This is a genomic window from Bradyrhizobium sp. CSS354 (assembly GCF_029051725.1).
Classification (GTDB): Bacteria; Pseudomonadota; Alphaproteobacteria; order Rhizobiales; family Xanthobacteraceae; genus Bradyrhizobium.
In genome coordinates, this window is sequence record NZ_JAACFU010000016.1 from 57162 (window position 1) to 162974 (window position 105813).

The 105813-nt window shown below is 63.7% G+C and carries 91 protein-coding genes, 1 tRNA gene, 1 other RNA gene and 3 pseudogenes (1 of these 96 cut by a window edge); 56 read left to right on the forward strand and 40 right to left on the reverse strand.

Going from position 1 to position 105813, the window contains the following annotated elements; translation table 11 throughout:
• A protein-coding gene (locus GWG67_RS29620) for an adenylate/guanylate cyclase domain-containing protein (RefSeq protein ID WP_275172856.1) crosses the window boundary here: on the forward strand, nucleotides 1–368 show its 3' end. 1537 nt of this gene lie to the left of the window's left edge; 368 of the gene's 1905 nt are visible here — the last part of the coding sequence; its start codon lies beyond the left edge, outside the window; it ends in the stop codon at nucleotides 366–368.
• A gap of 196 nt (nucleotides 369–564) precedes the next feature.
• Here GWG67_RS29620 and GWG67_RS29625 read toward each other — a convergent pair whose 3' ends face one another.
• Together GWG67_RS29625 and GWG67_RS29630 are read right to left on the reverse strand one after the other, a co-directional pair.
• Nucleotides 565–840, reverse strand: a complete 276-nt coding sequence (locus GWG67_RS29625) for a hypothetical protein (RefSeq protein ID WP_275172857.1) — start codon at nucleotides 838–840, stop codon at nucleotides 565–567.
• Nucleotides 812–1000: a hypothetical protein gene (locus GWG67_RS29630; protein WP_275172858.1), complete on the reverse strand. Its 189-nt coding sequence runs from the start codon at nucleotides 998–1000 to the stop codon at nucleotides 812–814. The genes GWG67_RS29625 and GWG67_RS29630 overlap by 29 nt, the downstream gene beginning before the upstream one ends.
• A gap of 1110 nt (nucleotides 1001–2110) precedes the next feature.
• On the opposite strand from GWG67_RS29630, the gene GWG67_RS29640 reads away from it, so the two are divergent.
• Nucleotides 2111–2839, forward strand: a complete 729-nt coding sequence (locus GWG67_RS29640; RefSeq protein WP_275172859.1) for a Crp/Fnr family transcriptional regulator — start codon at nucleotides 2111–2113, stop codon at nucleotides 2837–2839.
• A gap of 707 nt (nucleotides 2840–3546) precedes the next feature.
• Here GWG67_RS29640 and GWG67_RS29645 read toward each other — a convergent pair.
• Both GWG67_RS29645 and GWG67_RS29650 read right to left on the reverse strand, forming a co-directional pair.
• A complete protein-coding gene (locus GWG67_RS29645) occupies nucleotides 3547–7002 on the reverse strand; it encodes a YhaN family protein (RefSeq protein ID WP_275172860.1) in 3456 nt (1151 codons plus the stop codon).
• Nucleotides 6999–8225 carry a DNA repair exonuclease gene (locus GWG67_RS29650; protein WP_275172861.1) on the reverse strand — a complete coding sequence of 409 codons (1227 nt, stop codon included), beginning with the start codon at nucleotides 8223–8225 and terminating at the stop codon, nucleotides 6999–7001. Before GWG67_RS29650 ends, GWG67_RS29645 begins: the two co-directional genes overlap by 4 nt.
• 156 nt (nucleotides 8226–8381) lie before the next feature.
• Here GWG67_RS29650 and GWG67_RS29655 point away from each other — a divergent pair, with 156 nt between their 5' ends.
• Nucleotides 8382–14318 carry a DUF3320 domain-containing protein gene (locus tag GWG67_RS29655; protein ID WP_275172862.1) on the forward strand — a complete coding sequence of 1979 codons (5937 nt, stop codon included), beginning with the start codon at nucleotides 8382–8384 and terminating at the stop codon, nucleotides 14316–14318.
• Between the two features lie 610 nt (nucleotides 14319–14928).
• Here the strand turns inward: GWG67_RS29655 and GWG67_RS29660 are convergent.
• Nucleotides 14929–15005, reverse strand: a tRNA-Arg gene (locus GWG67_RS29660).
• 163 nt (nucleotides 15006–15168) lie between these two features.
• Nucleotides 15169–16668, reverse strand: coding sequence for an ATP-binding protein (locus GWG67_RS29665; protein ID WP_275172863.1), 1500 nt, complete (start codon nucleotides 16666–16668; stop codon nucleotides 15169–15171).
• A 383-nt stretch (nucleotides 16669–17051) separates the two neighbouring features.
• Between GWG67_RS29665 and rpmH the strand changes: the two genes are divergently transcribed.
• The 11 genes from rpmH to dapE all read left to right on the forward strand — a co-directional run bounded on the left by rpmH (nucleotide 17052) and on the right by dapE (nucleotide 26918).
• Complete coding sequence (gene rpmH / locus GWG67_RS29670) at nucleotides 17052–17186, forward strand: 50S ribosomal protein L34 (protein WP_008542748.1); 135 nt, start codon at nucleotides 17052–17054, stop codon at nucleotides 17184–17186.
• 27 nt (nucleotides 17187–17213) lie between these two features.
• Nucleotides 17214–17672, forward strand: a complete 459-nt coding sequence (gene rnpA / locus GWG67_RS29675) for a ribonuclease P protein component (RefSeq protein ID WP_275172864.1) — start codon at nucleotides 17214–17216, stop codon at nucleotides 17670–17672.
• A 13-nt stretch (nucleotides 17673–17685) separates the two neighbouring features.
• Nucleotides 17686–19572: a membrane protein insertase YidC gene (gene yidC, locus GWG67_RS29680; protein ID WP_275172937.1), complete on the forward strand. Its 1887-nt coding sequence runs from the start codon at nucleotides 17686–17688 to the stop codon at nucleotides 19570–19572.
• A 110-nt stretch (nucleotides 19573–19682) separates the two neighbouring features.
• The gene (gene yihA, locus GWG67_RS29685; protein WP_275172865.1) at nucleotides 19683–20336 is read left to right on the forward strand and encodes a ribosome biogenesis GTP-binding protein YihA/YsxC; all 654 of its coding nucleotides are present in this window, start codon (nucleotides 19683–19685) and stop codon (nucleotides 20334–20336) included.
• A complete protein-coding gene (locus GWG67_RS29690) occupies nucleotides 20336–20701 on the forward strand; it encodes a DUF423 domain-containing protein (protein ID WP_275172866.1) in 366 nt (121 codons plus the stop codon). The genes yihA and GWG67_RS29690 overlap by 1 nt, the downstream gene beginning before the upstream one ends.
• A 205-nt stretch (nucleotides 20702–20906) precedes the next feature.
• Nucleotides 20907–21794, forward strand: a complete 888-nt coding sequence (gene argB, locus GWG67_RS29695; protein ID WP_007597683.1) for an acetylglutamate kinase — start codon at nucleotides 20907–20909, stop codon at nucleotides 21792–21794.
• A 185-nt stretch (nucleotides 21795–21979) separates the two neighbouring features.
• Nucleotides 21980–22966 carry a DUF1036 domain-containing protein gene (locus tag GWG67_RS29700; protein ID WP_275172939.1) on the forward strand — a complete coding sequence of 329 codons (987 nt, stop codon included), beginning with the start codon at nucleotides 21980–21982 and terminating at the stop codon, nucleotides 22964–22966.
• A gap of 193 nt (nucleotides 22967–23159) precedes the next feature.
• On the forward strand, nucleotides 23160–23849 hold the full coding sequence (locus GWG67_RS29705) for a pyrimidine 5'-nucleotidase (protein ID WP_275172867.1): 690 nt from the start codon (nucleotides 23160–23162) through the stop codon (nucleotides 23847–23849).
• A gap of 193 nt (nucleotides 23850–24042) precedes the next feature.
• The gene (gene dapD, locus GWG67_RS29710; RefSeq protein ID WP_275172868.1) at nucleotides 24043–24888 is read left to right on the forward strand and encodes a 2,3,4,5-tetrahydropyridine-2,6-dicarboxylate N-succinyltransferase; all 846 of its coding nucleotides are present in this window, start codon (nucleotides 24043–24045) and stop codon (nucleotides 24886–24888) included.
• A gap of 213 nt (nucleotides 24889–25101) precedes the next feature.
• Nucleotides 25102–25755 (forward strand): DUF805 domain-containing protein, encoded by a 654-nt coding sequence (locus tag GWG67_RS29715; RefSeq protein ID WP_275172869.1) that lies wholly within the window; start codon nucleotides 25102–25104, stop codon nucleotides 25753–25755.
• On the forward strand, nucleotides 25752–26918 hold the full coding sequence (gene dapE / locus GWG67_RS29720; RefSeq protein ID WP_275172870.1) for a succinyl-diaminopimelate desuccinylase: 1167 nt from the start codon (nucleotides 25752–25754) through the stop codon (nucleotides 26916–26918). The genes GWG67_RS29715 and dapE overlap by 4 nt, the downstream gene beginning before the upstream one ends.
• A 149-nt stretch (nucleotides 26919–27067) precedes the next feature.
• Here the strand turns inward: dapE and GWG67_RS29725 are convergent, their stop codons facing one another.
• From GWG67_RS29725 to def, 4 genes are all read right to left on the reverse strand, one after another.
• Nucleotides 27068–27403 carry a GIY-YIG nuclease family protein gene (locus tag GWG67_RS29725; protein WP_275172871.1) on the reverse strand — a complete coding sequence of 112 codons (336 nt, stop codon included), beginning with the start codon at nucleotides 27401–27403 and terminating at the stop codon, nucleotides 27068–27070.
• A 22-nt stretch (nucleotides 27404–27425) separates the two neighbouring features.
• Nucleotides 27426–28163 carry a tRNA pseudouridine(38-40) synthase TruA gene (gene truA, locus GWG67_RS29730; RefSeq protein WP_275172872.1) on the reverse strand — a complete coding sequence of 246 codons (738 nt, stop codon included), beginning with the start codon at nucleotides 28161–28163 and terminating at the stop codon, nucleotides 27426–27428.
• Entirely contained in the window at nucleotides 28163–29086 is a 924-nt protein-coding gene (gene fmt / locus GWG67_RS29735; protein WP_275172873.1) for a methionyl-tRNA formyltransferase, read from the reverse strand. The genes truA and fmt overlap by 1 nt, the downstream gene beginning before the upstream one ends.
• A 205-nt stretch (nucleotides 29087–29291) precedes the next feature.
• Complete coding sequence (def, locus tag GWG67_RS29740; RefSeq protein ID WP_007604684.1) at nucleotides 29292–29816, reverse strand: peptide deformylase; 525 nt, start codon at nucleotides 29814–29816, stop codon at nucleotides 29292–29294.
• A 171-nt stretch (nucleotides 29817–29987) separates the two neighbouring features.
• Here def and GWG67_RS29745 point away from each other — a divergent pair, with 171 nt between their 5' ends.
• Nucleotides 29988–31187 (forward strand): DNA recombination protein RmuC, encoded by a 1200-nt coding sequence (locus GWG67_RS29745; RefSeq protein WP_275172874.1) that lies wholly within the window; start codon nucleotides 29988–29990, stop codon nucleotides 31185–31187.
• Between the two features lie 143 nt (nucleotides 31188–31330).
• The gene (locus GWG67_RS29750) at nucleotides 31331–32695 is read left to right on the forward strand and encodes an MFS transporter (RefSeq protein ID WP_275172875.1); all 1365 of its coding nucleotides are present in this window, start codon (nucleotides 31331–31333) and stop codon (nucleotides 32693–32695) included.
• 140 nt (nucleotides 32696–32835) lie between these two features.
• Here GWG67_RS29750 and GWG67_RS29755 read toward each other — a convergent pair.
• The 5 genes and pseudogenes from GWG67_RS29755 to ffs form a co-directional block, all read right to left on the reverse strand.
• Nucleotides 32836–33271 (reverse strand): annotated as a pseudogene (locus tag GWG67_RS29755) (hypothetical protein).
• 26 nt (nucleotides 33272–33297) lie between these two features.
• A complete protein-coding gene (gene recR, locus GWG67_RS29760; RefSeq protein WP_275172876.1) occupies nucleotides 33298–33900 on the reverse strand; it encodes a recombination mediator RecR in 603 nt (200 codons plus the stop codon).
• A gap of 1 nt (nucleotide 33901) precedes the next feature.
• Nucleotides 33902–34231, reverse strand: coding sequence for a YbaB/EbfC family nucleoid-associated protein (locus GWG67_RS29765; RefSeq protein ID WP_007604677.1), 330 nt, complete (start codon nucleotides 34229–34231; stop codon nucleotides 33902–33904).
• A gap of 26 nt (nucleotides 34232–34257) precedes the next feature.
• On the reverse strand, nucleotides 34258–36078 hold the full coding sequence (locus GWG67_RS29770; protein WP_275172877.1) for a DNA polymerase III subunit gamma/tau: 1821 nt from the start codon (nucleotides 36076–36078) through the stop codon (nucleotides 34258–34260).
• Nucleotides 36079–36171: 93 nt separating this feature from the next.
• Nucleotides 36172–36268: signal recognition particle sRNA small type (ffs, locus tag GWG67_RS29775), an RNA gene on the reverse strand.
• Nucleotides 36269–36461: 193 nt separating this feature from the next.
• Between ffs and GWG67_RS29780 the strand changes: the two genes are divergently transcribed.
• From GWG67_RS29780 to GWG67_RS29820, 9 genes are all read left to right on the forward strand, one after another.
• Nucleotides 36462–37307, forward strand: a complete 846-nt coding sequence (locus GWG67_RS29780) for a transporter substrate-binding domain-containing protein (RefSeq protein WP_275172878.1) — start codon at nucleotides 36462–36464, stop codon at nucleotides 37305–37307.
• Between the two features lie 127 nt (nucleotides 37308–37434).
• Nucleotides 37435–38097: an amino acid ABC transporter permease gene (locus GWG67_RS29785; RefSeq protein WP_247285426.1), complete on the forward strand. Its 663-nt coding sequence runs from the start codon at nucleotides 37435–37437 to the stop codon at nucleotides 38095–38097.
• A complete protein-coding gene (locus GWG67_RS29790) occupies nucleotides 38094–38891 on the forward strand; it encodes an amino acid ABC transporter ATP-binding protein (protein ID WP_275172879.1) in 798 nt (265 codons plus the stop codon). Before GWG67_RS29785 ends, GWG67_RS29790 begins: the two co-directional genes overlap by 4 nt.
• Nucleotides 38891–39646 (forward strand): SDR family NAD(P)-dependent oxidoreductase, encoded by a 756-nt coding sequence (locus GWG67_RS29795; protein ID WP_275172880.1) that lies wholly within the window; start codon nucleotides 38891–38893, stop codon nucleotides 39644–39646. The genes GWG67_RS29790 and GWG67_RS29795 overlap by 1 nt, the downstream gene beginning before the upstream one ends.
• Entirely contained in the window at nucleotides 39643–40770 is a 1128-nt protein-coding gene (locus GWG67_RS29800) for a muconate cycloisomerase family protein (RefSeq protein WP_275172881.1), read from the forward strand. The genes GWG67_RS29795 and GWG67_RS29800 overlap by 4 nt, the downstream gene beginning before the upstream one ends.
• Before the next feature lie 277 nt (nucleotides 40771–41047).
• A complete protein-coding gene (locus tag GWG67_RS29805; RefSeq protein WP_275172882.1) occupies nucleotides 41048–41467 on the forward strand; it encodes an HIT domain-containing protein in 420 nt (139 codons plus the stop codon).
• An 11-nt stretch (nucleotides 41468–41478) separates the two neighbouring features.
• Nucleotides 41479–42417, forward strand: a complete 939-nt coding sequence (nudC, locus tag GWG67_RS29810) for an NAD(+) diphosphatase (protein ID WP_275172883.1) — start codon at nucleotides 41479–41481, stop codon at nucleotides 42415–42417.
• 8 nt (nucleotides 42418–42425) lie between these two features.
• Nucleotides 42426–43379: a sugar kinase gene (locus GWG67_RS29815; protein ID WP_275172884.1), complete on the forward strand. Its 954-nt coding sequence runs from the start codon at nucleotides 42426–42428 to the stop codon at nucleotides 43377–43379.
• Nucleotides 43380–43446: 67 nt separating this feature from the next.
• Nucleotides 43447–43956, forward strand: coding sequence for an Lrp/AsnC family transcriptional regulator (locus tag GWG67_RS29820; RefSeq protein ID WP_007604670.1), 510 nt, complete (start codon nucleotides 43447–43449; stop codon nucleotides 43954–43956).
• Between the two features lie 142 nt (nucleotides 43957–44098).
• Here GWG67_RS29820 and GWG67_RS29825 read toward each other — a convergent pair whose 3' ends face one another.
• From GWG67_RS29825 to GWG67_RS29840, 4 genes are all read right to left on the reverse strand, one after another.
• Entirely contained in the window at nucleotides 44099–45598 is a 1500-nt protein-coding gene (locus GWG67_RS29825) for a phosphomannomutase/phosphoglucomutase (RefSeq protein WP_275172885.1), read from the reverse strand.
• A gap of 190 nt (nucleotides 45599–45788) precedes the next feature.
• On the reverse strand, nucleotides 45789–46298 hold the full coding sequence (locus GWG67_RS29830) for a TIGR02281 family clan AA aspartic protease (protein WP_275172886.1): 510 nt from the start codon (nucleotides 46296–46298) through the stop codon (nucleotides 45789–45791).
• A 126-nt stretch (nucleotides 46299–46424) separates the two neighbouring features.
• The gene (hrpB, locus tag GWG67_RS29835) at nucleotides 46425–48902 is read right to left on the reverse strand and encodes an ATP-dependent helicase HrpB (protein ID WP_275172887.1); all 2478 of its coding nucleotides are present in this window, start codon (nucleotides 48900–48902) and stop codon (nucleotides 46425–46427) included.
• A 157-nt stretch (nucleotides 48903–49059) separates the two neighbouring features.
• Nucleotides 49060–50376, reverse strand: a complete 1317-nt coding sequence (locus GWG67_RS29840) for a UDP-glucose/GDP-mannose dehydrogenase family protein (protein ID WP_275172888.1) — start codon at nucleotides 50374–50376, stop codon at nucleotides 49060–49062.
• Between the two features lie 193 nt (nucleotides 50377–50569).
• On the opposite strand from GWG67_RS29840, the gene GWG67_RS29845 reads away from it, so the two are divergent.
• The 3 genes from GWG67_RS29845 to GWG67_RS29855 all read left to right on the forward strand — a co-directional run bounded on the left by GWG67_RS29845 (nucleotide 50570) and on the right by GWG67_RS29855 (nucleotide 55800).
• Nucleotides 50570–51637: an acyltransferase family protein gene (locus GWG67_RS29845; RefSeq protein WP_275172889.1), complete on the forward strand. Its 1068-nt coding sequence runs from the start codon at nucleotides 50570–50572 to the stop codon at nucleotides 51635–51637.
• Nucleotides 51638–51846: 209 nt separating this feature from the next.
• Nucleotides 51847–54909, forward strand: a complete 3063-nt coding sequence (gene polA / locus GWG67_RS29850) for a DNA polymerase I (RefSeq protein WP_275172890.1) — start codon at nucleotides 51847–51849, stop codon at nucleotides 54907–54909.
• A 255-nt stretch (nucleotides 54910–55164) separates the two neighbouring features.
• A complete protein-coding gene (locus GWG67_RS29855) occupies nucleotides 55165–55800 on the forward strand; it encodes a LysE family translocator (protein WP_106941212.1) in 636 nt (211 codons plus the stop codon).
• A gap of 115 nt (nucleotides 55801–55915) precedes the next feature.
• Here the strand turns inward: GWG67_RS29855 and GWG67_RS29860 are convergent, their stop codons facing one another.
• Entirely contained in the window at nucleotides 55916–56542 is a 627-nt protein-coding gene (locus GWG67_RS29860; RefSeq protein ID WP_275172891.1) for a glutathione S-transferase family protein, read from the reverse strand.
• A 187-nt stretch (nucleotides 56543–56729) separates the two neighbouring features.
• Here GWG67_RS29860 and pyrE point away from each other — a divergent pair, with 187 nt between their 5' ends.
• Together pyrE and GWG67_RS29870 are read left to right on the forward strand one after the other, a co-directional pair.
• Nucleotides 56730–57293, forward strand: coding sequence for an orotate phosphoribosyltransferase (gene pyrE, locus GWG67_RS29865; RefSeq protein ID WP_018460046.1), 564 nt, complete (start codon nucleotides 56730–56732; stop codon nucleotides 57291–57293).
• A 269-nt stretch (nucleotides 57294–57562) separates the two neighbouring features.
• Nucleotides 57563–58336, forward strand: a complete 774-nt coding sequence (locus tag GWG67_RS29870) for a DUF2865 domain-containing protein (protein ID WP_275172892.1) — start codon at nucleotides 57563–57565, stop codon at nucleotides 58334–58336.
• A gap of 117 nt (nucleotides 58337–58453) precedes the next feature.
• Here GWG67_RS29870 and GWG67_RS29875 read toward each other — a convergent pair whose 3' ends face one another.
• Nucleotides 58454–58885 (reverse strand): hypothetical protein, encoded by a 432-nt coding sequence (locus GWG67_RS29875; RefSeq protein WP_275172893.1) that lies wholly within the window; start codon nucleotides 58883–58885, stop codon nucleotides 58454–58456.
• A 180-nt stretch (nucleotides 58886–59065) separates the two neighbouring features.
• Here GWG67_RS29875 and GWG67_RS29880 point away from each other — a divergent pair, with 180 nt between their 5' ends.
• Nucleotides 59066–59359: a GIY-YIG nuclease family protein gene (locus tag GWG67_RS29880; protein ID WP_275172894.1), complete on the forward strand. Its 294-nt coding sequence runs from the start codon at nucleotides 59066–59068 to the stop codon at nucleotides 59357–59359.
• A gap of 64 nt (nucleotides 59360–59423) precedes the next feature.
• Here the strand turns inward: GWG67_RS29880 and GWG67_RS29885 are convergent, their stop codons facing one another.
• A complete protein-coding gene (locus tag GWG67_RS29885) occupies nucleotides 59424–59657 on the reverse strand; it encodes a hypothetical protein (RefSeq protein WP_275172895.1) in 234 nt (77 codons plus the stop codon).
• A gap of 229 nt (nucleotides 59658–59886) precedes the next feature.
• Here GWG67_RS29885 and GWG67_RS29890 point away from each other — a divergent pair, with 229 nt between their 5' ends.
• On the forward strand, nucleotides 59887–62403 hold the full coding sequence (locus tag GWG67_RS29890) for a glycogen/starch/alpha-glucan phosphorylase (RefSeq protein ID WP_275172941.1): 2517 nt from the start codon (nucleotides 59887–59889) through the stop codon (nucleotides 62401–62403).
• A 94-nt stretch (nucleotides 62404–62497) separates the two neighbouring features.
• A complete protein-coding gene (locus tag GWG67_RS29895) occupies nucleotides 62498–63313 on the forward strand; it encodes an acyl-CoA thioesterase II (protein WP_275172896.1) in 816 nt (271 codons plus the stop codon).
• Nucleotides 63314–63476: 163 nt separating this feature from the next.
• Here the strand turns inward: GWG67_RS29895 and GWG67_RS29900 are convergent, their stop codons facing one another.
• The 3 genes and pseudogenes from GWG67_RS29900 to GWG67_RS29910 all read right to left on the reverse strand — a co-directional run bounded on the left by GWG67_RS29900 (nucleotide 63477) and on the right by GWG67_RS29910 (nucleotide 68826).
• The gene (locus GWG67_RS29900; RefSeq protein WP_275172897.1) at nucleotides 63477–65093 is read right to left on the reverse strand and encodes a phosphoenolpyruvate carboxykinase; all 1617 of its coding nucleotides are present in this window, start codon (nucleotides 65091–65093) and stop codon (nucleotides 63477–63479) included.
• 299 nt (nucleotides 65094–65392) lie between these two features.
• Nucleotides 65393–68001: pseudogene (locus GWG67_RS29905) on the reverse strand (tetratricopeptide repeat protein).
• A gap of 75 nt (nucleotides 68002–68076) precedes the next feature.
• On the reverse strand, nucleotides 68077–68826 hold the full coding sequence (locus tag GWG67_RS29910; RefSeq protein ID WP_275172898.1) for a HugZ family protein: 750 nt from the start codon (nucleotides 68824–68826) through the stop codon (nucleotides 68077–68079).
• A 241-nt stretch (nucleotides 68827–69067) separates the two neighbouring features.
• Between GWG67_RS29910 and GWG67_RS29915 the strand changes: the two genes are divergently transcribed.
• The 5 genes from GWG67_RS29915 (at nucleotide 69068) to GWG67_RS29935 (ending at nucleotide 73061) form a co-directional block, all read left to right on the forward strand.
• Nucleotides 69068–69769 (forward strand): response regulator transcription factor, encoded by a 702-nt coding sequence (locus GWG67_RS29915; RefSeq protein ID WP_007597749.1) that lies wholly within the window; start codon nucleotides 69068–69070, stop codon nucleotides 69767–69769.
• Between the two features lie 116 nt (nucleotides 69770–69885).
• Nucleotides 69886–71691 (forward strand): sensor histidine kinase, encoded by a 1806-nt coding sequence (locus GWG67_RS29920; protein ID WP_275172899.1) that lies wholly within the window; start codon nucleotides 69886–69888, stop codon nucleotides 71689–71691.
• Nucleotides 71688–72212 (forward strand): HPr kinase/phosphorylase, encoded by a 525-nt coding sequence (locus tag GWG67_RS29925; protein WP_275172900.1) that lies wholly within the window; start codon nucleotides 71688–71690, stop codon nucleotides 72210–72212. The genes GWG67_RS29920 and GWG67_RS29925 overlap by 4 nt, the downstream gene beginning before the upstream one ends.
• Nucleotides 72213–72345: 133 nt before the next feature.
• Complete coding sequence (locus GWG67_RS29930) at nucleotides 72346–72747, forward strand: PTS sugar transporter subunit IIA (protein ID WP_007597752.1); 402 nt, start codon at nucleotides 72346–72348, stop codon at nucleotides 72745–72747.
• On the forward strand, nucleotides 72744–73061 hold the full coding sequence (locus GWG67_RS29935; RefSeq protein ID WP_007604995.1) for an HPr family phosphocarrier protein: 318 nt from the start codon (nucleotides 72744–72746) through the stop codon (nucleotides 73059–73061). Before GWG67_RS29930 ends, GWG67_RS29935 begins: the two co-directional genes overlap by 4 nt.
• Nucleotides 73062–73076: 15 nt before the next feature.
• On the opposite strand, the gene GWG67_RS29940 is transcribed toward GWG67_RS29935, so the two are convergent.
• Nucleotides 73077–74702 carry a glycosyltransferase family 39 protein gene (locus tag GWG67_RS29940; protein ID WP_275172943.1) on the reverse strand — a complete coding sequence of 542 codons (1626 nt, stop codon included), beginning with the start codon at nucleotides 74700–74702 and terminating at the stop codon, nucleotides 73077–73079.
• Between the two features lie 126 nt (nucleotides 74703–74828).
• Here GWG67_RS29940 and lepA point away from each other — a divergent pair, with 126 nt between their 5' ends.
• Nucleotides 74829–76640, forward strand: a complete 1812-nt coding sequence (gene lepA / locus GWG67_RS29945) for a translation elongation factor 4 (RefSeq protein WP_275172901.1) — start codon at nucleotides 74829–74831, stop codon at nucleotides 76638–76640.
• Nucleotides 76641–76887: 247 nt separating this feature from the next.
• Here lepA and GWG67_RS29950 read toward each other — a convergent pair whose 3' ends face one another.
• Nucleotides 76888–77805: an SDR family oxidoreductase gene (locus GWG67_RS29950; RefSeq protein ID WP_275172902.1), complete on the reverse strand. Its 918-nt coding sequence runs from the start codon at nucleotides 77803–77805 to the stop codon at nucleotides 76888–76890.
• Between the two features lie 109 nt (nucleotides 77806–77914).
• Between GWG67_RS29950 and GWG67_RS29955 the strand changes: the two genes are divergently transcribed.
• Complete coding sequence (locus GWG67_RS29955; RefSeq protein ID WP_275172945.1) at nucleotides 77915–78871, forward strand: LysR substrate-binding domain-containing protein; 957 nt, start codon at nucleotides 77915–77917, stop codon at nucleotides 78869–78871.
• 98 nt (nucleotides 78872–78969) lie between these two features.
• A pseudogene (locus tag GWG67_RS29960) lies at nucleotides 78970–79098 on the forward strand (TetR family transcriptional regulator); the annotation flags it as partial.
• A gap of 119 nt (nucleotides 79099–79217) precedes the next feature.
• On the opposite strand, the gene GWG67_RS29965 reads toward GWG67_RS29960, so the two are convergent.
• Nucleotides 79218–79991 (reverse strand): SDR family NAD(P)-dependent oxidoreductase, encoded by a 774-nt coding sequence (locus GWG67_RS29965; RefSeq protein WP_275172903.1) that lies wholly within the window; start codon nucleotides 79989–79991, stop codon nucleotides 79218–79220.
• 167 nt (nucleotides 79992–80158) lie between these two features.
• Between GWG67_RS29965 and GWG67_RS29970 the strand changes: the two genes are divergently transcribed.
• Nucleotides 80159–80497, forward strand: a complete 339-nt coding sequence (locus tag GWG67_RS29970) for a response regulator (protein ID WP_275172904.1) — start codon at nucleotides 80159–80161, stop codon at nucleotides 80495–80497.
• Nucleotides 80498–80517: 20 nt separating this feature from the next.
• Here GWG67_RS29970 and GWG67_RS29975 read toward each other — a convergent pair whose 3' ends face one another.
• Nucleotides 80518–80727, reverse strand: a complete 210-nt coding sequence (locus GWG67_RS29975) for a hypothetical protein (RefSeq protein WP_027514367.1) — start codon at nucleotides 80725–80727, stop codon at nucleotides 80518–80520.
• 14 nt (nucleotides 80728–80741) lie between these two features.
• The gene (locus GWG67_RS29980) at nucleotides 80742–80915 is read right to left on the reverse strand and encodes a hypothetical protein (RefSeq protein ID WP_275172905.1); all 174 of its coding nucleotides are present in this window, start codon (nucleotides 80913–80915) and stop codon (nucleotides 80742–80744) included.
• 474 nt (nucleotides 80916–81389) lie between these two features.
• Here GWG67_RS29980 and GWG67_RS29985 point away from each other — a divergent pair, with 474 nt between their 5' ends.
• Nucleotides 81390–81896 carry a GNAT family N-acetyltransferase gene (locus GWG67_RS29985; protein WP_342761064.1) on the forward strand — a complete coding sequence of 169 codons (507 nt, stop codon included), beginning with the start codon at nucleotides 81390–81392 and terminating at the stop codon, nucleotides 81894–81896.
• A gap of 53 nt (nucleotides 81897–81949) precedes the next feature.
• Here the strand turns inward: GWG67_RS29985 and GWG67_RS29990 are convergent, their stop codons facing one another.
• Nucleotides 81950–83329, reverse strand: a complete 1380-nt coding sequence (locus GWG67_RS29990; RefSeq protein WP_275172949.1) for a TAXI family TRAP transporter solute-binding subunit — start codon at nucleotides 83327–83329, stop codon at nucleotides 81950–81952.
• 254 nt (nucleotides 83330–83583) lie between these two features.
• On the opposite strand from GWG67_RS29990, the gene GWG67_RS29995 reads away from it, so the two are divergent.
• The 3 genes from GWG67_RS29995 (at nucleotide 83584) to GWG67_RS30005 (ending at nucleotide 86145) form a co-directional block, all read left to right on the forward strand.
• The gene (locus GWG67_RS29995; RefSeq protein ID WP_275172906.1) at nucleotides 83584–84738 is read left to right on the forward strand and encodes an acyl-CoA dehydrogenase family protein; all 1155 of its coding nucleotides are present in this window, start codon (nucleotides 83584–83586) and stop codon (nucleotides 84736–84738) included.
• Between the two features lie 205 nt (nucleotides 84739–84943).
• Complete coding sequence (locus GWG67_RS30000) at nucleotides 84944–85696, forward strand: hypothetical protein (protein ID WP_275172907.1); 753 nt, start codon at nucleotides 84944–84946, stop codon at nucleotides 85694–85696.
• Between the two features lie 44 nt (nucleotides 85697–85740).
• Nucleotides 85741–86145, forward strand: a complete 405-nt coding sequence (locus GWG67_RS30005) for a hypothetical protein (RefSeq protein ID WP_275172908.1) — start codon at nucleotides 85741–85743, stop codon at nucleotides 86143–86145.
• Between the two features lie 109 nt (nucleotides 86146–86254).
• Here GWG67_RS30005 and GWG67_RS30010 read toward each other — a convergent pair whose 3' ends face one another.
• Nucleotides 86255–88423 carry a bifunctional diguanylate cyclase/phosphodiesterase gene (locus GWG67_RS30010; RefSeq protein ID WP_275172909.1) on the reverse strand — a complete coding sequence of 723 codons (2169 nt, stop codon included), beginning with the start codon at nucleotides 88421–88423 and terminating at the stop codon, nucleotides 86255–86257.
• Nucleotides 88424–88892: 469 nt separating this feature from the next.
• Between GWG67_RS30010 and mepA the strand changes: the two genes are divergently transcribed.
• The 4 genes from mepA (at nucleotide 88893) to modC (ending at nucleotide 92214) form a co-directional block, all read left to right on the forward strand.
• Nucleotides 88893–89837 (forward strand): penicillin-insensitive murein endopeptidase, encoded by a 945-nt coding sequence (mepA, locus tag GWG67_RS30015; RefSeq protein WP_275172910.1) that lies wholly within the window; start codon nucleotides 88893–88895, stop codon nucleotides 89835–89837.
• Nucleotides 89838–90059: 222 nt separating this feature from the next.
• A complete protein-coding gene (modA, locus tag GWG67_RS30020; protein ID WP_275172911.1) occupies nucleotides 90060–90842 on the forward strand; it encodes a molybdate ABC transporter substrate-binding protein in 783 nt (260 codons plus the stop codon).
• 11 nt (nucleotides 90843–90853) lie between these two features.
• Nucleotides 90854–91549 carry a molybdate ABC transporter permease subunit gene (gene modB / locus GWG67_RS30025; protein ID WP_275172912.1) on the forward strand — a complete coding sequence of 232 codons (696 nt, stop codon included), beginning with the start codon at nucleotides 90854–90856 and terminating at the stop codon, nucleotides 91547–91549.
• 2 nt (nucleotides 91550–91551) lie between these two features.
• Complete coding sequence (modC, locus tag GWG67_RS30030; protein ID WP_007604960.1) at nucleotides 91552–92214, forward strand: molybdenum ABC transporter ATP-binding protein; 663 nt, start codon at nucleotides 91552–91554, stop codon at nucleotides 92212–92214.
• Between the two features lie 192 nt (nucleotides 92215–92406).
• Here the strand turns inward: modC and GWG67_RS30035 are convergent, their stop codons facing one another.
• Nucleotides 92407–94200, reverse strand: a complete 1794-nt coding sequence (locus GWG67_RS30035) for a potassium/proton antiporter (protein ID WP_275172913.1) — start codon at nucleotides 94198–94200, stop codon at nucleotides 92407–92409.
• A gap of 211 nt (nucleotides 94201–94411) precedes the next feature.
• Here GWG67_RS30035 and GWG67_RS30040 point away from each other — a divergent pair, with 211 nt between their 5' ends.
• The 3 genes from GWG67_RS30040 to radC all read left to right on the forward strand — a co-directional run bounded on the left by GWG67_RS30040 (nucleotide 94412) and on the right by radC (nucleotide 97494).
• Nucleotides 94412–95728 (forward strand): mechanosensitive ion channel family protein, encoded by a 1317-nt coding sequence (locus GWG67_RS30040; RefSeq protein ID WP_275172915.1) that lies wholly within the window; start codon nucleotides 94412–94414, stop codon nucleotides 95726–95728.
• Between the two features lie 128 nt (nucleotides 95729–95856).
• Entirely contained in the window at nucleotides 95857–96675 is an 819-nt protein-coding gene (gene map, locus GWG67_RS30045; protein WP_275172916.1) for a type I methionyl aminopeptidase, read from the forward strand.
• A gap of 105 nt (nucleotides 96676–96780) precedes the next feature.
• The gene (gene radC, locus GWG67_RS30050; RefSeq protein ID WP_275172918.1) at nucleotides 96781–97494 is read left to right on the forward strand and encodes a DNA repair protein RadC; all 714 of its coding nucleotides are present in this window, start codon (nucleotides 96781–96783) and stop codon (nucleotides 97492–97494) included.
• Here radC and GWG67_RS30055 read toward each other — a convergent pair.
• Both GWG67_RS30055 and GWG67_RS30060 read right to left on the reverse strand, forming a co-directional pair.
• Nucleotides 97491–97811 (reverse strand): glycine zipper domain-containing protein, encoded by a 321-nt coding sequence (locus GWG67_RS30055; protein ID WP_275172920.1) that lies wholly within the window; start codon nucleotides 97809–97811, stop codon nucleotides 97491–97493. The genes radC and GWG67_RS30055 overlap by 4 nt on opposite strands.
• A gap of 148 nt (nucleotides 97812–97959) precedes the next feature.
• Entirely contained in the window at nucleotides 97960–98334 is a 375-nt protein-coding gene (locus GWG67_RS30060; protein WP_275172921.1) for a hypothetical protein, read from the reverse strand.
• Nucleotides 98335–98584: 250 nt separating this feature from the next.
• Between GWG67_RS30060 and GWG67_RS30065 the strand changes: the two genes are divergently transcribed.
• The gene (locus GWG67_RS30065) at nucleotides 98585–99973 is read left to right on the forward strand and encodes a peptidoglycan-binding protein (protein ID WP_275172923.1); all 1389 of its coding nucleotides are present in this window, start codon (nucleotides 98585–98587) and stop codon (nucleotides 99971–99973) included.
• Nucleotides 99974–100039: 66 nt separating this feature from the next.
• Here the strand turns inward: GWG67_RS30065 and GWG67_RS30070 are convergent, their stop codons facing one another.
• Genes GWG67_RS30070 through GWG67_RS30090 form a run of 5 tightly spaced genes read right to left on the reverse strand, consistent with a single transcriptional unit; the run spans nucleotide 100040 to nucleotide 104384 of the window.
• Nucleotides 100040–100732, reverse strand: a complete 693-nt coding sequence (locus tag GWG67_RS30070) for an AprI/Inh family metalloprotease inhibitor (protein WP_275172924.1) — start codon at nucleotides 100730–100732, stop codon at nucleotides 100040–100042.
• The gene (locus GWG67_RS30075) at nucleotides 100732–101721 is read right to left on the reverse strand and encodes a 2-hydroxyacid dehydrogenase (protein ID WP_275172926.1); all 990 of its coding nucleotides are present in this window, start codon (nucleotides 101719–101721) and stop codon (nucleotides 100732–100734) included. The genes GWG67_RS30070 and GWG67_RS30075 overlap by 1 nt, the downstream gene beginning before the upstream one ends.
• Nucleotides 101721–102539 carry an ABC transporter permease gene (locus GWG67_RS30080; protein WP_275172927.1) on the reverse strand — a complete coding sequence of 273 codons (819 nt, stop codon included), beginning with the start codon at nucleotides 102537–102539 and terminating at the stop codon, nucleotides 101721–101723. Before GWG67_RS30080 ends, GWG67_RS30075 begins: the two co-directional genes overlap by 1 nt.
• Complete coding sequence (locus GWG67_RS30085; RefSeq protein ID WP_275172929.1) at nucleotides 102536–103351, reverse strand: ABC transporter ATP-binding protein; 816 nt, start codon at nucleotides 103349–103351, stop codon at nucleotides 102536–102538. The genes GWG67_RS30080 and GWG67_RS30085 overlap by 4 nt, the downstream gene beginning before the upstream one ends.
• Nucleotides 103352–103361: 10 nt before the next feature.
• Entirely contained in the window at nucleotides 103362–104384 is a 1023-nt protein-coding gene (locus GWG67_RS30090) for an ABC transporter substrate-binding protein (RefSeq protein WP_027565862.1), read from the reverse strand.
• Nucleotides 104385–104522: 138 nt separating this feature from the next.
• Between GWG67_RS30090 and GWG67_RS30095 the strand changes: the two genes are divergently transcribed.
• Entirely contained in the window at nucleotides 104523–105329 is an 807-nt protein-coding gene (locus GWG67_RS30095; protein WP_275172931.1) for a creatininase family protein, read from the forward strand.
• Nucleotides 105330–105468: 139 nt separating this feature from the next.
• On the forward strand, nucleotides 105469–105732 hold the full coding sequence (locus tag GWG67_RS30100; protein ID WP_275172933.1) for a hypothetical protein: 264 nt from the start codon (nucleotides 105469–105471) through the stop codon (nucleotides 105730–105732).
• The last annotated feature ends 81 nt before the right edge of the window (nucleotides 105733–105813 follow it).

Genomic DNA, 105813 nt, shown 5'->3' on the forward strand with positions numbered 1-105813 from the left:
TGGCTGAAAAAGCGGTCCGGCTGAGTCCGCGCGACCCGTTTTTGACGGCGTTCTATGGGATCAAGAGCGAATCCTTCTTCATTTTGCGTCAGGACGACAAGGCGATCGAAGCGGCCCGCCGATCGTTGTCGCTGGCCTCATACCCGGACCCCTATATAAGCCTGATATTGATCTCGGCATCGGCCCTGAACGGGCACCAGGCCCAGGCGGACGAAGCGCTCAAGGCCTATCTCGCCGACAGCCGGGCCAAGAGCAAGACCATCGCCCAATTCCAGACGCAGCAATTGGCGTTGGCAAACAATGCGGGTTGGCTAACCTACAATGAGCGTTTCGCTGACGGTCTTCGCAAGGCGGGATTTCCAGAATGAAGGAGCCGCTTCGATATTGGCGACGCTCAAGTGTGACTTTGGCGTACCTGATCGTACCGTATTGCGATTTCTAGTTATGGACCATCAGGAAGTTCGGCTCTTTTGGAGGAGTTCCGCTCAACGCGCCACAGCAGACCAGATTGCTCAACTTGAGTTCTTCGCATTTTGACCGTTAGCTAACTTGGGGCCCTTCCTGTCACCGGCAAAAACCATTGGACGTCATCTGTCCCGCTGCAGATGACTTTTCTTTTTTAACTTTGCGGTTTGTCCCCAAAGGGGCAGAGCGTGGCGCCCACTGTGGCACCGACGTAATACGTTGCAGTTTGCACAAAGCTTCGAGCGAGCCGCCAAAGGAAGTCATGAAACCGGGCAAGGTAGTGGCGGCAAGGACGAACAAAAAAACCCCGCCGAAGCGGGGTTTGTTGATGCGATGCTGGTGAATGCTAGGCTTTAGCCATGCATTCTTTGACATACGCCCGCTTCTTCGACAGATGAAGCCCCTGCTCAGAAGCCTCCTTCTTGCAGACCTTCTGCCTCGCGAGCCACTCGGGGTTCTGCGTCGCACTCCCTGCAAGCGCAGGTGTGGTGGCTGCTGCCAGCGCAGCGGCTGTGATAACGGCAATGTATTTCATAAAATCTCCAGAAGTGTGATGCACCAAGGACCATGTTAAGTTCCCTGATCACGAAGGCAATGTAGAGAGCGCTCAAAATACCATCAAACTGGTTCGGTTTTGAGTAAGGAGGAGGCAGTGTGACGAAGAACCATGCAATTGCGCGCTGCTTTCCCATCCTGTTTGCGGCGAGGTTGGTTTCCAACCCGAGACTCTGTTCGTCCACTCTGTCAACAGGCACGACGCTTCGCGCCAACCTCCCCTAGTGGCCCGTTTGAAAAACTGGCGATGGGCATCGAAGATGTCCGCTCGTCAGGGCTGAACGGACGTGATCGCGGGAGGACTAACCCGACGCTTGTGACCCCAAGCGGACGTCGAAGTCTGCTCAGCTGTACGGGCTTGTGTATCTTTTGATCCAACTTGCTGGTTGGCGCTCGCCTACGCTCGCCCCGAGGGGTGGGCATGAACCAACATTCACTTACGCCGAGATCCGAAAGGTGCATCCTGCGACGTCTGATCCCGTCTCGGACTGGACCAGCTCAGACCTGAACCATCTCATTGCGGCGTGCTTACCGACATTCACTTGAAAGGCACACTCACTGGCTGGGATGTTGCAAGGCGCGCCAGAGAGCTGAATCCAGAGATCCCGGTTGTCTACATGACGGGCGCGGCGGCTAACGACTGGCCGTCTCACGGCGTGCCGAACAGCGTTCTTTTGAATAAGCCATTCGCGCCTGCGCAGGTCGTTACGGCCGTGTCTCAGCTGCTCAACCACACGCCCCCGCCACACGATGGCGAGGCGAGCCTTGGCAAATTATCGTCAATGACAGCCCAGCCCCAAACACCGGCCGGACCTACTTCAAGCTAACACTAACAGCGACGGAGTAGGCGCCGGTCGGGTCCGCGTGAAGGTAGTTCATGTGATGAAGTTGCGCGCCTTCTTAACTTGGATCAACACGCTCACGCTTAACTCACCACAACGGTCGTTTGGGACTCACAGGACCGCGCTCATTCCGGTATGTTATTTCGTATCTCCGGCAGTTGTCATTGGGCGCCGGCGCTGAGAGTTCAAGCGACTCCCGCCTAACAGGCCGGAGTGGGTCGTCATTCGGGTCGCATGAGAGTGATCCGATGCCGGCAAATCTTGCGTCAGCGCTCATCACCAAACTCGCTGTGTCGAACCACCTGGATGGCGAAGACATCCGTGCCATTCAGAACCTGCGGATTCGTGAGCGGCATCTGGGCTCCCGTGAAATTATCGTCGCGGATGGCGATCGTCCCGGCGAGTGCTGCCTGATCGTCGAGGGGTTTGCCTCGCGCTCGAAAACGACCGCCGCCGGAGAGCGACAGGTCCTGTCCTTGCATATTCCCGGCGACATACCTGACCTTCAAAGCCTCCACCTCGGCATCATGGACCACGATCTGATCAGCCTTTCGCCTTGCACGCTTGGTTTCATTTCGCACGCCGAGCTGACCGAGGTGACGGCACGACACCCGCACTTGGCCGCGGCCTTGTGGCGAGAGACCTTGATCGATGGTTCTATCTTTCGGGAATGGATCGTGAATGTCGGGCGGCGGGCCGCGCTGCAGAGAATGGCTCACCTGTTGATCGAAGTGCACGAGCGGCTGCAAGCAGTCGGGCGGACTCGCGGCGGAGAGTTTAGTTTGCCCATCACTCAAATTGATCTTGGCGACTGTTTGGGACTCTCGGTGGTCCATACCAATCGTACGCTCCAAGCTCTGCGCGGGGAACGGTTGGTGGAAACGGACAGATCGGGCTTCAACTTGCTCGACGAGGAACGGTTGAAAGAGTTGGCAGGGTTCGATCCGACCTATCTCCATCTGACGCCAAGCGGTTAGAGAGCTTGCGGTTAAGGTCCGGATAGATCGAGCATCGGAAGGTTTCCATAGGCGAGTATCCGGAGCCTTTTTCAGCCAAATCGTTGATGAGCCCCCGACCTGCGGCAACTTCCGTTTGTGGCCCATCTGCGGCCTGGAGGCCATGGGCTCTTCGAGCGATATTGGAGGTAAAGCGGACATCGGGCGGCCGCCCGCCTAATGAGTACATACCTCGCCGAACCGATCTTGACGGCAGTACCTGAGAAGGTTCGAGCCTCTTGAGCGTGGATTCCAAGTGACGACCTCGCGACAAATATGATAGTTCTCGGGTCGCGGGTGCCCCACAAGAGTGCCACACAACAGCAGATCGCTGGGCCGAAAAGCACAACGAAATCAATGCCTCACAGGATTGTCGTATAAGTTCAATCCTGTCTGACAGCAGCAACCTTTTTTCCGCAAGATGGACCGCTCCTCGATACACGGGAGTAATGCATCTGTGATTCTGCGAGTGGCCTGCGCACCAAAAAGCCAAGGTACCGCAACTCGTACTATCTCGCGCACCATCCCCAAAGATGTCCAAGCGCTCCTGCAGAACTCCCGGAGGAGCGTCGCCCTCGCAGTTGGTACAAGACACACGTGAGCATCTCCCTTGGTACTGCCGACCGCAAAGCGGCTGAGCATTCCGGCCGCCTGACAGTAGCCACCGCAAGACCCAGTGCAACTGCAATTCACAGATCGATCACCTCGATCGACTGCTCGTTCACCGACCGCGCGAGATCGACTACGTGGCGGTGATGAGTGAACAAGATGATCTGTTGCTGCTGTCCAGCAGCCACTAGAAGCCGCAGCATTGCTGACGTGCGTTTCTCGTCGAAACTTGACAGTAGATCGTCGCCGATGAACGGGATCGGCTCTGAGGTACGGCGCTCCAGCAGCGCAAGGCGCAGCGCCAAGAACAATTGGTCGCGGGTACCTTCGCTAAGGCCGGCCACCGACACCTGTTCGCCAGTATGCCGTTTGGCGACCAGAACCGGCTGATCATCGTCGCCATAGTCGATCACGAGACCGGCAAAGGCCTCATTGGTCGCCATGCTGAATAAAACGCTGGCGCGCGCGATCAACGGATCCTGCACCATGGCGCGATGCCTCTCGATCGCACGCAAAGCAAGCCGTGACGCCGCGGCTCGTACCAACCAGCGCTCGGCGACTGACTGCAATTCGGCGCCCGCCTCGGCTCGCTCGGCTGCCAAAGCCGGCGCATTGCGACCCTTTAGCAGCAACTCAAGCCGGTTCTTCCTTTCGTGATGGTTGGCGGATGCTTCAGCGATATCACGCAACAGCTGTGTTTGCCGCACTTCCTCGCGGGCGATGTTACCGGGAAGCAAATCGAGATCGATGCCCTCGCGCTCCTGCCGCAGCGTAGCTTCAGTGCAGCCATCGGCGATGTCGTCCAGATCGCGTTCTAGGATCACGCGCTCGCCTTCGAGCAGGTGCCGGGCGGCCGTAAGTGCAATCGAAGCGGACAAGTCATCGCGACCGACGCCAATCGCCCTGCAGGCTTCGTCGAGCAAAGTACCCGCCGCCTGTCGCTGCGCGATTAGCGTATTGCGTATCGCCGCACGTTGACTCGCATTGCGCTGCAACCGCCGGTACGATTCACTGGCAGTGCGTGCCTCCGCCAATGCCGCCGACAGCCGAGCCAACGACTCTTGGGCGGACGTGCTCTTGTGATGCGGCGCGACGAGATCAATCATCCCAAATACATCGGCGTCGAAGGCCTTCAGATCGGCTTCAATCGTCTGAACGCGATGGCTCTCGCTCTCGTGGTTGGCTTTGGGCAGAGCTACCGATTGCCACACCGCAAGTGCAGCGTCAGCTTCCGGCGCGCTCGCCGTATCAGGAAGCCCGATACCGTCCATGGCTGCAGGCCAGGCCTGACGCTGTGCTGCCAGCGTTGCATGTGCTTTGCCAACCGCCGCATCTGCTTCGGACAACTCGCGTGCGACACGCTGCAGGGCAGCAGCGCGAGCTTTGGCCTCGGCCCACACTGCCTGCAATTCCTCAACACGTGCTTTGGCTTCCCGAAACAGGTTGTCAACGGGCAGGCTGGCATCGGGGATCCGGCCAACGCTACCGAGAAAGGTCATGCAAGCGGCTTTGCCGGATTCGAGGCTGGCGGCCAGCGCGTCGAGATTCGTCCTCTGGGACTCCATCTTGCCGAGCCTGGCAAGAATATCCTCCACTTTACCCCGCCACAGTAACATCTCCGCGGGACTACGCGGAGCAAGGCCAGCAGGGGCCCAGAGCGCAGTCCAAGCGGTCGTGACTTCCGCCAGCCGCGCCTGCAACCCTTGCAACTTCCCAGCGTCACGGTCGCGCGTCGTGCGAAGTGCGGCGAGACGCTGCAGCGCATCCTCATGCCGCGTGGCTCGTTCGGTATCGGCAAGCAAGAGATCGGTGATGCCGTCGATCGCTTTTGAGGACTGTGAGACCTCGGAAAATAGCAGAAGCCGCCCCCGAGCATCGCTGTCCAGCACCGCGCCTAAAGCGCCAAGTTGGGCGTCGCGCTGCTGGCGTGCCTTGATCAGATCGGCCCGATTCGGAACCTCGCCTTCGCCGCGTAGGCGCGCAAGTTCGACTTCGGTGGACCCTAGTAATTCATCGGTTGTGGCCAGTGCGTCGCCGAGGCGCTTGATCTCATTGTCACCGACATCGATGGCCTGGACGAATTTTGCAATTATGACGTGTTCGGGTAGCGGCAGCGCGCGCAACTGATCCAGGGAAGCGAGTGCGGGATCAATTGCCGCCAGAGCCGAGTCCAATCCCTGGGTGTCGGATTTTAGTGCCGCCATGTCACGCCGGTGACGATCTGCCTGGGCGGGAATGTCGCCTAGCGCTTCAAAGCGCTGCTTTATGTATTGGAGGTCGCCTATGGCTTGATGCCCGCCCTCCTCGACGGCCAACGCGTCATGTTCGCTTTGGGCTCGTGCCTGCCGTGTTTCAGCTTCCGCCAACGCTTGTGCCGCGCGATTGAGCTGGCCGATACAGTCGCGCACCCGGGCCAGCGCGGCATCGGTGGGAAGTCGCTCCAATAGGATGTCGTGCGAGCCCATTCCCAGTCTTCGTGCCGCATCTTCGAGCGATCGCACCGCGTCATCGCGCGATTGGCGGCGGCGCGGCAGATCGTCGATTGCCTTGCGCACTGCACCTAGTCGCTCGCGCAAAGCGTCGATCGCGATTGCTTCCGCCAGCACGCCATCATCGACCTTCATGGCCGCGATCTCCGCGGCCTCCAACGCGTCCGCAGAGTCGAGGGCCGTTATATCCTGCATCAGTCCGGCATCTGTATCGAGCGCGGCACGCCAATCCGCAAGGGTCTGCGGTGGAACCGCCGGCAGATCGGCGACGTCGGCAAGTTCTGCCGCGATCCCGTCAAGCCGCGCTAGCTTTGAGCGCACGCGCAGCGTCCGCTGCCAGCGCGCCAATGTACTGCCGCTGTGAGCGTGCTCGGCATTGAGCGCCTCGAGATTGGCGCGCGCCTCCTCCACTGCTGTTTCAAGATCCTGTACCGACTCGCGGGTAACGATGGCATCGCGCAATGCCCTATCGGCACTGTCGCGGCGATCGGCTACCTGATAAAATAGCTTGCCTGCTGATTTTCGTGGGGTGAAAAGATCCTCGGCCTCACTCTGCAGCCTCTCCCTGACTCGCGACAAGGCGGTCATGCCTGCCGAACTGGCTGCGAGGGTCTCGGCGAGGCGCCCACCGGCGTTGAGCAGGTCTGCGCCGCCGTCCCGAAGCGCCTGAGCTGTCAGGCCGAACTCGCGACTGAAGGCATCGCGCGATAGATTCCCGAGCAAAGGCACTAGCGTGTCATCCGGCAATGCCTGATCGTCGTCGCCAATTAGCGTGTTTTTGTTACCCTTGCGACGTCGCGTCACGATCAGCCTGCCGTCGGAATGGCGGAAGGCGCCGCCGATCCGCAAGCTCTTGCTTTCGTGCCGGAAATCATAATCCGTGCGGGCGCTGAAGCCGAACAGCAGGTCGCCTATTGCCGACAGCGCCGAGGTCTTGCCGCCCTCGTTGGGGCCGAGCACCACGTGCAAAGCCGCCTCTGGACGGAATGCCAGGCTGCGGTCAGTAAAAATGCCATAACGTTCGAGATCGAGACGCTCGATTCTCACGATAACGCTCCGGTAAGCAACGCACGAGCTTCGCTCGGCAGCGACTTAAGCAAATCCGCAGCCAGCAAGTCATCGTGCAGCTCTATCGGCAATCTGGCTTTGATCGTTTCGATCAGGTCGGCCAGCAATAGCGAAAATTCAGGATCTTCCGTCGCAGTGGCTAGCAACTGGTCGAGATCTAGGCTTTCAATCGATGATAATGCAGCGGCCGGCCGCGGCGGAGGAGCGGTCTTGATCTTGAGTTGCTCGATCCAGCAATCGTCGGCAAATTGAAGGGCACGAGCGCGAATATCGTCCTCAAGTGTTTCGCGTCGCGCAACTAGTTGATTGTGTAGCTGCGTGGCGCCGATCAATGTCACCCGCACCGCCAATGGACGGCCTTCGGCCTGATGATGCGCGCCGGCAAGCGTGGTTGTGATGCGTGCTACAACGTCTTCCTCGCGACCGGCGTCAGATATGTCGATCGCCAAGTGCGCCCAGCGCGCACCGTCCAGCGCAAATGGGCTGACATCGACAATACGGCCATCGTCAACGGTGACCCGCATCGCTCCCTTAGCACCGGTTTCGCGCACGTTGCGTCCCTGCAAATTGCCGGGAAATACAATCCATGGATCGCGGCTGATAATCTCCGCGGCATGGACGTGTCCTAACGCCCAATAGTCGTAACCAAAACGCCTAAGATCATCGATGGTACATGGTGCATATCCGTCGTGACCGCGAGTGCCGTCGAGCGACGTATGCAGCACGCCAATGTTTAACCAGCCGTCGTGCCGGGCGGGATAAGTCTCGACGAATTCCCCGGTAAGGCGATTTGGAAAGCTGCGACCATGCAACGCCACGCGATACGCATCTAGCGTCGCGCTCGTTGCCCTGTCGGACGGAAAGACATTCACCGAGTCGGGATAAGGGAGATCGCGCGACATCAGGCTATCAGCATCGTGATTGCCCTTAGCAATAAAGGTGGGAATTCCCGCGCGATGCAAGGCGCTGATGGCGCGCACGAAAAACAATCCTGTAGTAACGTCTTTCCAGTCTCCGTCGAAAACGTCTCCAGCAATTATGAGAAAAGCCGCCTTGCTGGTGACCGCCTCCTCGACCAGGGCCAGGACCGCCCTGCGGCCAGCATCCGCGAAGCGTCTAGCGACGTCCTTATCCTTTAGTCGCAGACCTGCGAACGGGCTGTCGATGTGAAGATCGGCCGCGTGGATGAACGTGAAACGCATGGCTTAATTGCTCTGAAGACCTTATCAGCGGCCAGCGAATCCGATTTCTCACGCGGCGTGTGGTCGTTACGCAAATACTTAAAGTAGAACGGCTCTTGCGAGCAAGGCCGCAATATCGGAATAACTGAGTTAGCAACCTTAATTTTGGACCGGGAAATGAGCGAGATCCAATCAGCAGACGAAGCCGCGCGGGCGCCGCACGACGGAAACGTCACCTTCGCCGTTGATCTCGCCTCTACATTCACCTTCGCATCGCACCAGAACTCCATTCCGGTGATCCGCTCTATTCGGGTCGAGAACTCGACGGCCGTCTCACTCGAAAACGCACGGTTAGAGCTTACCTCCAGCCCAGCTTTTCTAAGATCGAAGACGTGGGCCTTCGACCGCATTCTAGCGGGAGAGAGCCTCACCCTGTCTGATCGTCGCATCGACCTCGACGCCGCTTACCTTGCCGGACTGGACGAGGCAGAACGCGGTGACATTAAGCTGCGCCTTTTAAGGGGAAACGACGTCCTCGCCGAGATAACAGTGCCGGTCCGACTGTTGGCCCGGGATGAATGGGGCGGAGTGTCGGACATGGCCCAGTTGCTACCGGCCTTCGTCATGCCCAATGAGCCCGCAATCTACCGGATATTGCGCTCCGCCGCAGAGCGCCTATCCGAACACGGCCACTCATCGGCCCTTGACGGTTATCAGAGCAACAATCCTAAGCGGGCCTACATGCTAGCCGCCGCCGTTTATTCTGCCGTTGCCGGGCTCGGCCTTCACTACGCGCAGCCGCCTGCAAGTTTTGAAGCTCGTGGTCAGAAGATCCGCGGACCGAGCAAGATCCTCCAGGATTGCATTGCGACCTGCCTGGACACCACCTTACTTTTCGCGGCCGCACTGGAAGCGGCCGGCCTGAACGCGGTCGCCGTCCTTCTCGATGGCCATGCCTTGGCTGGCGTCTGGCTTTTAAAGCGGACGCTTCCAAAGACGGTTGAGACCGACATCATTGAAATCCGCAAGGCGATCGCCGCGCGCGAGCTGATTGTGTTCGAAACCACCAGCGTTACGCATCGACCAGCAATGCTGTTCGAGCAGGCAAAACAGGCGGCCGAGGCGAAGCTCGAGGAAAACGCCGCAGACCGTTTCGTTTCTGCAATAGATATCGCGCGCTCGCGGTCGTCAGGTATCACACCACTAGCCTCACATGAAGCTGCTGAAGCGGGCAATGATGCCAATGATGACGAGCCCACCGGCATCCCTCTGCCGGCCGAGCCGGATTTTCGAATGCCGGCCGATAACGTCGGTCAAAAGCCCAGCACGGCAGCCGGCCGCATAGAACGTTGGCAGACCCGGCTGCTCGACCTATCGCTGCGTAACCGGCTTTTGAACTTTTCGGACAACAAGCGGGCCGTATCCTTCCTCTGCCCGGACGTCGCCTTTTTGGAAGATCGGCTTGCTGAAAACGCAGCAATCAAACTGATTTCGTTGCCCGAGCAAAATCCTCTGGGCGAGCGAGACGCAGAGCTTCACCGCGACCGGCGCGGGCAAGATCTGCAGCGCAGCTTTGCGGCAGAAGCGTTGCTTCGCGACGAACTCTCCTCAATGCTTGAGCCTAAGGAGCTTTTCGCGCGCCTAACCGACCTATTTCGGCAAGCCAAAAGCGACATCACCGAAGGTGGAACCAATACTCTATATCTTGCCGTTGGCTCACTAAGATGGAAAAAATTGCCCACGGATGAGCGTGTCTATCGCGCGCCGATCTTGCTGCTGCCTGTCAAGCTCGAGCGGTCTGGTGTCTCCGATCGGTTTCGACTTAGATTCCACGAGGACGAACCTAGGCTCAACGCGACGCTCCTACAGTTCGTAAAGCGCGAGTTCGATCTAAACCTGCCGGATTTCCGGGACGGTCTGCCTGTAGACGGCAAGGGCATCGACGTTCTGCAGGTGATAGAGTTGATGCGCCGTTCGGTGCGCGACGTACCCGGCTTCGAGGTTGCCGACGACCTCGCCCTATCGACGTTCTCCTTTGCCAAATACTTGATGTGGAAAGACCTGACGGACCGGACGGACAGCCTACGACGCAACCGAGTTGTCAAGCACCTGATCGATAATCCGGAAAAGGCATTCGAGGGCGCAGACGAACCCTTCCCGGATGAAAACGACATCGACCGGAACTATGCCTCCGCAGATATAATCATGCCATTGCCAGCCGATTCCTCGCAGATCGCTGCCAGCCTGGCCGCTGTGCAAGGCCGCGATTTTGTCATCGTCGGACCACCTGGAACCGGCAAAAGCCAGACCATCGCCAACATGATCGCTACCTGCCTCGCAGCAAGCAAGACCGTTTTGTTCGTTGCGGAGAAGACTGCGGCCCTGGACGTGGTCTATCGGCGCCTGCGTGAGCATGGCCTTGGCGACCATTGCCTGGAGCTTCATTCAAGCAAGGCGGACCGCAAGCACTTCTTCGGCCAACTGAAGCGCTCGTGGGAAAATCGTGCAAACCTTGGCGCGTCGCAATGGGCCAAGTTGAACGAGCGGCTGGAAATCCGCCGCGATGAGCTGAACGCCTATGTCGCGGCTCTGCATCACCAGGCACCTAACGGATTGACGCCCTATCTCGCTATGGGTATCGCGATGCAGGGTCACAACGAACACGCGCCTTCCCTGGCCTGGTCTCGACAAGACGAACACGACGCGGTTGGCTACGCTGACCTGCAGCAACTCGCCGCGAAACTGGGCATGACCTATGCGGCGGTAAAGGTTCGCCCAGTACTGCGGCTCGTGCATGTGGAGGAGTGGTCCGGTGCTTGGCAGGAGAAACTGCTGGCCGCGGCACGCGCGCTCGGCCAAGCTGCTTCAGCCGCGCAGACTGCACTTTCCGCTCTCAGTAGTCGGCTTGGCCTGGCCGGCGTGCAAGACTCGCGATGGGATGGATTGGGGTACTTTGCCGATCTGGCGCGGGATGTCGTCGCGACGTCCGGCTCGGACCATACGATTATTCTCCACAAGAACTTTGCGACGCTAACGCGCGCCGTCGCGGACTTAGAAACGGCCATCGGTAGCTACCGCCAAACCGAAGCTGACCTCTCGGTGGCCTATCCGCCCGATGTCGTGCCGAGGATTCCACTCGATGACCTTGAGCACGAATGGCGCGAAGCCAATGCGGCAATATGGCCCAAGTCATGGTTCGCGACGCGCCGGGTACGCCGGCTGCTCGCCTCATACGCCAATGCCAACACCGCCGATCCAGCCACCGATCTGACCTTGTTGCGCAAGTTGCAGACGACTCATAGCGCCGTTGAGCGCAGTCCAATTGCGACCGCGCCGCTTAGGTTCGAGGGGCTCGATACCGATTGTCAGCAACTGTCGCAGCACTTGCAAACCGCAGAACGGTTGCGGACATCGCTGGTTCAGCTCGGCGAATTCGCCGGTAACGTGCAAGCCGTCGCTGCCAGCATCGCAGTTGGCCTGAAGGGGCAGATCAACCAACCTCAACTGGTTGCGGCAAAAGCCTATCTTCAGAAGCATCAGGCCTTGAAGTCCGCTATTGGGGTGTTTGAGGAACTTGCAGGTCATTCGTTTGATAGCCGCGAGGACGACAATTTTCTGTCGTGCATTGTTCGGCAAATGGATGAACTTGAACACGCTCGCAACCTTTTTCGTGACTGGTCAACTTGGTGTGCGGTCCGCTCTCGCGCAATTGCCAAGGGTCTCGGTCCGCTCGTCACTGACCTAGAAGACGGCGCGGTGCCGCCCGACGGTTCTGCCCGCGCCTTTTTTCTTGGCTACGCTCGATGGTGGCTGCCCTTAACGATTGATGCAACCCGCGAACTCCGCGATTTCCGGCGCTTCGAACACGAACACGCAATATTGGAATTTAGGGAAGCCGACGACGTCGTTCGCGCTCACGCAACCAACAAGGTGATCAGCTCGCTCATCCATGATCTGCCGCCCTCGGCGTCGGTGCCCCGGCAATCCGAACTAGGCCTGCTGCGGCACCAGATGGGTCTGCAGCGACCAAGTCGTTCTATACGCGACATGATCGGTGCGATGCCAGAGAGCTTTGGTAAGCTTGCTCCGTGCGTGTTGATGTCTCCGCTGTCCATTGCACAGTATCTGCCGACAAATCAGGCGCTCTTCGATGTTGTGATCTTCGACGAGGCGTCGCAAATCGCGACTTGGGACGCCGTCGGCGCCATCGCTAGGGGACGCCAGACCATCATTGTCGGCGATCCCAAGCAATTGCCGCCAACAAATTTCTTTGGCCGCAATGACGCCGACGAGGACGACGTACCCGAATTCGACCGCGATTTAGAAAGCATTCTCGATGAAGCGAAGGCCTCAGGTCTACCGACGCGGCATCTGCGCTGGCACTATCGCAGCCGCCATGAATCGCTGATCGCGTTTTCCAATTGGCACTACTACGAAAACAACCTGATCACCTTCCCAAGCCCTGTGACGCAGGACCAGGCAGTCTCCCTCACCTTTGTGCCGACCGGCGTCTATGATCGCGGCAAGAGCCGCACCAATCGAGAGGAAGCTCGCGCCATTGCCGCCGACATCCGCGGCAAACTGGAAACCTGGCTGGCGCTGCCAGAGTCACAAAGGCCGACCATTGGCGTGATTACCTTCAACGTCCAACAGCAGACGCTGATCCAGGATTTTCTCGACGACGCAAGGCGCGCCAATCCGGAGCTCGAATGGTTCTTCTCGGACGATCGAATCGAGCCGGTGATCGTCAAGAATCTGGAGAACATTCAGGGCGACGAGCGGGATTTAGTTTACTTCTCGATCACCTTCTGCCGCGACGCCGCCGGCAAGCTGCCCATGACGTTCGGCGCAATAAACAGGGAAGGCGGCGAGCGACGCCTCAACGTAGCCGTGACTCGCGCACGCAGTGAACTAAAGGTATTCGCAGGCATCCGTGCTGACGACATTAATCTCGATCGCACTAGAGCAACGGGTGTTCGCCATCTCAAGGCATTTCTCGATTATGCGGTGCGCGGTGCGATTGCACTTCCGGCGCAGAGCTCCGGATCTCAAGGGGAGATGGAATCGCCATTCGAGGAGGCTGTCGCCGCACATTTGGAAAAGCGCGGATGGGAGGTCGTCCCCCAGGTCGGCGTGTCTGGCTACCGCGTAGATCTCGGAATCCGCCACCCGGACAAGGCCGGTCTGTATCTCGCGGGGGTCGAATGTGACGGCGCGACGTATCATAGTTCGGCCACCGCGCGAGACCGCGATAAAGTCCGCGAGCAGGTGCTGCGTGGGCTTGGTTGGAATATCTTACGAGTATGGTCGACCGACTGGTGGTTCGATGCAGAAGGGGCAATCGAGCGACTTCATCTATCCCTGAATGAGGCGTTGACAGCGAGTCGAACTCCTACTGCAGGGGCTGCTGCGCCGACCGAGGCGCTCGCGGCGGATATGGAGGGATTTGCGGTCACGGAGCGTGATCCAATTTCAAGCGACGATGGCGAAGTTGGCTCCGTATCTCCCGAGTTCCCTAAAAAGGATGGAGACGGCGAGCTCGAACCGCTAGCGATGGATGGAATTGACGAGAAGCTGCCCCCTCTGGCCGCGGCAGTCACTAAAGCCGGTTGCCCACGCTTCGCGATGGCAAACCTTTCCACGATCAAGGCTGACCCTGATTGCTTCTTTGAATTTTCTTATCGGCCTACGCTACAGGCCATGGTCGACGCCGTAATGGAGGCAGAGGCGCCATTGCGCGAAGACGTTTTGTCCCAACGTATAGCAAGGGCGCACGGCTGGCTTCGCACAGGCGCGCGGATACGCGAGCAAATTGGGCTGCACCTTCGAACGCTCGATCGCACAGAAGAGAGCTCCGGCGTATTCCTCTGGAAGCCTGGCACAATTGTAAACTGCGTGCCATTTCGCGAGCCGCAAAGCCCGGAGCACCGTCGAGGTCTGGCTGACATTTCGGTCGCGGAGTTGGCAGACTTTATTGCATCCTATCCGACGGCGCTTCGGGAAGGTGACCCTCCCCTCGTGTATGCACGATTACTGCAGGTCGAACGATTGACTGCGCCTTCGCGCGAACGCTTGAGAGAGGCAATAATCCGCGCCGAGCAGTACACCCCTTAGCATCATCTCATCTTACCACCCGTGCAACTCCAAGACTTCTTGGTTCCGGAGCACGCTGCTGCATTTCTGCCGCACCGTCACCTCGTACCCTCAAGAGGCATACTATTACACGTCCGGTGGCTGCACCAATCGCTGGTACCTCTCTTTGGTAGAGCCAAATTCGATAGTGACTACTGCCGTCGGCAGTTCGTAGTGATGATCAATGATGCGACGAACATAGATAGTTGTACTTTTCGGTCGTTTCACTGCTCGAACGCTAGCCCTGCCAGCAGAGAAGGAATTTGTGGGGTAGCCCCACAATTTTTCGGCGTTGGCTCGCCTGGCGCGAGCGCGTCTTGGAAATGCTTTTTGCCTAACCCTGATCCTGAAACTCGCCAACGGACAAAAGCGATAGGATTTAAACCTATGACCTCCAGGCTATGAGCCTGAAGAACTGCCGCTTGGCTGAGGTGTTGAGACTGATCAGGTTTTACTTGCCGGCACCTGCTGGCGCCCCAAGAACCAAGGTGCATTCGAGGAGGCTATGCTGCGGACGGAAGCCTAAGGGCTGCCTTCCTTGCAAATCCCGTAAAACGATCGTACTTTTTGCACGGCAGAAGCCGCTAAGTGCTGGCGCGCCCGGAACGATTCGAACGTCCGACCCTCAGATTCGTAGTCTGATGCTCTATCCAGCTGAGCTACGGGCGCGTTTTTCGCTGACAGTGCGGGCGTGGCCCGCAGGCAGCCCCCGGGGACGCCGGAGGGGTGCGAAAGAGCGCTCTGACTAACCGCTCTTGCCCCGATTGGCAAGGTCCGGATTGGGGAGATTTTGCCGGGAAATGACGGTTTCCGCGCTCGGCCGCCGGCCGACCTACGCCCGCGCCCGCTCGTTGCGGACGGAGAGCAGTTCCACGGGACGGTCGGGAATGACGATCCGGAAGGTGGCGCCGATGGTGCCTTCGACCAGATGGATGTCGCCGCCATGGGCGCGGACCAGCTCGGCGGCAATGGCAAGGCCGAGGCCGCTGCCGCCGGGGCGGCCGGAGGTCTGGAACGCCTCGAACAGATGATCGCGGGTCCTCTGGGGCACGCCGGGGCCGGTATCGGAGACCTCGAGGATGGCGACCGCGCCCTCGCGTTTTCCCGTGATCCGGATCTGCTGCGCGCCGCCCTCGGCCGACGCATGGCTTTCCAGCGCCTGGGCGGCGTTGCGGACGAGGTTGAGCAGCACGCGAAACAGCTGGTCGGGATCGGCGTCGACCGCGAGCCCGCGCTCGATCGCAGCGACCCAGGAGATCGACGCGTCGGAGGCAAGGCCGGCGGTCTCGCGCACCTCCAGCACCACCGGCTCGATCATGATCATGCGCCGGTCGGGCGCGGCTTCCTGGGCGCGGCCGTAAGACAAGGTCGACTGGCAGAAGGCGATGGCGCGCTCGAGCGAGCGCACGAGTTTTGGCGCAAAGCGCTGCACCCGCGGATCCGGCACGCTGGCGAGCTGGTCCGACAGGAGTTGCGCCGAGGCCAGCAGATTGCGCAGATCGTGATTGATCTTGGAGACGGCGAGGCCGAGGGCGGCGAGCCGGCTCTTCTGATGCAGCATCGACATCAGGTCGCGCTGCATGTCCGACAATTCGCGCTCGGCGACGCCGATCTCGTCGCTGCGCTGGCTCGGCACGATGATCCCCGCCGAACTTTCGGGGTTTTCGTGGAAGCCGACCAGGCTCGCCGTCAGCCGGCGCATCGGGCGCACGAAGAGATAATGCATGGCGAGATAGACGAGGCCCGCGGTCAGCACCGCGATGATCAGAGCGACCACCACGACGTTGCGGGAGAACCGGTACATCGACTGCCGCAGCGGCAGCTCGTCGGTGACGATCTCCATAAACTGGGCATTGCCGACGCCCGGCCCGACGATCCGGATGGCCTGGTTGCCGGTCTCCAGCATCATCCGGAAGGAGCCGGTGATCGCCTCCCACGCCGTCATGTCGCGCAGGTCGATGTCGTGCTCGATGGCGGCGGGCAGATTGTCGCTGGCGAGCAGACGGCGCTGCTGGCCCATCTTGATGGCGACGGCGCGGGCATTGATGCTCTTCAGTATCTCGCGCGAGAGCGAATCGGGGACCATGCCGAGCGGCGCGGCATCGAGCACCAGCGCTGCCGTGTTCGCCGCGGCGACGCGGTCGTTGAGTCGGTTGACCCAGAAGTTGGCGATGGCCGGCACGTAGAGCAGGATGGCCGCGATCATCACCAGGGGAACGGTGAGCAGCAGCAGCTTGCCGGACAGCCCAAGCCCGCGCGTCCCACGCGGCACCGCCGCCGGCGGGTCCCGCTGATCCCCATCCTGGATCGGCTGGAGGTCTGTCGCTGCCACGAAATTCGCCCTCGCTGCCTTTGCCGGATTGAAGATGTCGCCGGGTGAAGGGATTTGGCGCGTATGAAGATGCGGCCCGCCCTCAGCGCGGTCAAATTACAGATCGTCAATCTGCCAAAGTCGGATGTAAGCGCAGATCTGGCGAGTCGCTACCTCAAGGGTTAAAAACCCCGCACAAACAGCGATATTCGCCGGAATTGAGCGCTTGTGCGGCGTTGACGAAAAGAAGGCGCTCGCTTATAAGCCGGCCAATTGTCCGCGATGACCCGGTGTGAGGCCGGGAGCGGCTCTCTTGGGGCCGAAAAAGGCCCGTTTTGGGCAGCATCTTCCGGACTTTACCATCAATTCTACAGGCAAATTGCCCGGTCAGCGGAGAAAAACCCGTGAAGCGGACTTATCAACCCAGCAAACTGGTGCGCAAGCGCCGTCACGGCTTCCGTGCCCGTCTCGCCACGGCCGGCGGCCGAAAGGTGCTCGCCGCCCGCCGCGCCCGCGGCCGCAAGCGTCTGAGCGCCTGAGCCGGACCCCCTTTTTGGGATTTCATCATGGATCGGCTGAGGCAGCGAGCGGATTTCCTCGCCGTTGCCAATGGCGCGCGGGTGAATAGTCCCGCGTTCGTCCTGCAAAGCCTTGACCGCCAAAGCCTTGACCGCCAAAACCTTGGCCGAGACGACAGCGGCCCGATCCGGATCGGCTTCACCGTCACCAAAAAGAACGGCAACGCCCCCGAGCGCAATCGCATCCGGCGCCGGCTTCGCGAACTGGTGAAGCGGCTCGATCCGGTGTCGATGCAGCCCCATCATGATTATGTGCTGGTCGGCCGAAGGGACGCGCTCTCGCGCGACTTCGCCACCATGCTCGACGATCTGCGCATGGCGTTCGCGAAGCCCGCGCGGCATACGCACAAGGGACGCGGCCCAAAACCTGGCCAAAAAACCGACGGCCCAAGAACCGACGGCTTAAAGCCCGGCCCCGCTCCTGCGACCAGCCGCAAACCGGATTGATGACGAGAGAATGATGACCGACAACCGCAATACCATCCTCGCCGTCATTCTGTCGGGCTTCGTGCTGATCGCCTGGCAATATTTCTACAACATGCCGGCGATGGAGAAGCAGCGCGCCCAGCAACAGGCGCAGGCCGAACTGCAGAAGACCACGCCGCAGCCGACGGCCCCCGGGACGCCGAGCGCCACGCCGCAGCCCGGCACCGCAGGCGCGCCCTCCGCTCCCCAGGCTGCCAATCAGCCGGGCCAGCCGACCGTCAGCCGCGAGGCGGCGATTGCGGCCTCTCCGCGCGTCAAGATCGATACGCCCCGCCTGACCGGCAGCATTGCCTTGAAGGGCGCGCGCATCGACGATCTTGCGCTGGTGCAGTATCGCGAAACGGTCGACCCGAAGTCGCCGCCGATCGTTCTCTATTCGCCGTCGGGCACCGCAGAACCCTATTATGCAGAATTTGGCTGGGTGGCCGGGACAGGTGGCACAAAGGTGCCCGACCGGACCACCGATTGGCAGCAGGAGGGCACCAACAGCCTGACGCCGTCCACGCCGGTCATGCTGAAATACGACAATGGCGAAGGCCTCACCTTCCGCCGCACCGTCGCGATCGACGACCACTACCTCTTCAGCATCAAGGACGAGGTGACCAATGTCGGCAACGCGCCGGTCAAACTCTTTCCCTTCGCACTGATCTCGCGCCACGGCACGCCGCAGGTCTCGGGCTACTACATCCTGCATGAAGGCCTGATCGGTTACCTCGGCGAGCAGGGCTTGCAGGAGAAGGCCTATAAGGCTGTCGGCGAAGCACCCGCGATCGGCAATGGCGGACACGGGTTCGAATTCAACAACGTCACCAATGCCTGGCTCGGTATTACCGACAAATATTGGGCGTCTGCGCTGCTTCCCGACACGTCGGCAACGCTCAAGGCCCGTTTCGTCGCCGAACCGGGCACCCAGATCCGATACCAGACCGACTATCTGCAGAGCGAGCAGACGGTCCCGATCGGCGGCACGACGACGACGAACACGCGGCTGTTCGCGGGCGCCAAGGAAGCCGGCGTTGTCGGCATCAACTTCCCGCTCGCCGGCCATGGCGGCTACAACAAGGAGCTCGGCCTCAACCATTTCGACCTTTTGATCGACTGGGGCTGGTTCTACTTCATCACCAAGCCGATGTTCCTCGGCCTCGACTTCTTCTACCGCTTCTTCGGCAATTTCGGCATCTCGATCCTGCTCGTGACCGTGATCGTGAAGCTGTTGTTCTTCCCCTTGGCGAACAAGTCCTACGCCTCGATGGCGAAGATGAAGTCGGTCCAGCCGCAGCTTCAGGCGCTGAAGGAGCGCTACCCCGACGACAAGGTGAAGCAGCAGCAGGAGATGATGGAGATCTACCGCAAGGAGAAGATCAACCCGGTCGCCGGCTGTCTTCCCGTGGTGATCCAGATCCCGGTGTTCTTCTCGCTCTACAAGGTGCTGTTCGTCACCATCGAGATGCGGCATGCGCCGTTCTTCGGCTGGATCAAGGATCTGTCCGCGCCGGACCCGACCAATCTGTTCAACCTGTTCGGGCTGATCCCGTTCGACCCGACCACGATCCCGCTGTTCGGCCACTACCTCGCGCTCGGCATCTGGCCGATCATCATGGGCATCACGATGTGGTTCCAGATGAAGCTGAATCCGACGCCGCCGGATCCGACGCAGCAGATGATCTTCAACTGGATGCCGCTGATCTTCACCTTCATGCTGGCGGGCTTCCCGGCGGGCCTCGTGATCTACTGGGCCTGGAACAACACGCTCTCAGTGCTCCAGCAGAGCTACATCATGCGCCGTAACGGGGTGAAGGTGGAGTTGTTCGACAACATTCGAAACTCCTTCAAAAAAAAACTGACGACTGAGGCGACGTAGCCGTCATTGCGAGGAGCGAAGCGACGAAGCAATCCAGAGTCCCTCCGCGGATGCATTTCTGGATTGCTTCGCTTCGCTCGCAATGACGCGGACAGACAGAAAGCTTTCGCATGAATGACGACAAGGATGCGAAGCTGATCGAGGTCGGGCGAAAGCTGTTCACGCGCGACTGGCAGTTCATCTGGGCCTCGCCCTCGACTGAAACGCTGCCGCCGATGGCGGGGCTGGAGATCGCCTTTGCCGGCCGCTCCAATGTCGGCAAGTCCAGCCTGATCAACGCGCTGACCGGCCGCAACGCGCTCGCGCGCACCTCGCACACGCCGGGCCGCACCCAGGAGCTGATCTTCTTCGAGGTCCCCGGCAAAACCGAGCTGCGCCTCGTCGACATGCCCGGCTATGGCTATGCCAAGGCGCCGAAGAGCCAAGTCGCGTCCTGGACCGAGCTGATCCACAAATTCCTGCTCGGACGCGCCAGCCTCGCGCGTGTCTACGTGCTGGTCGACGCGCGGCACGGCCTCAAGGACGTCGATCTCGAAGTCCTGAAGACTCTCGATCGCTCCGCGGTCAGCTACCAGCTCGTGCTGACCAAGGCCGACCAGATCAAGGCCACCGAGCTTCAATCGCGCATCGTCGAGACCGAGGCCGCGCTCGCCAAACGTCCGGCCGCGTTCCCCAACGTGCTCGCGACCTCGTCGCGGAGCGCGACCGGCATGGCCGAGCTGCGCGCCGCGATCGCAAAGCTGCTGGAAGAGCGGACCTCGTGATGGCGGCATTCCGCCTGCTGATCGCGCTTGCCGGTCTGATGGGCGCCGCCGGCGTCGCGCTGGCCGCCGCCTCCGCGCATGGCGACGATGCGAGCCGGCTCGCCGCCGCAAGCGCCATGCTGCTGTTTCATGCAACCGCCATACTCGCGGCCGTCGCCCTGCTCGGGCGCGGCCTTCTGCACGGCGGAATTGGCATCATCGCCGCGTCCGGCTTCGCAGCCGGCGCCGCGCTGTTCGCGGGCGACCTGACCTTGCGGCAATATGCCGGCCATTCGCTGTTTCCATATGCAGCGCCGACGGGTGGATCGGTGATGATTCTGAGCTGGCTGGCGGTGACGCTCGCTGCGGTGGTGGTGAAGAAATAAGTCTCGTGCCCCGGACGCAGCGCAGCGCTTCAGCGGTGCGCTGCTGAGCCGGGGCCCATGCCGCTTCTGGATCCCGGCTCAGCGGCGCGGCACTGCGCGCCGCACCGCGTCCGGGACACGAGAGCGGCATGCCAGCCACACTTTGCGCCCCGCCCGCCAATCGGATAGAACGCGGCCCGAGTATCCCGCCAGCGAGATCCGCCTCATGACCGAAATCTCCCCGCTCGACCAGGCCCGCATCCTGTCCGAAGCGCTGCCGCACATGCAGCAGTATGACGAGGAAACCATCGTCATCAAGTATGGCGGCCATGCCATGGGCGACGAGGAGACCGCGAAGAATTTTGCCCGCGACATCGTGTTGCTCGAGCAGACCGCGATCAATCCTGTGGTGGTGCATGGCGGCGGGCCGCAGATCGCGACCATGCTCAAGCGCCTTGGCATCGTCTCGGAATTCGCCGCCGGCCTGCGCATCACCGACGCCGCGACCATCGAGATCGTCGAGATGGTGCTCGCCGGCTCCGTCAACAAGCAGATCGTCGGCTACATCAACGAGGCCGGCGGCAAGGCGGTGGGCCTGTCCGGCAAGGACGCCAACATGGTGAAGGCGTCCAAGACGACGCGCACCATCATGGATCCGGACTCGCACATCGAGAAGGCGGTCGATCTCGGCTTCGTCGGCGATCCCGAGAAAGTCGATCTCACGCTGCTCAACCAGCTGATCGGCTACGAGCTGATCCCGGTGCTCGCGCCGCTCGCGACCTCGAAAGAGGGCCAGACGCTGAACGTCAACGCCGACACTTTCGCGGGTGCCGTGGCCGGCGCGCTGAAGGCAAAGCGGCTGCTGCTGCTCACCGACGTGCCGGGCGTGCTCGACAAGTCCAAGAAGCTGATCCCGCAGCTCTCGGTCAAGGACGCGCGAAAGCTGATCGCCGACGGCACCATTTCCGGCGGCATGATCCCGAAGGTCGAGACCTGCATCTACGCGCTCGAACAGGGCGTGGAGGGTGTCGTCATCATCGACGGCAAGATGCAGCACGCGGTGCTGCTCGAGCTCTTCACCAACACGGGCACGGGAACGCTGATACACAAGTGAGAGATGAGGCGCCACGCATGAAAGCCGTCATGGCCGGGCAACAGCGCGAAGCGCGTCTTCGCGAAGATGTCCCGGCCATCCACGACCTTTCGTCCCGCGCCAAGAACGTGGATGCCCGGGACAAGCCCGGGCATGACGAGCGGAGAGCTCGGCGGCACGGTCGTTCCGCCTTCGCACGCTTCCTGATGACGCTCCCCGCCGCGGCCGTCTCGTTTGTCTTCTCCTCCGCGCCGGCTGTCGCCGACCTCAAGATCTGCAATCGCATGTCCTATGTCGTCGAGGCCGCGATCGGCATCGACGACAAGGCGGCGACCGCGACGCGCGGCTGGTTCAGGATCGACCCCGCCACCTGCCGCGTAGTGGTGCAGGGCACGCTCTCCGCCGACCGCATCCTGCTCAACGCCCGCGCGCTCGGCGTCTACGGCGCATCCCCGATCCCGCAGAACGGCAGCGACACGCTGTGCGTCGCACAGGACAATTTCGTCATCGCGGCCGCGCGGCAGTGCCGCAGCGGCCAGACCCAGGCCGCCTTCACCCAGATCACGCCGACGCAAGGCGCGGACGGCAATTTCGTCGCCTATCTCGCCGAGGATTCCGAATATGACGACGAGCAGGCCCGCCTCGCCGGCATCCAACGGCTTTTGGTGATCGCAGGCTACGACGCCGCGCCGATCGACGGCGTCGACGGGCCGAAGACGCAAGGCGCGCTGGCCGCTTTCCTGAAGAGCCGCGGATTGTCGTCCGACATCCTGTCGTCGCCGAGCTTCTTCAAGACCATGGTCGATGCCGTGCAGACGCCGTCTGCGACCGGCCTCACCTGGTGCAACGACACCACGCACAAGGTGATGGCGGCGGTCGCCACCGACGACGGCAAGGCGGTGACGAGCCGCGGCTGGTATCGCATCGACCCCAAGACCTGCCTGCACCCTGATGTGAGCGGCCAGCCCAAGCAGATCTTCAGCTTCGCGGAAGCCATCGACGCCGACAATCGAATCGTCAAGCTGAAGGACAAGCCACTGAACTGGGGCGGCGACAGGCAGCTTTGCACGCGCGAGACCAAGTTCGAGACCAACGAGCAGACCGACTGCGGCGCGCGCGGCTTCGCGGCGACGGGCTTTGGCGCGGTGGACATGTCGAGCGGCGGCAAGACGCTGCGGTTTGCGATGCCGTGATTGCTTTTGTGATGACGCAACAAACACCATCGTCGTCCCGGCGAAGGCCGGGACCCATAATCCCAGGATTGGGTTTTCCGAAGAACGACGATCAGCGTGCCCCATTGATAGATCACGCGGTATGGGTCCCGGCCTTCGCCGGGACGACGGCGGGAAGTTGGGGGCCCTCTCCGATAGCGAATAGAGAGCCGCAATGACCTCACCCCGCGCCTTTGGCCATGTCGACACCTGGGTGTTCGACCTCGACAACACGCTCTATCCGCACCACGTCAATCTGTGGCAGCAGGTCGATGCGCGGATCACTGAGTTTGTTTGCAACTGGCTGAATCTGACACCGGTAGAAGCGCGCAAGATCCAGAAGGATTATTACCAGCGCTTCGGCACGACCATGCGCGGCATGATGACCCTGCATAACGTACGCGCCGACGACTATCTCGCCTACGTCCACAAGATCGACCACTCCCCGCTGGAGCCGAACCCGGCACTGGGCGCAGCGATTGCAAAACTGCCGGGACGAAAGCTGATCCTGACCAACGGCTCGGTCGATCATGTCGATGCGGTGCTGGCGCGGCTCGGCTTTGCCACGCATTTCGACGGCGTGTTCGACATCATCGCCGCCGAATTCGAGCCGAAGCCGGCGCCGCAGACCTACCGCAAGTTTCTCGCCGACCACGTGGTCGACCCGACCCGCGCCGCGATGTTCGAAGACCTAGCCCGCAACCTCACCGTCCCGCACGAGCTCGGCATGACCACCGTATTGGTGGTGCCGGATGGGACGAAAGAGGTCGTGCGTGAGGACTGGGAGCTGGCGGGCCGTGATGCGGCCCATGTCGACCATGTCACGGATGATCTGGCGGGGTTTTTGGAGAGGCTGTCCCATTGAATCGTAGCCCGGATGGAGCGCGAGCGAAATCCGGGGGTTTGTTGCGGTGAGACCGCCCCGGAATGCGCTTCGCTCCTTCCGGGCTACGGTCTTCGCGGGTGATGACCCCGAACCAAGCTTGACTCCGTCCCCCCAAATCCCGAAAAAGCGCTCCAATCCGTCAAAATTCCCGCCCGTCTCTGAGGAAATCCCGATGTCCCTGTCCGCCCTCGAATCCACCATCAACGGCGCCTTCGAGGCGCGCGACGGCGTCTCGACCTCGACCAAAGGCGAGGTCCGCGAGGCAGTGGATCACGCGCTGGAGATTCTGGACAAGGGTGAGGCCCGCGTTGCCGAGCGCGACGCCGACGGCAAGTGGAAGGTCAATCAATGGCTGAAGAAGGCGGTGCTGCTCTCGTTCCGCCTCAACGACATGGGCGCCATTCCCGGCGGCCCCGGCAAGGCGACCTGGTGGGACAAGGTGCCCTCGAAGTTCGACGGCTGGGGCGAGAACCGCTTTCGCGACGCCGGTTTCCGCGCCGTCCCCGGCTCCATCGTGCGCCGCTCGGCCTTCATCGCCCGCAACGTCGTGCTGATGCCGTCCTTCGTCAATCTCGGCGCCTACGTCGATGAATCCACCATGATCGACACCTGGTCGACCGTCGGCTCCTGCGCGCAGATCGGCAAGCGCGTGCACATCTCCGGCGGCGTCGGCATCGGCGGCGTGCTCGAGCCGCTGCAGGCTGAGCCTGTGATCATCGAGGACGATTGCTTCATCGGCGCGCGCTCCGAGGTCGCCGAGGGCGTGATCGTGCGCAAGGGCGCGGTGCTGTCGATGGGCGTATTCCTGGGTGCGTCGACCAAGATCGTCGACCGCGACACCGGCGAGATTTTCATCGGCGAGGTGCCGGAATATTCCGTCGTCGTTCCCGGCGCGCTGCCCGGCAAGCCCATGAAGAACGGCCAGATCGGCCCGAGCACCGCCTGCGCCGTCATCGTCAAGCGCGTCGACGAGCGCACGCGCTCCAAGACGAGCATCAACGAGCTGCTGCGGGATTGATCCGTCGGTGTCGTCCCGGCGAAGGCCGGGACCCATAACCACAGGCAGTGGTTTGGCGAAGATTTTCAGTTGGGTACGCCGACCGTCCACGACCGATAGATCCCGCGGTATGGGTCCCGGCCTTCGCCGGGACGACACCGAGGCTCCATCGAACCCGCCCTCCCCCCATCGCGACCAACATTCGGGCGACCTCTCCCGCCCGGAGCCTTTGGCATGGACTGGACCTGGTATCTGTTCCGCTTCGACGGCCGCATCAACCGCGCGCTGCTGTGGCAGGCTCTGCTCATCGTCATGGTGCTGGCGGCCCTGCTCGGGATGATCGACCAGGCCATCAAGGTGCTGAACGGGGCCGCAACCTTCGCCTTCAACTTCAAGGTCGACTTCGATTTCGGTGTCGACGACATCTTCAACGCGGTCGATCCCAGGGCCTACCGTCTGCTGGCAACCACTGATCGTCCGACCCTCATCCTCAAGGTGCTCGGCAGCTCGCTATTCCTGTGGATCTACCTCGCAACCGCGACCAAGCGGCTGCACGATCGCGACCGGAGCGGCTGGTGGCTGGTTCCGTTCTTCGTCCTGCCCGCGTTGTTCGACCAGTTCTCGGACCTGCTGCCCACCGCATCAAACTGGGTTGTTGCCCTCGCATGGGCCATGCACATTCCGTGGTTTTGGGGCCTCGTGGAAATGTTCATTGTGCCCGGCACCTCCGGCGACAACCGGTTCGGCCCCGATCCACTGGCCGACGTTGAAGATGGCTCCGCGCCCGCCTCCCCTGCGGCGAAAAGCTGGGACCAGCAGAGCGAGGTGGAATTTGTCCCGCCCAGTGCTAGCCCACCCGGCGGCATGCATGTTAAGCGGGGCGCATGACCGATGCTCTCTCGATTGCCCGCGATCTCATCCGCTGCCCCTCGGTAACTCCGGCCGATGCCGGTGCGCTTGGTGTGCTCGAACATGTCCTCAACGCGGCAGGCTTCACATGCCACCGCGTGACCTTCAGCGAGCCCGGCACGGCCGACGTCGACAATCTCTATGCGCGGATCGGCACTGACGGGCCGCACATCACCTTCGCCGGCCACACCGACGTGGTGCCGCCGGGCGACGAAAGCGCCTGGAGCGTCGGCGCGTTCTCCGGCGAGGTGAAGGACGGCTTTCTGCACGGCCGCGGCGCGGTCGACATGAAGGGCGGCATCGCCTGCTCGGTTGCCGCGGTGCTGGAGCATCTCGCCGCGAACGACGGCAAGCCGCGCGCGGACGGACAGGGCTCGATCTCGTTCCTGATCACCGGCGACGAGGAAGACGTCTCCATCAACGGCACCATCAAGCTGCTGCAATGGGCGGCGGAGCGCGGCGAGAAATTCGACCATTGCGTGCTCGGAGAGCCCTCCAACGTCGAGGCGCTCGGCGACACCATCAAGGTCGGCCGCCGCGGCTCGCAATCCGGTACGCTGTACGTCGACGGCGTGCAGGGCCACGTCGCTTATCCGCACCGCGCCGCCAATCCGGTGCCTGATATCTCGCGGCTGATCGTGGCCATCTCGGACGAGCCGCTCGACCATGGCAGCGCGCAGTTCCAGGCCTCCAATCTCGAATTCACCTCGGTCGACGTCGGCAACACCGCCAACAACGTCATCCCGGGACAGGCCCGCGCAAAGTTCAACATCCGCTACAACGACAACCACACCCAGGCGAGCCTGCGCGAGCTGGTCGAGACGCGGCTGACAAAAGCGTGCGGCAACCGCATCCGCGCCCGCATCGTCTGGGAGCCGTCGAACTCAAATGTGTTCGTGACCAAGCCCGGCCCGTTCACCGAACTCGCGGTGTCCGCGATCGAGGAGGTGACGGGCCGCAAGCCGGAGCTGTCGACCTCAGGCGGCACCTCCGATGCGCGCTTCATCTCGAGCTATTGCCCGGTGATCGAGTTCGGCCTGGTCGGCCAGACCATGCACCAGGTCGACGAGCGCGTGCCGGTTCAGGATCTGGAGCAGCTGACGAAGGTGTATCGCGGGATCTTGGCGAGGTATTTTGGGTAGGCTGTGAGGCTATCTCGCTGCCGCCAATCACTCCGCCGTCATGCCCGGGCTTGTCCCGGGCATCCACGTTCTTTGCGACCGCGAAACAAGTTCGTGGATGGCCGGGACAAGCCCGGCCATGACGGCAGTGGCGGGAGCTCAGGCCCGCCTTACTGGACAATCGTATCGTAAAGGTCCTTCCATTCGGGATTCTCCTTCAGGATTAGCCTCACCTTCCACGTTCGTGACCAATGCTTGATGTTGTGCTCGCGCTGGATTGCGGTTTGGATGTCCTCATAGCGCTCGAAATAGACGAGCAGCTTGACGCCATACTTCTTGGTGAAGCCTGGCACGAGTCCATTTCGATGCTCGTACACGCGACGAATAATGTCATTCGTCACACCGACATACAAAATGCCGTTGGCCGCGCTCGCCAGGATGTACACCCATCGCCCATGCATGGTCGCATGTTGACGCACGTGGATGGCCGGGACAAGCCCGGCCATGACGGTGTGGCGGCATCACACTCTAATAATCCACCTGCATCAGATACAGCCCGTCCGGCGGGGCGACGATGCCGCAGGCGGCGCGGTTGTGCGCGGCGAGCGCTGCGGAGAGATCGTCGGCGGTCCAGCGGCCTTCGCCGACCCACATCAGCGACCCCACCATCGAGCGCACCTGGCTGTGCAGGAACGAGCGCGCCGAAGTGAGAATCGTGATCTCGCGCCCGTCACGCAGCACGTCGAGTTGATCGAGCGTCTTCTCCGGCGACTTGGCCTGGCACTCGGTGTCGCGGAAGGTGGTGAAATCGTGCTTGCCGAGCAGGCGTTGCGCTGCCGCATGCATCGCGTCGGCGTCGAGCCGGCGCGGCACGCGCCAGGCATGGCCGGCATCGAGCGCAAGATTGGCGCGGGTGTTGACGATGCGATAGCGGTAGTGGCGCTTCACGGCCGAGAAGCGCGCCTCGAACGTTTCAGGCACGATATCCGCTTCGAGAACCGCCACGGGATGCGGGCGCAGATGCGCATTCAAGCCATCGCGAAAACGGCCCGGCGGAAACTGCTTGTCGACATCGACATGCGCGACCTGGCCGCGCGCGTGCACGCCGGCATCGGTGCGGCCCGCACCATGCACGCGCGCATCCGCGCCGGTCATCGCCTTCACCGCGGCCTCCAACGCGCCTTGCACCGAGGGCAGCGTCTCCTGCACCTGCCAGCCGAAGAACGGCGCGCCGTCATATTCGATGATGAGCTTGTAGCGGGGCATCAGGCCAGCCGCATCGGCGGCTTGAGCGGCACGCCGCGCAGGAAGTCCGCGGCCTGCATGCGTGCCTTGCCTTCGCGCTGAAGCTCGATAAGGCGGATTGCGCCCTCGCCGCAGGCGATGGTGAGATGGTCGTCGAGCACCTCGCCGGGTGCGCCCGCGCCTTTCGCCAGCTCGCAGCGCAGGATTTTTACCCGTGCATTCTCAAGCTCGGCCCAGGCGCCGGGAAACGGCGACAGGCCGTGGATATGGCGCAGCACCTCGCGCGCGGGCCTGGTCCAGTCGATCCGCGCTTCGGCCTTGTCGATCTTGGCGGCATAGGTGACGCCGTCCTCGCTCTGCTTTTTGAGCTGGAGCCCGCCGCGGTCGAGCGCGGCCATGGCGCGCACCATCAGATCGGCACCGAGCCGGGACAGACGATCGTGCAGATCCGCCGCGGTCATGTTGTCCGTGATCGCGAGCCGTTCCGCCATGGCGACGTCGCCGGTGTCGAGGCCAACATCCATCTTCATCACCATCACGCCGCTCTCGGCATCGCCGGCCATGATTGCGCGGTTGATGGGAGCAGCACCGCGCCAGCGTGGCAGCAGCGAGGCGTGCAGATTGTAGCAGCCGAGCTTTGGCGCATCGAGGATCGCCTGCGGCAGGATCATGCCATAGGCGACGACGACGGCCGCATCGGCGTCGAAGGCGCGAAATTCTTCCAGCGCCTCCGGCGTTTTCAACGTCTTCGGCGTCAGCACGGGAATGCCAAGCTTTCGCGCGGCCTCTTCCACCGGGGTCGGCTGCAATTGCAGGCCGCGGCGGCCGCCGGGCTTCGGCGCGCGCGTATACACGGCCGCGATCTCGTGGCCGTGCGCGACGAGCTCGAGCAGCGTCGGCACGGAGAAATCGGGCGTGCCCATGAAGATCAGGCGGAGGGGCATGACAAGGACTCGGTACGTTCCCTCCCCCCTTGTGGGGGAGGGTTAGGGAGAGGGGTGCCACACGACGCGCTCTCGGCTTGAGCGTTCGCGGTGCGCACCCGATTCTGATGACGGAGAGACTTCCGCCTGGGCTACCCCTCTCCCCCGCCCTCCCCCACAAGGGGGGAGGGAGCGCAGGCGAGTGCGAGGCAGCACTAAACCTTACTCACTCCGCGCGCTTGGCGGCTTTCTCGAACTTCTTCAGCACGCGGTCGCGCTTGAGCTTTGACAGATAGTCGACGAACAGCACGCCGTTGAGATGGTCGATCTCGTGCTGGATGCAGGTGGCGTAGAGGCCTTCAGCATCCTCCTCGTGCACCTTGCCGTCCAGATCCATGTAGCGCACCCGCACCTTCGCGGGCCGCTCGACCTCCTCGTAATATTCGGGGATCGACAGGCAGCCTTCCTCGTAGACCGACAGGTCCTCCGAGGAGGCGATGATTTCCGGATTGATGAAGACGCGCGGCTCGGGCTTGGTCTCGCCGTCCTGATCGGGCTTGGCGAGGTCCATGGTGATCAGCCGTAACGGCTGCGCGATCTGGATCGCCGCGAGCCCGATGCCGGGCGCGTCGTACATGGTCTCGAACATGTCGTCGGCAAGCTTGCGGATCTCCGGCGTGACCTTCTCGATCGGCTTGGAGACCAGACGCAGCTGCTTGTCGGGCAGGATGATGATTTCTCTGAGGGCCATGGCCGCGATTTAAGCCGCGCGTTCGATGTGGTCAATCCGGCCGGGAACCCCGTTAACCCTTCGCTAACCATAAAACTTCGGGTTTCGTTAACCATAAAAATTAACAGGGCGTTTACCATAAATGTTCGCTATTCGTTCGCGTCCCCAAGCGAATCGGCTAGAAGCAGGGGCATGAACGAGATCATTTTCATGCTCGGCGACTGGCCGGTGCGCACCGTGGACGCGCTGATCGGCTTCGGCGCCCTGGTCCTCATCCTGATGGTGGTGATCGCCGTCGTGATCGCGCGCTCCGGGCGGCGCGGCGCGGAACTCGCGATGGCCAACGCGATCCGCGCCGACGAGCTCGAGGAGCGCATCAGCCAGATGCTGCATGCCCAGAGCGAGGCTTCGGGGCGGGTCGACGCCATGACCCAGACGCTGGCCGGCCGCCAGGCCGACATGGCACGCGCGGTCAACGAGCGGCTGGATTCGGTGACCCACCGGGTCGGCCAATCCATGGAGCACACCACCCGCAACACCATGGAGAGCCTGCGCGCGCTGCACGAGCGGCTCGGCATCATCGACAGCGCGCACAAGAACCTCACCGATCTCACCACGCAGGTGACGACCCTGCGCGACGTGCTCGCCAACAAGCAGTCGCGTGGCGCCTTCGGTCAGGCGCGGATGGAAGCGATCGTCCAGGACGGTCTGCCGAAGGGCGCCTACGAGTTCCAGTTCACCCTCTCGACCGGCAAGCGTCCGGACTGCGTCGTGTTCCTGCCGGACCAGCGCCCGCTCTGCATCGACGCGAAGTTTCCGCTGGAAGCGATGACCGCGCTGCATGACGCGCGCACCGACGAGGAGAAGCGCATCGCCACGCAGCGGCTGCGCGGCGACGTCATGAAGCATGTCAGCGACATCGCGGAAAAATATCTCGTCGCCGGCGAGACCCAGGACATGGCGCTGATGTTCGTGCCGTCGGAATCAGTCTACGCCGAGATCCATGACGGTTTCGACGACGTGATCCAGAAGGCGTATCGCGCCCGCGTCGTGCTGGTGTCGCCTTCGCTACTGATGCTGGCAATCCAGGTGATGCAGCAGATCATGAAGGACGCGCGGATGCGCGACGCCGCCGACCAGATCCGCACCGAAGTGATCAAGCTCGGCGACGACCTCGGCCGCCTGCGCGACCGCGTGCTGAAGCTGCAGAAGCATTTTGCCGACGCCAACGAGGACGTGCGGCAGGTGCTGATCTCCGCCGACAAGATCGAGAAACGCGCCGGGCGCATCGAAGAGCTCGATTTCAGCAAGACCGATGCACCCGAAGCCCCGCATCTCGTGGCGACGGGTGCTGCCGAACTGTTCCCGAGGAAGCTCCAGGCGGGGGAGTGAGGCCTGTGTCGTCGTGGCCGGGCTTGTCCCGGCCATCCACGACCTTTTCCAGCGACAGCGAGAACGTGGATGCCCGGAACAAGCCCGGGCATGACGAGTTTTGAGGCCGAGGCAGCGCCGCCAGAATCTGCTAACACCCTGGCATGACCGCACCCGACGCGACCTCCCCTGCCGGCCCCGGCACGGCCCCCACCTCCTGGCGTGACAGCCTTTCCGTTTACCTGCAACCGCGGGTGCTGATCGTGCTGTTCCTCGGCTTCTCGTCCGGGCTGCCGCTGGCACTGTCGGGCTCTACACTGCTGGTGTGGATGCGGGAATCCGGCGTCGATCTCAAGACCATCGGGCTGTTTGCGCTGGTCGGCACGCCCTACACGCTGAAATTCCTGTGGGCGCCGCTGGTGGATGCGATGCATGTGCCGCTGTTCACGCGCGCGTTCGGGCGGCGGCGCGGCTGGCTGCTGTTCTCGCAATTGCTGCTGATCGCAGCAATCCTGCTGCTGGCGCTGACCGATCCCGCGCGCTCGCCGTTCTACGTCGCGCTCGGCGCATTGCTGGTGGCGACGGCCTCGTCGACGCAGGACATCGTGGTCGACGCCTTCCGGGTCGAGAGCCTGCCGGAGAGCGAGCAGGCCGCCGGCATGGCGTCCTATGTCGCGGCCTATCGCATCGGCATGCTGGTCTCGACCGCAGGCGCGCTGTTCATCGTCTCGGGCTTCGAGAGCACCGGCATCACCCGCACGTCCGCCTGGATGTGGGGCTATGTGGTGATGGCCGCGATGGTGCTGATCGGGACGGTCACGGCGCTGGTCGCGACCGAGCCCGAGCAGTCGGTGCGGGCGGAAGCCGCGACGCAGACGCAGACCGCGTTCGCGCGCGTGTTGCACGCGGCGATCGGCGCCTTCTCGGAATTCCTGACGCGCAAGGACGCGCTTGCGGCACTCGCCTTCGTCGTGCTGTTCAAGTTCACCGACGCCTTCTCCGGCACGATGACCGCGCCGTTCGTCATCGACCTCGGCTTCTCCCGCAACGACTATGCGGCGATCGTGAAGGGCGTGGGCCTCGCTGCGACGCTGATCGGCGGTTTTGCCGGCGGCTTCGTCGCGCGGCGCTATTCGCTTGCGAGCAGCCTCTGGATCGGCGGCGTGGTGCAGGCGCTCGCGAACCTCTCCTTCTCCTGGCTGGCCTTTATCGGCACCAGCCAATGGGCGCTCGCCTTCGCCATCACCTGCGAGAACTTCACCAGCGCCATCGGCACGGTGATCTTCGTCGCCTATCTTTCGGCGCTCTGCCAAAACCCGCTGCACACGGCGACGCAATATGCGCTGCTCACCGCACTTGCCGCGGTGGGGCGGACCTATCTCTCGTCAGGCGCCGGCTTCGTGGCTGATACGACCGGCTGGCCGCTGTTCTTCGTGATCTGCATGCTGGTGGCGATCCCGAGCCTGGTGCTGCTGGCCTGGCTGCAGAAGCGCGGGCATTTTGAGCAGTTGGGGCCGGTGAGGGTTTAACGCAAAGCCGTCATGGCCGGGCTTGTCCCGGCCATCCACGCCTTGCCACGCGGCACCAAGAACGTGGATGCCCGGGACAAGCCCGGGCATGACGAAAAACAGATGCGCTTATCTGTGTAGCGAGCAAACGGGGCGCCCCCCTACTGCTTCTTGATCAGGCTCCACTTCGTGATCACGGCCTCGCTCATCTGGCCGGGATCGCTGGCGCAGGCGATCTCGTCGACCTTGACCGAGATCTCCTTGCCGGCGAACGTTTTCAGCTGTGCGGCCTGCGCGTCGCCGCTGGGAACGAGCTGGAAGGTTTCCGGCCCGGTCTCGAGATTGCACAGCCCGCTTGGCGGCGGCAGCCGGCGCGGCTCGGAGGTGATCTGGTAGGTCGCAACCCGCTTGCCGACGTTCTTGACGTCGCGCACTTTCATCGTGTTCAGCTCGCCCGACAGCACCTCGCCGGCATTGATCGGCTTGCCCGGCTTACGGCGGCGGAGCCCCGTCGTCCTGCTGCGCGGAAATAGCCGGCGTCGCCAGCATCGCGATCGTCGCGACCAAAGCCCATCGTGTGGCGAAAAGTTTCGTCATGTCGTCCGTTCCGTAAGTCTGGATGGCTAGAACAGGGTGCGCTGCCGCATCGCGGCCGATAGCGTACCTTCATCGAGATAATCAAGCTCGCCGCCGACCGGCACACCATGGGCGAGCCGGGTTACTTTTACGTTGGCGTCCTGAAGCAGGTCGGTGATGTAGTGTGCGGTGGTCTGGCCGTCGACGGTGGCATTCAGCGCCAGGATGACCTCATGCACCTGTGCCTCATGCGCGCGCGCGACCAGCGCCTCGATGGTGAGGTCCTGCGGGCCGACGCCGTCGAGCGGCGACAATGTCGCGCCCAGCACGTGATAGCGCCCTTGAGTGGCATTAGCCCGCTCCAGCGCCCAGAGATCGGCAACGTCGGCGACGACCACGATGATCGAGGGATCGCGCCTCGGATCGGTGCAGACCGTGCAGGGACTTTGCGTGTCGATGTTGCCGCAGGTCTTGCACACTTGGACCTTGTCGAGCGCGACCTGCATGGCCGAGGACAGCGGCATCATCAGCGCTTCGCGCTTCTTGATCAAATGCAGCGCGGCGCGCCGCGCCGAGCGCGGGCCGAGGCCCGGCAGGCGCGCGAGAAGCTGGACCAGCCGCTCGATTTCAGGACCCGCAACAGCGCCCATCCTACTGGCCGAACAACCCCGACAGCCCCGGTGGCAGACCGAGCCCGCCGGTGAGCGACTGCATCTTCTCCTGCATGGCGGCTTCCGCCTTGCGGCGGGCCTCGCCGAACGCGGTGACGAGCAGATCCTCGAGCACCTCGCGCTCTTCCGCCTTCATCAGCGAAGGATCGATCCTGACGCCCTTGACGTCCATCTTCGCGGTCATGCGCACGGCGACGAGACCGCCGCCGGAGATGCCCTCGACCTCGACGTTGGCGAGCTGATCCTGCATCTCCTGCATCTTGGATTGCAGCTGCTGCGCCTGCTTCATCATGCCGAAAATATCGACCATCGGTGCTGTCCTTGGAAAATTTGGCTCTAGAGATCGTCGCCGTCGGAACCGTCGGGCGGATCGTCACTGCCATAGTCGGCATTAATATCGGATTCCGGCGCCTCGGGGGCAAGCCTGCGGACCTCGACGACCTTCGCACCCGGAAAACGCGACAGCACCTCGCGCACGCGCGGATCGGCCTCGGCGGTGCGCGCATGTTCCTGCTTGGCCGCCTGGCTCACCGAGCGCAGCGTCGGCTGGCCCCGCTCATTGGAGACGATCACGGTCCAGCGACGCCCGGTCCAAAGCTCGAATTTGCGCGCGAGATCGGAAATCATGGTCTTGGAGGCGTTGGGTTCGAGCGCGACTTCCAGCCGGCCCTCCTCGAAACGAACGAGGCGCATGTCGCCTTCGAGCGCGCCCTTGGTCAGGAGGTCACGCTTCTGCCCGGCCAGCGCAACGAGCTGGGTGAAGCTCGTGACGCGCAACACGGGCGCGGCAGCTTGCGGATCCGGCGCGGGGGTTGCCATCTGCGGACGGGCACCACCACCGCCGCCGAACGAGGACGGAGATGAGGTCGGCATGCGAACTGGAGCTGCTGACGCCGCCGGCCCGGCCGGCGCGCTGCGCGCGGCACTGCCGCCGCTCACGACCGGCGAACCGCCGCCGTTCTGCTCCAGCATCTTGATCGCTTCGTCCGGCGTCGGCAGGTCGGCGACATAGGCGATGCGCACCAGCACCATCTCGGCGGCCGCGGCGGGCCGCGTCGCGGCCTGCACCTCGGTGATGCCCTTGAGCAGCATCTGCCACATCCGGGACAGCACGCGCATCGAGATCTTCGAGGCGAAATCCCGCGCGCGCACGCGCTCAGTCTCGCCATAGGCGACGTTGTCGGCGGTCGCCGGCACGATCTTCACACGTGTGACGAAATTGACGAATTCGGCGAGATCCGAGAGCACGACGATCGGATCGGCGCCGACGTCGTACTGGTCGCGGAACTCCCTGAACGCGGATGCGATGTCGCCACGCGCCAGAGAATCAAAAAGGTCGATGACGCGGGTGCGGTCGGCGAGCCCCAGCATCTGCCTGACGGCATCGGCCTTCACGGTGCCTGCCGCATGCGCGATCGCCTGATCGAGCAGCGAGAGCGAATCGCGCACCGAGCCTTCCGCGGCGCGCGCGATGATGCCGAGCGCTTCCGGCTCGATCTGGACGTTTTCCTTGGCCGCGATGTTGGCCAGATGCTTCATCAGCACGTCGGCCTCGACGCGGCGCAGGTCAAAACGCTGGCAGCGCGACAGCACCGTGACCGGAACCTTGCGGATCTCGGTGGTCGCGAACACGAATTTGGCGTGCTCCGGCGGTTCCTCCAGCGTCTTCAGGAAGGCGTTGAACGCCGCCGTCGACAGCATGTGGACTTCGTCGATGATGTAGACCTTGTAGCGGGCGCTGGCCGGCGCGTAGCGGACGCTGTCATTGATCTGACGAACGTCGTCGACGCCGGTATGCGAGGCTGCGTCCATCTCCAGCACGTCCATGTGCCGGCTTTCCATGATCGCCTGGCAATGCACGCCGAGCGTCGGCATCTGGACTGTCGGGCCCTTCACCGAGCCATCCGGCATCTCGTAGTTGAGCGCACGGGCAAGGATGCGCGCAGTGGTGGTCTTGCCGACCCCGCGGACGCCGGTGAGGATCCAGGCCTGCGGGATGCGGCCGGTCTCGAACGCATTGGAGACGGTGCGGACCACGGCCTCCTGGCCGATCAGATCGTCGAATGAGGAAGGACGGTATTTCCGCGCCAGCACCCGGTAGGGCGTGCTGGCCTGGCCGGCGCTATCAGGGTTATGAGGGGCGCCAGCGTCGGTCATCGGTCGATCCGCAATGAAGTGTCTTTCGGCCGGCTTTGCGGAAAGGAGCGCGCTGGCGGCCGAGCCGCCGGCGCAATTCGCTCGGAAAAACAGGTAGGAGACTGACGAGCGACCCGATCCGGACCTCGTTAGGGCTGCTTCCTTCCGGACCTGACCCGGTTGGCGAGTGGCTCGTCCACCGCCAATCTCCCGGTCCCTATTTGGGGCCAAAAGGCCCGGAAAGCAAGCGGGTATCGGCTTGAACGGGCTGGGCTTCATCGTGGCTTGCACAGCATCCGGGCAATTCCCGGGCTGCACAGCCGATAGGCTGTGCTTTCACTGCCGGAGGCGCCTTGGTAAGAACGCTGCCGGAACCCCTTCCAACAGAAAAGCGATTTATCCCAATGGTTACACGTCGTGATGTTGCATCGATTGTCGGACTTGGCGCGATTGGCGCGGCGACGCTGGCGTCCCCGGCCGTGGCGCAGACCGCCGATTCCAACGAATCGACCTTCGCCCGCATCCGCCGCACCAAGAAGATGCGGATCGGCGCGGTCGGCGGCGGCGCGCCCTATTACATGAAGGATCTTTCGACCGGCCAGTGGAAGGGATTTTACGTCGACATCACGAAAGCACTCGCGGAGGACATGGAGGCCGAGCTCGAGATCACCGAAACCACTTGGGGCAATTCGGTGCTCGACCTGCAGTCCAACAAGATCGACATCTTCTTCGGCCTCAACCCGACCCCGAAGCGCGCGCTGGTGGTCGATTTCTCGGTGCCAGTCTTCAACAACGCCTTCGGCATCCTCTGCAAGAAGGACTTCAAGCCGAAGAGCTGGGCCGAGCTGAACTCGCCCGACGTCAAGATCGCGGTCGACCAGGGCTCCTCGCACGACCAGGTCGTCAGCCGCCTGACGCCGAAGGCGCAGATCTCGCGGCTGAAGACCGCCGACGACGCCACCGCCGCGCTCCAGACCGGCCGCGTCGATGCGCAGTGCCTGATCACCATGCTGTCGCTGACGGTGCTGAAGAAAAACCCCTCGCTCGGCCAGTTCGTGCTGCCGACGCCGATCTTCGCCACCACGTCGAACGCCGGTTTCCGCCGCGAGAGCGACAAGACCTGGCGCGACTACGTCAACACCTGGATCGACTTCAACAAGGGCCTCGGCTTCATCCGCAACGCGATCATCACCAACATGGAGCTGGTGGGCGTGACCGAGGCGGACATTCCGCCGGGCGTTTCGCTTTAAGCTTTTACACTGTCATTCCGGGGCGCCCGAAGGGCGAACCCGGAATCTCGAGGTTCCGGGTTCGATGCTTCGCATCGCCCCGGAACGACAACGCCGGCGGTCAAGGCGTACGACGAGTAACACACGTATGTATCAGTGGGACTTCGGCATCCTCTGGAGCTATCGCTGGCTCTTTCTCAACGGGCTCGGCGTCACCGTCGGCTTTACCGTGGTCATCGTGGTGCTCGGCCTCGTCTTCGGCCTGTTCGGCGCGTTCGGCACCCTGTCGCGTTTCAGAGCGGTGCGCCTGATCGCGCTGACCTTCATCGAGGCGTTCCGCTGCACGCCGATCCTGGTGCAGCTGATCTGGTTCTATTACGCGCTGCCGATCCTGGCCGGTGTCGAGATGACGCCGATCACGGCCTCGGCGCTGGCGCTGTCGCTCTATGGCGGCTCGTTCTATTCGGAGATCATCCGCGGCGGCATCATCTCGATCGACCGCGGCCAGTCGGAAGCGGGCGCCGCGCTCGGCATGACGCCGGGACAGAGCATGCGGCGCATCGTGCTGCCGCAGGCGATCAAGCGGATGATCCCGGCGCTGATGAACCAGTCGATCATCCAGTTCAAGAATACCTCGCTGGTCTCGGTGCTGGCGGTGCCAGATCTGGTCTATCAGAGCCAGGTCGCCGCTCATGACAGCTACCGTCCGCTGGAAACCTACACCGCCGTCGCGGTCGCCTATGCGGCGATCCTGATTCCCCTGACCATCATGGTCCGGCGCGGCGAGAAGCGACTGGCGGTCGGCGAATGAGCGAGATCTCTTCCAAGATCGAGATCCGGGCGTTGCGCAAAAGCTTTGGCAGCAACGAGGTCTTGAAGAGCATCAGCCTCGACGTCGCCAAAGGCGGCGTCGTCGCGCTGATCGGCCCGTCCGGCTCCGGCAAGTCGACGCTGCTCCGCTGCATCAACCTCCTGGTGACGCCCGACGGCGGCAGCGTTCGCGTCGGCGACACCCGCTTTGCTTTCGGAGAAGGCACAAAGCTGCCGGACGTGAAGACGCTGGCAAGATTTCGCGCCACCACCGGCATGGTGTTCCAGCATTTCAATCTGTTCCCGCACATGACGACGCTCCAGAACGTGATGGAGGGGCCGGTCACGGTGCGGCGCATGGCGAGGGCTGACGCCGAGAGGCTGGCCCGGGCTCAACTCGCGAAGGTGGGCCTTGCAGAGAAGGCCGACCAATATCCGGCAACGCTCTCCGGCGGACAGAAACAGCGCGTCGCGATTGCACGGGCGCTCGCCATGGAGCCGGACGTGATGCTGTTCGACGAGGCCACCTCCGCGCTCGATCCCGAGCTTGTCGGCGAGGTGCTCGCCGTGATCCAGCAGCTGGCGTCGGAGGGCATGACCATGGTGATCGTGACCCATGAGATCGCCTTTGCCCGCGAAGTCGCCGACCGTCTGATCTTCATGCGCGACGGCGTCGTGGTCGAGGAAGGCCGGGCGCGGCAGGTGATCGACAATCCGCAAGCAGCGGCGACGCGCGCCTTCCTCAGCCATTTCCACCGCACCGGCGCATTGCCGCCGGCCAACGCAGAATCCTGATGCCTGATATCGACCGTGTCTATCTCGTCACCGGCGCCGCCAGCGGCATCGGCCGTGCCACTGCAAAACTGCTCGCAGCGCCCGGCACTGCGCTGCTGCTACACACGCGCTCCAACGCAGCCGGTCTCGACGCCACGGCGGCGGAAGCCGAAGCGCAAGGCGCGATCGTCGTAAAATGCCTCGGCGATCTCGCCGAGGAGGCCGCGATCACCGACGCCGTCGCCGCTACACAACGAGCCTTCGGCCGGCTCGATGGATTGATCCTGGTCGGCGGCCATGCCCGCCGCGGCAGCGCGATCGGCACGCCGGCGGACCAATTCCGCAAGGCGATGGATGAATCGGCACTGGCCTTCACGCGGCTGGTCGATGCCGCGCTGCCGCTGCTGCGTGCCGGGCGGGATTCGCGGATCGTGGCAGTGTCGTCGTTCGTCGCCCACGCGATCCGGCCGGAGTTCGCGCCCTTCGCAGCGACGGCCGCGAGCCGCTCCGCGCTCGAAGCGCTGGTGCGCCTCACCGCAGTCGAGCTCGCCAGGGAGGGCATCACCGTCAACGCCGTGGCACCGGGCCTCATCGTCAAGGACAAGCCCAGCGAAAGCCGGCTTTCACCCGAACAGATCGCAGCGACCGAGGCGCTGATCCCGATGGGCCGCCGCGGACGGCCGGAGGAAGTGGCCGAGATCATCGCCTTCCTGGCCTCCCCGAAAGCATCCTACGTCACCGGCCAGGTCTGGCACGTCAATGGAGGCCTGACATGACCGAAGCAACCGTCGAACGGATCAGGCTGTTCCTGATCGAGAGCCCGATCAAAATGGCGCGCCTCCAGGGCGTCGGCAGCGTCAAGGGCACGGTGAAGCGCGTGCTGATCGAGCTCACCGCGAGCGACGGCGTGATCGGCTGGGGCGAGGCCGCACCGTGGGAAGTGTTCACGGGAACGCCGGAAGCCGCGTTCGCCGCGCTCGACATCTATTTACGGCCGATCGTGCTCGGCAAGTCGGTGCGCCGCATCCGCGCGCTGATGGCCGAGCTCGATCGCGCGCTGGTCGGACATGCCGAAGCCAAGGTCGCGATCGAAATGGCGCTGCTCGACATCGTCGGCAAGTCGTCGGGACTTTCGGTCGCCGACCTGCTCGGCGGCCGCGTGCGCGACACGATCCCGCTGTCGTTCTCAATCGCCGATCCCGATTTCGCCGCCGATCTCGAACGCATGCGGAAAATGGTTCCGGACGGTAATGTCATCTACAAGGTCAAGACCGGCGTGAAGCCGCATCGCGAGGATCTCGATCACCTCGCGGCGATCCGGAAAGAATTCGGCGACAAGGTCGATCTTCGCGTCGACTACAACCAGGCGCTGGCGCCGTTCGGCGCCATCAAGATCCTGCGCGACATCGAGCAGTTTGCGCCGACCTTCATCGAGCAGCCGGTGCCGCGCAAATTTCTCGACGTGATGGCGCAGCTCACCGCGGCGCTTGAGACACCCGTGCTCGCGGACGAAAGCTGCTTCGACCGCCGCGACATGATGGAGGTGGTGCGCCGCGAGGCGGCAGATGCCGTCTCGATCAAGCTGATGAAGGCCGGCGGCCTGTTCGAGGCGCAGGCGATCATGGCGATCGCCGACATCGCCGGCCTGCCCGGCTATGGCGGCACGCTGTGGGAGGGCGGCATCGGGCTTGCCGCCGGCACGCAGCTGATCGCAGCGACGCCGGGGATCTCGCTCGGCTGCGAATTCTACATGCCGCACCATGTGCTGACCGAGGACGTGCTGGAAGAGCGCGTCGCCAATCGCGGCGGCCACGTCGTGGTGCCCGACGGCCCCGGCCTCGGGATTCGTGTGAGCGAAGCCTCGGTCCGCGCCAATGCGCGGGTGCTTGCGGAGGCGTAAAGGCACGCCCCCACCGTCGTCCTGGCGAAGGCCAGGACCCATTACCCCAAGGAGAAGTTTGTGGCACGAAGTTGGTAACCCCGAATCTTCGCCAAACCGAATCCTGTGGTAATGGGTCCTGGATCTGCGCTGCGCTTGTCCAGGACTACGATCGCGTATGCGGCCCCTGCGGAGCCTCATCCTTCCCCAATCAGATTCGGTATCGTATGGTCGGAGCCAATATTCAGGGGTTCCGCCCCGCCACGCCCGACTCCCATCGGGCCATCCGGAAACCTTCATGTCCGAACCCGCCTGGTCGCTGCACTCTCGCCTGAAAGAGGACACCATCGACATCGGCGATTTGCCGCTGTCCAAGGTATTGGTCATCAAGGACGCGCATTATCCCTGGCTGCTGCTGGTGCCGCGGCGCGCGGATGCGGTCGAGATCATCGATCTCGACGAGGTGCAGCAGGCGCAATTGATGACCGAGATCTCCCGTGTCTCGCGCGCGCTGAAGGAGATGACCGGATGCGACAAGCTCAACATCGCGGCACTCGGCAACCTCGTGCCGCAGCTTCACGTCCACGTCATCGCGCGCCGCACCAGTGACGCCGCCTGGCCGCGGCCGGTCTGGGGCGTGATGCAGCCCTTGGCGCACGACGCCACTGAGGTGCAGACTTTCATCAGCGCGCTTCGCCGCAAGATCTGGTTGGGTTGAAAGAACAAGAAATGTCAGCATTCGACTCGTTTCCGCTGGGGCAGCCGGCCTTCGTCACCAACATTCTCGACCGCGCCGCGCATCTGCGGCGCGACGACGAAAAGCTGTTCGCGATGGAGCAGAAGCCGTCGTCGCGCGCCTATGTCGTCTACCGCGACTCGCTGCTGGTGAAGCGCGAGGGCGAAACAGTGCGCGCCCTGCTCGGAATCGACGAGGCCCTGAAATGCGGCGCCAATCCCGGCACGATTTTTCTCGGCCTGCGCGACGGCGCCGCGATGTTCGGGATGGGCCTGTCGCAGGCCGCGTCCGAGAAGCTGATCGGGCGCGAAGACTACGCGCTGAGCGAGCTGCGCGGCATGGCGATGCAGGGCGCGGTGCCGCCGCAGGAGCTGTCGGCGATCGCGATGGCGAAGTCGATGGTGAGCTGGCACCAGCGCCACGGCTATTGCGCCAATTGCGGCACGCGTACCGGGATGAAGGAAGGCGGCTGGAAGCGGGAGTGCCCGAGTTGCAAGGCCGAGCATTTCCCGCGCACTGACCCGGTCGTGATCATGCACGTCGCCGCCGGCGACAAATGCCTGCTCGGCCGCCAGAAGCAGTTTCCGCCGGGCATGTATTCCTGCCTCGCCGGTTTCGTCGAGGCCGCCGAAACCATCGAGGACGCGGTGCGCCGCGAGATCCTCGAAGAGTCCGGAATCCGCTGCACCGACGTGCAATATTACATGACCCAGCCTTGGCCCTATCCGTCGTCGCTGATGATCGGCTGCAGCGCGCGGGCCGTGAGTGAGGACATCGTCGTCGATCATTCGGAGCTGGAGGATGCGCGCTGGTTCACGCGCGAGGAGGCCGCCTTGATGCTGACGCGGACCCATCCCGACGGGCTCGCCGGTCCGCACCCGTTCGCCATCGCCCATCATTTGCTCGGCCGCTGGGTGCACGACAAGAGCTGAGACCGGAGATGGCGCCCTCTGTGATCGCGCCGCGCGTCCTCTGCATCGGCATTCCCGTGCGCGACCTGACCTTTCGGGTCGAGGCCGTGCCCGCGCGCGGCAGCAAGGCCAATGCCACGCACCTCGCGGAGATCTGCGGCGGCAACGCGCTCAATGCCGCGATCGCCATCGCGCGGCTTGGCGGCCGCGTCTCCTTCGCGGGCCCCATGGGCGATGCCCGGGAGACGTCGAGCCGCTTCATCCTCGAACGGATGGAAGCCGAAGGCATCGAGACCACGCACATCGTCCGCATGCCGGGGCTCACGACGCCGGTGTCGGCGATCATGATCGAGCCCTCGGGCGAACGAACCCTCACCATCTATCGCGATCCCATGTTGTCGACCGTGCAGCTGCCGGACGCCGACAAGCTGCTCGCCGATTGTCAGGCGGTCCTCGTCGAGAGCCGCTGCGCATCGTTCTGCACGGACCTCTGCACTGAGGCACGCCGGCGCGGTATTGCCGTCGTCGTCGGCGTCGATCGCGCGATGTCGCTGCAGGACAGCCTGCTCACGGCCGCCTCGCATTTGCTGTTCGCCAGTGAACAGGTGCAGGAGACCGCCGGCATCACCGATGATGGCGAGGCGTTGCAGCGCCTGGCCGCGCTCACGCCCGCCTTCCTCGCCTCCACCCGCGGTCCGCACGGCACGATCTGGCTGAACGAGACGGGGAAGTTGGAGGAGACGCCGGCGGTCTCGGTTCAGGCGGTCGATACGCTCGGCGCCGGCGACGTCTTCCATGGCGCCTTCACGCTTCGCCTCGCCGAAGGCAGCGACGTGCGGCAGGCGCTGCAATTCGCCGCGGGCGCCGCGGCGCTGAAATGCACCCGCCACGGCGGCGGCCTGGCCGCCCCGCAACGGCTTGAAGTCGAAGAGCTTTTGAACACGCCGCCCGCGACGCCGCCCGGACGGAAGCCGAGATTATAGACTTGCTATAGAAAGATTTTCTCTATATCATGGAAATCAACCCTTGATATGGAACAAAGTTCTTCAAATGACCGATCTCGCCGTCCCGCTCCCCGAGACCAGCCGCCGCCTCGACGCCATCGACCGCAAGATTCTGATGGTGCTCCAGGACGATGCCTCCCTCTCCGTCGCCGAGATCGGCGACCGCGTCGGCCTGTCCTCGACCCCCTGCTGGAAGCGTATCCAGCGCCTGGAGGCAGACGGCGTGATCACCAAGCGGGTGGCGCTGGTCGACCAGAACAAGATCGGCCTCGGCATCTCCGTGTTCGTGTCGGTCGAGAGCTCCGACCATTCCGACGCCTGGCTGAAGAAATTCGCCGAAGCCGTCAGCGCCATGCCCGAGGTGATGGAGTTCTATCGTATGGCCGGCGACGTCGACTACATGCTGCGCGTCGTCGTCGCGGACATGCAGGCCTATGACGTATTCTACAAGAAACTGATCAGCGCCGTGCCGCTGAAGAACGTCACCTCGCGCTTCGCGATGGAGAAGATCAAGTCGGTCACCGCGCTGCCGATCCCGGCGGTGGTGGCGGCTTAGACGTCACCACAGAGAAGCTGTCATCGCCCGGCTTGACCGGGCGATCCAGTACTCCGTGACGCCTGAAATCGATCGAGAAGCCCCGGCGTACTGGATGCCCGCCTGCGCGGGGCACGACAGCAAGTGAGGCTAGCCTCGCGCCTCAGATCTTCTGATTGTACTCGCCGACTTCGGGATGGGTGCGCAGCACGCTGTTCACCATCTCGAACATGTCGTGCATGCGCTGCTCGGAGACCGGGCTCTCGACCACGACGACGAGCTCGGGCTTGTTGGAGGAGGCACGCACCAGGCCCCAGCTGCCGTCCTCGACCGTGACGCGGACGCCGTTGACGGTGACGAGATCGCGGATCGACTGGCCGCCGATCTTGGCGCCCTTGGTCTGCAAGCCCTCGAAGTGCTTCACCACCTTGTCGATGACGCCGTACTTCACCTCGTCGGCGCAATGCGGCGACATGGTCGGCGACGACCAGGTTTTTGGCAGCGCGTTCTTCAGATCGGCCATCGACTTGCCGGGGGCGCGGTCGAGCATGTCGCAGATCGCGAGCGCCGAGACGAGACCGTCGTCATAGCCGCGTCCATACGGCTTGTTGAAGAAGAAATGGCCGGACTTCTCGAAGCCGGCGAGCGCACCCGTCTCATGGGTGCGGCGCTTCATGTAGGAATGGCCGGTCTTCCAGTAGGTGGTTTTTGCACCCTGCTTCTGCAGCACCGGATCGGTGATGAAGAGGCCGGTCGACTTCACGTCGACGATGAACTGCGCGTCCTTGTGGATTGCCGACATGTCGCGCGCCAGCATCACGCCGACCTTGTCGGCAAAGATCTCCTCTCCGGTGTTGTCGACGACGCCGCAGCGATCGCCGTCACCGTCGAAGCCGAGGCCCACATCGGCCTTGTGCTGCAGCACCGCGTCGCGGATCGCGTGCAGCATCTCCATGTCTTCGGGGTTCGGATTGTATTTCGGGAAGGTGTGGTCGAGTTCGGTGTCGAGCGGGATCACCTCGCAGCCGATCGCCTCCAGCACCTGCGGCGCGAACGCGCCTGCCGTGCCGTTGCCGCAGGCCGCGACGACCTTGAGCTTGCGCTTGAGCTTCGGACGGCTGGTGAGATCGGCGATGTAGCGCGCCGGATAATTCTCGTGGAATTGATAGGAGCCGCCGGCCTTGTTCTTGAACTCGGCGCCCAGCACGATCTCCTTCAGCCGCGTCATCTCGTCGGGACCGAAGGTCAGCGGGCGGTTGGCGCCCATCTTCACGCCGGTCCAGCCATTGTCGTTGTGTGAGGCCGTGACCATGGCGCAGCAGGGCACGTCGAGGTCGAACTGCGCGAAATAGGCCATCGGCGTCACCGCGAGCCCGATGTCGTGCACCTTGCAGCCTGCTGCCATCAGGCCGGAGATCAGCGCATATTTGATCGAGGCCGAATAGCCGCGGAAATCATGACCGGTGACGATCTCCTGGCTGACGCCGAGCTCCGCGATCAGCGCGCCCAGCCCCATGCCGAGCGCCTGGATTCCCATCAGGTTGATTTCCTTCTGGAACAGCCAGCGCGCGTCGTATTCGCGAAAGCCCGTGGCCTTCACCATCGGCTCGGATTCGAAGGCATAGGTGTTGGGCAGCAACACGGATTTCGGCTTGGGGAACATTGAGACGGTCTCGTGAAAAAGAGCCAGGATTTGATGCAGCCTTAGCGAATGCCGGGCTGCAGCGGAAGGCGGGAATGGCAGCTTATGGATGATAATTGCGGCAGTTTGGTAACGGGGAAATCTGGCCGCGAGAGCGGTCGGAATAGAGATTTTCTTGAAATATGCGGTCGCCGGAGCCTTTGAGAGACCCTTACTGCTCCAGCACCATCTGACCGTTGGCGTATTCGAAGCGCTTGAGGCCGGAGAGGAAGGAGAGGCCGAGCAGGTTCTCGGACAGCGCCTCGTCCGGCAGCACCATGGCGTCGACATCGCGCACCACGAGGCCGCCAACATCGAGCATGGCGATGCGGGTGCGCGCGGCCTTGATGGTGCCATTGGCGGTGGAGACGGTGGCATTGTAATCGCTGCGCGAGGGACGCAGGCCGAAGCGGGCGGCCGAGGTCTCGTTCAGCGCAACCACGGAGGCGCCGGTGTCGACCATGAAGCCGATGCGCTGACCTTCGATCCGGCCCTCGGTCTGGAAGTGGCCGCGACCGTCGCGGGGGATGTTGAGGCTGCGGCCGCCGGCCGGCGCGATGGACGCGACTGCTACCGTGCGCGGCACCGACGTCGCCGAGGCGGAGCTCATCCTGTCCGCCATCTGCGCCATGAAGGTGCCGAGGCCGATCATGATCGCTGCGAAGATCATTATGTTACGCATCACACCACTTCCGAGCCGAAGCTCGATTTCACCACGCGGCAGGCCGCTCCGCGAGCGAGGCTGCGGCCAGAGCTGTGCTATTTTGACGAAAAGGATGAGCGGACAGTTAATGCGTGTTCGTAACGCTCACGTCCCGCGCGGCTTGACCCGCCGGGTCGGCAGCGCATTCGCCGGATCTTCCGGCCAGGGATGGCGCGGGTAGCGGCCGCGCAAATCGGAGCGCACGGCATTGTAGCTGCCGCGCCAGAAACCAGGGAGATCGCGCGTCACCTGCACCGGGCGCTGCGCCGGCGACAGCAGCTCCAGCACCAGCGGCACCTTGCCGGCGGCGATCGACGGATGGGTGTTGAGGCCGAACAATTCCTGGAGCCGCACCGCGATGGTCGGCCCCTGCTCGGCTTCATAGTCAATCGCGAGCACGCTTCCGGTCGGCGCCTCGAAATGCGTCGGCGCCTCGCGGTCGAGCCGTGCGCGCATCTCCCACGGCAGCAACGCCATCAGTGCGTCGGAGAGATCGCCGGCGGAGATATCCTTCAGCGCGATCTTGTCGTAGAGCGCCGGCACCAGCCAATCGTCGCGCCGCGCGATCAACCCATCGTCCGACAGGTCAGGCCAGCTGTCGCCCTCGGCCTTGCGCAAAAATATCACGCGATCGCGCCATTGTTTGGCGGCCTTCGACCAGGGCAGCCGGTCGAGGCCCGCGGCGATCAGCCCGTCCGCGAAGATACGCGCTGTGTCCTCCGAGGGCGATACGGCGAGCGTCGCCTCGGAGAGCGTGATCGCGTGCAGCGCGCGCTTGCGCCGCGCCCGCAACGCCATCGCGCCGCGATCGAACGAGATCTCCTCGACGGATTCGATATGCTCGGCGAAATGCTGCTCGATCTCGTCCTGCGAGATTTGCGCTGCGAGCAGAATGCGTCCGCTCGCCGCCGTGCCTGTCATCTCGCCGATCGCGATATAGGGCGCGCGGGCGAGTGACGAGGTCTGATCGACGGCGGCACCACGGCCGTTGGCGAGCACGAAGCTGCCATTGCCGCGGTTGCGCGCGACGCGATCCGGGAAGGCGTAGGCGAGCATCAGGCCGGTCGAGAGGCCGCCTTCTCCGGTCGCCGCCTTCTCCGACGCCGCCACCTGCGAGGCCCAGCGCCGCGCGAGGTCGCGCGCGCTTGCTGCACGCGGGGAACGGTCGCGGCGGAACTGATCGCGCCGGTGCTCGAGATCGACGCTGTCGCCGCCGAGCCCGCGCTCGGTGATGATGGCGGCGATCTCGGCGGCGGCTTCGCCCTCGCCGGCACGATGCGAATCCACGATCATGCGCGCGAGCCGCGGCGGCAGCGCCAGCGCGCGCAAGCTCTTGCCTTCCGCGGTGATGCGGCCGTCGCCATCGAGCGCATTGAGCTCGGAGAGCAGGCTTTTTGCTTCCTTCCAGGCCGGCTGCGGCGGCGGGTCGAGAAACGACAGCGCGGCAGGATCGGCGACGCCCCATTGCGCGAGATCGAGCACCAGCGAGGACAGATCGGCGCTGAGGATCTCGGGCTGGGTGTAGGGCGCGAGCGAGGCCGTCTGAGGTTCGTCCCAGAGCCGGTAGCAGACACCGGGCTCGGTGCGGCCGGCGCGGCCGCGGCGCTGGTCCGCCGCCGCGCGCGAGACGCGCACGGTCTCGAGCCGGGTCAGGCCGATGTCGGGCTCGTAGCGCGGCACGCGGGCAAGACCCGAATCGACCACGATGCGCACGCCCTCGATGGTGAGCGAGGTTTCCGCGATCGAAGTCGCCAGCACCACCTTGCGCGTGCCCTTGGGCGCCGGCGAGATGGCACGATCCTGCACGGCGGCGTCGAGCGCGCCGAACAGCGGCACGATTTCAATGCTGGAATCCTGCACGCGTTCGCCGAGGAAATTCTGGGTGCGGCGGATTTCAGCGGCGCCCGGCAGGAACGCCAGCACCGAGCCGGCATCGGCGCGCAATGCCGAGGCGATAGCATCCGCCATCTGCCGCTCCACCGGGACGTCCGCCTTGCGGCCGAGATAGCGCGTCTCGACCGGAAAGGCGCGGCCCTCGCTTTCGACGACGGGCGCTTCGCCGAGCAATCTTGCCACGCGGGCGCCATCGAGCGTTGCCGACATCACGAGGATGCGCAAATCCTCACGCAGGCCGGTTTGCGCATCGCGCGCCAGCGCGAGGCCCATGTCGGCATCGAGCGAGCGCTCGTGGAATTCGTCGAACAGGACGGCGGCGATGCCCGATAGCTCGGGATCGTCGAGGATCTGGCGGGTGAAGATACCCTCCGTCACCACCTCGATGCGGGTCGCGCGCGAAATCTTTGAGCCGAAGCGGACGCGATAGCCGACGGTCTCGCCGGCCCTCTCACCAAGTGATTTGGCCATGCGGTCGGCGCTGGCGCGCGCCGCGATGCGCCGCGGCTCCAGCACGATGATCTTCTTGCCCTTCGCCCATGGGGCATCGAGCAGCGCCAGTGGCACGCGCGTGGTCTTGCCGGCGCCCGGGGGCGCCACCAGCACGGCGGCGTTATGCGCCTCCAGCGTGCGCGAGAGGTCGTCGAGCACGGCATCGATCGGGAGGGGCGTGTCGAAACTGCGGGGCAAAGAACTATCCGATCGACATGCCCGGGCAATAGCGCGAAGCGCGTCTTCGCGCAGAAGTCCAGGGCATCCACGTTCTTTCAACCGAGAGTGAACAAGACGTGGATGGCCGGGACAAGCCCGGCCATGACGGTTTTAGCCCGACAACGACATGCAACTTTCAGCCCTGCACCGGCGGCCGTCCGACACTCTCATAAACGAAGCCGGCCGCAGCCATCTCCTCGGGGCGGTAGATGTTGCGCAAGTCGACGATGACGGGCTGCGCCATGGTCGCCTTCAGCCGGTCGAGATCGAGCGCCCGGAACTGCACCCATTCGGTGACGATGACGATCGCATCGGCGCCTTCCGCGCAGGAATAGGCGTCCTCGCAATAAGTGATGCTGGGCAGCTCGCTCTTCGCCTGCTCCATGCCGACGGGATCGAAGGCCTTCACCTTCGCGCCCATGTCGATCAGGCCCGTGACCAACGGGATCGACGGCGCATCGCGCATGTCGTCGGTGTCGGGCTTGAAGGTGAGGCCGAGCACGGCGATGGTCTTGCCGCGCAGCGAGCCGCCGAGCGCCTGGCTCACTTTTCGCGCCATCGCGCGCTTGCGGTTCTCGTTGACCGCCAGCACGGATTCGACGATGCGAAGGCTCACATCGTAGTCCTGCGCGATCTTGATCAGCGCCTTGGTGTCCTTCGGGAAGCACGAGCCGCCGAAGCCGGGACCGGCATGCAGGAATTTGGTGCCGATGCGGTTGTCCAGGCCAATGCCGCGCGCGACCTCCTGCACGTTGGCGCCGACCTTTTCGGAGAGGTCCGCGATCTCGTTGATGAAGGTGATCTTGGTCGCAAGGAAGGCGTTAGCCGCGTATTTGATCATCTCGGCGGTGCGGCGTTCCGTGAACATCAGCGGCGCCTGGTTCAGTGACAGCGGCCGATAGATGTCGCTCATCACCTTGCGGCCGCGCTCGTCGGAGGTGCCGACCACGATGCGATCAGGAAATTTGAAGTCACGGATCGCCGCGCCCTCGCGCAGGAATTCAGGGTTCGAGGCGACGACCACGTCGGCCTTGGGGCTGGTTTCGCGGATGATGCGCTCGACCTCGTCGCCGGTGCCGACCGGTACGGTCGACTTGGTCACGACGACGGTGAAGCCGGACAGCGACTGCGCGATCTCTTTCGCGGCGGCATAGACGTAGGACAGATCGGCGTGACCGTCGCCGCGGCGCGAGGGCGTGCCGACTGCGATGAAGACAGCATCGGCATCCGCGACCGGCTTGGACAAATCGGTGGTGAACTCCAGCCGCTTGGCCTTGACGTTGGTCGCGACCAGTTCGTCGAGCCCGGGCTCGTAGATCGGGATCTCGCCGCGATGAAGCGCCGCGATCTTCTTCTCGTCCTTGTCGACGCAGATGACGTCGTGACCGAAATCCGCAAAGCACGCTCCGGACACCAGTCCCACATAGCCCGTGCCGATCATAGCAATGCGCATGAAAAACCCTGTTTGGCTTGGTTAACGAAACCGCAATTCCAAGGCGGTTTAGCATTTTCCCGGGGTGAGGGAACAGCCCGCGTGCAAAAAACGGCACGGCAATTGTACCGGTAAAGAAATCGTAAGCAGCAAGGCGGCAAACTGCCCCGCGTTCACGCAGATCCTGGCGGAACACGCCTCAAAAAGAGACACCATGGCACTATCAGGCACAATCGCCGCGAGCGGGGGACTCAAGGCCCCTTCCGCTACGCGTGTCGATTGGATCGATTACGCCAAGGGCATCTGCATCGTCATGGTCGTGATGATGCATTCGGTGCTGGGGGTCGAGCTTGCTGCCGGCGAGACCGGCTTCATGCATGTCTTGGTGGCCTTCGCAAAGCCGTTCCGGATGCCGGATTTCTTCCTGATTTCGGGTCTGTTCCTGCCACTGGTGATCGACCGGGACTGGCGAACCTATCTCGACCGCAAGGTGGTGCATTTCGCCTATTTCTATGTCGTCTGGGTGACAATCCAGTTCGGCTTCAAGGCCCCCGCATTTGCAGCGGAAACGAGCTGGCGCGACGCCGGCTTGCTCTATCTGGAATCCTTCGTCGAGCCGTTCGGCACGCTGTGGTTCATCTACCTCCTGCCGATCTTCTTCGTCGTCACAAAACTGACACGGCTGGTCCCGCCGCCCGCGATCTGGCTCATCGCGGCCGCACTGGAGACGGCGCGTGTCGCAACCGGCTGGACCGCGATCGACGAGTTCTGCGCGCGCTTCGTCTATTTCTATTCGGGCTATCTGTTCGCGCCCTACGTGTTCGCGCTGTCGGACCGCGCGCGCAATCATCCCGCATGGGCGCTGACAGCGCTCGCGACATGGGCGCTGGTCAATGGCGGCCTGGTTGCGCTCGGCGCCAGCGAGTGGCAATTCATATCGCTCGTGCTCGGCTTCGCCGGCGCCTGCGCCATCATCACGATGGGCACGCTGCTCGCGCGCGTGCAATGGCTGAACGTCTTCCGCTTCTGCGGCGAGCATTCGATCGTGATCTATCTCGCGTTCTTTCTGCCGATGGCGGCGACACGGACGCTGCTATTGCGCACGGGCATCATTCCCGACATCGGTGCGGTGTCGCTGATCGTGACCATCGCCGGCGTGATCGGAGCGCTCGCAATCTGGCAGATCGCTCTGCGCCTTGGTGGCAGTTTCCTGTTCGAGCGGCCCGATGCGTTCTGGATCGCGCCGAAGAAGACAAGCGCGGTGCTGCAGGCGGCGGAATAGCATGCTGTCGTCGCCCGGCTTGACCGGGCGACCCAGTACGCCGAGACGTCAGTGATTCGGCGGAAAAGCCGCGACGTACTGGATTCCCCGCTTTCGCGGGGAATGACAGCGACAGGATGCGGGGATGACAGTGGGGATAGCGGCTCCAGCAAGGCAAAAATCCCCCTCCCAAGGCTGTCAAAACCCGCAAAAATTCATACATTGCGGCCATGCCCAAGACATCTCCCAACACATCCCCAAAGACCGCCGCCAAAGCCGAAACCAAGCCCAATGCGGCGACAGCTGCTGCCAAGCCCGTTGCCGCCAAGGCCGCCGGCAAGGGCGACCATGTCTTCCTAGTCGACGGTTCCGGCTACATCTTCCGCGCCTACCATGCGCTGCCGCCGATGAACCGCAAGTCCGACGGCTTGCAGGTCAATGCCGTGCTCGGCTTCTGCAACATGCTGTGGAAGCTTTTGCGCGAGATGCCCGAGGACAACCGGCCGACGCATCTGGCGATCATCTTCGACAAGTCGGAAATCACCTTCCGCAACAAGATCTATCCTGAGTACAAGGCGCACCGGGCGCCGGCCCCGGACGATCTGATCCCGCAATTTTCGCTGATCCGCGAAGCGGTACGCGCCTTCGACCTGCCTTGCCTGGAGCAGGTCGGCTTCGAGGCCGATGATCTGATTGCGACCTATGTGCGGCAAGCCTGCGAGCGCGGCGCGAGCGCGACGATTGTGTCCTCCGACAAGGACCTGATGCAGCTCGTCACCGATTGCGTCACTATGTACGACACCATGAAGGACCGCCGCATCGGCATCCCCGAGGTGATCGAGAAGTTTGGCGTGCCGCCGGAGAAGGTAGTGGAAGTGCAGGCCCTGGCCGGCGATTCCACCGACAACGTGCCTGGCGTGCCCGGCATCGGCATCAAGACCGCGGCGCAGCTGATCGTCGAGTATGGCGATCTCGAGCAACTGCTGTTCCGCGCCACCGAAATCAAGCAGCCGAAGCGGCGCGAGGCGCTGATCGAGAACGCCGAGAAGGCGCGCATCTCGCGACAGCTCGTATTGCTCGACGACAAGGTCGACCTCGAAGTCCCGCTGGACGATCTCGCCGTCCACGAGCCCGATGCACGCAAGCTGATCGCGTTCCTGAAGGCGATGGAATTTTCCACGCTGACGCGCCGCGTCGCCGAGTTCTCGCAGATCGATCCGGCCAACGTCGATGCCGATCCGGGCTATTCCAGCGGCGCCAGCGTCTTCTCGCCGCTGCCGCCTTCGGACGTCGTGCCCGCCCCGGGAACCGGCGCGCCGGCGCAAGTTTCGGCGGGCCAGCGCAACGCATCGGCGAGCAAGGAGGATAAGGCCGCGAGTCCGAAGGGCGCGCCGATCTCTCTCGCCGCCGCGCGCGAAGAGGCTTTGCGCAAGCTTCCGGTCGACCGCAGCAAGTACCAGGCCGTCAAGACGCTCGCGGAATTGAACGCCTTCATCGCGCGCATCCATGATGCCGGCCATGTCGCGGTCGAGATCCGGGCAAACTCGATCGATCCGATGCAGGCCGATCTCTGCGGCATCGCCCTGGCGCTGGCGCCGAACGAGGCCTGCTACGTGCCGCTGGCGCACAAGCAGTCCGGCGGCGGCGCCGGCCTGTTCGACGCCGGCCTCGCGCCCGATCAGGTCAAGCACAGTGATGCGATCGAGGTGCTGCGGCCGGTGCTGGAATCGCCAGGCATTCTCAAGATCGGCTTCGACGTCAAGTTCACCGCGGTGATGCTGGCGCAGCACGGCATCACACTGCGCAACACCGACGATGCGCAGCTGATCTCCTACGTGCTCGACGCCGGCCGCGGCTCGCATGCGTTGGAGCAGCTATCCGAGCGCTGGTTCGGCCACGCCATGCTCAAGGAGAACGAGCTGCTCGGCAGCGGCAAGGGCAAGATCACGTTCGACCAGGTGCCGATCGACAAGGCCGCGGCGCTGTCGGCGGAAGGCGCCGACATGACCTTGCGCGTCTGGCGCGTGCTGAAACCGCGCCTTATCGCCGAGCACATGACCACAGTCTACGAGACGCTGGAACGCCCGCTGGTCGCGGTGCTCGCACGCATGGAGCGGCGCGGCATCTCGATCGACCGTCAGGTGCTGTCGCGCCTCTCCGGCGACTTCGCCCAGACCGCGGCCCGTGTCGAAGCCGAGATCCAGCAGATCGCGGGCGAGCCCGTCAATGTCGGCAGCCCGAAGCAGATCGGCGATATCCTGTTCGGCAAGATGGGGCTGTCCGGCGGCACCAAGACCAAGACCGGCGCGTGGTCCACCACCGCTCAGGTGCTCGACGAACTCGCCGAGCAGGGCCACGACCTCCCGAAGAAGATTCTGGAGTGGCGCCAGGTCTCGAAGCTGAAATCGACCTACACCGACGCGCTGCCGACCTACGTCAATCCGCAGACCCACCGCGTCCACACGACCTACGCGCTGGCCGCGACCACGACGGGCCGGCTGTCGTCGAACGAGCCGAATCTGCAGAACATTCCGGTGCGCACCGAGGACGGTAGAAAAATCCGCCGTGCCTTCATCGCAACGCCGGGGCACAAGCTCGTCTCCGCCGACTATTCGCAGATCGAGCTGCGGCTGCTCGCCGAGATCGCGGACATTCCCGTGCTGCAGCAGGCGTTCCGCGACGGTCTCGACATTCACGCCATGACGGCATCGGAAATGTTCGGCGTGCCGATCAAGGGCATGCCGAGCGAAATCCGGCGCCGCGCCAAGGCGATCAATTTCGGCATCATCTACGGCATTTCGGCGTTCGGTCTCGCCAACCAGCTCGGCATCGCGCGCGAAGAAGCCTCCGCCTACATCAAGAAGTACTTCGAGCGCTTCCCCGGCATCCGTGCCTACATGGACGAGACGCGCGATTTCTGCCGGAGCCACGGCTACGTCACGACGCTGTTCGGACGGAAGATGTACTATCCCGACATCAAGGCTTCGAACGCCTCGGTGCGCGCCTTCAACGAGCGCGCCGCGATCAACGCCCGGCTCCAGGGCACCGCCGCCGACATCATCCGCCGCGCCATGACGCGGATGGAGGATGCCCTGGTCCAGAAGAAGCTGTCTGCGCAGATGCTGCTGCAGGTGCATGACGAACTGATCTTCGAGGTGCCGGACGCGGAGGTCGAGGCCACGCTCCCTGTCGTGCAGCACGTGATGCAGGACGCACCGTTCCCGGCCGTGCTGCTCTCGGTGCCGCTGCATGTCGATGCACGCGCGGCGAACAATTGGGACGAGGCGCACTGATCGGACGGCGTCGTCCCTTCCAAACTTACGGTGTCGTCCCGGCGCAGGCCGGGACCCATACGCCGAGGATCGAGTTGGGCGAAGATTGCCAACTACAATCTCACGTCAAACTTCTTCTTGGGGGTATGGGTCCCGGCCTTCGCCGGGACGACCTATAGAGAGAGACACGGGTCGAATTGTCCTCAGTGCAATTGCGCGATGGCCCCACTGGGCCACGCATATTAGAACCATGCTGTCTCGCGCACCGGTTCAGCCATGCCCCACACGTCCGCCCTGCTCGGCTTCGCCCTCGTCTGCCTCGGCCTTGTGCTCACGCCCGGGCCGAACATGATCTACCTGATCTCGCGTTCGATCACGCAAGGGCCGGCCGCGGGCATCGTCTCGCTCGGCGGCGTGGCGCTCGGCTTCGTGTTCTACATGCTGTGCGCGGCGTTCGGCATTACGGCGCTGCTGCTCGCCGTTCCCTTCGCCTATGACGCGCTGCGCTTTGCCGGCGCGGGGTATCTGCTGTGGCTGGCTTGGCAGGCGGTGAAGCCGGGCGGGCGCTCGCCGTTCCAGGTGAAGCAGCTTGCGATCGATAGCCCCCGCAAATTGTTTGCGATGGGCTTCGTCACCAACCTGCTCAACCCGAAGATCGCGATGCTTTATCTCGCGCTGCTGCCGCAGTTCATCGATCCCACCGCCGGCAGCGTGCTAACTCAGTCAGTCGTGCTGGGCGCGATCCAGATCGCGATCAGTGTCAGCGTGAATGCCATGATCGCGCTCGCGGCAGGATCGATCGCGCTGTTTCTCGCAAGCCGGCCAAGCTGGATGTTGGTCCAGCGCTGGCTGATGGGCACGGTGCTGGCCGGGCTTGCAGTGCGAATGGCGGTCGAGGCGCGGAAGGTGTGAGGCACACTGTCATGCCCCGCGCAGGCGCGGTATCCAGTACGCCGCGGCCTCTCGGTTAATCACCACCGCCTCTGGAATACTGGATCGCCCGCCTTCGCGGGCGATGACACCACCCTCAATCCAGCTTCGCCTCCATGCCCCGCTTCACCGCCGGACGTGCCATCAGGGCCTCGTACCAGCGCTGCACGTGGGGGAAGTCGGCCAGGTCAACCTTGTGGCGAGGGTGACGCCAGGCCCAGCCCAGGATGGCAAAATCGGCAACCGAGAGCTCGCCGGCGACGAAGTCGCGGGCCTCTAGCCGGCGGTCGAGGACGCCGTAGAGCCGTCGCGTCTCCGCCATGTAGCGCTTGAGGCCGTAGGCGCGGTCCTGCTCGTTCTCGAGCGCGATGAAATGGTGCACCTGGCCCGGCATCGGCCCGAATCCGCCCATCTGCCACATCAGCCATTCATAGACCGGGATGCGGCCCGAAAGCGATTTCGGCAGGAATTTGCCGGTCTTTTCACCGAGATAAAGCAGGATCGCGCCCGACTCGAAGATGCTGACGGGCTTGCCGTCCGGGCCATCGGGATCGAGGATCGCGGGAATCTTGTTGTTGGGTGAGAGCTTCAGGAACTCCGGCGCCATCTGTTCGCCCTTGCTGATATTTACCGGGATCACCTTGTAGGGCAGCCCCATTTCCTCCAGCGCGACCGAGATCTTGCGGCCGTTCGGCGTGTTCCAGGTGTGCAGCTCAATGGTCATTTGTCGCGCTTCCTTGCCCAGTCTTCTTGGCCCAGATATCCGGCATCCACCTACTCCAGAACGTTGCACCCCCACAACCGGCGGGCCGGGATGGCCGATCCCTGTTGACGGGGGAAGCCCCCTCTGGAATGTCGGGGCCGTCGCGGATAAATTCCGCCACCTCCAAAAACGCTCCCGAGGGCCCGCCGTGTCTAAATCAGCCTCCCGCGCCCGCCTGTTCGAGATCATCCGCCGGCGCTCCTTCGGCCGCGGCGAGGTGACGCTCGCGTCTGGCCGCAAGAGCGACTTCTACTTCAACCTCAAGCCGACCATGCTCGACCCGGAGGGCGCGACCCTGCTCGCCGAGCTGACCTATGAAGCGCTGAAGGACGACCAGCTCGATTTCATCGGCGGGCTCGAGATGGGCGCGGTGCCGCTGGCCGGCGCGCTGGCGCAGATCTCCTGGATCAAGGGCCATCCCATCGCGGCCTTCTTCGTGCGCAAGAAGCCGAAGGAGCATGGCGCCAAGCTCGCGATCGAGGGGTTGCCCAGGGGCGAGACGCTGGAGGGCAAGCGCGTCGTGATCGTCGAGGATGTCACCACCACCGGCGGCTCGGCGATGAAGGCGGTGGAAGCGGTGCGCGAGACCGGCGCGGAAGTGGTGCTGGTGCTGACCATGGTCGACCGCGAGGAAGGCGCCGACGACACCTTTGGCGCAGCCGGGCTGCCATTCCGCTCGCTGTACAAGGCCTCGGAGTTCTTGAAGGCTTGAGCGGCTAGACTTTCTCTGCCGTCGTGCCCGGGCTTGACCCGGGCATCCACGTCTTCGCCGCACCAGAGATCGTGGATGGCCGGGACAAGCCCGGCCATGACGAGGTCTACCCGTCCGGCGACACCGCTTCCCCCTCAACCGCTCATTTACCATCCCGCCTTATGGTGAATCATGTGCTGAGACCTGATGGTCCCGGCCGGTTGGGTAGCGTCGGGTGGAGTAAGCGTTTGCGTACAATCATGTCCCATGCGCGCCGGCGGCGTCGCGCGATGCTCGTAGCCGCCACATTGGCAGCACCGCTGCTTGCGGCTCCGGCCCCGGTTTCAGCCGAAGGCCTGTTCGACTTCTTCTTCGGCGGAATGCAGCAGCAGCGGCCACAGCGTGAGGTACCGCAGCAGGCGAGCTCCTACGCCGATCCCTTCACCGGCCAGCAGAACGCCGCATCCCCGCAATACGTGCCGCCGACACGTTCGGCCGCGGCCGGCGGCTCGGGACCGGCGTTCTGCGTGCGCAGCTGCGACGGCAAATATTTTCCGCTGATGCGCGGCCTCGTCTCGCCCGCGCAGATGTGTCAGGCCTTCTGTCCTGCGAGCGCGACAAAAATCTATTTCGGCTCCTCGATCGACGGCGCCGCGTCGCAGACCGGCGAGCGCTACGCCGACAGCGAGAACGCGTTCGCCTATCGCAAGGCGCTGCGCGCCGACTGCACCTGCAACGGCCGCGAGCCGGTCGGACTTGCTCCGGTCGATCTGGCGCTGGACTCGTCGCTGAAACCCGGCGACGTGATCGCCACCAGCGACGGCCTCGTCGCCTATACCGGCATCCGCGTCGGCAACGACCAGGCCGCGGACTTCACGCCGGTCGCCTCCTATCCCGGTCTCACCACGCAGGTCCGCGCGCGGCTCGGCGAGATGAAGGTGGCGCCGGTGCGCGCCGACACGGTGGCGGCGGATGGCCCCGCCGCGGAGATCGTGCGCGAGACGCTGCCCGACGTGACGGTGCCGAAGACGCAGAAGCCGGCGAAGCGGGCGGGGCTGGAGTAAAGCCACAACTCTCACCAAGTCGTCATTGCGAGCGAAGCGAAGCAATCCAGAATCTTTCCGGAGAGAGGCTCTGGATTGCTTCGTCGCTACGCTCCTCGCAATGACGAGATTGCTGCACTACCTCCCGATGATCACGCCGATCACATTCGGCGCCGCCAGATATTTCTCCTCGATCGCCGCGCGCGCGGCGGCGCGGTTGTCTGCCGTGAGCAGGCCGCGCTTCTCGGCCAGGATCATCCAGCAAAAACCCCACCAGTCGGTGAGCATGCCCTCATCGTCGACGAGGTCATAACCCTGCTCGGCTGCGAAGATGCGCGCATGCGCTTCGTCCAGCGTGTCGAGAAACAAATGGTCCTCGGCCGAAAACAGATCGTCGCTGACGTCGTCGATGGTGTAGCCCCAGATCGACTGGCACACCGCGTTGAACTCGCGGTCGAACTGGTCGTCGTCGACCGCGTAGCGCCGCGCCGTCTGATGCAGCCGCGACAGCGAGCGCGCGAAATCTGCGATCCTGGTGAGGGCAAATTGATCGACGGCAATGGTGGACATGTAGTCCTCGCGAAGTCTGGCGGACGCTAGATATTGTGTCGGCAGCGCGCCGAATCACAATGATATATCAAAGACTTGCTAAAGTGTTCTTAATTTGTTCTGATCTCCACATCGTCGTCCCGGCGAAGGCCGGGACCCATAGCCACCGCTATGAGACATGTCGGAAACGGGTGCCGCACAATGAATGCACCGGCCGCGTACTACGTCTACATTCTGGCCAGTCGACGATATGGCACGCTTTACATTGGCGTCTGCCGTGACCTCGTGAATCGACTTACATTGCATCGCTCCGGACGCGGTTCGAAGTTCGTCGCGAAGTACGGTGTAACGCGACTTGTCTACGTTGAGACGTACGCGACACCATCCGAAGCGATCGCACGTGAGAAAGCGCTGAAAGAATGGCAACGTGACTGGAAGATACGCCTGATCGAAAAGGAAAATCCGGATTGGCGCGATCTATCGCAACTTCTCTGACATCAGTGGTTATGGGTCCCGGCCTTCGCCGGGACGACACCAACTTTTTAGCGAGCCACTCTCCTCAATTTGCCGCCGACATCAACTTATCCCCACACGCGCTCGCATAAAACTTGCCGCCGCATTGGCGCTTGATGGCGGCGCAGCGGGCGGCGGGGGATGCGTTTTGCGGCAGCGTGACGGCGCAGCTCAGGCCATCGGCGCTGCGGCCCATCTTGCCGGCGGCGAAGGCGGCGCTGGAGGCGGTGATGCAGACGACGAGGAACGTGGCCGCTGCGATTTCGATCAGTCGTCGCATCACGGGTCTCATCAGAGGGTTCATGCACGTCTCCTCCACACTGATGGCTGAATTGGCCGCCATTCTACCACCAAATCCACGTTTCCCCGTATGCGTCCGGGTTCCCAAATCGGCCCGTTCCTTGCATAATTTTACGCCAGCGCAGTGCACGGTCGCACCAGCGACGGTTCCGGTGCACAGGCAAGATGCGTAGGGTCAGTAGTGTTCTCGCGACCAGGAAGTGACGACTTTGCAAGATTCATCGTTCCAGCCCAATTTTCCCGCTCCCAACCAGCCCATCGACGAACTCGCGCTGGCTGAGATCAAGGGCGCGATCCTGGCGAAGCTGCGCCTTGCCATCGGCAAGGATGCGGGCATGGCCACCAAGCACGACTGGTACCAGGCCGCCGCGCTGGCGCTGCGCGACCGCATCGTGCATCGCTGGCTCACAGCCGAGAAACACAGCTACGATGCAGGGCGCAAGCGCGTCTATTATCTCTCGCTCGAATTCCTGATCGGGCGCCTCTTCAGCGATGCGCTGAACAACATGGGGCTGCTGAAGATCTTCGAGGTCGCGCTCGGCGATCTCGGCGTCTCCTTGCCTGAGCTGCGCAAATGCGAGCCGGACGCGGCGCTCGGCAATGGCGGGCTCGGACGGCTTGCCGCCTGCTTCATGGAGAGCATGGCGACGCTGTCGATCCCCGCGATCGGCTACGGCATCCGTTATGATTACGGCCTGTTCCGCCAGATCATCAATCAGGGCTGGCAGCAGGAATATCCGGACGAATGGCTCGGCTTCGGCAACCCCTGGGAATTGCAGCGGCCCGAAGTGATCTACGACATTCGCTTCGGCGGCGGTGTCGAGCATGTCGACGACAAGGGCCGCGATCGCGCGATCTGGCATCCGTCCGAGACCGTGCAGGCGATGGCCTATGACACGCCGATCGTCGGCTGGCGCGGCCAGCACGTCAACGCGCTGCGGCTGTGGTCGGCGCGCTCGCCCGATCCGTTGAAGCTCGACGCCTTCAACACCGGCGACTATGTCAGCGCCAGCGCCGAGCAGTCGCGCGCGGAAGCGATCTGTAAATTCCTCTACCCGAACGACGAGAGCCCGGCGGGTCGCGAGCTGCGCCTGCGCCAGGAATATTTCTTCGTCTCGGCTTCGCTGCAGGACCTGATCAAGCGGCATCTTGCGTCCGACGGCCAGCTCCGCAGCCTGTCGAGCAAGGTCGCGGTGCAGCTCAACGACACCCATCCGAGCTTGGCCGTCACCGAGCTGATGCGGATCCTGATCGACGATCACAATTTCCGCTGGGACGAGGCCTGGAAGATCACGGTCGCCACGCTGTCCTACACCAACCACACGCTGCTGCCCGAGGCGCTGGAGACCTGGCCGGTCGAGCTGTTCGAACGGCTGTTGCCGCGGCATCTCGAGATCATCTACCGCATCAACGTGCAGCATCTCGCGCTCGCGGAAGCGCGCGCCCCCGGTGACATCGACTTCCGCGCCTCGGTCTCGCTGATCGACGAGAGGAGCGGGCGGCGCGTGCGCATGGGCCAACTCGCCTTCGTCGGCTCGCACCGCATCAACGGCGTCTCGGCGATGCATTCGGACCTGATGCGAGAGACCGTATTCCACGATCTCAACCATCTCTACCCTGGCCGCATCACCAACAAGACCAACGGCATCACCTTCCGCCGCTGGCTGATGCTGGCGAACCCGAAGCTGACCGATCTGTTGCGTGAGGCCTGCGGCGATGCCGTGCTCGACGACCCGACGCAGCTCAGCCTGATCGAAGCCCGCGCCAGCGACGTCGAATTCCAGAAGAAGTTCCGCGCAGTCAAGCTTCACAACAAGACCGCGCTGGCGCGCCTGATCGGCGAGCGGCTCGGAATCAAGGTCGATCCGAGCGCGCTGTTCGACGTGCAGATCAAGCGCATCCACGAATACAAGCGCCAGCTTCTCAACGTCATCGAGACGGTCGCGCTGTACCAGGCGATCAAGGACGATCCCAACGGCAACTGGGTGCCGCGGGTGAAGATCTTTGCGGGCAAGGCTGCGGCGAGCTACCGCTACGCCAAGCTGATCATCAAGCTGATCAACGACGTCGCCGAAGTCGTCAACAACGATCCCGCGATCGGCGGCAAGCTCAAGGTCATCTTCCTGCCCGACTACAATGTCAGCCTCGCCGAAGTGATCATTCCCGCGGCCGACCTCTCCGAGCAGATCTCGACGGCCGGCATGGAAGCCTCCGGCACCGGCAACATGAAGCTGTCGCTGAACGGCGCTCTCACCATCGGCACGCTCGACGGCGCCAACATCGAGATCCGCGACCATGTCGGCGCCGAGAACATCGCGATCTTCGGCATGGAAGCCGGCGACGTGATGATCCGGCGCAAGCAGGGGCTGGACGCCTCCGACGTGATCCGCAATTCGCCGAAGCTCCAGCGCGCCATCAATGCCATCGGCGTGGGCGAGTTTTCGCCCGGCGATCCCGGCCGCTTCGAATCCATCGCGCACGCGCTGCGTTATCTCGACCATTACATGGTCAGCGCCGATTTCGATTCCTATTACGAGGCACAACGCAGCGTCGATGCGCGCTGGCAGGTGGCGCCGGCCTGGACCCGCGCCTCGATCCTCAACGTCGCGCGCATGGCGTGGTTCTCCTCCGACCGCACCATCCGCGAATACGCCGAGGAGATCTGGAACGTGCCGGTCAATCCGACCACGCCGCTGCTGCCGACCTTGCGCGACGTCGCGGGCTGAATTTCCGCGGCGTGAAATCGGGTACCCACGAGGTAATTGCACAAGCCGGCGGCGGACGTGATATGACGTCCGTCATTGAACGCCGGATCAAACAATGCACGCCAAGCTCCCGCACCCTTTCGACGACGCCACCCGCGTCACCGCCGGCGACTCAAGCTGGCAGGGGCACACCAGCGACGACTATTGGGCCTTTGTCGGCCCGTTCGGCGGCGTCACGGCTGCGACTGTCCTGCGTGCGCTGATCGAGCATCCGCAGCGCGCCGGCGATCCGCTGGCGCTCACAGTGAATTACTGCGCACCGATCGCGAAGGGGCCGTTCGATCTGGACGTGCGGCTGGTGAAGGCCAACCGCTCCAGCCAGCACTGGAGCGTCGAACTGTCGCAAGGCGGCGGCGAGGTCGCAACGCTCGCCACCGCCGTGTTCGCCGAACGCCGGCCGTCCTGGGAGCACAGGGTGGCGCAATATCCTGATGCAAAGCCGTTCGAACAGACGATGCCGTTCCCGAAGATCGCGGCGTCCTGGGCCAACCAATATGAATTCCGCTTCGTCGAGGGCGAGATGCGGATCGGCCCGCCCAAGTCCGAGCTCGCCAGCACTTACTCAAAGCTTTGGATCAGTGATCGCGAGCCGCGCAAGCTCGACATGCCGGCGCTGATATCGATGTCGGACGCCTTCTTCGGCCGCATCTTCCACGCACGACGCGAGTTGGTGCCGTTCGGAACGGTGTCGCTGACGACATATTTCCACACGGACAGCGAAGAGCTCGCCGCCGAGGACATCACCCGCGTGCTGGCGACCGCAGATTCGAAGATCATGCATAAGAGCTACGCCGACCAGAACGCCGAGCTATGGTCGCCGAACGGAAGACTGCTCGCGACGACGACGCAGATCGCCTATTTCAAGGCGTAGCTGCTTCCGCAAGTTCGTCATTGCGAGCGCAGCGAAGCAATCCAGACTGTTTCCGCGGAGGGATTCTGGATTGCTTCGCTACGCTCGCAATGACGAGTGGAGAGATATCGCACAAACAAAAAGGGCGGCCTCACGGCCGCCCTTTGATAAAGACAGAACAAACTTACTCCGCCGCGAGCTTCACGTCCGGCGCGGCGGCGCGGACCTCGGCGTCGACCTGGGCTTCGAACTTGGCAAAGTTCTTCTGGAACATGCCGACCAGCGCGCGGGCGGTCTTGTCGAACTCGTCCTTGTCCTTCCAGGTGTTGACCGGGTTGAGGATCTCGCTCGGCACGCCCGGCAGCGCGGTCGGGACCGCGAAACCGAAATATTTGTCGGTGCGGAATTCGACGTTGCGAAGCGAGCCGTCGAGCGCAGCGGTGAGCAGCGCGCGCGTCACCTTGATCGGCATGCGTGAGCCGACACCGTACTTGCCGCCGGTCCACCCCGTGTTGACCAGCCAGCAGTCGACATTATGCTGGGCGATCAGGTCGCGCAGCATGTTGCCATAGACGCTGGGATCGAGCGGCAGGAAGGGCGAACCGAAGCAGGTCGAGAATTCCGGCTGCGGTTCGTTGCCGAGACCGCGCTCGGTGCCCGCGACCTTCGCGGTGTAGCCCGAGAGGAAGTGATACATCGCCTGCGCCGGCGAGAGCTTGGCGATCGGCGGCAGCACGCCGAAGGCGTCGGCGGCGAGCATCACCACGTTCTTGGGCTGCGGTGCGCGGCCGGTGCGCGAGGCGTTCGGGATGAATTCGAGCGGATAGGCCGAGCGCGTGTTCTCGGTCTTGGAGCCGTCGTCGAAGTCGACCACGCGGGTGTCTTCGTCGAGCACGCAATTCTCGAGCACCGCGCCGAAGCGCGTCGAGGCTGCGTAGATCTCGGGCTCGGCTTCCTGCGACAGCTTGATGCACTTGGCATAGCAGCCGCCTTCGAAGTTGAAGACGCCGTTCGGGCCCCAGCCGTGCTCGTCATCGCCGATCAGCGTGCGGTTCGGATCGGCTGACAGCGTGGTCTTGCCGGTGCCGGACAGGCCGAAGAAGATCGCGGCATCGCCCTTGGCGCCGACATTGGCCGAGCAATGCATCGGCATCACGCCGCGCTCGGGGAGATAGTAGTTCAGTGTGGTGAAGACCGACTTCTTCATCTCGCCGGCATAATAAGACCCGCCGATCAGCACGATCTTGCGCGCGAAATCGATCGCGACGACGTTCTCCGACTTGCAGCCATGGCGCTTCGGATCGGCGCGGAAGCTCGGCATGTCGATGATGGTGAGCTCCGGCGTGAAGCTCGACAACTCGACGGCCTCGGGACGGATCAGCAGCGTGCGAATGAACAGCGAGTGCCAGGCGAGCTCGGTGAAGACGCGGGTCTTGATGCGATAAGCCGGATCGGCGCCGCCATAGAGGTCCTGTGCGAACAGCGACTTGCCTTCGGCATGCTTGAGGAAGTCCTGGTAGAGCGTCTCGAACTGCTCTGCGGTGATGGACTGGTTGCCGGCCCACCACATCTTCTTGTCGGTGGTGGCGTCACGCACCGTGAATTTGTCCTTGGGGCTGCGGCCGGTGAACTCGCCGGTGTCGGCGCAGAGCGCGCCATCGGCCGACAGCACCGCCTCGCCCGCGGAGAGCGAGTATTGATAGAGTTGCGGCGCACCGAGGTTCCAGTGAACCTGCTTGAGATTCTTTAAGCCGAATTTGTCGGCGCCGAAGGCACCGTTGCGCACGCCCGTCTCTTGCACGAAAAATCCTCCTAGAACCCACTCAGCGCGATCATGCTTGGCGCCGCCGCGGTCACCGTGATTACAGGCCGTCCGGCCTCGGTTGGAACGACCTAATACTGATGAACGCTGGCGTTGCCAAGCTGATCCCTTAGGATTTGGTTTATTCAAGGACCGCGCCAAACGTCGCGCATGTCAGCTCTGAGCAGGCGCATCAAAAAATCAACAATGATCGCGCAACCAAATGCGCGTTTCGGCGTTTCCCAAGGTTATTGCGGCGCACAATGCCGGACAGTGTCGATGAAAATTCCAAGGCCACCCTATCGTACCGCGCCTTCGCCGATGAGCGCGAACGGCGCCCACATCGCAGGATACGCATTGCGCGGTGACGAGGTGTCGTCAACATAGGTTAACATCGCGCGGCGCAAGGCTTCGGCACGCCCGATTTTTGGTTCGTTTTTGAGCAGCTCGAAAGTCATCGTGGTCAAGCGGGTGGCAGCTTCGGAATCCACGGCCCAATGCGAGACCAGCAGCGCGCGCGCACCGGCATAGAAGAACGAGCGGGCCAGTCCTGACAGGGCCTCGGCGCCGGGCTTGTCGCCTGCGATGGTGTTGCAGGCCGAGAGCACAACCCAATCCGCGTTGAGCTTGAGCTGGGCGACTTCACTCGCAGTGAGCAGACCGTCATCGAGCTCCGTCGGCTGATCAGGAATCGAGAGCGCGAGCGAGGGCTCGCCCAGTCCCTTGATATCGCCGGCAACGAGGCCGTGGGTGGCAAAGTAGATGATGCCGTATTGAGCAAGCGCTGCACGCTTCAGCGTCGTCTCGCTGGCGTCGCGGCCGAGATGGATATCGGCCTCGGCAGCCCCGACATCCCTGGCCACCGCGTTCAACTCATCGGCGGTATCGGGCAGTTGCGGCAGCGCCTGCGCAAGTCGCGCGCGATCGACGCCGGCACCGCGCCAGAAGTCGCTATAGGCAATGGTCGCGATGCTGCGCGCGACGACCTTGCCGCTCGCGGCGCGCCGCTCGGCGGGCGCTTCCAGCGCGGGATTGAACACGGGATCGCCAAAGCCGGTCATCGGCTTCACGCTTTGGTCCCGACGGGCGAAGGCCCGCAGCGATTTCAGGCTGACCACCGACGGCAGCACCGAGACGGCCTGGCGCCGCAGCAGCCAGGCGGCGCCGCGATAGCCTTCGAGCGTGTCGGGGATCGCAGCCTGCGGCTTCTCGGTGACGAGCAGATGAAACGGCAAGGCGGTCAGCGCAGCCGACGGCACCACCAGCAGGCTGCGCTTGTCCTTTGTCAACGCCTCGACCGGACCGAGCAGCGCGACATGGAGCTCGTTGGCGAGTGCGAGATCGAACAATCCGGATTTGCCGGAGGCATCGCGCGCTTTGCCGACGTCGAGTCCCTTGCGGAATGCCGTCACCTTCTGCGTCAGCGCATCCGCGCCGAGTGGAATCGCCCTCCAGCCACGCCCTCGCGCGTGATCGCGATGACATAGCTTTGCTTGTCGACGACGGAGTAGAGCACCATCGCCTCGTCCGCCGACAGCAGCAGCTGAATGTCCTTTGCCGTCAATGGCAGGGGATTGGAGAGCGACGCGTAGTCGGGAAACTCGGCCGCGAGCGTCTTCTGCAAGCCCGCTCGCTCGTTGGCAATCGTTGCAATCCGCGCGCGGCTGCGCTGCTCGGCTGCGAGATCGCGCTGCGCGGATTGCTTCGACACCGCCGTGACGATCGCCTTGTCGAGTGCCTCGGACTCAGCCGCGAGATCCTGGTCCCGGCGCACCAGCTCGGCGAGCCGGTCGCTGCCGGCGGCAAGCCGGACCGCGAGCTTGTTCACGGCGGATGCGGCGGAGGATTGCGTGCCGCGCTGGATCGCGGCGAGGGCCTGGTCCAGCGCCTTGTCGCCGGGCAGCAGATCCTGTTGGCGTGCGGCGAACAGGACCGGCAACACGACGCGCAACTGCGCGCGATCGCCCCAAAGCGTCCTTTCCGCGAACGGCAATGCGTCCGCGGTGCGCCCGGCCACGTAGAGGAAATAAGCGAGATTGCTGGTCGAGGTCATGACGTCGGGATGATCGGGCCCGAGCGCACGTTCGCGAATAGCCAGCGCGCGGCGATAAAGCGGCTCGGCGTCGCCGTAGCGCTGCTGGTGCTCATAGAGGCCGGCGAGATTGTTGAGGGAGCGGGCAACGTCGGGATGATCCGGTCCCAGCACTTTCTCCCGGATGGCGAGCGAGCGCTTGATCGGCGCTTCCGCGTCCGGATCGCGGTTGAGATCGCGATAGGCCTGGCCGAGATTGTTCAGGACGGTGGCCACGGCCGGATGCTCGGGGCCGCCGGCCTTCTGGTAGATCGCGAGCGCCCGCTGAAACAGCGGCTCGGCATTCGCATAGTGCTGCTGCTTCACATAGAGGGTGGCGAGATTGTTGAGGGATTGGCCGACATCGGGATGCTCGCGCGACAGCCCCTTCTCGCGAACGGCGAGCGCGCGCCTGAACAGCGGTTCGGCCTCGGCATAGCGGCTCTGCCGCTGGTAGAGCGCGGCGAGATTGCTCAGTTCGGCTCCAAGCAGCGGGGTTTCGAGACCGAGCGACTTTTCCATCAACATGATGGCGCGCTTGTAGAGCGGCTCGGCCAGATCGTCGTGGCCCTGACCGGCATGAACCTGGCCGAGGTTGTTCAGCGCGGCGGAGAGTTCGCGACCGGTGTCGCTCTTCTCCAGGCTCGCGACCATGCCTTGCGCCAAAGGCAGTGCTTCCGAATATCTGCCGGCGCTCATCAGTGCGTTGATGCGCGCGCTCTCCGCGGCGAGACCTTTCGGAGCAGAGCTTGTCTGGGCAACGCTAGGCGTGACAAGCGATGCGGTGATCGCGAGCGTCAAACCCGCGGCCAGCGTCAGCCTCTTCCATTGTGCCATGACGCTCTCGCCGCCGCCTTCCGACCGGTTACGGGACCGATTACGGAGTTGGGTCGCGGCGATGGGCAACAGCGTTCAATGTGTTGCGCTTTGGTCCATCCTGGTGCGCGCTTCGCCGGCGAGGCGAACCAGCATCTTGCGCAGCGCCGTGCCATCAGCCACGCGCTCCGGGAAGTCCAGCCGCAGCGCGGTCTGGCCGTCCTGCATGTCGAGGCCCTCCGGATCGCAACCGGTGCAGCGCCAGTCGCCCGCGGCCGCGCCCAGCAGCTTTGTTGCATAGAGGCCCATGGCCTCGCGGTGGTCGGCATTCATGTGCTCCACCGCGCCCTCCTCCGCCGCCAGCAAGTCCTCGGCGCCCGTGAGGTCCGTGAGGAATTGCTCCGGCTTGAGGTCGACGATCCGGCCGAAGCCCGCGACCAGATGGGTTCTCGTGGGCCGGATCCGAAAGAAAGAGAAATCCTTAAAAGAAACAAAGGCTTCCGCTGAGGGATGGGCATTGAGATACCGTCGCTGGAGCAGATCCTGGTCGGCATCGGCCGACTCGGCATGACCGGACAGCATGATCCGGGCGCCTTCCAGCGGATCGCCCGCCGCCCGCTCGTCCAGCATCATGGACACCCGGCTGTCGGCCAGGATGTTCCTGGTGTGCACCGCCAATCCCGAGATCAGCAGGATCGGAGAGCCATCCGGATGGCTGGCCAGATTGACCAGGGAGCAATATGGATCGCCGCTGCCGGCCATCAACGTCGCCAGGGCACCCTGCCGTGACCGCCGCAGCAGCGATTTGGCGAGCTTTCCGGGATCGAAATCGGGGGTCGGTTGCATCGGCTTTCTCGGGTCAGGTGGTTGCATGGAGGGCCTTTTTTCGGGTAAACCGGGGCCCGGTTATGGGTCGAGATGCGGCGAATCTGCCGTGTTTCGTGGAACTTGGTCACACTTCAGCCTAGCTTGCATTGCTCGGTGACAAGGTTCGACTGCCAACATCGGCACCCATGTATGCGGCGCATCAGTGGATTGCTCGCCGTTTCAAGCCACGACCCAAACGGAAAGCAGAAAGCAGAGGCTCATGCCCACAATCGCTTTGGTCGACGACGACCGCAACATTCTCACATCCGTCTCGATCGCGCTGGAGGCCGAAGGCTATCGCATCATGACCTATACTGACGGCGCCTCCGCGCTCGACGGTTTCCGTACCACCCAGCCCGATCTTGCCATCCTCGACATCAAGATGCCGCGCATGGACGGCATGGAGACGTTGCGCCGGCTGCGGCAGAAATCCGACCTGCCCGTGATCTTCCTGACCTCCAAGGACGAAGAGATCGACGAGTTGTTCGGCCTCAAGATGGGCGCCGACGACTTCATCCGCAAACCATTCTCGCAGCGCCTGCTGGTCGAGCGCGTCAAGGCGGTGCTGCGCCGTTCGGCGCCGAAGGACCCGACCGTCACGCCGAAGGAGAACGACGCCAAGGCGCTCGACCGCGGCCTGCTGCGCATGGATCCTGAACGGCACACCTGCACCTGGAAGAACGAGCCGGTGACGCTGACCGTCACCGAATTCCTGATCCTGCAGGCACTCGCGACCCGGCCCGGCGTGGTGAAGAGCCGCAACGCGCTGATGGACGCCGCCTATGACGACCAGGTCTATGTCGACGACCGCACCATCGACAGTCACATCAAGCGGCTGCGCAAGAAGTTCAAGGTGGTCGACAACGAGTTCGAGATGATCGAGACGCTCTACGGCGTCGGCTACCGCTTCAAGGAAGCCTGAGGCGCACGCGCCTCCACGAAAGACTGAGAGCATCGCCGGTTCTGATTCCATCGGGACCGGGATGGCTCTAGGATGCGGGGACCTTCGCACGAGCTGTCCTAACGCGGGCGTGAGCATTGCTTGACCGAACGCAGCCTGACGAGAACCAGAACGCCGAGGACGTCACCGCCCACGGCGCTTCGGATCAATTGGCCGAGGACAAGCCGGCCGTGCGGGGCTGGCGTCCGCTGAACTGGCTGAAGCGCGCCGGGCAGTTCTTCTTCGCGCTTTCCTTTTCGAGCCTGACCCGCCGCATCGTCTCGCTCAACCTCGCCGGCCTCGTCGCGCTGGTGGCGAGCATCCTCTATCTGTCGCAATTCCGCGCCGGCTTGATCGACGCCCGCGCGCAGAGCCTGCTGGTACAGGCGGAGATCATCGCCGGCGCCATCGCGGCCTCCGCGACGGTGCAGACCAATGCCATCACCATCGACCCCGACCGGTTGCTCGACCTCAAGCCGGGCGAGACCTATGGCGGCTCGGACGAGTATTCCCCGCTGGATTTTCCGATCAATCCGGAGCGCGTGGCGCCGGTGCTGCGCACGCTGATCTCGCCGACCAAGACGCGCGCCCGCATCTACGACCCGAACGGCAGCCTGCTGGTCGACAGCCGCAGCCTCGAGACCGTGGTGCGCTTCCCCCTGCCGTCAGTCTCCGCCGAGAAGCCGGGCATCGTCGAACGCGGCATGGTCGCGGCCCGCACTTGGCTCAATCGCGGCGACCTGCCGCTCTATCGCGAGCTCGGGCCCGAGAACGGCAACGGCTATGCGGAGGTCGGCGACGCGCTCCAGGGCCAGAAGCGCTCGATGGTGCGGGTCAATGCGCGCGGCGAGGTGATCGTCTCGGTCGCGGTCCCCGTGCTGCGCTCGCGCGCCATCCACGGCGCGCTGATGCTGTCGACGCAGGGCGACGACATCGACCAGATGGTCACCGCCGAGCGCCTCGCCATCCTCAAGGTGGGCGGCGTCGCCGCAGCGGTCATGATCATGCTGTCGCTGCTGCTGGCCAGCACGATCGCAGGTCCGGTCCGCCGGCTCGCCGACAGCGCCGAGCTGATCCGCCGCCGGATCAGGACCCGGGTCGAGATTCCCGACTTCACCCGCCGTCGCGACGAGATCGGCCATCTCTCCGGTGCGCTGCGCGACATGACCAGTGCACTCTACAGCCGCATCGAAGCGATCGAGATGTTCGCCGCCGACGTCGCGCACGAATTGAAGAACCCGCTGACCTCTTTGCGCTCCGCGGTCGAGACGTTGCCGCTGGCGCGCAACGAGAACAGCCGCGCGCGCCTGCTCGAGGTAATCGAGCATGACGTCAAGCGGCTCGACCGGCTGATCTCGGACATCTCCGATGCCAGCCGTCTCGATGCCGAACTGCAGCGCCAGGATGCGATCCCGGTCGACCTGCGCCGCCTGCTGACGACGCTCGTCTCCGTCGCCAATGAAACCAAGCTCGGCCATGACGTCGCGGTCGAAATGCGTTTCGAGGGCCGCGGCCCGACTGATAATTTCGCCGTGACGGGCCACGATTCTCGGCTCGGACAGATAGTCTCCAACCTGCTCTCGAATGCACAGTCCTTCTCCGAGCCCGGCAACAAGGTGCGCCTCACCTGCCGCCGCGTGCGCGGAGAGATCGAGATCGTGGTCGACGACGACGGCCCCGGAATCCGGGATGACGCGCTGGAGCGCATCTTCGAGCGCTTCTACACCGACCGCCCTCATCAGGGCTTTGGCCAGAACTCCGGCCTCGGCCTGTCGATCTCCAAGCAGATCGTCGACGCGCATGGCGGACGCATCTGGGCGGAGAACCGTCCCGGCCCGGCGGACGAGGACGGAGCGCCGAGTGTCGTCGGCGCGCGCTTCGTGGTGAGGCTGCCGGCGCTATGAGCGACGGCGGCCCCAGCATTCACGCCTCGGCGGTCAAGGTTGGAGATCTGGCGGTGCTGATCCGCGGGCCCTCGGGCTCCGGCAAGTCGCGCCTTGCCTTCGATTTGATCATGGCGGGACGTAGCGGCGTGCTCGAAAGGGCCGTTCTGGTCGGTGATGACCGTGTCCATCTGGCGACAGTCGGCCGGGAAATTGAGGTCCGCCCCGCTCCGGTCCTGGCCGGGCTGATCGAGATTCGGGGGCTGGGAATCCGCCGCTGCGACTTCGTGGAGCATGCGACCGTCGGTCTCGTGGTCGATCTGGACGCTGCGGATGCGGAGCGGCTGCCGCCGGACGAATCCCTGAAAACAGCCATTTTAGGTGTCGAAATACCGCGAATCCCGATCGGCCGCGACTATTCGCCCCTCCCACTGGTTGTCGCGGCCTTGACCACTACCAAGAGTTCATCTTCCGTTAACCCTTCAGGCGATTGTTTGAAGGGAAATGGTAACCATATGAACCCCACACTCGCGACCGAATAGACCGGCGCAGCTCCCCTTATCCATCCGTCTAGATTCAGGGAGATACGCAACATCCCCTCTTGCGCGGGGGCTCTGGATGGTCAAAGTGGCGCGTTCGTGCGGTGCACCAAAAGCGCCCGCGAGGAGTTTTCCGATGATTGGTCTAGTACTTGTGACCCACGGGCGCCTTGCCGACGAATTCAAGGCAGCGCTTGAACATGTCATGGGCCCACAAAAGCAAATCGAAGCGATCACGATCGGCGCCGAAGATGATTCCGATCTCTGTCGAAGCGACATCATCGAGGCGGTTAACCGCGTCGATTCCGGCGACGGCGTCGCGATCCTCACCGACATGTTCGGTGGCACGCCGTCGAACCTGGCAATATCCTGCATGAGCCGGCCGAAGGTCGAAGTGCTCGCGGGCATCAACCTTCCCATGCTGGTGAAGCTCGCCAAGGTGCGCGAGGAGCGTCCGCTTCCCGACGCGATCGCGATGGCCCAGGAAGCCGGCCGCAAATACGTCACCATCGCCAGCCGCGTCCTCGCCGGCAAATGAGCGACGAGGCGCCGCAAGCCGGGACGGGCGTGCCCGCGGGCGCGATCTCCAAGGACCTTCTGATCATCAACAAGCGCGGCCTGCATGCGCGGGCCTCCGCAAAGTTCGTCCAGGCCGTCGAGCGCTTCAGCGCGCAGGTCTGGGTAACGCGCGGCGGCGAAACCGTCGGCGGCACCTCGATCATGGGCCTGATGATGCTCGCCGCCGGTCCCGGCACCACCATCACGGTCGCCGCTGCCGGCGATGATGCCGAAGCCGCGCTCGCGGCGATCACCGAACTCGTTGAAAGCAAATTCAACGAGGAAGGGATTTAGGCGGCGTCGCCTCGATCACTTCGGCGGCGCGATGTAGATGTTCCAGCTCATCGACGGACCGGCTTTGCCGTGGGTGAAACGGCGCGTCGTCATCACGATGCGCTCGGCGTTCGGCGCCACCTCGGACACCCATTTCTCGAACGCCGGCAGGCGACCGTCCGCAGGATCGAACACGCCGATGAAGCCGTATCTCTTGACGTCATCGGGCGAAATCAACCCGGACCCCCAGGCTTCGAGCGGCGTGAACGCGGCCGGATGATCCGCGCTGTAGAACACCATCGGCTGGATCGATTCCATGGTGCCGGCGACGACCGCCCAGCGCGAGGCGAAGCGCGCGTGCCAGGCCTGCGTCAGCTCGCGCGCGAGATCCGAGCGCGCGCCATAGGTCGCCGTGTTGCCGGCATTGGCCGCCATCTCGCGCGCGGCGATCCAGGGCGAGGCAGCGAGCGTGGCGACGCTGAGCACGAGCCAGATCGCGACAATGTTGAACAGCGCAGCACTCTGCACCCGCAAGGCCGGGATCGCGACCAGCGCGAGCGGCACCAGGAAGAACAGCGAGATGCCCCAATCGGTCTTCATGTAGATGCTGAAGGCCAGCGCGCCGAGCGCGGGGCCGACCGCGACGATGATCTGAATGAGCCAGACGTTGCGCGCCTGCGATAGATTCACGCCGGGATTCGCGCCGCGCGCCCAGGCCCGCGTGACGATGCGCAAGGGCGCACGCAGCAGCAGCAGCCTGAACCAAGGTGGCACCAGCGCCATCGCCAGCGCGGCCAGCGCCACCGGCAATGCCAGCAGCGCGACATTGTGCAGGGCATAGCCGGCCACCAGCTGATGCACCTGGCCGCTGTCCTCGAGGCTGTAGGTGTCGCCCGCATAGGTCAGCGGCACGAAATGCGCGTCCGCCAGCCAGACGATGTGCGGGATCATCGCCACCACCATTGTCGCGATCGCAACCCATGGCGCCGGTGACGACAGGAAACTCAATCGCTCCGGATGGATCAGCGCGGCAAGCCCGATGGCGCCGATCATGGTCAGCACCCAGTATTTGGTCATCAGCGCCAGCGCGCCGGCAAGGCCGAGCAAGACTCCGGACTGCCAGCTCCGCTTCTCGAACGCATTGAGATAAGCGAGCACGAGGAGCGGCAAGGTGACGAGCTGGAGCAGGTCGGGATTGTACTTGAAGCCCTTGAAATTGAAGATCGGGTAGAGCGCGACCATCACCACGACCAGGAACGCGCGCCGCGCATCGACCACACGCAGCGCGATGAGCCAGCAGATCACCATACCGGTACCGACGGTCGCCATCGCCAGCGCATAGGTCGCCCAGTCCGTCGGCGGGAACATCGTGAACCAGAGGCCGGCGACCCAGCCCGACAGCGGCGGGTGCTTGCCATAGCCCCACAGGAATTTCTGCCCCCATCCCCAGGCTTCTGCGACGTCCATGTGAACGTCCTGCGCGGCCTTGAGATTGATCAGGATGAAGGTCCAGAGCACCGCATGCAGGATGGCGAGCTGGATCACCTGCCAGAGGCGCGCCTCGGGGCGGGTCGCGCTTGCAACCAGCCAGGCCCGAAAGCGGGCATAGCTCACCCGGGTCTTCGCGCGCGCTCGGGCAGACGGGATCGAGGTCGTCGACATGGGCCTGGACATCAGGCGTTGCGTAGCGCGTTTCAGGCCGTCGTGGAATCAGCTTGGCGTGAACAAAGGCCCTGAAATTACAGCAATATGGTTGCCGCACGGGGATGTGAGTGGTATCCCGCGCCCATGACGACCGTCCCCATTTCCAACATCCGCAATTTCTCCATCGTCGCCCATATCGACCATGGCAAATCGACGCTGGCCGATCGCCTGATCCAGATGACCGGCGGCCTCACCGACCGGGAAATGGCGGGCAAGGAGCAGGTGCTCGATTCCATGGACATCGAGCGCGAGCGCGGCATCACCATCAAGGCGCAGACGGTGCGGCTTGCGTACAAAGCCAAGGACGGCAAGGATTACATCTTCAACCTGATGGACACGCCCGGCCATGTCGACTTCGCCTACGAAGTCTCGCGGTCGCTGGCGGCCTGCGAGGGTTCCCTGCTCGTGGTCGACGCCAGCCAGGGCGTCGAAGCGCAGACGCTCGCCAACGTCTACCAGGCGCTCGACAACAACCACGAGATCGTCCCGGTCCTGAACAAGGTCGACCTTCCCGCCGCAGAGCCCGAGAAGGTCAAGCAGCAGATCGAGGACGTCATCGGCATCGACGCGTCCGACGCGGTGATGATCTCGGCCAAGACCGGCCTCGGCGTGCCCGACGTGCTGGAGGCGATCGTCACCCGCCTGCCGCCGCCGAAGGGCGATCGCGATGCGACGCTGAAGGCGCTGCTGGTCGACAGCTGGTACGACGTCTATCTCGGCGTGGTCGTGCTGATCCGCGTCGTCGACGGCGTCATGAAGAAGGGCAGCCGCGTCCGCATGATGGGCACGGGCGCGGCCTATGACATCGAGCGCGTCGGCTTCTTCACGCCGAAAATGACGCAGGTCGACGAGCTCGGCCCCGGCGAGATCGGCTTCATCACCGCCGCGATCAAGGAAGTCGCCGACACCCGCGTCGGCGACACCATCACCGACGACAGGAAGCCTGTCACCGAAATGCTGCCGGGCTTCAAGCCGGCGATCCCGGTGGTGTTCTGCGGCCTGTTCCCGGTCGATGCCGACGACTTCGAAACACTGCGCGCCGCGATGGGCAAGCTGCGTCTGAACGACGCCAGCTTCTCGTTCGAAATGGAAACCTCGGCCGCACTCGGCTTCGGCTTCCGCTGCGGCTTCCTCGGCCTGTTGCATCTGGAGATCATCCAGGAGCGGCTGTCGCGCGAGTTCGATCTCAATCTGATCGCGACCGCGCCGAGCGTCATCTACAAGATGAAGCTCAACGACGGCACCGAGATCGAGATCCACAATCCCATCGACATGCCTGACGTGGTCAAGATCGCGGAGATCCAGGAGCCCTGGATCGAGGCCACGATCCTCACCCCCGACGAGTATCTCGGCAGCGTGCTCAAGCTGTGCCAGGACCGCCGCGGTGCGCAGAAGGAGCTGACTTACGTCGGCTCCCGCGCCATGGTGAAATACGATCTGCCGCTCAACGAGGTCGTGTTCGACTTCTACGACCGCCTGAAGTCGGTCTCCAAGGGCTACGCCTCGTTCGACTATCATCTCACCGACTACAAGCCGGCCGATCTGGTGAAAATGCAGATCCTCGTCAACAACGAGCCGGTCGACGCGCTCTCGATGCTGGTCCACCGCACCCGCGCGGAGGGGCGCGGCCGCGCCATGGTCGAGAAGATGAAGGATTTGATCCCGCCGCACATGTTCCAGATCCCGATCCAGGCGGCGATCGGCGGCAAGGTGATCGCGCGCGAAACGGTCCGCGCGCTGCGCAAGGACGTCACCGCAAAGTGCTACGGCGGCGACATCACGCGTAAACGGAAACTTCTGGAGAAGCAGAAGGAAGGCAAGAAGAAGATGCGGCAGTTCGGCAAGGTCGACATCCCGCAGGAAGCCTTCATCGCCGCGCTGAAGGTGGACAGCTGAGGCGAGCGCCTCGCCCGGCTCGAGCGAGACGAGACAGGTCTGGTCCGCGCTTTTCGGGACCGGACAATAAAAAACGCGAAAACAACCCCATGCACAGTAGCCGGCACGTTGTTGGCATTGGGTTTTTTTTCGAACTTCCGATTTTACGAAATCTATTTGACTCGTCGGGCAAAACAGGAGCATGATGCCATGATCGCAAGCCGTGGGATTGGCGAGCTGTTGTGTGCAGGCCTGCGATGTCGAGCTTTCAATGCTGAGGCGTGTGCACTTGATCGTTCCAGCTTCTTGAAGCGTGCGCAAAGCTCGTCACGCTGGCCGCGACGACGTAGGATCTGAACGAACATGACGACCTCGCTCGTTCACGCCTGCGACGTCTATTCTGCCCCTCCGGACGCGCTGCAGCGTGCAACGCTGCTGCGCAAAGCCGGGATCCAGCAAGCATGGCACCGCCATCGATGTGAAGCGTCTCGCCATTCATGAAGCGGTTGCTCATCAGGAAGACCACAGCGTTTCCGGCTTCCTGCGCCGTGCCAAGGCGGTGCAGCGGCAGCTTGTCCTTGAGAGCCGCCACGTAATCATCGCGGCCGTCGCCAAGTGTGCGCGCGAGCAGAGGCGTATTGATCGTTCCAGGCGACAACGTGTTCACGCGGAGCGGTGCCAATTCCAGGGCGAGGCCCCGGGCGAAGGCTTCCATAGCAGCCGAGGCGGCGGCAAGCACGGCGGTGCCGTATGCGTTTGGTCGGTCGGCCAAGGCTCCGGAAATGAAAGTGACTGATCCGTCGGCGGCAATTCGGCTTCCGAGGCTGCGCAGGACATGAACAGCCGCCCAGATGCGCTCATCGAAAGCGCGGCGCAAATGATTGACGTCCGCCGCAAATATCTTGCCCGCGACGAAACTGCCGGCAAGCAGAACGAGATGATCGACGTGGGGGATATCGGCTAGTGCGGCGGCGATCGTTTCAGGTTTGGTCACATCGGCGGAGCGCCAACCGGCGAACCCATTCTCGGTGGCAACCCGCTCAGCTCCCGCGGCACCGAGCCCGATAACGATGACTTTGCCACCGGCTGCGTGGGCCTGTTGGGCCGCGGCAAGGCCAATTCCCGACGTACCACCGAAAATGACGACGGTTTGGTCCTTGAGAGAGCTGGAGGGCAAATCGGTCATGAAGGCGGTCCTTTCGAAGGGCAGCGCCCAACGCGCGGCCGATGGACTCAATCTAGACGCCTCGGTTTTGCTTGATAATCCGGCACATTGTCGGCTCTATTATGCCGCCATGGAACAAATCAGCCTCGACCGACTGACCGGACTTATCGCCTTCGCCCGCTCCGGATCGCTTGGCAGCTATACCGCCGCCGCTCGCGCTCTCGGCGTCTCGCCTTCGGCCGTCAGCAAAAGCGTTCAAAGGCTGGAGCAGCGTCTTGGCCTCCGCCTGTTCAGCCGAACCACCCGCTCGCTGACCTTGACCTCGGAAGGCCGAGATCTGCACGAGCGGACACTGCGCCTTTTGCGGGAAGCGGATGCGATCGAACAGGCGGCATCTGCCGCGCGGTCCGAGCCCTCTGGCGTTTTGAGGATTGCAGCGCCTCTGCCGATCGGCACCCATATTCTCGCCGCGGCGTTGCCGCGCTTTCGCAGTCGCTATCCAAAACTTGCGATAGACCTGCGGCTCGGCGATCAGTTCGTCGATCTTATTGAAGAGGGCATCGATGTGGCGATCCGCGTCGGCGAGCTTGCCGATTCTCGGCTGATCTCACGGCAACTCGCGCCTCACCGCATCTGCGCATTCGCGTCACCGGAATATCTGGCTCGGCGCGGAACGCCGATGAGCCCGCACGAGCTGGTCAATCATGACTGCGTAAACTTTCGCTTCCAGAGTTCGGGGCAGATTTTTCGGTGGCCTTTGATCGTCGGGGACCGCTCGATCGAGCTCGTTCCCGATGCCGGGATCATCACCGACGTCAGTGATGCCGTCGCCGTGGCCATTGCGTCGGGTGGCGGTATCGGCATTACGCCCACCTACGTCGCAGCACCCTACGTGCGGCGAAAGGAGCTCTTGCCGGTGTTGCAGAATTTCGCCGTTCCGAGGACCAACATCACCGCACTTTGGCCGGAAAGTCGACGCGGCAATCCCAATGTGACGAGCTTCATCGCGTTCTTGTCCGAAGTCTTCACGTCGCGACCTTCATGGGACGACGTGGTCGCCAAAGCCGGTCAGGATGTCGAGAGATGAAGCTTGCAGTCTCGCCAACGCCCGCCGGGGACCGTTAACAGAGGCGACGGCTGCCTTCCAACGTCGCCTTCTGCCCGATCGCGTTGAGAACGCCAGGGGCGGCGCTTCATGGCCTCGTTGAACTCGAACGTTCACGCCGCATCAGACCTGCCGCGCGCGACAAACGCATCGCCCTTGTCGTTCGGGCAATTACAGTTTCCGGGCGCAATTCGCCTGCTCGCGGCTGATACCGCTCAGTTGTCGGCCACCTCATACCCGTGCCTGTCTCCATATCCGATCAGGTTGCGCCGAAGCGTCGCCAATCGGCAGAGACTTTGCTAGACCTGTGACGCAAGGCTAAATGCCTTTACGCCGGAGGCAACGTCACCCCCGTCAACTCGCCCAGTCTGTCGAGAAGTCTCTCCTGAAAATCGCGGTCCGTCGCTTCGTGCGCCGGCTCTTGGCGCCGGAGGTCATGCCAGTAATGACCGCTGACCAGGGCGGCGGGATCGTCGCTCACGGCAAGCCAGGTCTGCGTCCTTTGTCCGGTGGCCACGCCGACCGGCGCTCCGGCACCGCCCATTTTGGTGCGCGCCCAGCCGGGATCGACCGCGTTGCTCAGCACCTGCGGCCAACGCCGCGCCAAGGCAAAGGCCAGTGCGACCATGTGCAGCTTGCTCTCCGCGTACGCCTTGGCCGGATCCCAGGTTCGCTTTGTCCAGTCGAGATCGCTCAACGATCCCTCTCCGCCGCGATGTAGTCCGCTGCTGAGATAGACCAGGCGATCGGGGCGTATCATCAGGGCGCTGAGCAAATAGGGCGCGAGCGTGTTGACCGCCAGGGTGGTGGCGTGGCCCTCGGGCGTCGGGCCGCGGCTGCGCTCGGTATAGACCCCGGCGTTGTGGATGACCGCGTCCATTCGCCCGATTGCGTTGACCTGATCTGCCACGTGCCGGGTCTGGGCGGCGCTCTTGAGGTCGCCGATCACGACCCGCGCGGAATGCGATTCAAGCCCGGCGATTGCCGCCGCACGTTCCGCTGATCGCGCGTGCAGGACCACCTGGTGGCCCTGTTCGAGGAGAGACTGGGCAGCTGCCCGGCCCAAACCGTCCGTACTGCCCGTGATGAAGACGATTGCCATTGCCGCTCCTGTTCGATTCCCCGCTTCGGTGCCTCCGTCGAAAGCTCAAGGAGAATGCAACATGTTCGACTGATCATGCCGTGGCGCAAAGAGCGCCGAACGAAGACATCAGAACCGAACAATCTTCCAGGACGCGCATTAACATTCGATAAGTTAGGAATGACCGCATGTCGAATTTCGTCATGCTGCTGGTCGAGGACGACTCGCTCCAGCGCGAAGTTCTATCCGACCTTCTCAAGGACGAAGGGTTCGAAGTCGTCGAATGTGCCACCGCAGAAGCGGCGGAGCTTATCGTGGCATCGACGGGCACGGAGCTACGGGCGCTCATCACCGATCACAACCTCGCGGGGAGAATGACCGGGCTCGAGCTCGCAGAGTACGCTCGCAGTGCCCATCCCGGACTCAACATCGTGCTGATGTCCGGGACGGTGATGGCGCCGCTGCCGCCCAACACGACCTTCTTGCACAAGCCGTTTGCGCCCGCCCATTTGCTGGCGGCCGTTTAGAATCAGAACATCCTCGGAGGTCATCCGCCCGAATTTTCTGCGCCGACGGCGTTCTCGCTCTCCGGCACCGTCAGCCGGACAGAGTGACCCTGCCGCATGGCGAGCGATGCCGCCGCAACAGCCGCCTCGAAAGCGGCTTCCTTGGTCTGGTAAGTATTCCGGATTTCGCCATCGTGGTCGACGTGCCAGGCGCCGTCCCTGCCAACAATATCATAGGCTGCGAGGCCCATAATCTATCCCTCCTTCATGCGTCCGGTGTTGCCTCGGACGCCTGGGTGCTGCTCACCGGGTCCGACGCCGGGAAACTGTCCTTCAAGCCCTTTTCCAACTCGTCGTCCTTGGCTTTGTCGCGTCGGATGCCACGCTTGAGATCTTCCGCGTTCTTGTCCGGCGGTGCCGGATCGAATTTCTCGGTCATGCAAGTGTCCTTTCGCTATCTCAAACGCCTGGAGCTGATGACCGTTCCTTTCAAGGAACCAACGCAATCGCGGTTTGCTGTCGAATGGAGAAACCAGAAAGCGCGTGCAGCGCAGTGCTCTTTCATTCAGGTTGCGTCTCGCGCCATAACACATCTTGTGATAGTATCCCGCATCCCTCGGATCAGGAGAAGGCAATGAAAGCTTCGGTTTTTGCGTTAGGGAGCTTGATCATTCTGTCGATCACATCAGCGAACGCAGCTCCCAAAGCCCCGGCCGCCCCGCCCACGGCGGCCAGCTCGGTCGCATGTTCCACCTCGGGTGGCGGCTTCGGGAGCTACCCGTCAGGCTGCCGAAACGGAGCAAACTTCAAGACCTACAATGAATGCAAGGAATCAGGCGTCAAGCGCGGCTGGAGACACGAAGACATGGCGTGGTACTGCAGCGGTCTGGGACTGCAATAGCGAGCGGTCATTGTGCTTTTCACGGCAACGAACCCGGCGCGACGACTGGAGCGTCCCATGGAATGCACAATCCGGCCCGCACTCGCAGATGATGCCGATGAGATCAGCGTGGTCATCTTGCGTGCACTGCGGGAAACGAATGCAAAGGACTATGCGGAAGGGATCATCGAAAGGATCGCGCATAACTTCAGTCCCGAAGCCGTACGGCGGCTGATCGGACTACGCACCGTCTTTGTCGCCACGATCCGCAGCCGCATCGTTGCGACCGCAGGTCTCGACGGAAATGTGGTCCGCACCGTCTTCGTGGCTCCCGATGTTCAGGCCCGGGGCATCGGCAAGCTGCTGATGGCCGAGATCGAGCGCACAGCGCGCGCACGAAACGTTGCTTCGCTGACCGTCCCTTCTTCCGTCACCGCCGAGACTTTCTACGCGGGGCTCGGGTTCAAGGCGGTGCACGACAGCTATCATGGTGACGAACGCACGATCATCATGGAGCGATTGCTAAAGGACCCGACCTAGATCCGTTTTGGACTGTTCTCCGGGATTCAGCGGGCAGCGGGCTTACTCTATCGCTACCGCCGCGCGGCGAGCACGTTCGAAGGAGGGGTTTGCAACGCTGCGCGCCTCTCGCTGAGGGCATGATGGAACAGTTCGAGCACCAGGCCGAAGGCTGCCAGCTCCTCCTCCTCGATGGCGCCGTCATCGTAGCAGCCAAGCGTTTCCTCGATGATGGCATCGACCTCCTGCTGCATGGCCAGCAGTTCGTGGTCGGACTCCGCAGTGCGCACCTTGGAAACCAGCGCCAGAATTCTGTTGCGATGGCCAGTGTTCTCGTCGCGTTCATCCCGATTCAGATATTGACGCAGCCAGGCGCCGGCCGAGCCGATGCCGGAGAGAAGCAGGAGCGCAAACCAGAAGTAGTCGCCGTACCTGTCGAGGAAGGTGCGCTCGGTCCCGTCGATCACGGCCGCCGCTCCCCGGTGAACCGGCAGCTCGGCTTCTTTCTCGGTGTCCGGCTTGGTGATTTGCGCAGCGCCAGGCACCTGCCTGGCGATCGCCTGGCGGAGGGCGAATTGCTGGCGGTAAAACGCCGCCACTGTCGTTTCGGACAAGGCATTCCGCGCGACGATCAAATGGCTGACACTGACGGTCTCCACCTTGTCATCCGGCCAGGCTGGATTCGCATTGAAAATGCTTGGCGGAATTTCCTCCGACTCGTAACGAGGATGCTTCAGGGCGATGGCTTCCGATGCGTCGATCGCGAGAAATTTCGGCTCGCCACGCGTCCGGGCGGTCGCGGCGACCGCGTCGGCGGTTATCTTGCTGTCGAGCGGACCGACCGCCATGAATGCGTCCAGGCTCGGGTCACGCGCCAGCTCCTCGAGCTGGCCCGTGCCGAATTGAGCGACCGTGACCTTGTCCGGCTCCACACCGGCGGCGCTCAGGATGACTCTCAGCAACGCGGCGTTCGCCGGGGTCGCGCCGATCACCCCTACCCTGCGCCCTGCGAGATCGGCGATCTCCTTGATTTTCGGCGCCGGCTTTCGCTTGGAGCCCTTGCCCGCCGGTCCCGAAGAAGACCACAGCACGACGAAATTCTTGCGCAAGATGACGACTGTTTGCGCGTCGGCCGGCATTTCCAGATCGCCGCGACCGACCGCAAGGTCGGCCTTGCCGGCTCCGAGCAGAGCGAGAGCTTCGGCCGCTCCGGCAGTCGCGATCGGAGACAACCTCACGGTCCTGCTTTCGCTAGCAAAGGCCTCGGTCATCGCCTCGATCACTTTGTGGTCGTTGCTTCCCGGCGGTCCGACGGCAATCCGAAGAGTTATGGGCCGCAGCGCGTAATACAATGTACCCGCAGCAGCTCCGAAAACGAGAAATCCGATAGCTAAAATCAGCAGCAAGGTCTTCGTCTGTCTCCGCCCTCGGCGGGCTGCATCACTGCGTTTCATCGGAGCATCAGACGAGGACATTTGCCGCTGCCGGTTGGAGGCCAAAATCGCTGCCTGTTTCGGAAGAGTATCATGCTCTTCTGGAAAACGATAATGTCCGAGCAGTACCAATAGTTTCTTGGGGCCATCATCACTGATTCCGCACTTCAAGTTGAGGATTGCCGGAATGACGCCGCACACCTTGATCCTCCTCTGCAAATAGATCACCATCGCGAGATCGACCGCTCACAGCAAGAATGGGCGAGGAAACGCGCATGAACGCAACTCCCGGATTTGGCCTCGTCGAACGCGCCCGCGCCATCGCACCGCTCATTGCCAGCGAAGCCGACGAGATCGAGCGGTCGCGGCGGCTGACCGATCCCGTAGTCTCCGCGCTGATCGAGAACGGGCTCTATCGCGCGCTGCTGCCGCAGAGTCTTGGCGGCGCCGAAGCGCCGCCGGAAGCCTTCATGCAGATGCTGGAGGAGATCGCGAAAGCGGATGCCTCCACCGCCTGGTGCGTCGGCCAATGCGCGGTCTGCGCGATGATCGCGGCTTCGCTCGACCACGAGACCGCGCAGGAGATCTTCAACACGGCGCCGGGCATCCTCGCCTGGGGCGCGATCGCGCATGAGGCGCGGGCGGTCGAGGGCGGCTATCGCGTCACCGCGCGCTGGGATTTTGCCTCGGGTTCGCGGCAGGCGAGCTGGCTCGGCGCGCATGTCCGCATCGTCGGCAGCGACGGCAAGCCGCGGAAAAATGCCGACGGCTCGGCGGAGGTGCGCACCATCCTGTTTCCGGTCGCAAGCGCCGTGCTGCACGACGTCTGGCAGGCGATCGGGCTCGCCGGCACCGGCACTGATTCCTACGAGGTCGCCGACCTGTTCATCCCCGAGCGCTTCACCGCGTTTCGTGACGTGCCGTCCGCGCTACGCGAGCAGGGTCCGCTTTACAGGATCGGCACCGGTTCGACCTTCAGCCTCGGCTTTGCCGCGGTGTCGCTCGGCGTGGCGCGCGCGACGCTGGATGCCGCGATCGCACTGGCGCGCGGCAAGCATCAGTCGCTGGCGGCCAGCGCCATGCACGACAACGGGGCGGTCCAGGGACTGATCGGCCGCACCGAGGGCGATCTTCGCGCTGCGCGCGCCTATCTCTACGCGACGGCCAATGCGATGTGGCGCGATCTCTGCGCGACCGGCGCGTTCAGCGCGGCGCATCGGAGCTCGGTTCGCCTCGCCGCGACCTGGACCATTCACCAATCGGCCAAGGTGGTCGACACCGCCTATCACATGGCCGGCGCGACCGCCGTATTCCGCAGCAATCCGTTCGAGCGCCGGTTTCGCGACATGCACGCCATCGCCCAGCAGATCCAGGCGCGCGACACGCATTACGAGGATGTCGGTAAGATGATCCTTTCAGGGGATCGCTGACGTCGACCAGTTGCGAAAGTGCACGCACGCTGACCTATATTGAGTTCGCATCCAGCGTCCTCGCCGCTGAACCTTTGTGAATTTTCCCGGACCAATTTCTATAGCTACAAAAACGACGGCTTTTCCGCCGTGACCGCGCCGACCATATGGAAGCGATAATTCCGAATTGTCTTTAGCGCGCCGATTTGCGCAAGAGAGGTCCGTTATGGGCCGCACAGCTGGCAGGAAAGTCAGTTGCCATGCCATTCAGGGGCGTTCGCCGGGATGGCACCATGGTGGCATGCTCATTGTTGCCACCCTCTGCATCGCATGCACTCTCCTGTTTGAGAGCGAAGCCGTGGCTCAATGCTCGGCGCGAGACGTCCTGCGGAATAACCTGAAGCTCAAGCAAGCGCCCTCTGATCGGCCGCAGGTCCCAATCAAATCCGCCGCCGATCACCCCGTGTGGAAGACGATCAGGACCGGGACGTTTGCAAACTTCTTCGCCCTCAGCAACGCGTTGGATGCGGCAGGTTGCGGCATCGGAAACTCGGCTGGCGAAATTCTCGCACGGCCGACGTTTACCGTTAGCGCCACGAAAACGAGCGTAGAGCTTTTCACGGTGTCGGCAGCCGAACTGGGCTTTCGGACCGACACGGCGTTGCTGGCGGACATCTATGCGCGCGCCAAACGCTTGGGTTTCGGCCTGGCGGCTGCAGAAGTCGGACCACAACTGAGGCTTCAATATTTCGACCAGCCGATCGGCGAATTTCTCATCATCGGAATGGAGCCCATCAGGACCTGGCAGGGCGCCCCCGTCATCTTGAATGTAGCCAATGGCGGCGCGGGACTCATCCTCATCGGCCAGGATGGCAGCGCCGACGCACAGATCCCCGCGGCATCCCGCTTCGTATTCGTGCGGTCCCATGAAACCGCTCCTGCCGAGGGGCAAGAAGCCGTAACACTTGTCGGCCGGTGAACTTTCGATCGTGCGCACGTCGAAAGTACGATGGAGGTAAAAAAATGAACTGCCTGCGCATTTTCTCTACGCCTGATGGCGAATCCCATTTTGGGGAAATTGATATTCCCACGACACTAACGCGATCGTTTCCCAACGGAGCGCCTGCCGCCAACTACGAATCCTCGCGTTCCGCATTCTACGAAGCCTCGCGAGTTCGTTTTGTTCGTATCCCAGGAGGGGCCCGCGAAGCGGACTTTCATAACCCACCCGGCCGACTCCTTGTCATTTGGTTGGACGGCGAGGTCGAGTTTGAAACGAGCGACGGAGAGGTGAGGCGTGTCTCCGCTGGAAAGGCGGTTCTGGTCGAGGATACGCATGGGAAAGGGCATATCTCGCGCCATCCACCGGAAGGGCAAAATGTTATACAGGTTTTACTGCCGCACGGCCTTGATGCGCCTTCTGCGTAGTCGGTGTCGGCCAATCGCATCACTTCGTGGCGTGGCAGTTCACTCCCTGTCGGATCGAAGCGTCATCGGCGAAGCAGCTCCCATCGAGCCGGGTTCATGAGTACGCGCGCTAGGCCACCAGCGCGGCGTCTTCCTCGCCGCCGTCGATGCCCCGTTGCGCGGCGAGCAGGCTGATGATCTCGATATTCGGCCGGGCCTTGCTGAACAGAAAGCCCTGGCCTTCGTCGCAGCCTTCGGCGCGGAGGCAGCTCAGCTCGGCTTCGGTCTCGACGCCCTCGGCGGTGATGGTGACGCCGAGGCCTTTGCCGAGGCTGACGATGGAGCGGATGATCGCCTGGGCCTCGCGATTGGCGCCGAGATCGCGCACGAAGGACTGGTCGATCTTGATCTTGTCGAACGGGAAGCTGCGCAGATAGCTCAGGCTGGAATAGCCGGTGCCGAAATCGTCCATCGAGATGCGCACGCCGAGCGCGCGCAGCGCATGCAACGTCGCCAGCACCTGGGCGCTCTTTTCCAGCAGCAGCGTCTCGGTGATCTCGAGCTCCAGTCGCCGCGGCGGCAGGCCGGAGTGCTTCAACGCATCGGTCACCACCGAAAGCAGATTGCCGCTACGGAACTGGAGCGGCGACAGGTTGACGGCAACGCGGACGTCGTCCGGCCAGGTCGCGGCATCGTGACAGGCCCGGCGCAGCATCAGGCCGCCGAGCGGATTGATCAGCCCGGTCTCTTCCGCGACCGGAATGAATTCGGCCGGCGAGATCATGCCGCGCTCGGCATGCGGCCAGCGCACCAGCGCCTCGAAGCCGGTGATGCGGCCGCTCTGGAGATCGATCAACGGCTGGTAATACGGCCGCAGCACGTCGTTCTGGATGGCGTCGCGCAGCTCGACCTCGATCTTGCGGCGGGTCTGCGCTTTCGCATCGAGCGCCGCCTCGAAGAACGCGAACGAGCCGCGCGCATCCAGCTTGGCGCGCGACAGCGCCATGTCGGCGCTCTTGAGCAGCTTTTCGGAATCGTCGCCGTCGCCCGGTGCCATCGCAATGCCGATGGAGGCACCGACCACCACGGAATGGCCGTCGAGCAGATAGGGATCGGCGATGGCTTCCAGCAGGCGCTTGGCCAGCAGCACCGCATCCTCGGGACGCGTCAGGCCGCTCTGCACGATTGCGAACTCGTCCGAGTTCAGCCGCGCCAGCGCGTCCTCCTCGCGCAAGGTCGAGCGCAGCCGCTTGGCGACGCCGCGCAGCAGCTTGTCGCCGACCGCGTGTCCCAGCGTGTCGTTGACCGCCTTGAAATTGTCGAGCCCCAGCATCAGCAGGGCGACCTTGTCTGTGCTGCGCCTTGTATGCAGCAGCATCTCGTCGACCTGCTGGCGCAGCAGATTGCGGTTTGGCAGACCGGTCAGCCCGTCATGCTGGGCCATGAAGGCGAGCCGCGCCTCGGCGCGCTTGCGCTCGGTGATGTCCATCAGCGCGAGCAGCACCGCGGGCCGCTCGGCATAGGTCAGTTCGCGCGAATAGATCGCAAGGTCGATCAGGGTGCCGTCGGCCTTGACGTGCTTCCAGGTGCGTCCGGCCTGCTCCTCGCCGGCCGAATCGGCGGTCCAGGGCGGCTCGCTGTCGAAAGCCTGAAGGGAACGGATCGTCAACCGCTCGAACTCGGCGCGGCTGTAGCCGTAATGGGCGACAGCGGCATCGTTGACGCCGAGGATGCGTTCATCGTCTAGTGCGCAGACGATCATGGGGACGGGATTGCCGTCGAACAGCAGGCGGAACGAGGCCTCGCGCTGCTTCAACTCGGTGATGTCGACGCGCAGGCCGACGACGCCGCCGTCCTCCGTCAGCCGCTCGTCGATCAGGATGACGCGGCCGTCCGCCAGCTTCTGCTCGTGGCGCGAGCCGGGCTGATAGAGCTTTTGCAGCCGCTCCGCGATCCATTCTTCCTCGTGACCGGCCGCCTCGGGATAGTCGCCGCGGGTGACGCCGATGCGCAGTGTGTCCTCGAGGCGCGCGCCTTCCTCGAACAGATCGGCGGTCTTGCTGTAGATCTCCGCGTATTGCTTATTCCAGAGGACATAGCGGCCCTCGGCATCGAGAAACACGATGCCTTGCGGCAGGATCTCAATGGCCTGGCGCAGGCGCTCATGGGATTTGCGCGCTTCCGCGATCGCGGCCTCAGCCTCGGCACGGCTGCGCAGAACTTCGTCGCGTTCGGACGGAAGATGAGGGGCGCGCGCAAAGCGCGGCTTGCGCGGGTGCAGGCCGGACCTGCCAAGCACGCTTCCCTTTCGCTTTTTTGACTTTCGAAACCCCAAACTCAACTTCACTCGTCCCAGTCGCACCCAGCGACCGCAACTCTTGGAGCAAGTGTCTGAAAAAAAAGTAATCTTGGGTGGCATGGCGATGGGACGCACGGTCTGGCAGCCTCGAAAAAGCAGCCCTCATTGCCCGTTTGCAAGGCCCGGCAGCGCCGATGGGCGCTCCAGGCGCATCGCATCGTCGTCATCGGAGAACGAGATGGCGCGAAATTGCGCGCCGCCTTGAATCATTTCCGGGATCGCGCGCGATTGTATGCAGAAGTGAGTGAGCAGACGTCCTGCGCACGAATTTTGGTCAATGCATGAGAGGGTTATCGCATCGTTAAAAATCGGCCGCCCGACGCCGCGGAACCGCGACTTTTGGACGAAATTTCAGCGGAGGGACTGTTTCTTAACCCTGACGCGGTGTTGGGGTTATAAGGATGTCAGCATGAGTCCCCGCCGCCTCGCCCCTCTCCTGCTCGTCATGACGCTCCTGGCCGCCGGCGACGCGCTGGCCCAGGACAAGGGCAGCGTCAACCCAAAGCCGCTGCCGCCGCTCGCCAATCTGAACGATCCCAATATCGGCGCCAAGGAGCTGTTCGCGCGAAAGCTGCTGCCGTCGAAGGGACCGGCGCACGTCATCGGCTCCTATGTGAAGGGCTGCATCGGCGGCGCCGAGCAGATGCCCCTCAACGGCGACAATTGGCAGGTGATGCGGTTGTCGCGCAATCGCAGCTACGGTCATCCCGCGATGATCGCGCTGATCAAGCGGCTTGCGGCCAGGGCGCACAAGGACGCGGGATGGCCGGGCATCCTGGTCGGCGACATCGCCCAGCCGCGCGGCGGGCCGGCGCTGTCCGGCCATGCCAGCCACCAGATCGGCCTCGATGCCGACATCTGGCTGACGCCGATGCCGGACCATCGGCTCTCGCGCGAGGAGCGCGAGGACATGTCGGCGGTGATGATGGTGCGTCCGGACCGGCTCGACATCGATCCAAAAGTGTTCACGCCGGGCCATGTGCTGGTGCTGCGCGACGCGGCGCAGGAGCCGGCGGTGCAGCGCATTTTCGTCAATGCCGCGATCAAGAAGGCGCTGTGCCGCGAGGCCAAGGGCGACCGTTCCTGGCTGTCGAAGATCCGGCCGTGGTGGGGCCACGACTATCACTTCCACATCCGCATGCACTGCCCGGCGGGCGCGAGCGACTGCGAGAGCCAGCCGTCGCAATCCGACGACGAAGGCTGCAAGCCCTCCGATCTCGCCTACTGGTTCAGCGACGGCGTGCTGCACCCCAAACCCCCGCCGGAGCCCCCGAAGCCGAAACCGCCGATGACGCTGGCGCAGATGCCGGGGGCGTGCAAAGCCGTGCTGCACGCGGGCAATGCGAAACCGTAAAGCCTTCGCGGTCGTCCCGGCCATTCCAGGTTGGCGCCATGCGGACCGCCGCCTTTGACCTGTTCCGCCACCCTGCTATGATGACCCAGCGATCGCTTGCCGGACCGTAAGTCCGTCGGGCTTGCCGGAACAGCGCTTCCGCCGGTCGCAAGCCTCATTCAACCAACGCCGTCTTGCGCGCGCCGCCTTGCGTGCCCTGAGCGCGCGCATGGAGCGCTTCCGATGTCCCGCCTTTCCGTGCTTTTTTCGGCTTTGCTCCTTCTGGCCGCGGGCCTTTCGCCTGTCGCCGCCGAGGACAAGACCATCACCGTGTTCGCGGCAGCCTCGATGAAGAACGCGCTCGACGAGGTCGACGCCGCCTACACCGCCAGGACCGGCGTCAAGTTCAGCGTCAGCTATGCCGCAAGCTCCGTGCTCGCCAGGCAGATCGAGCAGGGCGCGCCGGCCGATGTGTTCGTCTCCGCCGACACCGACTGGATGGACTACGCGATCTCCAGGAAGACCATCAACGAGCCGACCCGGGTCAATCTGCTCGGCAACAGCATCGTGCTGATCGCGCCGAAGGATTCCAGGCTCGACAACGTGCCCATCGCGCAGGGGTTCGACCTCGCAAAACTCGCCGGCGACGGCAGGATCGCGACCGGCGACGTCAAGTCCGTACCAGTCGGTAAGTATGCCAAGGCGGCGCTGGAAAAGCTCGGCGCCTGGCAGGCGGCACAGCCGAAATTCGCCATGGCCGAGAGCGTGCGTGCCGCGCTGACGCTGGTCGCGCGTGGCGAGGCCAACCTCGGCATCGTCTATTCCACCGATGCCAAGGTCGAGCCCGGCGTGAAGATCGTCGGCACCTTCCCGGCGGATTCGCATCCCGCGATCATCTATCCCGTCGCTGCGACCACGACGGCAAAGGGCAAGACCAGCGACTATCTCGCCTTCCTGCGCTCGACCGCCGCCAAGACCATTCTGGAAAAATACGGTTTCAAGTTCCTGATCAGCCCCTCTACATAATTTGCGATTTGATGCTCGACATCTCTCCCGCCGAATGGACGGCGATCCTGCTATCGCTCAGGGTTGCCGTCATCGCTACGCTGGTGGCAACGCCGTTCGGCATTGCGCTGGCATGGCTGCTCGCGCGGCGTGATTTCTGGGGCAAGTCGGTGCTCGATGCGCTGGTGCATCTGCCGCTGGTGCTGCCGCCTGTCGTCACCGGCTATCTGCTGCTGCTCACCTTCGGCCGGCGCGGACTCGTCGGCGGTTTCCTGGCCGATACTCTCGGCATCGTCTTCGCCTTCCGCTGGACCGGTGCCGCGCTTGCCTGCGGCCTGATGTCGTTTCCGCTGCTGGTGCGCCCGATGCGGTTGTCGATCGAGGCGATCGACCGCCGGCTCGAGCAGGCCGCCGAGACGCTCGGCGCCACTCCTTTCAAGGTGTTCTTCACGGTGACGCTGCCCTTGGCGCTGCCCGGCGTGCTCGCCGGCATGGTGCTTGGCTTTGCGAAAGCGATCGGCGAATTCGGCGCGACCATCACCTTCGTCTCCAACATTCCCGGCGAGACCCAGACGATTTCGTCCGCGATCTACTCGCTGATCCAGACGCCGGACGGCGACGCCGCCGCCGGACGGCTCGTGATCGTCTCGATCGTGCTCGCGCTCGGTGCGCTGATTGCCGCCGAATGGTTCGCCCGCCGCGCCACCGCGCGCCTGCACGGGAATTGACCATGCTGCGCGTCGACATCGAAAAACAGCTCGGCGAGTTCTCGCTGTCCGCCGCCTTCGCGAGCGAGGGCCGCGTCATCGGCCTGTTCGGAGCGTCGGGCGCCGGCAAGACCTCGCTGGTCAACATGATCGCGGGGCTGCTGCGGCCAGACCGCGGCACCATCGTGATCGACGGCGAGACGGTCGACGACAGCGCGGCCGGTATTCATGTCCCGACCTGGCGCCGCCGCATCGGCTATGTGTTCCAGGATGCGCGGCTGTTTCCGCATCTCAACGTCGCGCAAAATCTCGACTATGGCAGGCGGATGAACGGCCTCGCGCCCGATCCAGCGCAGCACAAGCGCGTCATCGAGCTGCTCGACATCGGCGCGCTGCAGGGTCGCCGCCCCGGAAAGCTCTCCGGCGGCGAGCGCCAGCGCGTCGCGCTCGGTCGCGCGCTGCTGTCGAGGCCGCGCCTGCTGCTGCTCGACGAGCCGCTCGGCGCGCTCGACGAGGGCCGCAAGCTGGAGATCCTGCCCTATCTGGTGCGGCTGCGCGACGAGGCCAACGTCCCCATGGTCTATGTCAGCCACGACGTCGCCGAGCTGCGCCAGCTCGCGACGCAGATCGTGATGCTGAAGCAGGGCCGCGTGACGTCGTTCGGCGGGGTGAAGGTGCTGACGTAGCCATACTGGCGGTCGCACCAACCGCCGTCGTCCCGGCGAAGGCCGGGACCCATACCGCGTGATCTCTCGACGGCGGACGGTGTGAGTACCGGCGAACGAAGCGCAACTGCAAATCTTCGCCAAACTCCTCCCTGGGGTTATGGGTCCCGGCCCCCGTGCGCAATTGCGCACTAGGCCGGCACGACACAGCACCTAAACCCCCGCCACCGACGTCCACAAATCCGCCAGCTTGCGCCGCAGGACCTGCCTGCGGGTCAGCGGCGCGGGCGCTTCCTCGTCTTCCGGCAGACGCAGGCCGACGACGTTGACGCGGCCGCCGGAGATGGAGCGCGCGACGAGCACGATCGGATCCAACGCAAGCTCGGCGCCCTCTTTCGGTGCGCGGTCGAGATGGACGTCGAAATAATCAGCGAGCGTGTGCCCGCTCTCGTCCTCGCTCACCTTCACGCCGTAGATCTCCGCGAGCTCGGCGAGCGTGTGATCGCCGGAAACCATGAAGTCGCCGAGTAGATGCGGATCCGGCGCCGAGCTCGGCTGCATGTCGACGAAGAAGCGGTCGAGCGATTCGGCCTTTTCCGGCGGCGCCAGCAGATAGATGTAATCGCCGGGCGCGATCGGCTCGGCTTCAATCGGCGTCAAAATGTTCTCGTTGCGGATCACCAGCGTCGGCTTCGACCAGGACGGGATCAGACCGCGGCGAAAATACAGGCTCTTGGGCCGCACCGGATAGCCGACGAGCTGCTGCTCAAGCTGGCCGGGCAGGTCCAGTTCGACACGGCGCGGGCCGCGTTCGGCGCGCGGCAGCGCCACGTGCAGCTTGCGCGCGGCTGGCGCCAGGGTCCAGCCTTGCAGCAGCAGCGAGATGATGACGACGACGAAGGCGACGTCGAAATAGAGATAGGCCTTCGACAGCCCGACCAGCATCGGGATCGAGGCCAGGAAGATCGCGACCGCGCCGCGCAGGCCGGTCCAGGCGATGAAGATCTTTTCGCGCCAGTTGAAGCGGAACGGCGCCAGGCACACGAAGACGGCGATCGGCCGCGCCACCAGCATCAGGACGAATGCGATCCCGACCGCCGGCAGCACGCTGCCGCCAAGCCTGCTCGGCGAGACCAGCAGACCGAGCAGCACGAACATCACGATCTGCGCCAGCCAGGTCGCGGCGTCCAGGAAGGCCACGACCGAATTATGTGCGCGCGTCGGGCGGTTGCCGATGATGATGCCGGCGAGATAGACCGCGAGGAATCCCGAGGCATGCATGATCTGCGAGCCGCCGAAGATGACGAGCGCGGCGGTGGTGACGAACGGCGCATGGAGGCCCTGCGGCAGCGCGACCTTGTTGAGCGCGATGACGACCAGACGCCCACCGATCACGCCGACGACGGCGCCTAGCACGGCCTCCTGGGCGAACTCCATCAGCACATGCGCGGCCGTGCCCGTTCCCAGCGAGATGTATTCAACCAGCATCAGGGTCAGGAAGATCGCGAAGGGATCGTTGGTGCCGGATTCGACCTCCAGCGTCGCGCCGACGCGCGGGCGCAGGCGCAGGCCCTGGGTATGCACCAGCAGGAACACTGCCGCCGCGTCAGTCGAGGCCACCACGGCGCCGACCAGCAGCGACTCCGTCCAGTTAAGGTCGAGCGCATATTTAGCGAACGGTGCCGTGATCAGCGCGGTCAGCAGCACGCCGACGGTCGCGAGCACCATGGAAGGCGCGAGCACGGTGCGGATGCTGGCAAAGCGGGTGCGCAAGCCGCCGTCGAACAGGATCAGTGCAAGCGCGACCGAGCCGACCAGATAGGTGGTTCGGACGTCGTCGAACTGCAGCTGTCCGGGACCGGAATCGCCCGCGAGCATGCCGATCGCGAGGAAGACGAGCAGAAGGGGCGCGCCGAAGCGCAGCGCAAGCAGGCTTGACAGGATCCCGGCCAACACCAGGACGGCGCCGAGCAATATGGCGAGGCTGACGGAGTCGAGGGAGGCCATCCACCTTCCGGGTACGAAATCGCTGGAATTGCATCCTTATCGTCGGCGGACTCCCACGCCAACCCATTTTCTCCCGCTCGCGGCAATCTGCCTGCATTTTGCGGCCTTAACGCACTTCACTTAGCGGTGTATCGGTGGTCCGGCCGGGCCCTTTGTGGGATTCTCCGGCGCGCTCGAATCAACACTTCCCACCCGCTTCCCGACGAGACCGATGGACATGGACCTCAAAGACTTCATGGAGTTCGTGGAGACCACCGCGCGCAGCGTCGGGGCCGAAATCTCCTCGCCCTGGTTCTACCTGCAATTCGGGCTCATTCTGGCCGCGGCCGGCATCGCCTATGCCGCCGAAGCCGCCGTTCGCAGCCGGATCGACATGACCTCGCTGGCGATGCGCTGGCCGCTGCCGCTCCGGCACTTCGCCCGGGTGATGGTCTCCAGCGCCTCGACGGCGGCGTTCACCCTGCTCGTGATCGTCTCGCGCGTGGTTATGTACCATGCGACCTGGCCGAGCCGCAGCTATCTCCTGATGGTCGCCGCCAAGCTGGGGTTGGCCTGGCTCGCGATCCGGCTGCTGACCTCGGTGCTGCGCAACGCCTTCATCGTCAAGCTGGTGTCGATCACGGCCTGGTTCGTCGCGGCGCTCTCGATCGTCGGCCAGCTCGATGCGACGGTCGACCTGCTCGACTCCTTCGCCATCGTGCTCGGCGGCCTGCGGCTGACGCCGCTGCTCGTGATCAAGGCCGGCGCGCTGCTGCTCATCGCGCTCTGGCTCACCAACATCGCCAGCAATTTCGCCGAGAGCCGGATCAACTCGACCACCGATCTGACGCCGTCGGTGCAGGTGCTGCTGGTCAAGATCATCCGCATCGGCCTGCTTGCGGTCGCGATCGTGATCGCGCTCGGCGCGGTCGGCATCGATCTCTCGGCGCTCGCGGTGTTCTCCGGCGCGGTCGGCGTCGGCATCGGTATCGGCCTGCAGAAGATCGTCGCCAATTTCATCTCGGGGATCATCCTGCTCGCCGACAAATCGGTGAAGCCCGGCGACCTCGTCACCATCGGCGACAACACCGGGCGGATCAGCGCGATGAAGACGCGCTATATTTCGGTCGCGGCCGGCGATGGCCGCGAATTCCTGGTGCCGAACGAGGATCTGGTGACGCAGAAGGTCGTCAACTGGACCTACACCGACAAGAACACGCTGGTGAAGATCGCCTTCGGTACCAATTACGACGCCGACCCGCGGCTGGTCTGCAAGCTCGCCGCCGAGACCGCGGCCGCGCATCCGCGCGCGCAGAAGGGCAAGCCGCCGAATTCCATCCTGACCGAGTTCGCCGAAGCCGGGATGAAGTTCTCGCTGACCTTCTGGATCGCCGACCCCGACGGCATGGACAACGTCAAGAGCGACGTGATGCTGGCGCTGTGGGATTCCTTCAAGCGCGAGGGCATCCGGGTTCCCTACCCCGTCCGCGAAATCCGCATCCGAGGCGGCGCCCTGCCGGTGGAAACCACCGTAGAAGTCCCGAATTGAGCCGGCTTTCGGGCGCATGCCCGCCAAGCTTGGCTTGCATGAAGGCTCGCGATCATTAAATTGGGGCCTTAAATCAGTCCCTTGCACCCACCTCGATACCGGCCCCCTGCCGAGAAGACCGCATCCGCATGAGCTACGTCGAAGCTACCGATACCTCGCTCCGCAAGACCGGACAGATCAAGCTGCATGGGCCAAGCGCCTTTGCCGGCATGCGCAAGGCGGGAGCGCTGGTGGCGAAGTGTCTCGATGAGCTCACCGACATCGTCGGGCCCGGCGTTCCGACCGAGCGCATCGACCAGTTCGTCCGCGACTTCGCCTTCAGCAACAATGCCTATCCGGCGACGCTGATGTATCGCGGCTACCGCTATTCGACCTGCACCTCGCTCAACCACGTGGTCTGCCACGGCATGCCCGGCGACCGTCCGCTGAAAGAGGGCGACATCGTCAACATCGACGTCACCTTCATCGTCGACGGCTGGTACGGCGATTCCAGCCGGATGTATGCGGTCGGCCCGATCGCGCGCAAGGCCGAGCGGCTGATCGAGGTGACGTATGAGGCGATGATGCGCGGCATCGCCTCGGTGAAGCCCGGCGCCACCACCGGCGACATCGGCCACGCGATCCAGAGCTTCGTCGAGCCGCAGGCCATGAGCGTGGTGCGCGATTTCTGCGGCCATGGCCTCGGGCGCATGTTCCACGACGAACCGAACATCATCCATGTCGGACGGCCCGGCGAGGGCGTGCAGCTCAAGCCCGGCATGTTCTTCACCATCGAGCCGATGATCAATCTCGGCAAGCCGCATGTGAAGATCCTGTCCGACGGCTGGACCGCCGTGACCCGCGACCGCTCGCTGTCGGCGCAGTTCGAGCACTCCGTCGGCGTCACCGCCACCGGCGTCGAAATCTTCACGCTGTCCGAGCGGCATGGCGAGAAGCAGATTGGGTGACTGCGGCTGCCGGCTGAGCTTCGCGGTCGCCCGCTGACGTGAACCGGATTTGCCGCAGCAATTGACGGTTGCAAAAACGATTGCCCGCGGCAATGCTGGGGGCCGATGCCCGCCAAGACCGACCACGACAAGAGCAAACCCGAAGAAGCGCCGCACTATCTCGGCCATCGCGAACGGCTGCGCGAGCGCTTCTACAGCGCGGGTGCGGACGCGCTCAGCGACTACGAGCTTTTGGAGATGGCGCTGTTTCCAGCGCTGCCGCGGCGTGACACCAAGCCGCTGGCGAAGACACTGATCAAGATTTTTGGCTCGTTTGCCGAGGTCGTGCATGCGCCGGTGGCGCGCCTGCGCGAGGTTGACGGCATGGGCGAATCCGCGATCCACCAGCTCAAGCTGATCGCGGCGGCGGCGCATCGCGTCGCCAAGGGCGGGGTCAACAGCCGCAACGCGCTGTCGTCCTGGAACGAGGTGATCGACTATTGCCGCACCAGCATGGCTTTCGCCGACAAGGAGCAATTCCGCCTGCTGTTCCTCGACAAGCGCAACCAGCTCATCGCCGACGAGGTGCAGCAGACCGGCACCGTCGATCACACCCCGGTCTATCCCCGCGAAGTGATCAAGCGCGCGCTGGAATTGTCCGCGACCGCGCTGATCCTGGTGCACAACCACCCCTCAGGAGATCCCTCGCCCTCGCAGGCCGACATCCAGATGACCAAGGCGATCATCGACATCGCCAAGCCGCTCGGGATTGCGGTGCACGATCACATCATCGTCGGCAAGAGCGGGCATGCGAGCTTGCGCGGGATGCGGTTGATCTAGTAGCAATATCGCGGATCGACCGGGACATAGGAGCCGTCCCGGCGCTGCATGTAGCAGCCGCGCTGATAGGCGTAATAGCCGGAGCGGCGGCGTTCGCCCTCGGAGGCGATCGCAGCCCCCGTGCCGGCACCGACGACGGCGCCGATGGCGGCTCCGCGGCCCCCGCCGATGGCGCCACCCACGATCGCTCCACCGACGCCGCCGAGAATGGCACCGCCAATTGCGTCCTGCGCCGCCGCCTCATGAGTAGGCATCGCCATCACGACCGTCAGACATGCCGCTATAGCGAAACTTCCAATGCGAAGACCTCGAAGCATGCTCGCCCTCCCCTGTGGTCAGACGAGTCATAGCGCCGCAGCCGGATTCGGACCAGAAGAATCACCACGCCGGGACCCGGCGCTTCTCGCGATGGCGTCGGAGGCTCGGCTCGAAGGCGGCTCAGGCCATGCCGCGTGCGGATTCATCTCAAGCATCGACCCAGCGCTGCACCGCCTCGGCGGTGTCAGCCGGTGTGGTGTTGAAGCAGATCGCGGCGTCGGGCGCCAGGCGGTGGACGAGGTTGAGCACCTTCTCGAACAGCAGCAGGCGCTCCTTCGGCTCGCGCAGGCCCGCGCCAATCACGATGCAGTCGAAATTCTCCTCGCGCAACGCTGCCGTCACAGCGGCTTCCGCCGCGGCATCGAGATCGATCAGGCAACTCGTGACTTCGTAACCAAGATCGCGCAGGCGCAGCAACTGCGCATCGATATAGTCGCGCACGAGCTCCGGCGTGAGCTGGGGGAATGCGCTGTAATCCGCGTTGCCGGGTTCGATGCCGATCGCGAGGACGCGCGTGGTCATGCAGGGCTCCTTGCCGGACTGCCGCCTCGCTAACGGAGAGCGGCCCCTCCCGGTTCCCTCGCGGGGCGGCCGCCCTGATCCCGGTCCTGCCGCTCATTTCCCGGCGAGGTTGTAACCCACTTCACACGCGGTGGCCCTGCGGCCTGCCAGACTTGCGGGAGATCACGCTGGCCTTACGCCCTGATCACGGCACCTGGTTCATTTCGACTAACGCGCAGTTGCGAAAATTCATTCATTGCGGGAGCGGAAAATGATTTCATTCGAGAGTCTGAAAAGCGAATACGAGGGCAATTGGGCCAATCTCGAGATCCGGCCTGCACGCCTCTCCGACGCGAACGCGGTCGCGCGCAAGGCCATCAACGGCAAGGCGACCTATCAGCAGATCGAACGGTTGACCGGCGTCCCCTGGTATTTCGCTGCTCTCTGCCACTACCGCGAGTCCAATTTCGATTTCGACACCTATCTCGGCAACGGCGAAACGCTTCATCGCACGACGACCATCGTTCCGAAAGGACGCGGCCCGTTTGCCACGTTCGTGGACGGCGCAGTGGACGCCTTCAGAATCCAGAATTTCATCGGCGCTCACGATTGGGGGATCGGGCGGATTCTATTCCGGCTCGAAGCCTTCAACGGCTTCGGCTATCATGCCAAGGGCTGCAATTCGCCGTATCTCTATGGCGGTTCGACGCTGTATGGCCCGCCCGAGGCAAGGGCCGGCAAATTCGTCCGCGATCATGTGTTCGATTCGAACCACGTCGATTCCCAGCTCGGCACCGCGGTGATCCTGCATGCAATGATGTCGCTGGATTCCTCGATCACCCTCGACGGCAGCCCGCAATTCGCCAGCCGCGCGGAGCCGGAGGACGACGCGGCATCGACGATCGTTCTCATGCAGCAGGCGCTCAACAAGCACGGCGCCAATCCGCCGCTCGCCGAGGACGGCATCAGCGGACCGAAGACCAGGGCTGCGGTCTCGCAGTTTCAGCAGCAGAACGGCCTGAGAGACACCGGACTTCTCGACGGCGCCACGGTCGCCACCCTCACGCGCGCGGCGCAGTCGGGCCCCACGGGATCGACCGGCGATATGTCCCGAATCATGAAGCGGCTGGAGGACGTCGCGCAATTGCTGCGGCCACCGGTCGGCGCTGCGACGCCGGCTACGACGACATCGGGCAACACGCTGCCCGCCACCACGGATCCGATCAGCCTGTTCGAGCGGCTCTTTTCCCTCGTCAACAAGACAGCCCCCATGCCAGGGCCCCTCACCCCGACCAGTTCCGCCCCCGTCGATCAGTTGAAGCAGGTCGTCGATCTGCTCGGCACCTTGCTCAACAGGGACGGCAAGCCCGTCCTCGGTCAGGTCAATGGCGCGCTCGGCGACACCATCGGCAAGATGCTCGACGGCAAGAAGACTGCGCTCGGCATCGGCGGCTCGCTGATCACGGCGTTGCTGTCTTCGGTGACGGCGAGTCCCAATGCAGGCGGTATTGCCGGACTGCTCGGGACGCTCGTGTCGGCCGTGCCGGGCCTCGGCCAGTTCGCGATGCCGATCACCCTGGCGCTCACGGCCTGGGGCGTGCTCGGCAAGATGGAGAAGTGGGCCCAAGGCACCGCGCCGCCGCCCAGGCCGACGACCTAGTCTGCGGCCATCTTCGAGACGCCCGCCTATGGCGGGCCCTCAGGATGAGGTCGCGTTTCGCGGCGCCTACTGACGCAGCATGATCAGGGGATCGGCGGTATCGGGGACGCGCCGCCATTGCGCGTTGTCGTCGGCCTCGAACTGCCAGGCCTCGCCGGCCTTCGACAGCAGGATGATCTGGCCGCGCTCGAGCCGCCATTGCGTCGGGTTGAACTGCGCGATGGCCGCATCGCATTTCGGCTTGAGGAAGACCTGGAAATTGTCCGGCCCGGCTTCCGTGTTGGTCAGCGTCAGCCCGCAGACAGGCTGGCCGTTGCCCCGCACGATCGACCAGTCGCCGATCATCTGGTCCATCGACTTCGCCATCGAACGAGCGGCGGCGAGGTCCTGCAGGATGTAGACGCCCTCGCCTTGCCGCAGGCCCTCGAAGATGCCGGCCTCGACCTCGGTGAAATCGATCACGGCTTCACCGCTCGCATCTTGCAAGCGGACGATGTCGAGACCCCTGACGCTCCAGGCGACGATGTCCTTGGTGAAGGGCAGCGCGGCCTTGCAGGCCGGCTCCAGCTCGAGCTTGAAGCCTTGAGCAGCAGTGTCGGCCTTGAGCGTGACGACGCAGGTCTTGCTGCGCTCGGTGGTCGAGAGCTCCCACTGCCCGGGCATCTCCTTCTTCAGGGTCGTCGTATCCTGCGCCAACGCGAGGCCGATCGCGGCCAAGTAGGCCGCGAAGGCGAATGCAACGACCCGAAGAGCTCCCATCAGCGTCCCTTGAACGGCGTTTCCGCAACCGGCGTCAACGGCGCCTTGCCGGCGAACCAGGACTTGAGATTGTCGACCACGAGCTGGTCCATCGCGTTGCGCGTCACCACCGAGGCCGAGCCGATATGCGGCAGCAGCACGACGTTCTGCATGGTCTTGAGCTCGTCCGGCACGTTCGGCTCGGCCGCGAATACGTCGAGACCTGCGGCAAGGATGGTGCCTGATTTCAGCGCCTGGACCAGCGCCGGTTCGTCGATCACCGAGCCGCGCGCGACGTTGACCAGCACACCGCGCGGGCCGAGCGCCTTCAGCACCTCGGCGTTGATCATCTTGTTGGTGCTGGCGCCACCGGGCACGATCACCATCAGCGTATCGACCGCCTTCGCCATCTCGATCAGGTCGGGGTAGTGCTTGTAGGAGACGTCCTTGGACGGATTGCGGGTGTGATAGACCACCGGCACCAGCGAGGCATCAAGCCGGCGCGCGATCGCCTGGCCGATCCGGCCCATGCCGACGATGCCGACCTTGCGATCGCGCAGCGAGCCGACGCTGAGCGGATAGTTCTGGGTCTGCCAGAGACCGGAGCGCACATAACGGTCGGCCTTGATGAACTCACGCACCGTGGAGATCAGAAGCCCCATCGCGACGTCGGCGACCTCTTCGGTCAGCACGTCGGGCGTATTGGTGACGATGATGTTGTGCTCGGCGGCGTATTTGGCGTCGACGTGGTCATAGCCGACGCCGAAGCTCGCCACCATCTCGATCTTGGGCAATTGCGACAGCGACTGCTTGTCGGCACGCACGGTGTGATAGGTCACCGCCACGCCGCGGATCTTTTCGCGAACCGCCGGCGTCAGCCGCTCGAGATCGCCCCGCGTCTCCGCCTTGTGCACGACGAAATGATCGGAAAACCCGTTCTCGAGGATCGGCCGGACCGGCCCATAAATCAGAAGGTCGATCTTTTCGGACGAAATCGAACCGGTGGTCATCAGTTGTCCTTTCCAAGCGCGCTCTCGTGCCAGCGCCGTAAAACGAGGTGGGAAACTAGCGCCAGCACCCCATAGATGACAATCCCGGCCAGCGACAACAGCAGCAGCGCTGCGAACATGCGGGGTATGTTCAAGCGGTAGCCTGATTCTGCGATCCTGTAGGCGAGCCCGGACCCGGCGCCGGCCGTTCCCGCCGCGATCTCGGCCACAACCGCGCCGATCAGCGACAGACCGCCGGCAATGCGCAGGCCACCGAGAATGTAAGGCAGCGCCGCCGGCAGCTTGAGAAAGCGCAGGGTCTGCTGCGGCGAGGCGCCATAGAGCTGGAACAGGCCTGCGAGGTTGCGATCGACCGAATTGAGCCCGAGCGTGGTGTTCGACAGCACCGGGAAAAAGGCCACGATGAAGGCACAGACTACGACCGCGGTCTGCTGCTCCAGATAGATCAGCAGCAGCGGCGCGATCGCGATGACAGGCGTAACCTGAAGCACCACGGCATAGGGGAATAGCGATGCTTCCACCCATTTGGACTGATTGAACAGCAGTGCCAGCGCGATGCCGCCAATGCTGGCCGCGACAAAACCTTCAAGCGTGGTCAGCAGTGTCGCGGCGAGCGATTGCGACAGCACCGCCCAATCCTTGATCAGCGTCAGGAAAATGACCGAGGGCGCCGGCAGCACGTAAGGCGGGATGTCCTTGATGCGGACCACGAGCTCCCAGGCGAGAAGTCCCGCCGCGAACACGATAACCGGCAGCACGAAGCGCAACGCGCGTTGCACGCCGGACCGCTTCGCTATGACGGCAGCTTGCGCATTCATAGCGTCGACTGCCCTGAATAGGACGGCGCCAGCGCGGCCGACACGCTCCGGCAGTAATCCGAATAGGCGGCGGAGGTACGAAACTCCTCGCCGCGCGGCTCGACCGTCTCGATGCGGATGTCGGCCTGGATGCGGCCCGGCCGCGCCGTCATGACCACCACACGCTGCGACAGATAGACGGATTCGAACACCGAATGCGTGACGAAGATGACGGTCTTGCCGAGCCTGCGCCACAGCGCGAGCAAATCGTTGTTGAGGCGGAAGCGCGTGATTTCGTCGAGTGCCGCGAATGGCTCATCCATCAGGAGGATATCAGGGTCGGTGACGAGCGCGCGCGCCAGCGACACCCGCATCTTCATGCCGCCGGAGAGCTCGCGCGGGAAAGCCTCGGCGAAATCGGCAAGCCCGACGCTTGCCAGCGCCTCGTCGGCTCGCCCGCGCGATTCCGCCTTCGGAACGCCCGCCAGCTTCAGCGGCAATCGCACGTTCTCGCGCACGCTGGTCCAGGGCATCAGGGTCGGTTCCTGAAATACGAAGCCGATGCCGTGACCTGGGCGCGGTGTGCCCTCGCGACGCGCCAGCCTTACGATTCCTGACGACGGCGCGCTGAGCTCGGCGATCAGCCGCAGCGCGGTGGATTTGCCGCAACCTGACGGCCCCAGCAACGAAATGAACTCGCCTCTGCGCACCGCAAGGTCGAGCGGGCCGAGCGCCACCACGCCGTTGTCATAGGTCTTCGTCACGCCGCGCAGGCTGACAGCCAGGGCCGTCAGGCCGGTCTCGACCCCCGTCAACGTTTTGACTGATGACATCGCCCTTGCGCTACGGCTTGCTCGGGCGCAGCTCAGCGCCGACGCCCTTGTTGACGAAGCGCAGCGTATAGGATTTGCGGAAATCGAGGTCTGCCTTCACGACGCCTGCCTTCACCATCTTGTTGAAGAAGGAGGTGTAGCGCTCGTCGCTCATCGCGCCGATGCCGTTCTTCAGCGAATCGCCGGAATCCACGATGCCGTATTCCTTCATCTTAGCGACGGAATAGGCGAGCAGCTCGTCGGTCATCTCCGGATTGAGCTTCTTGATCATGGCGTTGCCCGCGGAATTGTCGCGGTAGATGTAATTATACCAGCCGACCATGGAGGCATCGACGAAACGCTGCACCAGGTCGGGCTTCTTCTCGACCACGTCACGTCGGCTCTCGATCAAGGTCGAATAGGTGTTGAAGCCGTAATCGGCGAGCAGCAACACGTTGGGCTTGAAGCCGGCGGCCTTCTCGACCGCGAAGGGCTCCGAAGTGACGTAACCCTGCATCGCGCTCTTGGGATTGGCGATGAAGGGCTGCGGATTGAAATTATAGGGGCGAACGTTCTTCTCGCTGAAACCGTACTCGGACTTCAGCCACTGGAAATAGCTGGTCATGCCCTCCTTGGAGACAAACAGCGTCAGCGGCTTGAGGTCCTCGATCTTGGCGACCTTGGCATCGGGCTGCGTCAGCATCACCTGCGGATCCTTCTGGAAGACCGCGGCGATCGTGACGACCGGGACGTTGTTGGCGACCGCGTCGAACGACATCAGCGTGTTCGCGGCCATGAAGAAATCGATCTTGCCGGCGATCAGGAGCATCCGGTTGTTCTCGTTTGGGCCACCGGGAACGATGGTGACGTCGAGGCCGTATTTCTTGTAAGTGCCGTCGGCGACGGCCTGGAAAAAGCCGCCATGCTCGGCCTCGGCGACCCAATTGGTGCCGAACATGACCTTGTCCAGGGTTTCGGCGCGCGCCGGAACGACCGAGACCAAAGCGGCCATCAGGCCCGCCGTTAAGGCTCGCCGCAGATGAGAAGGGCTCATGATGGGACTCCGTCGATCGCTGCTGGCCGATGTCTAATCAACGCGATAGAACCGCAAGACATTCGGGGACGCGAGCCGGTCTGGCCCGCGTCCCCTGATAACCTAAATTACGCAACAAATTCGGGCAAAGAAACTTTGATGACGCCTTCCCGCGACTGGACCGAGATCCGCTGGGCCGACGCCAGCCCAGCCGAGGTGTCGCGCTGGATCGCAGTGCTGCCGCTGGCGGCGACCGAGCAGCACGGCCCGCATCTGCCGCTCGAGACTGACGTGCTGATCGCCGACGCCTATCTGGCGCGGGTGCGCGAGCTCCTGCCCGAGAGCGCTCCGGCCAGTTTCCTGCCCGTTGAACCGATCGGGATTTCCACCGAGCATATCCACTATCCGGGCACGCAGACGCTGCCGACCGACATCGCGTTGAAAAAATGGACCGCGATCGGCGAAGACATCGCGCGCCGCGGATTGAAGAAGCTCGTCATCATCACCAGCCATGGCGGCAACAGCGCGGCCATGATGCTGATCGCGCAGGATCTGCGCGCGCATCAGAAGCTGTTCGTGGTGACCACGTCGTGGTCGCGGCTGTCGGGCGCGGACCAGCTGTTCCCGGCCGACGAAGTACGGCACGGCATCCACGGCGGTGCAGTCGAGACCTCGATCATGCTGGCCCGCTATCCCGATCAGGTGCGCGTTGATGCGATCGCGGATTTTCCCGCGAGCGGCATCGCGATGGAGCAGCAATATCGCTGGCTGTCGACACAGCGTCCCGCACCGTTCGCCTGGCAGGCGCAGGATCTCAACCCAAGCGGCGCTGTGGGCAATGCGACGCTGGCCGTTGCCGCGAAAGGCGAGCAGCTGATCGACCAGGGCGCCCGCGCCTTTTGCGAGCTGCTTGCCGAGGTTGATAACTTCGCCGTGAACAGGCTCGCCAAAGGCCCGCTCGGCTAGCGTCTATCCTCCTGGAATCATTCGGGAAAGATCCAGACTCGACCTCCGCTTTCGCCGGTTTCGAACCGGACGCGCGGAGCCTCCGTCCAACTCGGTACGCGGGCCACAACGGACCGCCTCAACCCGGATGGAGTTTCACATGTCGATCAAGACCAAGATTTTCGCAGTTGCCCTCACCGCGCTCACCCTGACCGGCAGCGTCGTCGCTACCACCTCGCAGGCGCAAGCCAAGCCGCTCGGCTGGGGCGTCGGCGTCGGCCTGGGCATTGCCACCGCTGCCGTCGTCGGCTCCGCGATCGCCGCCAGCAACGCCCCCTATTACAACGGCTATCACCGCTGCGGCTGGGCCGCCCAGTACAACGCCTTTGGCCAGTACGTTGGCCGCGTTCGTACCTGCTTCTGATTTGAGTCCCTGAGGCCGATCTCACGTGGATCCTGCGTCCGACACGGGCGCCTCATCCACCCCGTGTCGTGCCCCCGACCC

Excerpts from the sequence above, each read along its gene's own strand:
- GWG67_RS29690 (WP_275172866.1), top strand. The coding sequence starts at position 20,336 with ATGGCGGCATTCCGCCTGCTGATCGCGCTTGCCGGTCTGATGGGCGCC.
- modC (WP_007604960.1), top strand. The coding sequence starts at position 91,552 with ATGCTGCGCGTCGACATCGAAAAACAGCTCGGCGAGTTCTCGCTGTCC.
- GWG67_RS30100 (WP_275172933.1), top strand. The coding sequence starts at position 105,469 with ATGTCGATCAAGACCAAGATTTTCGCAGTTGCCCTCACCGCGCTCACC.
- GWG67_RS29650 (WP_275172861.1), bottom strand. The coding sequence starts at position 8,225 with ATGCGTTTCACGTTCATCCACGCGGCCGATCTTCACATCGACAGCCCG.
- radC (WP_275172918.1), top strand. The coding sequence starts at position 96,781 with ATGCCCGCCAAGACCGACCACGACAAGAGCAAACCCGAAGAAGCGCCG.
- GWG67_RS29980 (WP_275172905.1), bottom strand. The coding sequence starts at position 80,915 with ATGACCGAGAAATTCGATCCGGCACCGCCGGACAAGAACGCGGAAGAT.
- GWG67_RS30055 (WP_275172920.1), bottom strand. The coding sequence starts at position 97,811 with ATGCTTCGAGGTCTTCGCATTGGAAGTTTCGCTATAGCGGCATGTCTG.
- yihA (WP_275172865.1), top strand. The coding sequence starts at position 19,683 with ATGAATGACGACAAGGATGCGAAGCTGATCGAGGTCGGGCGAAAGCTG.
- GWG67_RS29870 (WP_275172892.1), top strand. The coding sequence starts at position 57,563 with ATGCTCGTAGCCGCCACATTGGCAGCACCGCTGCTTGCGGCTCCGGCC.
- lepA (WP_275172901.1), top strand. The coding sequence starts at position 74,829 with ATGACGACCGTCCCCATTTCCAACATCCGCAATTTCTCCATCGTCGCC.
- GWG67_RS29790 (WP_275172879.1), top strand. The coding sequence starts at position 38,094 with ATGAGCGAGATCTCTTCCAAGATCGAGATCCGGGCGTTGCGCAAAAGC.
- GWG67_RS29895 (WP_275172896.1), top strand. The coding sequence starts at position 62,498 with ATGCACGCCAAGCTCCCGCACCCTTTCGACGACGCCACCCGCGTCACC.
- GWG67_RS29745 (WP_275172874.1), top strand. The coding sequence starts at position 29,988 with ATGAACGAGATCATTTTCATGCTCGGCGACTGGCCGGTGCGCACCGTG.
- GWG67_RS29625 (WP_275172857.1), bottom strand. The coding sequence starts at position 840 with ATGTCAAAGAATGCATGGCTAAAGCCTAGCATTCACCAGCATCGCATC.
- GWG67_RS29705 (WP_275172867.1), top strand. The coding sequence starts at position 23,160 with ATGACCTCACCCCGCGCCTTTGGCCATGTCGACACCTGGGTGTTCGAC.
- GWG67_RS29965 (WP_275172903.1), bottom strand. The coding sequence starts at position 79,991 with ATGGCAATCGTCTTCATCACGGGCAGTACGGACGGTTTGGGCCGGGCA.
- GWG67_RS29765 (WP_007604677.1), bottom strand. The coding sequence starts at position 34,231 with ATGGTCGATATTTTCGGCATGATGAAGCAGGCGCAGCAGCTGCAATCC.
- GWG67_RS29830 (WP_275172886.1), bottom strand. The coding sequence starts at position 46,298 with ATGCGTAACATAATGATCTTCGCAGCGATCATGATCGGCCTCGGCACC.
- argB (WP_007597683.1), top strand. The coding sequence starts at position 20,907 with ATGACCGAAATCTCCCCGCTCGACCAGGCCCGCATCCTGTCCGAAGCG.
- map (WP_275172916.1), top strand. The coding sequence starts at position 95,857 with ATGAGCTACGTCGAAGCTACCGATACCTCGCTCCGCAAGACCGGACAG.
- GWG67_RS29640 (WP_275172859.1), top strand. The coding sequence starts at position 2,111 with ATGCCGGCAAATCTTGCGTCAGCGCTCATCACCAAACTCGCTGTGTCG.
- GWG67_RS30035 (WP_275172913.1), bottom strand. The coding sequence starts at position 94,200 with ATGGCCTCCCTCGACTCCGTCAGCCTCGCCATATTGCTCGGCGCCGTC.
- dapE (WP_275172870.1), top strand. The coding sequence starts at position 25,752 with ATGACCGATGCTCTCTCGATTGCCCGCGATCTCATCCGCTGCCCCTCG.
- GWG67_RS29785 (WP_247285426.1), top strand. The coding sequence starts at position 37,435 with ATGTATCAGTGGGACTTCGGCATCCTCTGGAGCTATCGCTGGCTCTTT.
- GWG67_RS29805 (WP_275172882.1), top strand. The coding sequence starts at position 41,048 with ATGTCCGAACCCGCCTGGTCGCTGCACTCTCGCCTGAAAGAGGACACC.
- GWG67_RS29845 (WP_275172889.1), top strand. The coding sequence starts at position 50,570 with ATGGCACTATCAGGCACAATCGCCGCGAGCGGGGGACTCAAGGCCCCT.
- fmt (WP_275172873.1), bottom strand. The coding sequence starts at position 29,086 with ATGCCCCTCCGCCTGATCTTCATGGGCACGCCCGATTTCTCCGTGCCG.
- modA (WP_275172911.1), top strand. The coding sequence starts at position 90,060 with ATGTCCCGCCTTTCCGTGCTTTTTTCGGCTTTGCTCCTTCTGGCCGCG.
- GWG67_RS29860 (WP_275172891.1), bottom strand. The coding sequence starts at position 56,542 with ATGACCATTGAGCTGCACACCTGGAACACGCCGAACGGCCGCAAGATC.
- GWG67_RS30090 (WP_027565862.1), bottom strand. The coding sequence starts at position 104,384 with ATGAGCCCTTCTCATCTGCGGCGAGCCTTAACGGCGGGCCTGATGGCC.
- GWG67_RS29975 (WP_027514367.1), bottom strand. The coding sequence starts at position 80,727 with ATGGGCCTCGCAGCCTATGATATTGTTGGCAGGGACGGCGCCTGGCAC.
- truA (WP_275172872.1), bottom strand. The coding sequence starts at position 28,163 with ATGCCCCGCTACAAGCTCATCATCGAATATGACGGCGCGCCGTTCTTC.
- recR (WP_275172876.1), bottom strand. The coding sequence starts at position 33,900 with ATGGGCGCTGTTGCGGGTCCTGAAATCGAGCGGCTGGTCCAGCTTCTC.
- GWG67_RS29800 (WP_275172881.1), top strand. The coding sequence starts at position 39,643 with ATGACCGAAGCAACCGTCGAACGGATCAGGCTGTTCCTGATCGAGAGC.
- GWG67_RS29715 (WP_275172869.1), top strand. The coding sequence starts at position 25,102 with ATGGACTGGACCTGGTATCTGTTCCGCTTCGACGGCCGCATCAACCGC.
- GWG67_RS29935 (WP_007604995.1), top strand. The coding sequence starts at position 72,744 with ATGAGCGACGAGGCGCCGCAAGCCGGGACGGGCGTGCCCGCGGGCGCG.
- GWG67_RS30040 (WP_275172915.1), top strand. The coding sequence starts at position 94,412 with ATGGACATGGACCTCAAAGACTTCATGGAGTTCGTGGAGACCACCGCG.
- GWG67_RS29940 (WP_275172943.1), bottom strand. The coding sequence starts at position 74,702 with ATGTCGACGACCTCGATCCCGTCTGCCCGAGCGCGCGCGAAGACCCGG.
- GWG67_RS30070 (WP_275172924.1), bottom strand. The coding sequence starts at position 100,732 with ATGGGAGCTCTTCGGGTCGTTGCATTCGCCTTCGCGGCCTACTTGGCC.
- dapD (WP_275172868.1), top strand. The coding sequence starts at position 24,043 with ATGTCCCTGTCCGCCCTCGAATCCACCATCAACGGCGCCTTCGAGGCG.
- GWG67_RS29820 (WP_007604670.1), top strand. The coding sequence starts at position 43,447 with ATGACCGATCTCGCCGTCCCGCTCCCCGAGACCAGCCGCCGCCTCGAC.
- GWG67_RS29875 (WP_275172893.1), bottom strand. The coding sequence starts at position 58,885 with ATGTCCACCATTGCCGTCGATCAATTTGCCCTCACCAGGATCGCAGAT.
- GWG67_RS29770 (WP_275172877.1), bottom strand. The coding sequence starts at position 36,078 with ATGACCGACGCTGGCGCCCCTCATAACCCTGATAGCGCCGGCCAGGCC.
- GWG67_RS29915 (WP_007597749.1), top strand. The coding sequence starts at position 69,068 with ATGCCCACAATCGCTTTGGTCGACGACGACCGCAACATTCTCACATCC.
- GWG67_RS29750 (WP_275172875.1), top strand. The coding sequence starts at position 31,331 with ATGACCGCACCCGACGCGACCTCCCCTGCCGGCCCCGGCACGGCCCCC.
- GWG67_RS29885 (WP_275172895.1), bottom strand. The coding sequence starts at position 59,657 with ATGCGACGACTGATCGAAATCGCAGCGGCCACGTTCCTCGTCGTCTGC.
- GWG67_RS30000 (WP_275172907.1), top strand. The coding sequence starts at position 84,944 with ATGGGCCGCACAGCTGGCAGGAAAGTCAGTTGCCATGCCATTCAGGGG.
- GWG67_RS29995 (WP_275172906.1), top strand. The coding sequence starts at position 83,584 with ATGAACGCAACTCCCGGATTTGGCCTCGTCGAACGCGCCCGCGCCATC.
- GWG67_RS30005 (WP_275172908.1), top strand. The coding sequence starts at position 85,741 with ATGAACTGCCTGCGCATTTTCTCTACGCCTGATGGCGAATCCCATTTT.
- GWG67_RS30095 (WP_275172931.1), top strand. The coding sequence starts at position 104,523 with ATGACGCCTTCCCGCGACTGGACCGAGATCCGCTGGGCCGACGCCAGC.
- rnpA (WP_275172864.1), top strand. The coding sequence starts at position 17,214 with ATGGATCGGCTGAGGCAGCGAGCGGATTTCCTCGCCGTTGCCAATGGC.
- GWG67_RS29780 (WP_275172878.1), top strand. The coding sequence starts at position 36,462 with ATGGTTACACGTCGTGATGTTGCATCGATTGTCGGACTTGGCGCGATT.
- def (WP_007604684.1), bottom strand. The coding sequence starts at position 29,816 with ATGGCCCTCAGAGAAATCATCATCCTGCCCGACAAGCAGCTGCGTCTG.
- GWG67_RS29725 (WP_275172871.1), bottom strand. The coding sequence starts at position 27,403 with ATGGCCGGGCTTGTCCCGGCCATCCACGTGCGTCAACATGCGACCATG.
- GWG67_RS29855 (WP_106941212.1), top strand. The coding sequence starts at position 55,165 with ATGCCCCACACGTCCGCCCTGCTCGGCTTCGCCCTCGTCTGCCTCGGC.
- GWG67_RS30065 (WP_275172923.1), top strand. The coding sequence starts at position 98,585 with ATGATTTCATTCGAGAGTCTGAAAAGCGAATACGAGGGCAATTGGGCC.
- GWG67_RS30060 (WP_275172921.1), bottom strand. The coding sequence starts at position 98,334 with ATGACCACGCGCGTCCTCGCGATCGGCATCGAACCCGGCAACGCGGAT.
- GWG67_RS30085 (WP_275172929.1), bottom strand. The coding sequence starts at position 103,351 with ATGTCATCAGTCAAAACGTTGACGGGGGTCGAGACCGGCCTGACGGCC.
- GWG67_RS29950 (WP_275172902.1), bottom strand. The coding sequence starts at position 77,805 with ATGACCGATTTGCCCTCCAGCTCTCTCAAGGACCAAACCGTCGTCATT.
- GWG67_RS29910 (WP_275172898.1), bottom strand. The coding sequence starts at position 68,826 with ATGCAACCGACCCCCGATTTCGATCCCGGAAAGCTCGCCAAATCGCTG.
- GWG67_RS29970 (WP_275172904.1), top strand. The coding sequence starts at position 80,159 with ATGTCGAATTTCGTCATGCTGCTGGTCGAGGACGACTCGCTCCAGCGC.
- GWG67_RS29880 (WP_275172894.1), top strand. The coding sequence starts at position 59,066 with ATGAATGCACCGGCCGCGTACTACGTCTACATTCTGGCCAGTCGACGA.
- GWG67_RS29825 (WP_275172885.1), bottom strand. The coding sequence starts at position 45,598 with ATGTTCCCCAAGCCGAAATCCGTGTTGCTGCCCAACACCTATGCCTTC.
- GWG67_RS30080 (WP_275172927.1), bottom strand. The coding sequence starts at position 102,539 with ATGAATGCGCAAGCTGCCGTCATAGCGAAGCGGTCCGGCGTGCAACGC.
- GWG67_RS29840 (WP_275172888.1), bottom strand. The coding sequence starts at position 50,376 with ATGCGCATTGCTATGATCGGCACGGGCTATGTGGGACTGGTGTCCGGA.
- GWG67_RS29655 (WP_275172862.1), top strand. The coding sequence starts at position 8,382 with ATGAGCGAGATCCAATCAGCAGACGAAGCCGCGCGGGCGCCGCACGAC.
- GWG67_RS29990 (WP_275172949.1), bottom strand. The coding sequence starts at position 83,329 with ATGAAACGCAGTGATGCAGCCCGCCGAGGGCGGAGACAGACGAAGACC.
- nudC (WP_275172883.1), top strand. The coding sequence starts at position 41,479 with ATGTCAGCATTCGACTCGTTTCCGCTGGGGCAGCCGGCCTTCGTCACC.
- GWG67_RS30075 (WP_275172926.1), bottom strand. The coding sequence starts at position 101,721 with ATGACCACCGGTTCGATTTCGTCCGAAAAGATCGACCTTCTGATTTAT.
- GWG67_RS29700 (WP_275172939.1), top strand. The coding sequence starts at position 21,980 with ATGACGCTCCCCGCCGCGGCCGTCTCGTTTGTCTTCTCCTCCGCGCCG.
- GWG67_RS29955 (WP_275172945.1), top strand. The coding sequence starts at position 77,915 with ATGGAACAAATCAGCCTCGACCGACTGACCGGACTTATCGCCTTCGCC.
- GWG67_RS29930 (WP_007597752.1), top strand. The coding sequence starts at position 72,346 with ATGATTGGTCTAGTACTTGTGACCCACGGGCGCCTTGCCGACGAATTC.
- GWG67_RS29630 (WP_275172858.1), bottom strand. The coding sequence starts at position 1,000 with ATGAAATACATTGCCGTTATCACAGCCGCTGCGCTGGCAGCAGCCACC.
- modB (WP_275172912.1), top strand. The coding sequence starts at position 90,854 with ATGCTCGACATCTCTCCCGCCGAATGGACGGCGATCCTGCTATCGCTC.
- mepA (WP_275172910.1), top strand. The coding sequence starts at position 88,893 with ATGAGTCCCCGCCGCCTCGCCCCTCTCCTGCTCGTCATGACGCTCCTG.
- GWG67_RS29925 (WP_275172900.1), top strand. The coding sequence starts at position 71,688 with ATGAGCGACGGCGGCCCCAGCATTCACGCCTCGGCGGTCAAGGTTGGA.
- yidC (WP_275172937.1), top strand. The coding sequence starts at position 17,686 with ATGACCGACAACCGCAATACCATCCTCGCCGTCATTCTGTCGGGCTTC.
- GWG67_RS29815 (WP_275172884.1), top strand. The coding sequence starts at position 42,426 with ATGGCGCCCTCTGTGATCGCGCCGCGCGTCCTCTGCATCGGCATTCCC.
- polA (WP_275172890.1), top strand. The coding sequence starts at position 51,847 with ATGCCCAAGACATCTCCCAACACATCCCCAAAGACCGCCGCCAAAGCC.
- GWG67_RS29795 (WP_275172880.1), top strand. The coding sequence starts at position 38,891 with ATGCCTGATATCGACCGTGTCTATCTCGTCACCGGCGCCGCCAGCGGC.